83 protein-coding genes and 3 pseudogenes are annotated in these 111,055 nt (G+C 70.9%); 54 read left to right on the top strand and 32 right to left on the bottom strand.

Annotated features, from left to right (window positions below):
- The coding region (locus tag ACZ7EG_RS29170; protein WP_471085174.1) for a helix-turn-helix transcriptional regulator at positions 1 to 1,964 on the top strand (1,964 nt) is incomplete at its 5' end.
- Between the two features lie 416 nt (positions 1,965 to 2,380).
- Positions 2,381 to 4,021 (top strand): sigma-70 family RNA polymerase sigma factor, encoded by a 1,641-nt coding sequence (locus ACZ7EG_RS29165; protein ID WP_471085171.1) that lies wholly within the window; start codon positions 2,381 to 2,383, stop codon positions 4,019 to 4,021.
- Here the strand turns inward: ACZ7EG_RS29165 and ACZ7EG_RS29160 are convergent.
- Together ACZ7EG_RS29160 and ACZ7EG_RS29155 are read right to left on the bottom strand one after the other, a co-directional pair.
- Positions 3,966 to 4,691 (bottom strand): glycerophosphodiester phosphodiesterase, encoded by a 726-nt coding sequence (locus ACZ7EG_RS29160; protein ID WP_471085168.1) that lies wholly within the window; start codon positions 4,689 to 4,691, stop codon positions 3,966 to 3,968. The genes ACZ7EG_RS29165 and ACZ7EG_RS29160 overlap by 56 nt on opposite strands.
- Positions 4,688 to 5,749, bottom strand: coding sequence for an adenosine deaminase (locus ACZ7EG_RS29155; RefSeq protein WP_471085165.1), 1,062 nt, complete (start codon positions 5,747 to 5,749; stop codon positions 4,688 to 4,690). Before ACZ7EG_RS29155 ends, ACZ7EG_RS29160 begins: the two co-directional genes overlap by 4 nt.
- A 242-nt stretch (positions 5,750 to 5,991) precedes the next feature.
- On the opposite strand from ACZ7EG_RS29155, the gene ACZ7EG_RS29150 reads away from it, so the two are divergent.
- Entirely contained in the window at positions 5,992 to 6,681 is a 690-nt protein-coding gene (locus tag ACZ7EG_RS29150) for a DUF4190 domain-containing protein (protein ID WP_471085163.1), read from the top strand.
- Positions 6,682 to 6,750: 69 nt separating this feature from the next.
- Positions 6,751 to 7,227: a DUF4190 domain-containing protein gene (locus tag ACZ7EG_RS29145; RefSeq protein ID WP_471085160.1), complete on the top strand. Its 477-nt coding sequence runs from the start codon at positions 6,751 to 6,753 to the stop codon at positions 7,225 to 7,227.
- Positions 7,228 to 7,277: 50 nt separating this feature from the next.
- Here ACZ7EG_RS29145 and ACZ7EG_RS29140 read toward each other — a convergent pair whose 3' ends face one another.
- Positions 7,278 to 7,853 carry an NADAR family protein gene (locus ACZ7EG_RS29140; protein ID WP_471085157.1) on the bottom strand — a complete coding sequence of 192 codons (576 nt, stop codon included), beginning with the start codon at positions 7,851 to 7,853 and terminating at the stop codon, positions 7,278 to 7,280.
- A 199-nt stretch (positions 7,854 to 8,052) separates the two neighbouring features.
- Here ACZ7EG_RS29140 and ACZ7EG_RS29135 point away from each other — a divergent pair, with 199 nt between their 5' ends.
- The 7 genes from ACZ7EG_RS29135 to ACZ7EG_RS29105 all read left to right on the top strand — a co-directional run bounded on the left by ACZ7EG_RS29135 (position 8,053) and on the right by ACZ7EG_RS29105 (position 15,823).
- A complete protein-coding gene (locus tag ACZ7EG_RS29135) occupies positions 8,053 to 9,588 on the top strand; it encodes a gamma-aminobutyraldehyde dehydrogenase (RefSeq protein WP_471085154.1) in 1,536 nt (511 codons plus the stop codon).
- Positions 9,589 to 9,644: 56 nt separating this feature from the next.
- Positions 9,645 to 10,892 carry a polyamine ABC transporter substrate-binding protein gene (locus ACZ7EG_RS29130; RefSeq protein WP_471085151.1) on the top strand — a complete coding sequence of 416 codons (1,248 nt, stop codon included), beginning with the start codon at positions 9,645 to 9,647 and terminating at the stop codon, positions 10,890 to 10,892.
- Between the two features lie 5 nt (positions 10,893 to 10,897).
- Complete coding sequence (locus ACZ7EG_RS29125) at positions 10,898 to 12,043, top strand: ABC transporter ATP-binding protein (protein WP_471085148.1); 1,146 nt, start codon at positions 10,898 to 10,900, stop codon at positions 12,041 to 12,043.
- Positions 12,043 to 12,972 carry an ABC transporter permease gene (locus tag ACZ7EG_RS29120; RefSeq protein WP_471085145.1) on the top strand — a complete coding sequence of 310 codons (930 nt, stop codon included), beginning with the start codon at positions 12,043 to 12,045 and terminating at the stop codon, positions 12,970 to 12,972. The genes ACZ7EG_RS29125 and ACZ7EG_RS29120 overlap by 1 nt, the downstream gene beginning before the upstream one ends.
- On the top strand, positions 12,973 to 13,773 hold the full coding sequence (locus ACZ7EG_RS29115) for an ABC transporter permease (RefSeq protein ID WP_471085142.1): 801 nt from the start codon (positions 12,973 to 12,975) through the stop codon (positions 13,771 to 13,773). It begins immediately after the preceding gene.
- An 18-nt stretch (positions 13,774 to 13,791) separates the two neighbouring features.
- The gene (locus ACZ7EG_RS29110; RefSeq protein ID WP_471085139.1) at positions 13,792 to 15,210 is read left to right on the top strand and encodes an NAD(P)/FAD-dependent oxidoreductase; all 1,419 of its coding nucleotides are present in this window, start codon (positions 13,792 to 13,794) and stop codon (positions 15,208 to 15,210) included.
- Positions 15,211 to 15,352: 142 nt separating this feature from the next.
- A complete protein-coding gene (locus ACZ7EG_RS29105) occupies positions 15,353 to 15,823 on the top strand; it encodes a bifunctional DNA primase/polymerase (protein ID WP_471085136.1) in 471 nt (156 codons plus the stop codon).
- On the opposite strand, the gene ACZ7EG_RS29100 is transcribed toward ACZ7EG_RS29105, so the two are convergent.
- From ACZ7EG_RS29100 to gabT, 4 genes and pseudogenes are all read right to left on the bottom strand, one after another.
- Positions 15,805 to 16,476 carry a phosphatase PAP2 family protein gene (locus ACZ7EG_RS29100; RefSeq protein WP_471085133.1) on the bottom strand — a complete coding sequence of 224 codons (672 nt, stop codon included), beginning with the start codon at positions 16,474 to 16,476 and terminating at the stop codon, positions 15,805 to 15,807. The genes ACZ7EG_RS29105 and ACZ7EG_RS29100 overlap by 19 nt on opposite strands.
- Before the next feature lie 135 nt (positions 16,477 to 16,611).
- Positions 16,612 to 16,833 carry a hypothetical protein gene (locus tag ACZ7EG_RS29095; RefSeq protein WP_471085732.1) on the bottom strand — a complete coding sequence of 74 codons (222 nt, stop codon included), beginning with the start codon at positions 16,831 to 16,833 and terminating at the stop codon, positions 16,612 to 16,614.
- Between the two features lie 10 nt (positions 16,834 to 16,843).
- A pseudogene (locus tag ACZ7EG_RS29090) lies at positions 16,844 to 17,068 on the bottom strand (phosphatase PAP2 family protein); the annotation flags it as partial.
- 163 nt (positions 17,069 to 17,231) lie between these two features.
- Positions 17,232 to 18,566, bottom strand: coding sequence for a 4-aminobutyrate--2-oxoglutarate transaminase (gene gabT / locus ACZ7EG_RS29085; protein ID WP_471085130.1), 1,335 nt, complete (start codon positions 18,564 to 18,566; stop codon positions 17,232 to 17,234).
- 252 nt (positions 18,567 to 18,818) lie between these two features.
- Between gabT and ACZ7EG_RS29080 the strand changes: the two genes are divergently transcribed.
- The 3 genes from ACZ7EG_RS29080 (at position 18,819) to ACZ7EG_RS29070 (ending at position 24,311) form a co-directional block, all read left to right on the top strand.
- The gene (locus tag ACZ7EG_RS29080) at positions 18,819 to 20,951 is read left to right on the top strand and encodes an ATP-binding protein (protein ID WP_471085128.1); all 2,133 of its coding nucleotides are present in this window, start codon (positions 18,819 to 18,821) and stop codon (positions 20,949 to 20,951) included.
- A 118-nt stretch (positions 20,952 to 21,069) separates the two neighbouring features.
- A complete protein-coding gene (locus ACZ7EG_RS29075) occupies positions 21,070 to 22,743 on the top strand; it encodes a PucR family transcriptional regulator (protein WP_471085126.1) in 1,674 nt (557 codons plus the stop codon).
- Between the two features lie 122 nt (positions 22,744 to 22,865).
- Positions 22,866 to 24,311, top strand: a complete 1,446-nt coding sequence (locus ACZ7EG_RS29070; RefSeq protein WP_471085123.1) for an aldehyde dehydrogenase family protein — start codon at positions 22,866 to 22,868, stop codon at positions 24,309 to 24,311.
- Between the two features lie 108 nt (positions 24,312 to 24,419).
- Here ACZ7EG_RS29070 and ACZ7EG_RS29065 read toward each other — a convergent pair whose 3' ends face one another.
- Positions 24,420 to 27,257, bottom strand: coding sequence for a glycoside hydrolase family 3 C-terminal domain-containing protein (locus tag ACZ7EG_RS29065; protein ID WP_471085120.1), 2,838 nt, complete (start codon positions 27,255 to 27,257; stop codon positions 24,420 to 24,422).
- A gap of 327 nt (positions 27,258 to 27,584) precedes the next feature.
- On the opposite strand from ACZ7EG_RS29065, the gene ACZ7EG_RS29060 reads away from it, so the two are divergent.
- The 7 genes from ACZ7EG_RS29060 (at position 27,585) to ACZ7EG_RS29030 (ending at position 38,456) form a co-directional block, all read left to right on the top strand.
- Positions 27,585 to 29,264 carry an extracellular solute-binding protein gene (locus ACZ7EG_RS29060; RefSeq protein ID WP_471085117.1) on the top strand — a complete coding sequence of 560 codons (1,680 nt, stop codon included), beginning with the start codon at positions 27,585 to 27,587 and terminating at the stop codon, positions 29,262 to 29,264.
- Positions 29,264 to 30,316: an ABC transporter permease gene (locus ACZ7EG_RS29055; RefSeq protein ID WP_471085114.1), complete on the top strand. Its 1,053-nt coding sequence runs from the start codon at positions 29,264 to 29,266 to the stop codon at positions 30,314 to 30,316. The genes ACZ7EG_RS29060 and ACZ7EG_RS29055 overlap by 1 nt, the downstream gene beginning before the upstream one ends.
- A complete protein-coding gene (locus tag ACZ7EG_RS29050) occupies positions 30,313 to 31,239 on the top strand; it encodes a carbohydrate ABC transporter permease (protein ID WP_471085111.1) in 927 nt (308 codons plus the stop codon). Before ACZ7EG_RS29055 ends, ACZ7EG_RS29050 begins: the two co-directional genes overlap by 4 nt.
- 110 nt (positions 31,240 to 31,349) lie before the next feature.
- A complete protein-coding gene (locus tag ACZ7EG_RS29045; protein ID WP_471085108.1) occupies positions 31,350 to 33,551 on the top strand; it encodes a 1,4-beta-glucanase in 2,202 nt (733 codons plus the stop codon).
- Entirely contained in the window at positions 33,551 to 35,530 is a 1,980-nt protein-coding gene (locus ACZ7EG_RS29040) for a beta-galactosidase (protein WP_471085105.1), read from the top strand. Before ACZ7EG_RS29045 ends, ACZ7EG_RS29040 begins: the two co-directional genes overlap by 1 nt.
- Entirely contained in the window at positions 35,527 to 37,716 is a 2,190-nt protein-coding gene (locus ACZ7EG_RS29035) for a glycosyl hydrolase family 95 catalytic domain-containing protein (RefSeq protein ID WP_471085103.1), read from the top strand. The genes ACZ7EG_RS29040 and ACZ7EG_RS29035 overlap by 4 nt, the downstream gene beginning before the upstream one ends.
- Before the next feature lie 26 nt (positions 37,717 to 37,742).
- Positions 37,743 to 38,456, top strand: a complete 714-nt coding sequence (locus ACZ7EG_RS29030; protein WP_471085101.1) for a glycoside hydrolase family 12 protein — start codon at positions 37,743 to 37,745, stop codon at positions 38,454 to 38,456.
- 31 nt (positions 38,457 to 38,487) lie between these two features.
- Here ACZ7EG_RS29030 and ACZ7EG_RS29025 read toward each other — a convergent pair whose 3' ends face one another.
- The 3 genes and pseudogenes from ACZ7EG_RS29025 to ACZ7EG_RS29015 all read right to left on the bottom strand — a co-directional run bounded on the left by ACZ7EG_RS29025 (position 38,488) and on the right by ACZ7EG_RS29015 (position 42,913).
- Entirely contained in the window at positions 38,488 to 39,675 is a 1,188-nt protein-coding gene (locus ACZ7EG_RS29025) for a sulfotransferase family protein (RefSeq protein WP_471085099.1), read from the bottom strand.
- 109 nt (positions 39,676 to 39,784) lie between these two features.
- Positions 39,785 to 41,828: pseudogene (locus ACZ7EG_RS29020) on the bottom strand (glycoside hydrolase family 31 protein).
- A gap of 71 nt (positions 41,829 to 41,899) precedes the next feature.
- Positions 41,900 to 42,913: a LacI family DNA-binding transcriptional regulator gene (locus tag ACZ7EG_RS29015; protein ID WP_471085096.1), complete on the bottom strand. Its 1,014-nt coding sequence runs from the start codon at positions 42,911 to 42,913 to the stop codon at positions 41,900 to 41,902.
- 348 nt (positions 42,914 to 43,261) lie between these two features.
- On the opposite strand from ACZ7EG_RS29015, the gene ACZ7EG_RS29010 reads away from it, so the two are divergent.
- The 7 genes from ACZ7EG_RS29010 (at position 43,262) to ACZ7EG_RS28980 (ending at position 52,677) form a co-directional block, all read left to right on the top strand.
- Positions 43,262 to 45,202: an acyl-CoA dehydrogenase family protein gene (locus ACZ7EG_RS29010; RefSeq protein WP_471085093.1), complete on the top strand. Its 1,941-nt coding sequence runs from the start codon at positions 43,262 to 43,264 to the stop codon at positions 45,200 to 45,202.
- Between the two features lie 96 nt (positions 45,203 to 45,298).
- Positions 45,299 to 46,555, top strand: a complete 1,257-nt coding sequence (gene dxr / locus ACZ7EG_RS29005) for a 1-deoxy-D-xylulose-5-phosphate reductoisomerase (RefSeq protein ID WP_471085090.1) — start codon at positions 45,299 to 45,301, stop codon at positions 46,553 to 46,555.
- An 8-nt stretch (positions 46,556 to 46,563) separates the two neighbouring features.
- Positions 46,564 to 47,856, top strand: a complete 1,293-nt coding sequence (locus ACZ7EG_RS29000) for a M50 family metallopeptidase (protein WP_471085700.1) — start codon at positions 46,564 to 46,566, stop codon at positions 47,854 to 47,856.
- Positions 47,857 to 48,024: 168 nt separating this feature from the next.
- Entirely contained in the window at positions 48,025 to 49,182 is a 1,158-nt protein-coding gene (gene ispG / locus ACZ7EG_RS28995) for a flavodoxin-dependent (E)-4-hydroxy-3-methylbut-2-enyl-diphosphate synthase (protein ID WP_030853172.1), read from the top strand.
- A gap of 178 nt (positions 49,183 to 49,360) precedes the next feature.
- A complete protein-coding gene (locus ACZ7EG_RS28990; RefSeq protein WP_471085087.1) occupies positions 49,361 to 50,209 on the top strand; it encodes a GNAT family N-acetyltransferase in 849 nt (282 codons plus the stop codon).
- Between the two features lie 131 nt (positions 50,210 to 50,340).
- Positions 50,341 to 50,871, top strand: coding sequence for a GNAT family N-acetyltransferase (locus ACZ7EG_RS28985; protein ID WP_471085084.1), 531 nt, complete (start codon positions 50,341 to 50,343; stop codon positions 50,869 to 50,871).
- A 105-nt stretch (positions 50,872 to 50,976) separates the two neighbouring features.
- Positions 50,977 to 52,677: a proline--tRNA ligase gene (locus ACZ7EG_RS28980; protein WP_471085081.1), complete on the top strand. Its 1,701-nt coding sequence runs from the start codon at positions 50,977 to 50,979 to the stop codon at positions 52,675 to 52,677.
- A gap of 380 nt (positions 52,678 to 53,057) precedes the next feature.
- Here ACZ7EG_RS28980 and ACZ7EG_RS28975 read toward each other — a convergent pair whose 3' ends face one another.
- Genes ACZ7EG_RS28975 through ACZ7EG_RS28965 form a run of 3 tightly spaced genes read right to left on the bottom strand, consistent with a single transcriptional unit; the run spans position 53,058 to position 55,057 of the window.
- Positions 53,058 to 53,957: an aminoglycoside phosphotransferase family protein gene (locus tag ACZ7EG_RS28975; RefSeq protein WP_471085078.1), complete on the bottom strand. Its 900-nt coding sequence runs from the start codon at positions 53,955 to 53,957 to the stop codon at positions 53,058 to 53,060.
- A gap of 48 nt (positions 53,958 to 54,005) precedes the next feature.
- Positions 54,006 to 54,470 (bottom strand): ferritin-like domain-containing protein, encoded by a 465-nt coding sequence (locus tag ACZ7EG_RS28970; protein ID WP_471085075.1) that lies wholly within the window; start codon positions 54,468 to 54,470, stop codon positions 54,006 to 54,008.
- On the bottom strand, positions 54,467 to 55,057 hold the full coding sequence (locus ACZ7EG_RS28965) for a hypothetical protein (protein ID WP_471085072.1): 591 nt from the start codon (positions 55,055 to 55,057) through the stop codon (positions 54,467 to 54,469). Before ACZ7EG_RS28965 ends, ACZ7EG_RS28970 begins: the two co-directional genes overlap by 4 nt.
- Before the next feature lie 227 nt (positions 55,058 to 55,284).
- Here ACZ7EG_RS28965 and rimP point away from each other — a divergent pair, with 227 nt between their 5' ends.
- The 9 genes from rimP to ACZ7EG_RS28920 all read left to right on the top strand — a co-directional run bounded on the left by rimP (position 55,285) and on the right by ACZ7EG_RS28920 (position 67,297).
- Complete coding sequence (rimP, locus tag ACZ7EG_RS28960; protein WP_031138321.1) at positions 55,285 to 55,785, top strand: ribosome maturation factor RimP; 501 nt, start codon at positions 55,285 to 55,287, stop codon at positions 55,783 to 55,785.
- A gap of 2 nt (positions 55,786 to 55,787) precedes the next feature.
- Positions 55,788 to 56,786 carry a transcription termination factor NusA gene (gene nusA, locus ACZ7EG_RS28955; RefSeq protein ID WP_104781352.1) on the top strand — a complete coding sequence of 333 codons (999 nt, stop codon included), beginning with the start codon at positions 55,788 to 55,790 and terminating at the stop codon, positions 56,784 to 56,786.
- A 102-nt stretch (positions 56,787 to 56,888) separates the two neighbouring features.
- Positions 56,889 to 57,185, top strand: a complete 297-nt coding sequence (locus ACZ7EG_RS28950; RefSeq protein ID WP_078955822.1) for a YlxR family protein — start codon at positions 56,889 to 56,891, stop codon at positions 57,183 to 57,185.
- A 145-nt stretch (positions 57,186 to 57,330) separates the two neighbouring features.
- Entirely contained in the window at positions 57,331 to 60,459 is a 3,129-nt protein-coding gene (infB, locus tag ACZ7EG_RS28945) for a translation initiation factor IF-2 (protein ID WP_471085067.1), read from the top strand.
- 133 nt (positions 60,460 to 60,592) lie between these two features.
- Positions 60,593 to 60,886 (top strand): DUF503 domain-containing protein, encoded by a 294-nt coding sequence (locus ACZ7EG_RS28940; RefSeq protein ID WP_471085064.1) that lies wholly within the window; start codon positions 60,593 to 60,595, stop codon positions 60,884 to 60,886.
- Between the two features lie 32 nt (positions 60,887 to 60,918).
- On the top strand, positions 60,919 to 61,371 hold the full coding sequence (gene rbfA / locus ACZ7EG_RS28935) for a 30S ribosome-binding factor RbfA (protein ID WP_471085061.1): 453 nt from the start codon (positions 60,919 to 60,921) through the stop codon (positions 61,369 to 61,371).
- Positions 61,368 to 62,273 (top strand): tRNA pseudouridine(55) synthase TruB, encoded by a 906-nt coding sequence (gene truB / locus ACZ7EG_RS28930; RefSeq protein ID WP_471085058.1) that lies wholly within the window; start codon positions 61,368 to 61,370, stop codon positions 62,271 to 62,273. The genes rbfA and truB overlap by 4 nt, the downstream gene beginning before the upstream one ends.
- A gap of 255 nt (positions 62,274 to 62,528) precedes the next feature.
- Positions 62,529 to 66,173 carry a trypsin-like peptidase domain-containing protein gene (locus ACZ7EG_RS28925; RefSeq protein ID WP_471085055.1) on the top strand — a complete coding sequence of 1,215 codons (3,645 nt, stop codon included), beginning with the start codon at positions 62,529 to 62,531 and terminating at the stop codon, positions 66,171 to 66,173.
- A 170-nt stretch (positions 66,174 to 66,343) separates the two neighbouring features.
- Positions 66,344 to 67,297 carry a bifunctional riboflavin kinase/FAD synthetase gene (locus ACZ7EG_RS28920; RefSeq protein ID WP_471085052.1) on the top strand — a complete coding sequence of 318 codons (954 nt, stop codon included), beginning with the start codon at positions 66,344 to 66,346 and terminating at the stop codon, positions 67,295 to 67,297.
- A gap of 82 nt (positions 67,298 to 67,379) precedes the next feature.
- On the opposite strand, the gene ACZ7EG_RS28915 is transcribed toward ACZ7EG_RS28920, so the two are convergent.
- The 9 genes and pseudogenes from ACZ7EG_RS28915 to eccE form a co-directional block, all read right to left on the bottom strand.
- Positions 67,380 to 68,390 carry an ABC transporter ATP-binding protein gene (locus tag ACZ7EG_RS28915; RefSeq protein WP_471085050.1) on the bottom strand — a complete coding sequence of 337 codons (1,011 nt, stop codon included), beginning with the start codon at positions 68,388 to 68,390 and terminating at the stop codon, positions 67,380 to 67,382.
- Positions 68,387 to 69,478 carry an ABC transporter ATP-binding protein gene (locus ACZ7EG_RS28910; protein ID WP_471085047.1) on the bottom strand — a complete coding sequence of 364 codons (1,092 nt, stop codon included), beginning with the start codon at positions 69,476 to 69,478 and terminating at the stop codon, positions 68,387 to 68,389. The genes ACZ7EG_RS28915 and ACZ7EG_RS28910 overlap by 4 nt, the downstream gene beginning before the upstream one ends.
- Entirely contained in the window at positions 69,475 to 70,389 is a 915-nt protein-coding gene (locus ACZ7EG_RS28905; RefSeq protein ID WP_471085044.1) for an ABC transporter permease, read from the bottom strand. Before ACZ7EG_RS28905 ends, ACZ7EG_RS28910 begins: the two co-directional genes overlap by 4 nt.
- Positions 70,386 to 71,432, bottom strand: a complete 1,047-nt coding sequence (locus ACZ7EG_RS28900) for an ABC transporter permease (protein WP_471085041.1) — start codon at positions 71,430 to 71,432, stop codon at positions 70,386 to 70,388. The genes ACZ7EG_RS28905 and ACZ7EG_RS28900 overlap by 4 nt, the downstream gene beginning before the upstream one ends.
- Before the next feature lie 18 nt (positions 71,433 to 71,450).
- Positions 71,451 to 73,304: an ABC transporter substrate-binding protein gene (locus ACZ7EG_RS28895; RefSeq protein WP_471085038.1), complete on the bottom strand. Its 1,854-nt coding sequence runs from the start codon at positions 73,302 to 73,304 to the stop codon at positions 71,451 to 71,453.
- 295 nt (positions 73,305 to 73,599) lie between these two features.
- Positions 73,600 to 76,737 carry a nucleotide-binding protein gene (locus ACZ7EG_RS28890; protein ID WP_471085697.1) on the bottom strand — a complete coding sequence of 1,046 codons (3,138 nt, stop codon included), beginning with the start codon at positions 76,735 to 76,737 and terminating at the stop codon, positions 73,600 to 73,602.
- An 831-nt stretch (positions 76,738 to 77,568) separates the two neighbouring features.
- Positions 77,569 to 77,649, bottom strand: a pseudogene (locus tag ACZ7EG_RS28885) (SCO5717 family growth-regulating ATPase); the annotation flags it as partial.
- Between the two features lie 393 nt (positions 77,650 to 78,042).
- Complete coding sequence (locus ACZ7EG_RS28880; protein WP_471085035.1) at positions 78,043 to 78,816, bottom strand: hypothetical protein; 774 nt, start codon at positions 78,814 to 78,816, stop codon at positions 78,043 to 78,045.
- Positions 78,816 to 80,144 (bottom strand): type VII secretion protein EccE, encoded by a 1,329-nt coding sequence (gene eccE, locus ACZ7EG_RS28875; RefSeq protein ID WP_471085032.1) that lies wholly within the window; start codon positions 80,142 to 80,144, stop codon positions 78,816 to 78,818. The genes ACZ7EG_RS28880 and eccE overlap by 1 nt, the downstream gene beginning before the upstream one ends.
- 202 nt (positions 80,145 to 80,346) lie before the next feature.
- Here eccE and eccB point away from each other — a divergent pair, with 202 nt between their 5' ends.
- Both eccB and mycP read left to right on the top strand, forming a co-directional pair.
- Positions 80,347 to 81,882, top strand: a complete 1,536-nt coding sequence (gene eccB / locus ACZ7EG_RS28870; protein WP_471085029.1) for a type VII secretion protein EccB — start codon at positions 80,347 to 80,349, stop codon at positions 81,880 to 81,882.
- 26 nt (positions 81,883 to 81,908) lie between these two features.
- Positions 81,909 to 83,180, top strand: a complete 1,272-nt coding sequence (mycP, locus tag ACZ7EG_RS28865; RefSeq protein ID WP_471085026.1) for a type VII secretion-associated serine protease mycosin — start codon at positions 81,909 to 81,911, stop codon at positions 83,178 to 83,180.
- Between the two features lie 344 nt (positions 83,181 to 83,524).
- On the opposite strand, the gene ACZ7EG_RS28860 is transcribed toward mycP, so the two are convergent.
- The 5 genes from ACZ7EG_RS28860 to ACZ7EG_RS28840 all read right to left on the bottom strand — a co-directional run bounded on the left by ACZ7EG_RS28860 (position 83,525) and on the right by ACZ7EG_RS28840 (position 87,070).
- Positions 83,525 to 83,872: a DUF4333 domain-containing protein gene (locus ACZ7EG_RS28860; protein ID WP_356235567.1), complete on the bottom strand. Its 348-nt coding sequence runs from the start codon at positions 83,870 to 83,872 to the stop codon at positions 83,525 to 83,527.
- Between the two features lie 349 nt (positions 83,873 to 84,221).
- Complete coding sequence (locus ACZ7EG_RS28855) at positions 84,222 to 84,734, bottom strand: hypothetical protein (protein WP_356235569.1); 513 nt, start codon at positions 84,732 to 84,734, stop codon at positions 84,222 to 84,224.
- Between the two features lie 58 nt (positions 84,735 to 84,792).
- On the bottom strand, positions 84,793 to 85,290 hold the full coding sequence (locus tag ACZ7EG_RS28850) for a hypothetical protein (RefSeq protein ID WP_471085023.1): 498 nt from the start codon (positions 85,288 to 85,290) through the stop codon (positions 84,793 to 84,795).
- A gap of 28 nt (positions 85,291 to 85,318) precedes the next feature.
- Positions 85,319 to 86,653, bottom strand: a complete 1,335-nt coding sequence (locus tag ACZ7EG_RS28845; protein WP_471085021.1) for a hypothetical protein — start codon at positions 86,651 to 86,653, stop codon at positions 85,319 to 85,321.
- A 12-nt stretch (positions 86,654 to 86,665) separates the two neighbouring features.
- Positions 86,666 to 87,070, bottom strand: coding sequence for a hypothetical protein (locus tag ACZ7EG_RS28840; RefSeq protein ID WP_471085018.1), 405 nt, complete (start codon positions 87,068 to 87,070; stop codon positions 86,666 to 86,668).
- 681 nt (positions 87,071 to 87,751) lie between these two features.
- Here ACZ7EG_RS28840 and ACZ7EG_RS28835 point away from each other — a divergent pair.
- The 6 genes from ACZ7EG_RS28835 (at position 87,752) to ACZ7EG_RS28810 (ending at position 92,981) form a co-directional block, all read left to right on the top strand.
- Positions 87,752 to 88,171, top strand: coding sequence for a hypothetical protein (locus ACZ7EG_RS28835; protein ID WP_471085015.1), 420 nt, complete (start codon positions 87,752 to 87,754; stop codon positions 88,169 to 88,171).
- A 440-nt stretch (positions 88,172 to 88,611) separates the two neighbouring features.
- Positions 88,612 to 89,052, top strand: a complete 441-nt coding sequence (locus ACZ7EG_RS28830) for a hypothetical protein (RefSeq protein ID WP_471085012.1) — start codon at positions 88,612 to 88,614, stop codon at positions 89,050 to 89,052.
- A gap of 2 nt (positions 89,053 to 89,054) precedes the next feature.
- Positions 89,055 to 90,818 (top strand): hypothetical protein, encoded by a 1,764-nt coding sequence (locus ACZ7EG_RS28825; RefSeq protein ID WP_471085009.1) that lies wholly within the window; start codon positions 89,055 to 89,057, stop codon positions 90,816 to 90,818.
- An 89-nt stretch (positions 90,819 to 90,907) separates the two neighbouring features.
- Positions 90,908 to 92,137, top strand: coding sequence for a S8 family serine peptidase (locus ACZ7EG_RS28820; protein ID WP_471085006.1), 1,230 nt, complete (start codon positions 90,908 to 90,910; stop codon positions 92,135 to 92,137).
- 121 nt (positions 92,138 to 92,258) lie between these two features.
- Positions 92,259 to 92,606: a WXG100 family type VII secretion target gene (locus ACZ7EG_RS28815; RefSeq protein WP_356235581.1), complete on the top strand. Its 348-nt coding sequence runs from the start codon at positions 92,259 to 92,261 to the stop codon at positions 92,604 to 92,606.
- Positions 92,607 to 92,681: 75 nt separating this feature from the next.
- The gene (locus ACZ7EG_RS28810; protein ID WP_471085002.1) at positions 92,682 to 92,981 is read left to right on the top strand and encodes a WXG100 family type VII secretion target; all 300 of its coding nucleotides are present in this window, start codon (positions 92,682 to 92,684) and stop codon (positions 92,979 to 92,981) included.
- A 593-nt stretch (positions 92,982 to 93,574) separates the two neighbouring features.
- On the opposite strand, the gene eccCa is transcribed toward ACZ7EG_RS28810, so the two are convergent.
- Positions 93,575 to 97,543 (bottom strand): type VII secretion protein EccCa, encoded by a 3,969-nt coding sequence (gene eccCa, locus ACZ7EG_RS28805; RefSeq protein ID WP_471084999.1) that lies wholly within the window; start codon positions 97,541 to 97,543, stop codon positions 93,575 to 93,577.
- Positions 97,544 to 97,868: 325 nt separating this feature from the next.
- Between eccCa and eccD the strand changes: the two genes are divergently transcribed.
- A complete protein-coding gene (gene eccD, locus ACZ7EG_RS28800; protein WP_471085694.1) occupies positions 97,869 to 99,377 on the top strand; it encodes a type VII secretion integral membrane protein EccD in 1,509 nt (502 codons plus the stop codon).
- A 570-nt stretch (positions 99,378 to 99,947) separates the two neighbouring features.
- Here eccD and ACZ7EG_RS28795 read toward each other — a convergent pair.
- Positions 99,948 to 100,241 (bottom strand): DUF397 domain-containing protein, encoded by a 294-nt coding sequence (locus ACZ7EG_RS28795; protein WP_471084996.1) that lies wholly within the window; start codon positions 100,239 to 100,241, stop codon positions 99,948 to 99,950.
- 268 nt (positions 100,242 to 100,509) lie between these two features.
- Here ACZ7EG_RS28795 and rpsO point away from each other — a divergent pair, with 268 nt between their 5' ends.
- The 5 genes from rpsO (at position 100,510) to ACZ7EG_RS28770 (ending at position 105,931) form a co-directional block, all read left to right on the top strand.
- Complete coding sequence (rpsO, locus tag ACZ7EG_RS28790) at positions 100,510 to 100,797, top strand: 30S ribosomal protein S15 (protein WP_003993372.1); 288 nt, start codon at positions 100,510 to 100,512, stop codon at positions 100,795 to 100,797.
- Between the two features lie 291 nt (positions 100,798 to 101,088).
- Entirely contained in the window at positions 101,089 to 103,305 is a 2,217-nt protein-coding gene (locus ACZ7EG_RS28785; RefSeq protein ID WP_471084993.1) for a polyribonucleotide nucleotidyltransferase, read from the top strand.
- Positions 103,302 to 104,681, top strand: coding sequence for a M16 family metallopeptidase (locus tag ACZ7EG_RS28780; RefSeq protein WP_471084990.1), 1,380 nt, complete (start codon positions 103,302 to 103,304; stop codon positions 104,679 to 104,681). Before ACZ7EG_RS28785 ends, ACZ7EG_RS28780 begins: the two co-directional genes overlap by 4 nt.
- 28 nt (positions 104,682 to 104,709) lie before the next feature.
- Positions 104,710 to 105,462: a 4-hydroxy-tetrahydrodipicolinate reductase gene (gene dapB / locus ACZ7EG_RS28775; RefSeq protein WP_471085691.1), complete on the top strand. Its 753-nt coding sequence runs from the start codon at positions 104,710 to 104,712 to the stop codon at positions 105,460 to 105,462.
- Between the two features lie 13 nt (positions 105,463 to 105,475).
- Entirely contained in the window at positions 105,476 to 105,931 is a 456-nt protein-coding gene (locus tag ACZ7EG_RS28770; RefSeq protein ID WP_471084987.1) for a hypothetical protein, read from the top strand.
- A 75-nt stretch (positions 105,932 to 106,006) separates the two neighbouring features.
- On the opposite strand, the gene ACZ7EG_RS28765 is transcribed toward ACZ7EG_RS28770, so the two are convergent.
- Both ACZ7EG_RS28765 and ACZ7EG_RS28760 read right to left on the bottom strand, forming a co-directional pair.
- Positions 106,007 to 106,561, bottom strand: a complete 555-nt coding sequence (locus tag ACZ7EG_RS28765) for a hypothetical protein (RefSeq protein WP_471084984.1) — start codon at positions 106,559 to 106,561, stop codon at positions 106,007 to 106,009.
- Between the two features lie 112 nt (positions 106,562 to 106,673).
- Positions 106,674 to 106,913, bottom strand: coding sequence for a hypothetical protein (locus ACZ7EG_RS28760; protein WP_351641730.1), 240 nt, complete (start codon positions 106,911 to 106,913; stop codon positions 106,674 to 106,676).
- A 176-nt stretch (positions 106,914 to 107,089) separates the two neighbouring features.
- On the opposite strand from ACZ7EG_RS28760, the gene thyX reads away from it, so the two are divergent.
- The 3 genes from thyX (at position 107,090) to ACZ7EG_RS28745 (ending at position 110,782) form a co-directional block, all read left to right on the top strand.
- Positions 107,090 to 107,830 carry an FAD-dependent thymidylate synthase gene (gene thyX / locus ACZ7EG_RS28755; protein WP_033313015.1) on the top strand — a complete coding sequence of 247 codons (741 nt, stop codon included), beginning with the start codon at positions 107,090 to 107,092 and terminating at the stop codon, positions 107,828 to 107,830.
- Positions 107,831 to 108,041: 211 nt separating this feature from the next.
- The gene (gene dapA, locus ACZ7EG_RS28750; protein ID WP_471084980.1) at positions 108,042 to 108,941 is read left to right on the top strand and encodes a 4-hydroxy-tetrahydrodipicolinate synthase; all 900 of its coding nucleotides are present in this window, start codon (positions 108,042 to 108,044) and stop codon (positions 108,939 to 108,941) included.
- 155 nt (positions 108,942 to 109,096) lie between these two features.
- Complete coding sequence (locus ACZ7EG_RS28745) at positions 109,097 to 110,782, top strand: ribonuclease J (protein ID WP_471084977.1); 1,686 nt, start codon at positions 109,097 to 109,099, stop codon at positions 110,780 to 110,782.
- Positions 110,783 to 111,055: the final 273 nt, after the last annotated feature.

Below are 111,055 nucleotides of genomic sequence, written 5' to 3'. Positions count from 1 at the left end.
GGCTCGGCGGGTTCGGACCGTCCGGTGGCGGGCGGCTCGGACCGGTCGGCAGCGGCCCCGGAGAGCCCCTGGCAGGGCTGCTCGCCGAGCTCGCCGGCGCCGATCCGGCCCGGGTGGCGGGCTGGCTCACGGCGATGACCGGGCTCGGCGTCCTGCGCACCGGACCGGACGGCCACCCCCGCTACGCCCATCCGCTGTTGCGGGACGCCGTCCTCACGGGCGTCCCCGACGCCCGGCGGCGCGCGGTGCACCGGGCCGCCGCGCAGGCGATGCTGCACCGCGGCGCCCCCACCTCGGCGGTGGCCCGGCAGCTCCTGCGGTCCGGCCCCGTGGGAGCCTCCTGGGCCCCGGCCGTGCTGCGGGACGCCGCCGCCCTCGCCCTGCGCGAGGGCCGCTCCGACCAGGCCGTCGTGTTTCTGCGCAGGGCCCTTGAGGAGCCGATCCCGGAGGACCACCGGCAGCGGACCCTGACCGAGCTGGGTTCGCTGGAGTGCGTCGGCCAAGAGCCCTCGGCCGGGATGCACCGCCTCACCGAGGCGCTGCGGCTGCACGGCACGCCGCAGGACCGGGTACGTGCCGCCGTGGCCCTCGGCACCGCGCTGGCCGGGCGTGGCCGGACCCGGGCCGCCGTGGAGGTGCTGCGCTCGGTGGACGGCCAGCTGACCGGGCACCCCGACCTGGGAGCCGCCCTGCAGACCGCGTCCGCCCTGCTGTCCGACCAGGACCAGACGGTCCGCCAGGACGTGTACCGCCGCCTCAGCGACACCGCCGAGCACGCGCCGGAACTCGTCGGCCCCGCAGCCCGGGCGCTGCTCGTGCGGTACGCCGCCACGGCCGCACTGACCTCGGCGGACGACGCGATGCGGCGGATGCGGGCCCTGCTCACCGAGCCGGCCCACCCGCTGACCGAGCCCTTCCTGCTGGGGACCGCCGCCGCGGTCGCCCAGTGGGCCGACGAACTCGACGAGGCCGACCGTCTGGTGGATCGTGGACTGGCCGGTCAGCGCCCTGACCTGCTGCACCCGATGCACGCGGCCCTGCTCAACACCCGGGCCGACATCGCCGCCGCGCGCGGCCAGTACGCGCTGCTGCCCGCCGAACGGCCCGGGCCCGCCCACGGGCCCTCCAACGTGCACGCCACCACCCTGATCGCCCTCGTGGAGACCGGCCGCACGGAGGAGGCCCGGCGCCTCGCCGACGGCTTCGACCTGCGCGAGGCGCCCGACAGCTGGGAGCTGAACCGGTTCCTGTACGCGCGGGGCGTGCAGCGGGCCGCGGCGGGTGACGCGGCCGGGGCCCTGCACGACTTCCTGGAGTGCGGTCGCCGCCAGGCGGCCCGCGACGTGGTCAGCCCGGTCGTCACCCCGTGGCGCTCCGCCGCCGCCGAGTGCCGGCTGGCCCTCGGCAGCACCCGGGAGGCGCTCGCCCTGGCCGAGGAGGAGCTGCGCCTGGCGCGGGTGTGGAGCACACCCCGCACGGTCGGCCGTGCCCTGAGGGTGCTCGGCACGGTCACCGGTGGTCGCCGGGGCCTGCACTTGGCCGAGGAGGCCGTGAGCCTCCTCACGGACGCGCCGGCCGCCGCGCAGGGCGAGCTGGTGGCCGCGCTGCTCGCGCAGGGCCGGCAGCTGACCGCCGCCGGGGAACGCGCCCGGGCCCGGGAGTGCCTGCGGACAGCGGCCCGGCACGCCGAACGCCTGGGCGCGATCCGGCTGCGGACGCTCGCGGAGGAGGCCCTGCGGGAAGGCGGGTCCCGCCGCGCCGCCACCGCCCGCACCGGCTCCGCCTCCCTCACCGGCAGCGAGCTGCGCATCGCCCGCCTGGCCGCCGAGGGGCGCACGAACACGGAGATCGCAGGTCTCCTCCACCTCGCCCGGCGCACCGTGGAGACCCATCTGACCAGCACGTACAAGAAGCTGGGCATCCGACGGCGGGCCGAGCTCGGGCAGGTGCTGAGCGAGGAGTGACGGCCGGCGCGCGTGACCGTGCTCGGCAGGCGCAGAAGCCCGCCCGCGACCGTCCTCACCCAGTGCTGAACGGGGACAGATGGCCCGCCCGCGACTGTGCTCGGGCAGGTGCTGAGCGAGGAGTGACGGCCCGCGCGTGTGACCGTGCTCGGCAGGCGCAGAAGCCCGCCCGCGACCGTCCTCACCCAGTGCTGAACGGGGACAGATGGCCCGCCCGCGACTGTGCTCGGCAGGTGCTGAACGAGGAGTGACGGCCCGCGCGCCCGACCGTGCTCAGCAGGCGCCGGACGCAAAAAGTGTTATCGCCCGGTCCGCACTCCGTCTCCACCCTGTGATCCCGGACATGGCGGGGACCCCGGGGCCGATTGAGAGGGTGCGTGCGGAACATCGGTGAACCCGGGCGTCGAGAGGCCATCGTGGACAGTCAGCACTGGAGCGCCGTCATCACGGCGGCCCAGGCCGGTGACCGGCGGGCGCTGGACGAGCTGGTCACGGGCTGGCTGCCGCTGGTCTACAACATCGTGGGCCGGGCCCTGAACGGGCACGCCGACGTCGACGACGTCGTCCAGGAGACCATGCTGCGGGCGGTCGACCACCTCGGTTCGCTGCGCGACCCGGACAGCTTCCGGTCCTGGCTCGTGGCGATCGCCATGCGGCAGATCCGCGACCGGGCCCGGCGGAAGACCCCGGACCGGCTGGAGGAGGCAGCGGCCTCCGACTTCGCAGAACTGACCGTGCTGCGACTCCAGTTGGAGGGGCAGCGGCGTGAGGTCGCCGAGGCGGCCCGGTGGCTCGACGACGAGGACCGGCACCTGCTGTCGCTGTGGTGGCTGGAGGTCGCGGGCGAACTGACCCGGCGCGAACTGGCCGCCGCCGTCGGCATCACCCGGCAGCACGCCGCCGTGCGCGTCCAGAGGATGAAGGAGCGCCTGGAGACCTCGCGCGGCATCGTCCGCGCCCTGGACGGCGCCTGCCCCGACCTGCGCGAGGTGACCGGCCGCTGGAACGGCCGGCCCGACTCGGTGTGGCGCAAGCGGCTGGCCCGGCACATCCGCGGCTGCGGCTACTGCGGCGACACCCGCGAGTCCGTCGTCCCGGCCGAACGTCTCCTGGTGGGCATCGCCCTCGTCCCGCTGCCCGTCGGCTTCACCCTGTCGCTCGCCCTCGGCGGCAAGACCGCAGCGGCCGCCGGCTCCGCAGGATGGTCCGTCAAGCTGCTCGGCGCGCTCGCCAAGCCGGCCGTCGCGATGACGGCGGGTGCGACGATCGTCGCGGGCGGCGCCTACGTCGTCACCCAGCCGCCGGACGCCCCGCCGCCCCGGGCCGCGGTCGCCCCCACGGCCACGGCGACCTCCACACCTCCGCGGCCCTCGGCCCCGCCCGCCGCCGCCCCCAAGGCCTCGCCGTCGACGAAGGAGACGACCGACCCGTACGGCACGGTCGTCGACGCCGTCGACCGCGCCCCCGACCCGAACGCCCGGCCCGCCGCCCTGCCGCGCCGCCCCGAGTCCGGCATCACCAGCACCGGCGGCCCGAAGGCCGTCATGCAGCACCGCGGCGACAGCGTGACCCTCACCGGCCGGGGCTACGTCCTGGTCCGCTGGCAGATCTCGCCCGGGTCCCGGCCCGGCGCGCTGGTCATGCCGTCCTGGACCGGCCTGAAGGGCAGGCTGTTCCACGTGGCGTCCGGCGGCTCGCGGCGGATGGACGACCCGCTGCCCGGCGCCCCCGACGGCTACGCCACCGGCATGGGCGGCCCCGCCATCGGCTACGCCGTCCTCCCGCCCGGGACCCAGCAGATGTGGCAGAACGAGTACTTCTACCTCGACGGCACCGTCACCCTCACCCAGAACGAAGGCGGCTGCGACTACGGCCTCATCGTCTTCCCGACGAACCGAAACGCCGTGGTCGAGGACATCGGCCAGGGCCCCGCCCAGGGCGCCGTCCGCTACGGGCTCGTCCGCGACACCGGCACGGACAGCGCGCCGGTGCCGCAGTACCTCACGCGCGCGACCCCGGCGGATCCGGCGACGGTGCCGCAGCACTCGCGCGTGTAGCGCACAGCACGTCGACGCGGTTCGTCGTGATCGAGTCCACGCCCGCCTCCAGCAGCCGGCGCATCGAGCGGCGGGTGTCGGGGGTCCAGACGGACAGCAGATGGCCGTCGCGGTGCACGCGCTCGGCGAGGGGCCGGTCCACCAGCGAGAAGCGGTAGTTGAGCCAGCGCGGGCGGATCGCCTCCAGCAGCACGGGCCGGGGCGGGGCCAGTGTCGTCCACGTGAGGGCGATCTCCGCGGCCGGATCCGCCGCGCGCACGGCGAGCATGGCGTCGGCGCCCGCGCAGTAGTAGACGCGGTCCGCCGCACCCGCCTCCGCCACGACGCCCATGATCCGGCGCACCGCCCGCACCTCGGGCGACCCGGGCAGGTCGATCATCACCCGGTGCCCGTCGGTCGCCGTCAGCGCCTCGGCCAGGGTCGGCACCCCGCCGCCGGTCAGCCCGCGCACCTCCTCGGACGACAGCGCGACCAGGGGCCGCTCGTGCTCCCAGAGCCGTTTCAGCGTCGCGTCGTGCAGCAGCACCGGAACACCGTCCCGGGTGAGCCGCACGTCGATCTCCACCGCGTCCGCGCCCCGGCGCAGCGCGGAACGCAGCGACGCGACGGTGTTCTCGCGGACGCGGTAGGGGTCGCCCCGGTGGGCCACGGCGACCGGGGCGGGGGTCACCGGCTGAGCCACTGCGCCGTGTACGTGTCGATCTCACCGGCGATCCGGGCCTTGCCCGCCGCGTCCAGGAAGGACGCCTCGACGGCGTTCTTCGCCAGCTCGGCCAGACCCCGCTCGTCGAGCTCCAGCAGCCGGGCGGCGACCGCGTACTCGTTGTCGAGGTCGGTGCCGAACATCGGCGGGTCGTCGGAGTTGATGGTGACGACGACCCCGGCGCGCACGAACTCCTTGATCGGGTGCTCGTCGAGGGTGCGCACCGCGCGCGTGGCGATGTTCGAGGTCGGGCACACCTCCAGGGGGATCCTGTGCTCGGCGAGGTGCGCGAGCAGCTTCGGGTCCTGCGCGGAGCTGGTGCCGTGCCCGATGCGCTCGGCCCGCAGGTGGGTCAGCGCGTCCCACACCGTCTGCGGGCCGGTCGTCTCACCGGCGTGCGGTACGGAGTGCAGGCCCGCGGCGATCGCCCGGTCGAAGTACGGCTTGAACTGCGGCCGTTCGACGCCCACCTCGGGTCCGCCGAGACCGAAGGAGACCAGGCCCTCCGGGCGCAGCCGGTCGTCGGTGGCGAGCCGGGTCGTCTCCTCGGCGGCCTCCAGGCCCGCCTCGCCCGGGATGTCGAAGCACCAGCGCAGCACGGTCCCGAACTCGGACTCGGCGGCCTTGCGGGCGTCCTCGATCGCGTCCATGAAGGCCCGCTCGTCGATGCCGCGCCGGGTGGACGAGAAGGGGGTGATGGTCAGCTCGGCGTACCGCACCTGCTGCCGGGCCAGGTCCCGGGCCACCTCGTACGTCAGCAGCCGGACGTCCTCCGGGGTGCGGATCAGGTCGACGACCGACAGGTACACGTCGATGAAGTGCGCGAAGTCGGTGAACGTGAAGTAGTCGACCAGGGCCTCGGGATCGGTCGGCACCTTCGAGTCGGGGTGGCGCGCGGCCAGTTCGGAGACGATCCGGGGGGAGGCGGATCCCACGTGGTGCACGTGCAGTTCGGCCTTGGGCAGTTCCGCGATGAACGCCGTGAGGTCGCGCGGGGCGTGGGGGTCGACGAGATGCTGGGTCAAGGTTCCTCCCCGGAACGGCGCTCCGGCCGGCGCTGGGCGGGCGGGCGCGGGTGATCGGCTGATCGATGACTCGGCTTCATCGTATGCCGCGGGCCGGCGGCGCCTTCTTTTCGGGGGCGCGGGGCTCTGCCGAGGTGCGGCGGTGCCGGGTGGGCGGGAGCAACCCCCGCCCACCCGCCCTGTGGCACGCACCGAACCGCCCCGTAGCATGACCACACGATCGACCCAGGGGGGACCGCACGATGACGGACGCGACGCAGCCCGACGGAGGCAGCCACGACCCGTGGGCGCCGCCGGAGAGCACGCCCTCGCTCGACAAGAACCAGACGCCTCAGCCGCCGTCCGTCCACGACCAGGCCACGGTCACCTCCATGCCGGGTTTCACCCCGCCGACCGGCACGCCGCAGTACGACCCGTCCGGCACGCCGCACTACGACCCGCCCGGCACCGGCACCGGCACCGGCGCCGTCCCGCCCCCGCCCGTGGCCCCCACCGGCCCCGGAGCGCCCGGCGGCTACGGCTACCCCGGCTACCCGCAGTCCGGATACACCCAGTCCGGATACACCCAGTCCGGCTACGGCTGGCCCGGTATGCCCATGGCCCCCCAGAACGGCATGGGCATCGCCGCGATGGTGCTCGGCATCGTCTCCTGCGCCCTCTTCTGCCTCTACGGCGTGGTCTCCCTGGTCACCGGCATCCTCGCCGTCGTCTTCGGCATCAAGGGCCGCAAGCGCGCCGAGGCCGGGGTGGCCACCAACCACGGTCAGGCCCAGGCCGGTCTGATCATGGGCATCATCGGGATCATCCTCGGCATCACCGTGATCGTCCTGATCGCCGTCGGCATCACGGCCGCGATCAACAGCGACAGCTCTGACGACGACCCGTACTACGGCGCCCTCGGACCGGTGGCCACCGCCCCGTCCCCCCGCTGAAACACCGGCTCTACGCGGCCGACTTGGCCACTACGATGCCCTGGTCTGACAACGGAGGGGAGATCGTCCATGTCCAACACCAATCCACCCCCCGGTGGTTTCGGCCCGCCGGCCCAGCCCCCGCAGCAGCCCCCCGGCACCCCCGGCTACGGCTATCCGCAGCAGCCCCCCGCCGCCCCGGGCTACGGCTACCCCCAGGGCGGCCCCGGCTACCCGGCCGCGCCGCCCGTGGGCTACCCGCAGGCGCCCGGCTACGGGATGCCTCCGCAGCCGAGCAACGGCATGGGGACCACGGGACTGGTGCTGGGCATCATCGGCGTGGTGTGCAGCGTGACCTTCATCATGTGGTTCTTCGGCGTGATCCTGGGCATTCTCGCGATCATCTTCGGTGCCATCGGCCGTGGCAGGGCCACCCGCGGTGAGGCCACCAACAAGGGCGCGGCGACCGCGGGTCTGGTCTGCGGCATCATCGCCACCGTGATCCTGCCGCTGCTGGGCTTCCTGCTGTTCGCCAGCATCATGGGCGGGCTCGGCGCGGCTTCCTGAACGGAGCTCCCGGAGTGCACGAGGGGTCGGTCCCGAGGACCGGCCCCTTCTCACGCGCTCGTCGTCCGCAGCCGCTCCCGCGCCTCCATCAGCGCGAACCCCAGCAGATTGGGCCCCCGCCACCGCTGCGGATCGGCCGCCGCCTCGTCGTCCGCGGCCAGCCCGATGCCCCACACCCGGTCCACGGGGCTCGCCTCCACCAGCACCCGGTCACCCGTGCCCAGCAGATACCCCAGCAACTCGGGGTGCGCGCCGAACTTGTGGACGCTGCCCTCCACGACGATCCGGAACCGCTCCCGCGCCCACACCGCCTCGTCGAACCCGCGCACCAGCCGCCCGGCCTTCTTCGCCTCGGCGGGATGCTCGGCGGCCAGCACGGCACGCTCCGCCGCCGCGTCCCCGAAGAGCCGGGCCTTGCCGGCCATCATCCAGTGCTCGGCCGTCGCGTAGGCCACGCCGTCCACGGTGAACGGCGCCGGCCACCACTGGCTCAGGCAGCTCGCCCCGATCCGGCCGTCCGGCCGCGGCCGGTGGCCCCAGAAGTGCAGATACTTGACCCTCGCCCCCGCGCGGACCGCCCTGATCAGGGCCTCCTGCGAGCCGACCGCCCCCGTGATCTTCTCCATGCACGCGAGTGTGGCACGCACCACTGACACAGCGTCCCGCCTTTTCGCGGTGAACTCGACACCTGGTCGACAGATTCCGTCGCGTAACCAAAAATCAACAACGGAATCACTTGTTGGAGTGGCACACCTCTGTCAGGATCGGCACTCAAATCGAGCCTGAGCCACGCCGGCCCCACCAGGGGACACGGAGGAGAGCGACATGCACAACCCGGGCATTGCCACCCCGGAACGATTTCCGGCCGAGGAACGCTTCGCAGAGGGCGCGCAGTACATCGCGGGCCGTCTGACCAGGGGCACCTCCGGCCGCACGCACGCGGTCGTCGACCCGGCGTCGGGCGAGGAGGTCCTCACCTACGAGCTGGCGGGCCCGGCCGACGTCGACCGGGCCGTCGCCGCCGCCCGCGCGGCCTTCCCCGGCTGGGCGGCAGCCACCCCCGGCGAGCGGTCCGACGCCCTGCACCGGTTCGCCGCGGTCCTCGCCGACCGGGCCGAGGACTTCGCCCGCGCCGAGTCGCTCCAGTGCGGCAAGCCGCTGAAGCTGACGCGCGAGTTCGACGTCCCCGGAACCATCGACAACGCCGCCTTCTTCGCCGGTGCCGCACGGCTTCTGCAGGGGCAGTCCGCCGGTGAGTACTCCGGCGACCACACCTCGTACGTCCGGCGCGAGCCCATCGGGGTCGTCGGGTCGATCGCGCCCTGGAACTACCCCCTCCAGATGGCCGCCTGGAAGATCCTCCCGGCGATCGCCGCGGGCAACACCATCGTCCTGAAGCCCGCCGAGCTCACCCCACTGACCTCGCTGCTCTTCGCCCAGGCGGCCACCGACGCCGGGATCCCGGACGGCGTGATCAACATCGTCACCGGCACCGGCAGGGAGGCCGGCGAGCACCTCGTCGGCCACCCCGACGTGGCCATGACGTCCTTCACCGGCTCCACCGCCGTCGGCAAGCGCGTCGCCGAGGTCGCCACCGCCACCGTCAAGCGCCTCCACCTGGAGCTCGGCGGCAAGGCGCCCTTCGTGGTCTTCGACGACGCCGACCTGGAGGCCGCCGCCCACGGCGCGGTCGCGGGCTCCCTCATCAACACCGGGCAGGACTGCACGGCCGCCACGCGCGCGTACGTGCAGCGGCCGCTGTACGACGCCTTCGTGGAGCGGACCGCGGCCCTCATGGAGAGCGTCCGGCTCGGCGACCCCTTCGCCGCCGGCACCGACCTCGGCCCGCTGATCTCGCACGTGCAGCGGGACCGGGTGGCCGGCTTCGTGGACCGGGCGCGCTCCTACGCGCGCGTGGTGACCGGCGGCGAGGCCCCCGAGGGAGAGCTCGCCAAGGGCGCCTACTACCGCCCCACCCTGATCGCCGACGCCGCCCAGGACAGCGAGGTCGTCCAGGCGGAGATCTTCGGTCCCGTCCTGGTCGTGCTGCCGTTCGACACCGACGACGAGGGCCTCGCTCTCGCCAACGACACCCCGTACGGTCTGGCCGCCTCCGCCTGGAGCCGGGACGTGTACCGGGCCAACCGGGCGACGCGCGAGATCAAGGCCGGCTGCGTCTGGATCAACGACCACATCCCGATCATCAGCGAGATGCCGCACGGCGGATACAAGTCCTCCGGCTACGGCAAGGACATGTCCGCGTACTCGTTCGAGGAGTACACCCAGATCAAACACGTCATGTTCGACAACACCGCGGTGGCCGAGAAGGACTGGCACCGCACCGTGTTCGGGGATCGATAGCCGTATGCAGGCCGCCTGACCAACGGCCGTCCACCCTCCGAAAGGGCACCACGCGCATGGAGCAGTACGAGCCCGACCGCCTGTCCGCGGCCCAAGTGGCCGCCATGAGGCGCAGTTTCAAGAACGGCAGGGCCGCCCTCACCCGGCGGTCACTGCTGCGCGCCTCCGCGGGCGGGGCGCTCGCGGCCGGCGGACTGGGGACGCTGAGCGCCTGCGGCATCCCGGCGGCCGGTCAGTCGAAGGGCGGCGTCTCGGCCGAGGACCACTCGGCCGAGGAGAAGACGGTGAACTTCTCCAACTGGACCGAGTACATGGACGTCGACGACAGCGGCAAGCACCACCCGACGCTGGACCGGTTCGCGAAACGCACCGGCATCAAGGTCAAGTACACCGAGGACATCAACGACAACAACGAGTTCTTCGGCAAGATCAAGCCGCAGCTCGCCGCGGGGCAGGACACCGGCCGCGACATCATCGTCCTCACCGACTGGCTGGCCGCCCGCCTCATCCGCCTCGGCTGGGTGCAAAAGCTCGACCCGAGCAACCTGCCGCACGCCTACGCCAACCTGTCGGCCCAGTTCCGCAGCCCCGACTGGGACCCGGGCCGCGCCTACTCGTACGTCTGGCAGGGCATCTCGACCGTCATCGCGTACAACAAGAAGGCCCTCGACGGCGTCGAGGTGAAGTCGATATCCGACCTGCTCGACAACCCCAAGCTCAAGGGGCGGGTCGGCTTCCTGTCGGAGATGCGCGACAGCATCGGCATGACCCTGCTCGACATGGGCAAGGACCCGGCCGACTTCACCGCCGACGACTACGACGCCGCCATCGCGCGGCTCCAGAAGGCCGTCGACAAGGGCCAGATCCGCCGCTTCACCGGCAACGACTACACCTCGGACCTGACCAGCGGCGACTTCGCGGCCTGTGTCGCCTGGGCCGGTGACGTCGTCCAGCTCAAGGCGGACAGCCCCGACATCGACTTCCTCATCCCCGACAGCGGCTACGTGACGTCGACCGACAACCTGCTGATCCCCAACAAGGCCCGGCACAAGACCAACGCCGAGCGGCTCATCGACTTCTACTACGAGCCGAAGGCCGCCGCCGAACTCGCCGCGTACATCAACTACGTGTGCCCGGTCGACGGTGTGAAGGCCGAGCTGGAGAAGATCGACGAGGACGCGGCGAACAACCCGCTGATCATTCCCGACAAGGCCATGGCCGCGAAGTCGCACGCCTTCCGCTCGCTGAGCTCGAAGGAAGAGACCGAGTTCGAGGCGAAGTTCGCGAAGCTGACGGGGGCGTGACCACCATGACGAACAAGACAGACCCCAGCGGCGACGTCCGCCTCACCGGCATCGCCAAGACCTACGGCGCCTTCACCGCCGTCCACCCGCTCGACCTGACCGTGCCGCAGGGCTCCTTCTTCGCCCTGCTCGGCGCCTCCGGCTGCGGCAAGACCACCACCCTGCGCATGATCGCCGGGCTGGAGGAACCTTCCGCCGGCACCGTCTTCCTGGGTGACCAGGACGTGACCGCACTCCCGCCGTACAAGCGGCCGGTGAACACGGTCTTCCAGTCCTACGCCCTCTTCCCGCACCTCGACATCTTCGAGAACGTCGCCTTCGGCCTGCGCCGGCGCGGATGGAAGTCGGTGAAGAAGCAGGTCGAGGAGATGCTCGACCTGGTCCAGCTCGGCGAGCAGGCCCGCAAGAAGCCGCACCAGCTCTCCGGCGGCCAGCAGCAGCGCGTCGCCGTGGCCCGCGCGCTGATCAACCACCCCAAGGTGCTCCTGCTCGACGAGCCGCTCGGCGCCCTCGACCTGAAGCTGCGCCGCCAGATGCAGCTGGAGCTCAAACGCATCCAGACCGAGGTCGGCATCACCTTCATCCACGTCACCCACGACCAGGAGGAGGCCATGACCATGGCCGACACGGTCGCCGTGATGAACGCGGGCCGCGTCGAGCAACTGGGCGCCCCGACCGACCTCTACGAGAACCCGCGCACCACGTTCGTCGCCAACTTCCTCGGCACCTCCAACTTCATCGAGGCCGAGGTCGACTCCAAGAGCGGTGACGAGATCGTGCTGAAGGCGGGCGGCGGCAAGCTCGTCCTGCCCGAGGCGCGCTGTTCCGCCTCCACGACGACCGGCGGCAGGGTGCTGGTCGGTGTGCGCCCGGAGAAGATCTCCCTCACCCACGCCGACGACGCGGGCGAGATACCCGAGGGCCGCAACCGGATCACGGGCCGGATCGCCGACTCCAGTTTCATCGGCGTCTGCACGCAGTACGTCGTCGACAGCCCGGTCTGCTCCGACTTCGAGGTCTACGCCCAGAACATCGACCGCGACCCCCGCCTGGTACCCGGCGCCGAGGTCGTCCTGCACTGGAACCCGGCCCACACCTTCGGCCTGGACGCGGCCCAGGACGCCGATGCCGGAGTGGAAGAGGCGGCCTGATGAGCACACTCACCGAGGCGCCACCGCCGCTCGCGCCGCAAGCGCCCGAGCCGAAGCCCCCGAAGCGCCGGGGCCGCTGGACGCCGTACTGGCTGCTGCTGCCCGGCATCCTCTGGCTGGTCGTCTTCTTCGCGCTGCCGATGGTCTACCAGGCCTCCACGTCCGTGCAGACGGGCTCCCTGGAGCAGGGCTACGAGGTCACCTGGCACTTCGCCACGTACTGGGACGCGCTGTCCGCGTACTGGCCGCAGTTCGTCCGCTCCGTGCTCTACGCGGGCACGGCGACGATCCTGTGCCTGCTGCTCGGTTACCCGCTGGCGTATCTGATCGCCTTCCGCGCGGGCCGCTGGAAGAACCTGATCATGATCCTGGTGATCGCGCCCTTCTTCACCAGCTTCCTGATCCGCACGCTCGCCTGGAAGACGATCCTCGCGGACGGCGGCCCGGTCGTCGGCGCGCTCAACACGCTGCACGTCCTGGACGTCACCAACTGGCTCGGCATGACCGCGGGCGACCGCGTCCTGGCCACTCCGCTCGCGGTGGTCTGCGGTCTGACGTACAACTTCCTGCCGTTCATGATCCTGCCGCTCTACACCTCGCTGGAGCGCATCGACGGCCGGCTCCACGAGGCCGCCGGGGACCTGTACGCCCGCCCCTCGACCACCTTCCGCAAGGTCACCTTCCCGCTGTCGATGCCGGGTGTCGTCTCCGGCACGCTGCTGACCTTCATCCCGGCGGCCGGTGACTACGTGAACGCCGATCTCCTCGGCTCCACCGACACCCGCATGGTCGGCAACGTCATCCAGACGCAGTTCCTGAGAGTCCTCGACTATCCGACGGCCGCGGCGCTCTCCTTCATCCTCATGGCGGCCATCCTGTTCATGGTCACCCTCTACATCCGCAGGTCCGGGACGGAGGATCTGGTCTAAATGCCCTTCGTCAACTGGCTCAAGAGAAATCTCGTCGTCCTGGCGGGACTGCTGACCCTCGGCTATCTGCTCCTGCCGAACGTCGTCGTGACGGTGTTCTCCTTCAACAAACCGAAGGGGCGCTTCAACTACGAATGGCAGCAGTTCTCGCTGGACGCCTGGAAAGACCCGTGCGGGGTCTCCGGACTGTGCGACTCGCTGTCCCTCAGCCTCCAGATCGCCGTCTGGGCGACGCTCGGCGCCACGCTCCTCGGCACCCTGATCGCCTTCGCACTGGTCCGCTACCGGTTCCGCGCCCGGGGCGCCGTGAACTCGCTGATCTTCCTGCCGATGGCGATGCCCGAGGTCGTCATGGCCGCCTCGCTGCTCACCCTGTTCCTCAACATGGGCGCCGAGCTCGGCTTCTGGACGATCCTCATCGCCCACATCATGTTCTGCCTGAGTTTCGTCGTCACGGCCGTCAAGGCACGCGTGATGTCGATGGATCCAAAACTGGAGGAGGCGGCACGCGACCTGTACGCGGGCCCGTTCCAGACCTTCGTGCGGGTCACGCTGCCCATCGCGGCACCCGGCATCGCGGCGGGCGCCCTGCTCGCCTTCGCGCTCTCCTTCGACGACTTCATCATCACCAATTTCAACGCCGGCTCGACCGTCACGTTCCCCATGTTCGTCTGGGGCTCGGCGCAGCGCGGAACGCCCGTCCAGATCAATGTCATCGGCACGACCATGTTCGTGGTCGCCGTGCTGTTCGTGCTGGTTTCCATGATCGCCGGAAACCGCCGCAACAGGCACAAGGCATAACCGTAGGGAGTTGACATCATGGCCCCGAGCGCCATGAATCAGTGGACCCGTTCGCTTTCCGACGCCCAGCCGGTCCCGTACTGGCTGGACGACCCCGGCCGGCCCCGCTCCGAACCCGCCCTCACCACCTCCGAGACCTGCGACCTGCTGGTCGTCGGGGGCGGCTACAGCGGCCTGTGGACGGCGCTGCTCGCCAAGGAGCGCGACCCCGGCCGGGACGTGGTGCTGGTGGAGGGCCGCGAGGTGGGCTGGGCCGCCTCCGGCCGCAACGGCGGATTCTGCGCCGCCTCCCTGACCCACGGCCTGCCCAACGGCCTCGCCCGCTGGCCCGACGAGATCCACACGCTCCAGCAGCTGGGCGAGCGCAACCTTGACGCCATCGAGGCCGCCGTCGCCCGGCACTCCCTCGACTGCGACTTCGAGCGCACCGGCGAGATCGACGTGGCCACCGAGCCCTACCAGGCGCGCGAACTGCGTGAGTGGCACGAGGAGACGTCCCGCCGGGGACTGGCCGAAGGCGTCGAGTTCCTGGACGCCGACGCCGTACGGGAGCAGGTGAACTCACCCACCTTCCAGGCCGGCCTGTGGGACCGCAGGGGCGTCGCCATGCTGCACCCGGCCAAGCTCGCCTGGGGCCTGAAGCGGGCCTGCCGGGAGCTGGGCGTGCGCGTCTACGAGAACACCCCCGCCCTGACCCTGAAGCCGTACGGCGCGGGCATGGCCGTGCGCACCCCCTACGGCCGGATCCGCGCCCGTCAGGTCGCCCTCGGGACCAACATCTTCCCGAACCTGGTCAGACGCGTGCGCTCGTACACCGTCCCGGTCTACGACTACGCCCTGATGACCGAGCCGCTCACCGCCGAGCAGCTCGGCTCGATCGGCTGGAAGAACCGCCAGGGCCTCGGCGACAGCGCCAACCAGTTCCACTACTTCCGCCTGTCCGCCGACAACCGGATCCTCTGGGGCGGCTATGACGCGATCTACCCCTACGGCGGCCGCGTCCGCGCCGAGTACGACGACCGTCCCGAGACCTACGCCAAGCTCGCCGGTCACTTCTTCACCTGCTTCCCGCAACTGGAGGGCGTCCGCTTCAGCCACGCCTGGGGCGGCGCGATCGACACCTGCTCCCGCTTCTCGGCGTTCTTCGGCACCGCCCACCAGGGCAAGGTGGCCTACGCGGCCGGGTACACCGGCCTCGGAGTCGGCGCCACGCGCTTCGGCGCCGACGTGATGCTGGACCTGCTGAGCGGGGAGCGCACCGAGCGCACGGAACTGGAGATGGTGCGCAAGAAGCCGCTGCCGTTCCCGCCCGAGCCGTTCGCCTGGACCGGCATCGCCCTCACCAAGTGGTCACTGGCCCGCGCCGACGCCCAGGGCGGCCGCCGCAACCTGTGGCTGCGCACGATGGACCGGTTGGGGCTGGGATTCGACAGCTGACCGACCGGGTGTGATCCGGTTCACTCCAACGAGGTGCCGGAACCCGCGTAATGGCCGGGGGGACACCCCCTTCTCCTTCGTGATGCCCTCGCGGGCGCCCCGCGCGTCCGTGAGGTCCGCGAAAGAGAAGGGGGTCTTTCCGATGACCGGTGCGAAGACGGCGGTCGAGTGGCTCACATCCGTCGCGCCCGATCCCGAGGCCTGCCGCTGGGAATGGGAGCGCAACCCGCTCGGGGTCGCGCTGCTGCCGGCCGGCCGTGCCTGGGACGTGCTCATCCTGCCCGGCGCACTCGGGTACGCCACGCTCGACGTGCTCACCCGGGTCCTCGACCGGCCGGGCCCCGTTCTCGTCGACTTCGGTGACGCCCGCATGGGGTTCTTCGTGCCGCCGGGCACCGCGGCCCGCTGGCTCGGCACGGGCATCCGCACGGCGGGCGCCGGCACCTGGATCGTCGTGCCGTACCCGGGCCGGTCCTCGCCCGGCGGCGTCCGCTGGCTGGTCCCGCCGGACGGCTCGGGCATGCTGACGGACCCGGCGCTGCTCGAACTGGCGATGCACGAGGCCGCGGCGGCCCTGGCGACGGAGAACGACGGTCAGGGCCCTGGTGATTGAGAAAGACCGGGCGTCGTCATGGTCCGGACGAACAGCCACAGCGCCGACAGCAGCACCGTGCACAGGCACCAGCTGGCCACCACGTCGAGTGGCCAGTGGTAGCCGCGGCGGACCAGGCCGTAGCTCGCGCCGAGGACCAGGGCGACGCACAGGGCGACCAGGGCGCGGCGGGCCGGGGTGGTGCGGAGCCAGGGCAGGAGGAGCAGGGTCGCGGAACCGTAGGCGACGGCGGCGGTGGCGGTGTGGCCCGAGGGGTAGTAGCCGGTTCCGGGCGGGACGGCCGGGGTGCCCGGGCGGGCCGTGAGTTCCTTCAGCGGCACGACCAGCGCCGGGACCAGGGCCATGAGCAGGGCCGCGGCGGCGACGGGCAGCCACCAGCGGTCCGCGCCGGCGCGACGGTGACGTACGGCGGTGTACCCGAGCGCGACGGCGAGGACCGGGACCGCGACCGGGACGTTGCCCAGGTCGGCGAGGAGTTCGGAGCAGCGGTCCGGGTTCACGAGAACGCGGCTGAGGCGTTCGTCGAGCCGGACGAGCGGGCCGTCCGCGACGACCTGCCAGGTGATCAGCGCGAACAGCACGGCCGGAAGGGCGAGCAGGAGGGCGAGGGAGCCAGGGGGAGCGGCACGGTCCTGGTTCGCGGCGATCGGCATGGGGCACAGCTTGGCACGAGCGCAGACGCCCACTCGCGGCCCCTTCGGAGGGTCACGTGAACCGGCCGTCCCACGACGACAGCCTCTTCGACCACTGCTCCCGGCTCTTCGCCGAGCGGGCCTCCGACTCTTCGATCACTGCTCCCGGCTCTTCGCCGAGCGGGCCTCCGACTTTTCGATCACTGCTCCCGGCTCTTCGCCGAGCGGGCCTCCGACGGGCGGCGTGCGGCACAGCAGGAGCGACGGCAGCGGCTGCTCGCGGGGCCCGGGGAGGTGCTCCTGCGCGGGGGCTGTTTCACGGCCGGGACGGCGGCCGGGCACCCGGACGTCCTGCACCCGGGAGACCGCTCGTCGCACGAGGGGCGGAAAGAGAGGTCGGCCGCCCCGGAACAGGGGGGGAGTTCCGGGGCGGCCGTTCCGGACCGGAACGTCGCGCGCCCCGGGGGGTTTGGGGCGGGCGACTGTCCGATCGGTGAGGAGATCCAGAGCCTCAGGCTCCGGTTGTGTGCGCGAGGGCACGACCAGGTCGAAGCTGGGGAGGCCCCGGCCTGATGTCACCCACAGTCCCCTGTGGGCGGGGTGTATCTCTCATCTGGGTAGAACCTACGACAGGGGCGGGGCGCAGGACAGGCCGTAGGGCCCCCTGTCATCCACCTCGCACACCTTCTTCACACCCTCTGCCGCTCACCGCCCCGGTAGCGGAACCGGGGCGGCTCACCTGCCCGGACGGCGGCTCAGATGCGCGCGCCGAGGGCTCAGATGCGGGAGAACGCCTGCTCAATGATGTCGAGGCCCTCGGTCAGCAGGTCCTCGCCGATCACCAGCGGCGGCAGGAAGCGGAGCACGTTGCCGTAGGTGCCACAGGTCAGGACCAGCAGGCCCTCGGCGTGGCACGCCTTGGCGAGGGCGGCGGTCGCCTCCGGGTTCGGCTCCTTGGTGGCGCGGTCCTTGACCAGCTCGATGGCGATCATGGCGCCCCGGCCCCGGACGTCGCCGATGATGTCGAACTTCTCGGCCATGGCGCCGAGGCGGCCCTTCATGATCGCCTCGATGTTCTTCGCCCTGGCGTTGAGGTCGAGCTCCTTCATCGTCTCGATCGAACCGAGCGCACCCGCGCAGGCGACCGGGTTGCCGCCGTAGGTGCCGCCCAGGCCGCCGGCGTGAGCGGCGTCCATGATCTCGGCGCGGCCGGTGACGGCCGCGAGCGGCAGACCGCCGGCGATGCCCTTCGCCGTGGTGATGAGGTCCGGGACGATGCCCTCGTCCTCGCACGCGAACCACTGGCCCGTGCGGCAGAAGCCGGACTGGATCTCGTCGGCGACGAAGACGATGCCGTTGTCCTCGGTGAACTTGCGGATCGCCGGCAGGAAGCCCTTGGCCGGCTCGATGAAGCCGCCCTCGCCGAGCACCGGCTCGATGATGACCGCGGCGACGTTCTCCGCTCCGACCTGCTTGCTGATCTGGTCGATGGCCTGCGCGGCGGCCTCGGGGCCGGCGTTCTCGGGCCCGGTCGGCCAGCGGTAGCCGTACGCCACCGGTACGCGGTACACCTCGGGCGCGAACGGGCCGAAGCCGTGCTTGTAGGGCATGTTCTTGGCGGTCAGCGCCATCGTCAGGTTGGTGCGGCCGTGATAGCCGTGGTCGAACACCACGACGGCCTGCCGCTTGGTGTAGGACCGCGCGATCTTCACCGCGTTCTCGACGGCCTCGGCGCCCGAGTTGAACAGGGCGCTCTTCTTGGCGTGGTCACCGGGGGTCAGCTCGGCGAGCGCCTCGGCGACCTCGACGTAGCCCTCGTAGGGCGTGACCATGAAACAGGTGTGGGTGAAGTCGGCCAGCTGCGCCGACGCCCGCCGTACGACGGCCTCGGCGGAGGCGCCCACGGAGGTCACGGCGATGCCCGACCCGAAGTCGATGAGCCGGTTGCCGTCGACGTCCTCGATGATCCCGCCGCCCGCGCGTGCCGTGAACACGGGCAGCACGGACCCCACGCCCTGCGCGACCGCGGCGGTACGGCGGGCCTGCAGCTCCTGCGACTTCGGACCGGGAATGGCGGTGACGACGCGGCGCTCCTGCGGAAGTGCGGTCATGCGGGGCTCCTGGGGTGGTGCGGATGGTCTCTGCGGACGCTTGGCTTCTTTTCTCGCAGGCTAGGGCGGGGGACGGGGGGTGGGCATGCTCCATGTGGGCGTTGTCGGTGGGGCGCCTTGTCCGGGGTGGACATGGCGCTCTCGGTGGGCTGGTGCCCACGACCCGGCCGTGTAAGCGGTGAACTCCCCAGGGGAGGGCGTTAGATTGGCTCGCTGATGGTGGACGGAGCGGCTGGTCAGGGGGCAAGGGCGATGGACAGCGACGGGACGCAGGAGGCGCGGGGTACGCATGCGAGTCCCGTGCCGCGCCCGGCGGGACCTCCGGAGGTACCGGCGATGCCTCCTGTGCCGCCCCGGGCGCCGGGGATGCCGCCGGTGCCGGACGGGTCGGCGTTCCTCACCTGGCTGCGGGCGCCGCGCCCCGACGCCGCCCCGGGCGTATGGCGGTTCGGGCACCGGCCGCGGCCCGCGGAGGAACCCGAGGAGATCCCCACCCGGCAGCTGCTGAGCGGGGCGCTGATCGCCTTTCTCGTGGGATGGCTGGTCTGGTCGCTGCTGCAGAACGGCTATCTCGGCACCTGGTGGTGGGTGCCGTTCGACCTGATCGTCCCCGACGCCTGGCGCGGCGGCGACAGCGACCTGGGGGAGACCGGGACGTTCATCGTCTACCAGGGGTACGAGCTCCTCGTCGCTCTGGCGATCATGGTCGGGGCGGCCCGGCTCGGCCGTTGGGGCGAGGTGTGGCGCCGCTTCGTCACCCCCCGCTTGAGCCGGCCGGAGGCCCAGGAGGTGCGGACGACCCCCGAGGACGACCCGGCCCAGTGGAACGAGCTGCGTGCCGCCGGAGCCCCCGACGCCGCCGAGCGGCTCGCCGCCGAGGCGCGTTCCGGGCTGATGCGGGACGTCGACCACGCCCGGATCCTGCGTGCCTGGCAGGGCGTGCGCACCGGCCGGCACAGCCTGGCGACCTTCAGCGGCGCCGTGCTCAAGGACGGTGCCGCCGCGTGCCTGCACCCCTCCGGGGAGCGCGACCTGCCCGCCCGGCTCGCGCGGCACGACCTCGTCACCGGGCAGGTGCGGCTCGGGACCACCGTGGACGACGCCCGCAACCCGTACGCCTACCGCGGCACGGGGCTCGCCCTCGGGCCCGACCTGCTCGGCACCTCGCTCGTCGCCGTCGGCCCCGCCGGCTCCGGCAAGACCGGCACCGTCGTCCGGCCCCTCGCCGAGTCGCTCTGCCTGCACGCCCTCGCCGGGCGGGCCGCCGTGGTCGTCGTCGGGGCGGCGGGCGCGGGGCTCGGGCCGGCCGACGCGTACGACGTGGTCGTGCGCATCGGGAACCAGGAGTCCGAGTACGACCTCGATCTGTACGGCGGCACCAGCGACCCGGACGAGGCCGCGGCCGTGCTCGCCGAGGCGCTGGTCGGGGATCTGGCCGACCCGCATCCCGGCAGCGACACCCGCCGGTCCACCACGGTCCTCGCCCAGCTGCTCGGGCCGTTCCGGGCCGTGCACGGGCGTTTCCCCTCCGTACCGGAGCTGCGGCAGCTGCTGGACGGGGCGCCCGGGCCGTTCGCCGCGCTGCGGCAGGGGCTCCAGGAGGCCGGGCAGGAGTCGCTGTTGCGGGAACTCGACGCCCGGGAGCGGCAGATGGGGCAGCCCGGGGACGTCGGCGGGGTGCTGGGCGATCGCGTCGCGCTGCTCGACCGGCCCGCCTTCGCCGGGTTCTTCGACACCTCCGGGCAGTCCCGGCCCTTCACGCTCAAGGCCCTCGACCACCCCGTCCGGGTCCGCATCGACCTGCCCCAGCGCGGGCATGCCGACGCCTCCAAGATGCTGGCCCGGCTCGTGCTCGCGCAGTTCACGGCGAGTGTCGCCGTACGCGAGGACCGGTCGCTGTTCGCCTGCCTGCTGCTGGACGACGCGACCGGGGTGGTGACGCCCGAGGCCGTGCGGGGCATCCAGCGACTGCGCTCCGGGAACGCCGGGGTCGTGCTCACCCTGCGGACGCTCGACGACGTGGCCCGGCCGCTGCGCGGGCCGCTGCTCGGCGCGACCGGCTGCCGGATGGCCCTGTCGGGGCTCACGCCCTGGGACGGGCAGGACTTCGCCGAGGTGTGGGGCAAGGAGTGGACCGAGGCCCGCGACGTCACCGACCGGCAGATCATCGCGGAGACCCCGGCGGGCAAGGCCGTGCACATGCTGCGCCGGGTGATCACGGGCAAGGCCCCGACCGCGCGGGCGGTGACCGTGCGGCAGGTCGAGCGGGAGCGCTGGTCCGCCTCCGAGCTGGCGCACGGCGTGCCGGCGGGGCACGCCGTGCTGTCGCTGACCGACGTCAAGGGCGAGCACGCCCCGCCCCTGCTGGTGGACCTTCGGAGCTGACCCCCACCCACCGGTGGGGTACGCCGGGACCGTACGGTGAGGCAGAATCGTCACAGGTCGTTCATACGTGGCGGCCAAAAGACCACAGAGATCACACAGCCCTGACGCAGAAGGCCTCATGCCCCCGACGCTCGCCTCGCTCGTCCACCACTCCGCGCTGAAACTGACCGTGCGGGCGGGCGCGGACCGCCTCGACGTGCCGGTCCGCTGGGCGCACGTCAGCGAGCTCGCCGACCCCGTCCCCTACATGGAGGGCGGCGAACTGCTGCTGATCACCGCGCTCAAGCTGGACGCCGAGGACCCGGAGGCCATGCGCCGCTACGTCCACAGGCTGGCCGGGGCCGGAGTGGTCGGTCTGGGCTTCGCCGTCGGCGTCAACTACGAGGAGATCCCCAAGGCGCTGGTCGACGCGGCCGGGAAGGAGGGCCTGCCGCTGCTGGAGGTGCCGCGCCGCACGCCGTTCCTCGCCATCAGCAAGGCCGTCTCCGCCGAGATCGCCGCCGATCAGTACCGGGCCGTCACCGCCGGGTTCGCCGCCCAGCGCGAACTGACCCGGCAGGCCCAGACCGGCGGCCCGGAGGGGCTGCTGGCCGCGCTGGCCGCGCAGGTCGACGGATGGGCGGCGCTGTACGACGCCTCCGGCGCGGTCGTCGCCACGGCACCGGAGTGGGCGGGGCGCCGCGCCGCGCGGCTCACCGGTGACGTGCAGAAGCTGCGGGACCGCCCCGCGCCCGCCTCCTCCGTGGCCGGGGGGCCGGAGAACGAGGACCGGGTCGAGCTGCACACCATAGGCACCGGCCGGCGCCCTCGCGCGGCTCTCGCCGTGGGCACGGCCGCCGCCCCGGGCACCGCCGAGCGCTACGCCGTCCACTCCGCCATCGCGCTGCTGACCCTGACCACGGAACGCTCCCGGTCCCTCCAGGAGGCCGAGCAGCGCGTCGGAGCGGCGGTGTTGCGCATGCTGCTGGCCGGGGAGCCGGACCACGCGCGCGCCGTCGCCGGGGACCTGTACGGCGAACTGCTGGACGCGCCGTTCCGGATGCTGGTCGCCGAGCGGGTGCCGGTTTCTGCGTCGGCCGCGCTGGTCCGTGCGGAGGCACGCAAGGGTGCCCCGCCCGCCGAGCGGTTCTCGGCCGCCGCGCTCGCCGCGGCCGACACCGGCGGCGATCCCCTCGCGGTTCTCGCCGACGTGATGGAGTCCGCGGCGGCCCGGGCCGGCGAGGCCGTGCTGGTCGTGCCGGAGGGGGAGCGGCTGGTGGTGCTGGCCGCGGACGGCGGCGCCGCCGCCGCGGCCTGCGGGGAGTACGCGGCCGCCCTGGAGACGGCCCGGGCCGGGATACGCGAGAAGGTGCCGGGCGGCGAGGAGGGCGAACTGGTCGTGGGCCTGTCGGCACCGGCCGGGCCCATCGCCGCGTCCGCCGCGTACAAGCAGGCCGAACAGGCGCTGTCGGTGGCGAGGCGGCGCGGGCGGGTCCTCGTGGAGCACGAGCGGATGGCGGCCGGATCGGTGCTGCCGCTGCTGGCGGACGACGCGGTACGGGCCTTCGCCGACGGCATGCTGCGGCCGCTGTACGAGCACGACGCCACGGGCCGCGGCGACCTCGTCTCCTCCCTGCGCGCCTGGCTGTCCAAGCACGGCCAGTGGGACGCGGCGGCGGCAGAGCTCGGTGTCCACCGGCACACCCTGCGCTACCGCATGCGCCGCGTCGAGGAGATCCTCGGCCGGTCCCTGGACGACCCGGACGTCCGGATGGAGCTGTGGCTGGCCCTGAAGACGGCCTCCACCGAGTAGCCAAACCGGAGTGTCCGCGTCCCCCACTGCTACGACTCGGACAAACGTGCTTCGGCCACCTCGCGCCTACCGTTGGTCCCGTAGCACAGGATCACCCCCAACGCCGAAGGGCCGGAACCCACATGACTTCCACCCACGCCTTCTGGCTCGCCGGCCGCCAGGCCACCGGCGAGGAAACCTTCGACGTCACCTCCCCCTGGGACGGGCGGCTCGTGGGCAAGGTGAGCGTTCCGACGGACGCGCAGGTCGAGGAGGCCGTGGCCGCCGCTCACGCAGCGCTGGACGAGTTCGCCGGCACCCCCGCCCACGTCCGGGCCGCCGCCCTCGACCACGTCAGCAAGCGTCTGGCCGAGCGCACCGAGGAGATCGCGCAGCTGATCTCCGCCGAGAACGGCAAGCCGCTGAAGTGGGCGCGCGGCGAGGTCGGCCGGGCCGTGTCGGTGTTCCGGTTCGCGGCCGAGGAGGCCCGGCGGTTCAACGGCGGCGAGGCCCAGCGGCTCGACACCGACCTCGGCGGCCAGGGCCGGCTCGCCCTCACCCGCCGCTTCCCGAAGGGTGTCGTGCTCGGCATCGCGCCCTTCAACTTCCCGCTGAACCTCTGCGCCCACAAGATCGCCCCGGCCGTCGCCGCCGGCGCCCCGATCATCCTGAAGCCGGCCCCGGCGACCCCGTTGTCCGGCCTGATCATCGGTGACCTGCTCGCCGAGACCGAGCTGCCCGCGGGCTCCTGGAGCATCCTGCCGGTCGCCAACGACAAGATGCCCGCCCTCGTGCAGGACGAGCGTCTGCCCGTCATCTCCTTCACCGGTTCCGAGAAGGTCGGCTACGCGATCATGGACTCGGTGCCGCGCAAGCACTGCACCCTGGAGCTGGGCGGCAACGGCGCGGCCGTCGTCCTCGCCGACTGGGCGAGCGACGAGGACCTGGACCGGGCGGCGAACCGCATCGCCACCTTCTCCAACTACCAGGGCGGCCAGTCCTGCATCTCCGTGCAGCGGGTCATCGCCGACGCCGCGGTGTACGACCGGCTGCTGCCGCGTATCGTCGCCGCCGTCGAGGCCCAGGTCACCGGCGACCCGAGCGACGACAAGACGGACGTCGGCCCGCTGGTCGACGAGAACGCCGCGAAGCGCGTCGAGACGTGGGTGCAGGAGGCCGTCGACGCCGGAGCGCGGCTGCTCACCGGCGGCAAGCGCGACGGCGCCTCCTACGCGCCGACCGTCCTGGCCGAGGTCCCGGCCGACGTCACGATCTCCTGCGAGGAGGTCTTCGGCCCGGTCCTCACCGTGCAGAAGGCGGACGGCGAGGCCGAGGCGTTCGCCGCCGTCAACGACTCCAAGTACGGCCTCCAGGCGGGCGTGTTCACCCACGACCTCCAGACCGCCTTCCGGGCTCACCGTGCCCTCGAGGTCGGTGGCGTGGTCATCGGCGACGTGCCGTCCTACCGCGCCGACCAGATGCCGTACGGCGGTGTCAAGCAGTCCGGCGTGGGCCGCGAGGGCGTGCGGTTCGCCATGGAGGACTACACGTACGAGCGGGTGCTGGTCCTCACCGGCATCGATCTCTGACGCACCTCTGGCTCATGGAAACCATTTTCATATAGTCTCTGGGGAGAGGCCCGGCACCGATGCCTTCCGGTGCCGGGCCCCTTCTCTGTGCCGGCCTGCTCCGGACCCTCAACCGGAGAAGCCGACGTGCGCGAGCCGCAGCGGGCCGCGCAGTCTGAGGTGCACGTCGTGGACGCCCGCGGCGGCCAGGGACGCGCCGAGCGTGACGTAGTCGTACGGCCCCGAGGTCGGTGCGGCGGGCGACAGCGTCGCCAGGACCGGGCCGCCGTCGAGGGAGAGCTCCACCGTGCCCTCGCCGGCCACCTCCACCGTCACCCCGGAGATGCCCCGCCCGAAGTCGCAGGACCGGTAGACCAGTTCGGCCGCCTCCGCGCCCCCCGGTGTCACGGCGTCGCCCGACACTTTCGTCCGGTCGACGATCTCGATGCCGCTCTGCTCGTCGAACCCGGCCGCCGCGAGGCCCTTCGCGAGGGCGGCGCGCGGCAGGGTCGGTTCGCCGTCGAGCGTGATGGTCGTCCGCAGCCTGACGTCCTCGCTGGACGCCCCGGCCAGCAGCTCGTACGCGCCCGGCTCCACGCGCCACCGGTCCTGGGAGACGTCCCAGAACGCGTAGGCGCTCAGCGGGACGTCGAAGCCGAGTTCGGCCGTCACCCCGGGGGTGAGGGTGACGCGGCGGTGGTCCAGCAGCGCGCGACGCGGACGCGGCACGGACGCGTCTACGGCCCGGGTGTAGAGCTGGGCCACCTCGTCGGCCGTGACGTCGCCGGTGTTGGTGACGGAGAAGGAGACGCGCACCGCCTCGCCCTCGACCCGGGCCGTCAGGTCGCCGTACGCGAACGACGTGTACGACAGTCCGTGCCCGAAGGGGAACAGGGGCGTCCCCTCGAAGTACAGGTACGTCTGGCGGGCGCCGATCACGTCGTAGTCGAGCAGGCCCGGCAGGTCGGCGTCGTCGGCGTACCAGGTCTGCGGCAGACGGCCGGCGGGGGAGACGTCACCGGCCAGGACGCGGGCCAGGGCGGTGCCGGCCGCCTGGCCGCCGTGCGCGGTCCACAGCACCGCGGGCAGCTCGTCCGGGTGGACGGCGTACGGGTAGGCGGAGACCAGCGCCAGCACGGTGGCCGGGTTCGCCGCCCGGGCCGCCCGCAGCAGCCGCTCCTGGTGTTCCGGCAGACACAGGGTCGTGCGGTCCTCGGTCTCGCGGCCGTTGATGTGCGGGTCGTTGCCCACGACCACCACGACCACGTCGGCCGCCGCGGCGGCACGCGCCACCGCCTCCTCGCCGCGCTCGGCGACGACCAGCTCGAAGACCTCGGGATCCGCGTCGGCAACCTTCACGCCGTCGGCGGAGACACACACGTGGCGACCCGTCCCCAGGTGCTTCAGGAGGTGCCCGTTCCCGTGCGGTTCCAGGCGGAACGTCTCCTGCACGACCCAGCCCCCCGGCTGGTCGGCGGAGGCACGCAGGCAGCCGTCGTCGGCGACCGAGAGATAGCGGCCGTCGGGGGCGCGCAAGGTCAGGACGCCGTCGCCCCAGTCCAGGAGGGCCAGTTCGGTGCCGGCGGCGTCGGTGGTGAGCGGGGGCAGGTCGGTGCGGCCCGCGAGCAGCGCCGGGTCGAGCGCGCCCTCGGCGCCGCGCACCTCGTCGGCGGCCTCCTCCGCCACCGGCACGTGCAGGAACGCGCCCGTGGAGGTCTTCAGCCGGACCCGGTCCACGCCCTCCGCGAACTCCACCCGCTGCGCGCCGAACCGCTCGTACAGGCCGTCCAGCGGGGTCGAGCGGTGGATGAGCGTGCCGCTGTACCAGTCGAGCTTGCACTCGTCGGCGAGCGGCCCGACCACCGCGATCCGGGTGTCCGGGGCGAGCGGCAGCACCCCGTCGTTCTTGAGCAGCACGATCGCCTGCTCGGCCGCCTCCTGGGCGAGGGCGCGGTGCGCCGGGGTGTCGAACTCGCCGGTGGCGCCGTGCGGGTCGTGCTCCGGGTCGAACTCGCCGAGCCGGAAACGCACCGAGAGCTGACGGCGGACGGCCGTGTCGACATCGGCCTCGGTCAGCAGACCGCGCTCCAGGGCGCCGCGCAGCCGGCCGATGATCTGCGAGGAGTCCGTGCCGTGGTCGGTGAAGCTGTCGACGCCCGCCACGAGGGCGGCGGCGGTGGCCTCCTCGTGGGTGTCGAAGTAGTGCTCGGAGTCGACGAGGTTGCTCGGCGCTCCCGCGTCCGAGCAGACCAGCAGGTCCTCGTCGGTCCAGGTCCGCAGGTGCTCGGACAGGTACGGGGAGACGTGGTTGGGGCGGCCGTTGACCAGGTTGTAGGCCGGCATCACCCCGGCCACCGCCCCCGCCTCGACGGTCTCGCGGAAGGCCCGCAGGTCGTACTCGTGCAGCACGCGCGGGCGCACCGAGCTCGACGTCGTGGAGCGGTCCGTCTCGTTGTTGTGGGCCAGCCAGTGCTTCAGCACGGGCGCGGTGCGCCAGTAGGCGGGGTGGTCGCCGCGCAGGCCGTGCGTGTAGGCCGTGGCGATCGCCGAGGTGAGCTTCGGGTCCTCCGAGTAGCCCTCCTCGTTGCGGCCCCACAGGGGGTGGCGCAGCAGGTTGACCGTCGGGGCCCAGACGTTGAGGCCGACCCGGTCGTCCTTGGCGCGCATCGCGCGGACCTCCTTGGACACCGCGTCGCCGACGCGTCGCACCAGCTCCGGGTTCCAGGTGGCGCCGAGGCCGACCGCCTGCGGGAACACCGTCGCCGGGCCCATCCACGCCACGCCGTGCAGGGCCTCCTGACCGGTGCGGAAGGCGGCGACGCCGAGCCGCTCGACGGCGGGTGCGAACTGGTGCAGGAGAGAGATCTTCTCGTCGAGGGTGAGCCGACCCAGCAGGTCGTCGACGCGCTTCGCGAACGGCAGCTGCGGATCGCGGAAGGGTGCGGTGGGTGGCGTGTGTGCGGTCACGTGGGGATCCCCTTGCGATGGATCGGCGAGGCGCTTTCGAAGCGCTTCGATGCTGGTCGGCGACGGGTCGGGTGTCAAGAGACGAGCGTCGTCACTTCAAGCCGGGCACGAGGATTGACCCCTTCTGCTCCACGTGAGGAAGTTTGGGAACGACCCTTGTGCGCCCAGAGGTGTTCACTTAACCTCACAGCAACATCGAAGCGCTTCGACTGCGAAATGCCCGGTACATGGGTCGAAGGCTCGCTTCCGCTCAGCCAGTTCCACTCGAGACACCGCAGCCGACGGCTCTCCGCCGGGTGTCCTGGTGCGCCATGAAGGGTTGACGCAATGACGCCGAACGCCGCCTCCGCCTCCTCCGGACCGAGCCGGAGAAGTTTCCTCGCCTCCACGGCGGTCGCCACCGCGGCCGTGGCGGGAGGAATGCCGCTGCTCGCCGCTTGCGGCGGGTCGGAGGGTGGGTCGAAGGAGGGCACGACGGCCGGCAAGGACGCGGCCAAGCTGCTCCCGGCGTTCGTCGCCAGCTCGGTCGCCAAGCCGGACCTTCCGTCCAAGAACGGTTCGGCGGCCGGCTTCACCGGCAAGGTCGACATCCCCGCGCTTGCCACGTCGGTCCCGGACAAGCTCGGTACCGGCGCTCCCTTCAAGATCATGTCGCCGTTCTGGGGCTCCCCGCCGAAGCCCGGGTGCGCGTACTACAAGGCGCTCGACGCCGCGGCGGGCACCAAGGTCACCTGGCAGAACCAGGACGGCAACACCTACGGCGAGAAGCTCGGCGCCGTCCTCGCCTCGAGCTCCATACCCGACATGGTGGTCGTGCCGGGCTGGGAACTGGTCGGCAAGATCGCGAACGCGGTCACCGCGAAGTTCATGGACCTGGGCCCCTACCTGGCCGGCGACAAGGTCAAGAAGTACCCCAACCTGGCCGCCATTCCCTCCGACGCCTGGCGCATGGGCATCTTCGGCGGTGCGCTGCGCGGGATTCCGATGCCGAGCGCCACCGCGAACTGGATCGCTCCCCTGTACCGCGAGGACGTCTTCGACAAGAAGGGCTACTCGGTCCCGAAGTCGCCCGACGACTTCATGAGCTGGGCCAAGGAGGCCACCAGCTCAAAGGCCAAGGTCTGGGCCTGCGGTGACATGACCTGGTCCGCGTGGAACATCTTCGGCGTCCGCGGCTCCGGGACGGTCGGCTGGAACATCGGGTCCGACGGCAAGCTGACGTACCGCATCGAGCAGCCCGAGTACCTCGAGGCCCTGGAGTGGGTGCGCAAGCTGTTCGCCGCGGGCGTGGTCCATCCCGACGACAAGGCGCGCTCGGGCGACGCGGGTCAGCGCTTCACCGCCGGGCAGATCCTGGTCTGGAGCACCAACCTCGCCGACTGGTACGGGAAGGCCGCCGAACAAGCCCAGTCCAACCCGGACCTGAAGATCGCGGCCATGGACATCTTCGGTGCGGACGGCGGTGACCCGCAGCTGTACGCGTCCCAGCCCGCCACCATATGGTCGCTGATCCGCAAGGGCGCCTCGAAGGAGACCGTCGAGAACGCGCTGGCCGCCGCCAACTTCGCGGCCGCGCCCTACGGCACCAAGGAGCGGATGCTCGTCGACTACGGCGTCGAAGGCACGCACTACACGGTCAAGGACGGCGTTCCGGTCAAGAACGACCTGGGCAACTCCGAGGTGCTCAACGCCTGGGTGATGCTGGCCGCTCCCGCTGCCTACTTCGCCCACCCCGACTTCCCGGACGTCGCCCGCAAGCAGGTCGAGTGGCAGCAGCGGATGGGCGCCTTCATGAAGAAGACGTCCACGTTCGGCATGAACATCGTGGAGCCGTCCCGCTACGCGAACCTCTCCAGCCAGTTCGAGCAGCTGGAGATCGACTTCGTCCGCGGCAACAAGAAGCTGTCCGACGTGCAGCAGGCCATCTCCACCTGGAAGTCCTCCGGCGGCGAGAAGCTGCGCGACTGGTACCAGGAGCTCATCGACAAGAACGGCAGCGGCAACTGATGTCTCTCACGGCCGGGAGCAGGCCCGACGGGACTCGTCCCCCCGCGGCCGTCGAGGAACCGACGGCCGCGGTCGCCGCGGCCGTGGCGAAGGAGCGGCTGCCGCGCAGGGCGAGCAGGTCCGGCAAGATTCCCTGGCGGATCCGGCTGCGCCGCGACCGCACGCTCATCCTGATGACCCTGCCCGTCATCCTGCTGCTCCTGATCTTCAATTACATCCCGCTGCTCGGCAACGTCGTCGCCTTCCAGGACTACGACCCGTACGTCTCCAGCAACGGGGTCACGGCGGTCTTCCACAGCCCCTGGGTCGGGGTGGAGCAGTTCTCCCGGATGGTCGACGACCCGCTGTTCTGGAGCGCCGCAAAGAACACGGTCGTGCTGTTCGTGCTCCAACTGGTGCTGTTCTTCCCGGTCCCCATCGCCCTCGCGCTGGTCATCAACAGCGTGATCCGGCCGCGGGTGCGGGCCGTGGCCCAGGCGATCATGTATCTGCCGCACTTCTTCTCATGGGTCCTCGTGGTCACCGTCTTCCAGCAGGTCCTCGGCGGCGCGGGCATCATCGCGCAGACCCTGGAGAAGCACGGGTGGAGCGGTTTCGACCTGATGACCAACGCGAACCTCTTCAAGTACCTGGTCACCGCGCAGGCGGTGTGGAAGGACGCCGGCTGGGGGATCATCGTCTTCCTCGCCGCGCTGGCCGCCGTCAGCACCGATCTGTACGAAGCCGCCGCCATGGACGGCGCGGGGCGCTGGCGCCGCATGTGGCACGTGACGCTGCCCGCGCTGCGCCCCGTGATCGCGCTGCTGCTCGTCCTGCGGGTGGGCGACGCGCTGAGCGTGGGCTTCGAGCAGTTCCTGCTCCAGCGGTACGCGGTCGGTGCGGGGGCCAGCGAGGTCCTGGACACCTACGTGTGGAACATGGGCATCCAGAACGGCGACTTCAGCTATGCGGCCGCGGTCGGCCTCGTCAAGGGAGTCATCGGAGTGTGTCTCGTCCTGGGCGCGAACAAGGTCGCGCACCTGCTCGGCGAGCAGGGGGTGTACAAGAAGTGAGCCTCAACACGCAGCTCGTCCGCAGCCTCAAGGCCCCCTCCCGCCCTGTGTGGGAGGAGCCGCCGAGCAAGGCCGGACTCACCGCCAAGGCCGGTTTCCTCGTGCTGTGCTGCCTGGGGGTCCTCGGTCCGCTGTGGATCGTCATCGTCACCAGCCTCTCCCCGAAGCCGGTGATCGACCGGGTCGGCGGCCTCGTCGTGGTCCCTCAGGGCATCACGTTCGTCAACTACACCGAGCTGCTCAGCGGCGGCCAGGTCAGCCGGGCGATCATGGTCTCGGTCGGCGTCACGCTCTTCGGCACCCTGTTCTCGATGACGGTGTCGGTGCTCGCGGCCTACGGGCTGTCCCGGCCGGGCAGTCTGGGCCACCGGTTCTTCCTGATGACCATGATGGCCACCATGTTCTTCGGGGCCGGGCTCATCCCGACCTACCTTCTGGTGCAGTCGCTGGGTCTCACCGACACCTATCTGTCGCTGGTCCTGCCGAGCGCGGTCAGCGTCTTCAACATCCTCGTCCTGCGCGCCTTCTTCATGGGCATCTCACCCGAACTCACCGAGTCCGCCCGCATCGACGGGGCCGGTGACCTGCGCATCCTGCTGACCATCATCATGCCGCTGTCCCGAGCGGTGCTGGCCGTGATCTCGCTGTTCTACGCGGTCGGGTACTGGAGTGCCTGGTTCAACGCCTCCATCTATCTCACCGACCAGCAGATGATGCCGCTGCAGAACGTCCTCATCCAGCTCGTCCAGAAGAACACCGAGGCCCCGACCGGGCTTCAGCAGGCGGTCCGCACCGGGCAGCTCTCCTCCCTGGGACTGCAGATGGCCGTCATGGTCCTCGCGCTGATCCCCGTCGCGGTGGCTTCCCCCTTCGTCCAGCGGCACTTCAGGAAGGGCATGCTCACCGGCGCGGTCAAGGGCTGATCCATCGGGCTGTTCGTCGTCCGCGGCCGCGTTGTGGCTTGTCGCGCAGTTCCCCGCGCCCCCAAGAAGGGGCATCCACTTCTCCCCTTTCGCAGGAACCGAGGTCTGTCATGCGCATGTTTCACCTCAGCAGACGTTCCGTGCTGGCCGGGACGGCTGCCGCCGCCGCAGTCGTCACCGTTCCGGTGGGGCACGGGAGTGCGCGGGCCGCCGCCCCCGCGGCGGCCGGGTACCGCTGGCGCAACGTCGTCCAGGGCGGCACCGGATTCATCACCGGCGTCCTCTTCCACCCCTGTGTCCGCGGCCTCGCCTACGCCCGCACCGACATCGGCGGCGCCTACCGCTGGGACGACCGGTCCGACCGGTGGATTCCGCTCACCGACCACCTCGGCTGGGACGACTGGAACCTGCTCGGCGTGGAGGCCATGGCCGTCGACCCGGCGCATCCCGACCGCGTGTACCTCTCCCTCGGTACGTACACGCAGTCCTGGGCCGGCAACGGGGCCGTGCTGCGGTCGGAGGACCGGGGCGCGACCTGGCGGCGCACCGATCTCACCGTGAAGCTCGGGGCCAACGAGGACGGCCGCGGCTGCGGTGAGCGGCTGCTCGTCGACCCGCGGGACAGCGACACGCTGTGGCTCGGCACCCGGCACGACGGGCTGCTCAAGTCCACCGACCGGGGCGCCACCTGGAAGGCCGTGAGTTTCCCGGCGACGCCGAGCGCCACCGGCCAGGGCGTCACGCTCCTGGTCGCCGCGGGCCGCAGCGTCTACGCCGGCTGGGGCGACTCCGACGGCACCGCCGGGCAGCCCAACCTGTACCGCACGTCCGACGGCACGACCTGGGAGGCCGTCCCGGGGCAGCCTTCCGGCACCGCCGCCAAGGTCCCGGTCCGGGCCGCGTACGACCGGCACACCCGTGAGCTGTACGTGACCTACGCCAACGCCCCCGGCCCCAACGGCCAGTCCGACGGCAGCGTGCACAAGCTGCGGACGACGACCGGGAAGTGGACCGAGGTCACGCCGGTCGAGCCGGGCGGCACGACGGCCGACGGCTCCGCCGACTCCTTCGGTTACGGCGGTGTCGCCGTCGACGCCCGCCGGCCCGGCACGCTCGTCGTCTCGACGAACAACCGCTGGGCCGACATCGACACCGTCTTCCGCTCCACCGACGGCGGCCGCACCTGGACGTCCCTGAAGGACAAGGCCGTCCTCGACGTCTCCGAGACGCCGTACCTCAAGTGGGGCGGCGACGCCCCCAAGTTCGGCTGGTGGATCCAGGCCGTCGGCCTCGACCCGTTCGACTCCCGCCACGTCGTCTTCGGCACCGGTGCCACCCTCTACGGCACCCGCGACCTCAGGCGCTGGGCCCCGCAGATCCGCGGCGTGGAGGAGGCGTCCGTACGCCAGCTGATCTCGCCCCCGACCGGGCAGGCGCACCTCCTCAGCGGGTCTGGGGACATCGGTGTGATGTACCACGAGCGGCTCACGGCATCGCCCTCGCGCGGCATGGCGTCGAACCCCGTGTTCGGCACGGCGACGGGCCTGTCGCTGGCCGCGGCCAAGCCGTCGTACGTGGTCCGGGCCGGCTGGGGCGACCACGGCAACGGCGCCTTCTCGAACGACGGCGGCAGGACCTGGGCCCCCTTCGAGGCCCAGCCGGACGTGGCCAGGGCCGCGCCGGGGCCGATCGCCACCAACGCCGACGGCAGTGTGCTGCTGTGGTCCTTCGGCACGGCCAACCCGGGCTACCGCTCGACGGACAACGGCGTCACCTGGTCCGAGGTCGGCTCCTTCCCGAAGGGCGCCGTGCCCGTCGCGGACCCCGTCGACCCGGCCCGCTTCTACGCCTTCGACACCACGACCGGCACACTGCACGCCAGCACCGACAGCGGCCGGACCTTCACCGCGCGGGCCACCGGCCTGAGCTCGGGCGACACCGAGTTCCAGCTGGTGGCGGCGCCCGGCCGCTCCGGCGACCTGTGGCTCAGCCTGAAGGGGAACGGGCTGTACCGCTCGACCGACGGAGGAGCGACCTTCGCCGAGGTCGCCGGTTGCCGGGCCTCGTACACCCTGGGATTCGGCAAGGCCGCCGAGGGATCCTCCTACCCGGCGCTCTACATGGTCGGCTCCACGCGTACCATCACCGCCGTGTACCGCTCCGACGACGAGGCCAAGACCTGGATTCGGATCAACGACGACCGTCACCAGTGGGGCTGGATCGGCGCCGCCGTCACCGGTGACCCGCGCGTGTACGGCCGCGTCTACATCGCCACCAACGGGCGCGGCGTGCAGTACGGGGAGCCCGTCTGATGCCCGGGGGAACCCGCCCCGGCCTGAGCGACGCCACCCGGGGCCGGCTCCTCTTCGGCGGCGACTACAACCCCGAGCAGTGGCCCGAGGAGACCTGGCACGAGGACGTCCGGCTGATGAAGGCCGCCGGCGTCAACTCGGTCACCCTCGGCGTCTTCTCCTGGTCGATGCTGGAACCGGAACCCGGGGCGCGGGAATTCGGCCGGCTGGACACGCTGATGGACCTGATGCACGCAGGCGGCATCGGAGTCGTCCTCGCCACCCCGACCTCCTCGCCGCCGCCCTGGATGGGCCGGCTGCACCCCGACACCCTGCCCGTCACCGAGGACGGCCGCACCGAGTGGTGGGGCGGCCGGCAGCACTTCTCGCACTCCAGCGCCACCTACCGGCGCTACGCCGCCGCCATCACGGAGGACCTGGCCGCCCGCTACGGCGGCCACCCGGCCCTGACGATGTGGCACATCAACAACGAGTACTGCACCTACGACTACGGCGATCAGGCGGCAGCGGCCTTCCGGCGGTGGCTGCGCGAGAAGTACCGCACGCTCGACGCCCTCAACGAGGCCTGGGGCACGGCCTTCTGGAGCCAGGGCTACGACACCTGGGACGGCATCCTGCCGCCCCGCCTGCCCCACTACCTGCGCAACCCCGGCCAAGTGCTGGACTTCCGCCGCTTCACCTCCGACATGCTCCTGGAGTGTTACACCGCCGAGCGGGACATCGTCCGGCGGCACACCCCGCACACGCCGGTCACCAGCAACTTCATGCCGCTGTGGTTCGGGCAGGACGCCTGGCGCTGGGCCGGGGAGGAGGACGTCGTCTCCGTCGACCTCTACCCCGACCCGCGTGATCCGCTCGGCGCACAGCACGGGGCCCTCGTCCAGGACATGACCCGCTCCCAGGCGCGCGGGCCCTGGATGCTGATGGAACAGGCGGCCGGGCCGGTCAACTGGCGGGGTGTGAACCACCCCAAGCCCCGCGGCCTCAACCGGCTGTGGTCCCTCCAGGCCGTGGCCCGGGGCGCCGACGCCGTCTGCTACTTCCAGTGGCGGCAGTCCCGCCAGGGCGCGGAGAAGTTCCACTCCGGCATGGTCAGCCACGCCGGGGAAGAGGGCCGCACGTACCAGGAGATCAAGCGGCTCGGCGCCGACCTGGAACGGATCGCCCCCGAGGTGACCGGCCGGCGCCTCACCGCGAGCGTCGCCGTCCTGCACGACTGGCACTCCTGGTGGGCCGGTGCCCACGACGGCCGCCTGTCCAGCCGGGTGGAGTACCCGGAGGTCCTGCGCGCCTGGCACCGGGCGCTGTGGCAGGCGCACCTCACCACGGACTTCGCCCACCCCGAGCACGACCTGACGCCGTACGCGATGGTCGTCGTGCCCCAGCTGTACGCGCTGACCGACGCGGCCGTCGACAACCTCCTGACGTACGCCCGCGGCGGCGGCACCGTCGTCTGCGGCTTCCTGACCGGTGTCGCGGACGAGGACGACCGGGTCCGACCCGGCGGTATGGACGCCCGGCTGCGCGCGCTGTTCGGCATCCGCACGCTGCACGAGTGGTGGCCGCTGGACGCGGGGGAGACCGTCGCGTGCGAGGGCTTCGACGGCACCCTGTGGTCCGAGGAGATCGAGCCCGCCGACCCCGACCACACGACCAGCTACAAGGGCGGCGAACTGGACGGCATGCCCGCGGTGCTGCGCAAGGACCGCGCCTGGTACGTCTCCACGCTCCCGGAGCCCGGGGCGCTGCGCGACCTGCTGGCGTCGGTCGCCGCCGGCGCGGGCGTCCGGCCGGTGCTCGACGGCCTCCCGGACCAGGTGGAGGCGGTACGCCGGGGGGAGCTGCTGTTCGTGCTCAACCACGGCCGCGAGCCGGTGACCGTCGAGGTGCCCGGCAGCCACCACGACCTGCTGACCGGAACGGACGTCACCGACCGGGTCACCCTCGGCCGCTACGAGGTGGCGGTGCTCCGGCCATGACCGCCTCCGCCCCCGTCCACGGCACCTGGGAACCGCGGCCGGCCGACCGCTGGGAGGACGGCTTCCTCAGCGGCAACGGCCGGCACGGCGCCCTGGTGTTCGGCGCTCCGCACGCCGAGCGGGTCGTCGTCACGCACCACACCCTGGTGCGGCCCAACGGCAGAGACCCACGCCCCCCGCAGCTCGCCGACGACCTGCCCGGGCTCCAGGACCGCCTCCTGGCGGGCGACACGACCGCCGCCGAGGACTTCACGGACGGCCGTCCGCTCCAGTGGGTGCAGCCCTTTCACCCCGCCTTCCAGATCCGGCTGGCCCGGCCCCGGGACGGTGACCACGACTACCGCCGGGACGTCGACTTCACCACCGGAGTGGTGAGCACGACCTGCGCCGGCCGGGCCGGCCGCGTCTTCGTCTCCCGCGCCGACGACGTCATCGTCCAGCACGTCGCCGGACCCGGCCTCACCCTCGACATCGACCTCGACCCCCGGCTGCCCGGTGCCCCCACCGGACTGGGCATCGGCCACGGAGCCGTCCTCACCCCCGAGGGCGCCCTGCTCAGCCTGCGCGCCCGCTACCCGGACAGCGACACGGTCTGCACCGGCGTCACCCGGATCACCGTCACCGGCGGCACGACCACCCTGGTGCCCCCGGGCGTGCACATCGAGGGCGCCCGGTCCGTGCTGCTCCTCACCCGGGTGCACCGGCACACCGGCGAACTCGACGTGATCGCCGAAGGCCGTGCCCTGCGCGACCTGCCCGCCGACCACGACGAGCTCCTCGACCGCCACGCCGCCCTGCACCGCACCGCCTACGAGCGCGTCACCCTCGACCTCGCCGCCGACCCCGCGGAACGGGCCCTGCCGGGCTCGGAGCTGCTGAAGCGACCCCGCAGCGCGGCCCTGCCGGAACGCCTCTTCGCCGCCGGGCGCTACCACCTGCTCTCGGCGAGCGGCCTCTTCCCGCCCCGCCTGACCGGACTGTGGACCGGCGACTGGAACACCGCCTGGTCGGGTGCGTTCACCAACGACGCCAACCTCAACCTCCAGACCGCCTCCGCGGCCGCCGGCGCCCTCCCCGAGGTCACCGAGGCCCACGCGCAGCTGGTCCACCGGCAGCTTCCCGACTGGCGCGACAACGCCCGCGCGGTCTTCGGCACCCGGGGGGCCGTCGCCCCCGCGCACACCGACGGCGAGTCCGGACACTCCTACCACTACAACCGCGAGTACCCGCTGCACCTGTGGACCGCCGGTGCCGACTGGCTGCTCAAGCCGCTCGTCGACCACGACGAGACCCACGGCACCCGCGACCCGCGCACCGCCGCGGCGCTCGCCGAGGTCGCCCTCTTCTACGAGGACTTCCTCACCAGGACGGACGAGAACGGCCACCTCGTCGTCGTCCCCTCCTACTCACCCGAGAACCGGCCGGCCAACGCGAGCTGGGGCACCCTCAACGCCGCCATGGACCTCTCCGCGGCCCGCCACGCCCTGCGCACGGCCGCCGCCTACCACCCGGGCCCCGACGCCGACCGCTGGAACGCCCTGGCCGACCGGCTCCCGCCGCACCGGATCAACGAGGACGGAGCCCTGGCCGAATGGGCGTGGCCCGGCCTCCTGGACTCCTACGACCACCGCCACCTCAGCCACCTCTACGGCGTCTGGCCGCTCGGCGAGATCACCCCCTACGACACCCCGGAACTCGCCGCCGCCGCCCACCGCGCCCTCGAACTGCGCGGCGCCGAGAACGACTCCGCGCACGGCCATCTGCACCACGCCCTGATCGCGGCCCGGCTCCGGGACGCGGGCCGTGTCGCCCACGCACTCGGCCAGGTCCTGGAGGGCGACTTCTTCCACGACTCCCTGATGAGCGCGCACTACCCGGACCGCGACGTCTACAACGCCGACGCCGCGCACACCCTGCCCGCCGTGCTGATCGAGATGCTCGTCCAGTCGACCCCCGACCGTCTGGTCCTGCTGCCCGCACTGCCGACGGCGTACCCCGAGGGCGCCCTGCGCGGGGTGCGCACCCGGTTCGGGGCCGAACTCGACCTCACCTGGACACGGGACGGCGCCACCGCCGTCATCCGGCCCGGCCGCACCCACCGCGTCGAACTGCGGACTTCCTCCGGCGCAGAATCCCTCCACCTGATCGCCGGAGAAGACCACGTCATCACCCTGAGGACGTGGTAGTTCCCCCCACCCATGGAAGGGACACCATGGCATCACGCACGATGGGCAGGGTCACCAAGGCCCTGCTGGCTCCCGCACTGGCGCTCGGCGCCACGATCGGTCTCGCCTCCGCCCCCGCCTCCGCCGCCGTCTGGAACACCTGCGACCAGTGGGGACAGACCAACCTGAACGGCTACACGCTCTACAACAACATCTGGGGCGGCGGCGCCGGCAGCCAGTGCATCTGGGCCAACTCCGGCACCAACTGGGGAATCTGGGCCAACCACCCCAACACCGGCGGCATCAAGTCCTACCCGAACCAGACGAAGGCGATCAACAAGTCGATCACCTCGCTGACCTCGCTGACCAGCAGCTACAACGTCAGCGTCCCGTCGTCCGGCGCGTACAACACCTCGTACGACATCTGGGACACCGACCACGACTACGAGATCATGCTCTGGGTCAACAGGACCGGACCCGTCGGCCCGCTCGGCACCTCGCAGGGCACCGTCAGCCTCGGCGGCCACTCCTGGAACGTCTTCAAGGGCACCAACGGCGCCAACGAGGTGTTCTCGTTCATCCGCACCTCCAACTCCAGCTCCGGCACCGTGAACATCCTGCCGATCCTGAAGTGGATCAAGGACACCAAGAAGTGGATGGGCAACGAGACGATCGGTGACGTGCAGTTCGGCTACGAGGTCACCTCGTCGTCCGGCGGGCTGAACTTCACCACCAACAACCTGACGGTCAGCAGCAGCTGATCCGTCGCGGGGGCCGGGGCCGGCCGTGCCGTCAGGCGCGGTCGACCTCGGCCCGCAGCGCGTCGTACCCGGCGAAGGCGGAATCGACCTCGTCGCGGGTGAGGCCGTAGCGGGACAGCTCGTAGGTGTGCTTGCGGGTGCCCTTGGGGCGGGCGACGGCCGCGGGGAGCCGGGCCGCGTCGGCCTCGGTCCAGGGGGCGCCGACGGCGGCGTAGAGCTTCGGGGCGCCGCTCGCGGGGTCGGAGCCGAGCCATGAGTACGGGGCGTCCACCAGTTGCTGTGCGGGGACGGCGGCCCGGGCCGCGAGACCGCGCGTCATGGCCCGGCTCAGCAGGCCCAGCCAGGTGGCGCCGATGCCGGCCAGGTCCACGGGCCGGGTGCTGACGGCCATGCCGTGCTCGATCAGGGAGCAGAAGGACGCCACGACGGTGACCGGGTCGCGGTGGCACCACACGATCGTGGCGTCCGGGAAGACCGTGCGCAGCGCGTCCAGGTTCTCCAGGTGCATGGGGGACTTCAGCATCCAGCGCCGCCGCGGACGGCCGTACTGGAGCACCTGGTAGACCTGCTTGAGGTACCGGTAGTCGGCGGTGAAGTCCCGCGCGCAGTGCCACGCCAGATACGCCGGGATACGGGCCTGGGAGAACGGCATCAGGGCGTGCGGCAGCGCGAACGTGCACTCCTCGGGGCCCTCGGCGGCCATCGCGTGGATGTCACGGAAGCGCGGCGCGAACAGGTCCGTGCCCCGCACCATCCGGCGCCCGGCCGCGATCGCCCGGCGCCGCTGCCGGGGCGGCAACTCCAGGTCCGGCGCGAGCAGTTCCCACAGCAGGGGGCACCGGTGACCGTCCGAGAGCGACAGCACGGAGTGCGTGACGGTGGTCGCGGTACGGGGGAGCCCCACGACGAACACCGGCCGCTCGATGGGCTCCTTCTCGATCTCCGGGTGTTCGGCGATCAGCCGCCGCACCCGCGCCCGGTTGGCGAGGTGCCGCCGGACGTGCGCCTGCGCGGCCTGCCAGCCGACCGGAGTGAGGTGCTCGGCCTGCGCCCACCAGCCGAGCAACGCCCGGAAGCCGTCGACGAACTCCCGGTCTCCCGGCGCCTCCCCGGCCTCCACCACGATCCGGTCGAAGATCCGGCCGGGGTTCCGGCGGGAGCCGAACGCGGGCCGCAGCGCCAGGTCGGCGAGGGTGAGGGCGAGCGGAGACGAGGACACGCAGTGAACCTATGCCTTTCGACTGCGTTTCACAGGACGGAAGTTGGCCGACCGCCACGAAGGGGTGGCCGGAAGACCCCGATCGATCCGGCCACCCCTCGCGACACGGCTACTCCGCTACAGGCAGCCGTGCCCCGTCCCGCAGGAACAGCGGGATCCGGTCCAGCGGGGCGTCGACCGTCACGGCCTGCCCGCCCCCGTACGTCTCACCCGTCCACGCGTCCGTCCACGACGCCCCCGCCGGCAGGTAAGCCGTACGGGAGGTGGCGCCGGCCGTCAGCACCGGCGCGACCAGCAGGTCGGGTCCGAACAGGTAGGAGTCGTCGACCGACCAGGTCAACCGGTCGTCCGGGAATTCCAGGAACAGCGGCCGCATCACCGGCAGCCCCTCCTCGTGGGCGGCGCGCATGACGTCCAGCACATACGGCTTCAGCCGCTCGCGCAGCCGCAGGTACCGCTCCAGGATCGCTCCGGCCTCCTCGCCGTACGACCACACCTCGTTCGGGCCGCCGGTCATTCTCCGGGCCCAGCGGCATGCCCGGGTCGCGGAAGCCGTGCAGCCGCATCAGGGGGGACAGCGCGCCGAACTGGAACCAACGGACCATCACCTCCCGGTACGCCGGGTCGTCCGGGGCGCCGCCGTGGAAGCCGCCGATGTCGGTGTTCCACCACGGGATGCCCGACAGGGCCGTGTTGAGTCCGGCCGCGATCTGCCGGCGCAGGGTGGGGAAGTCGGTGCCGATGTCACCGGACCACAGGGCGGCGCCGTAGCGCTGACTGCCCGCCCAGGCCGAGCGGTTGAGGGTGACGATCTCCTCCTCACCGGTGGCGAGCAGGCCCTCGTAGAACGTGCGGGCGTTCTCCGCCGGGTAGGCGTTGCCGACCTCCAGGCCCGGTCCCGCCCAGTAGCGCAGGTTCTCCTGGAATCCGGGCTTCAGCTCCGGCTCGCAGGCGTCCAGCCAGAACGCCGTGATGCCGTACGGGTCGAGGTAGTTCTCCTTCACCTTCGACCACACGAACTCCCGGGCGTCGGGGTTGGTGGCGTCGTAGAAGGCCACCTGGACCGTGGAGGCGACCTCCTTGTCGGGCCAGTCGGCGTGCGCCATCGGCCCGTACTGGGTGCCGATGAACCAGCCGCGCTGCTCCAGGACCGGGTGGTTCTCGCTCAGCGGCGACACCGACGGCCACACGCTCACCACCAGCTTGATGCCGAGCTCCTCCAGCTCGCGCACCATCGCCGCCGGGTCCGGCCACTCCTTCGGGTCGAACTTCCAGTCGCCCAGGTGCGTCCAGTGGAAGAAGTCGCAGACGATCGCCGAGACGGGCAGGCCGCGCCGCTTGTACTCCCGGGCCACCGCCATGAGTTCGTCCTGCGTGCGGTAGCGCAGCTTGCACTGCCAGAAGCCCGCCGCCCACTGAGGCAGCATCGGGCTGCGGCCGGTCACCGCGCTGTAGCGGCGCTGGCCGCCGGCCGGATCACCCGCCGTGATCCAGTAGTCGATCTGCCGGGCCGAGTCGGCGACCCACCGGGTGCCGTTGTGCGCCAGCTCCACCCGGCCGATCGCCGGGTTGTTCCACAGCAGGGTGTAGCCGCGGCTGGAGGTCAGCACCGGGATGCCGACCTCGGCGTTGCGCTGGACCAGGTCCAGCACCAGGCCCTTCTGGTCCAGACGCCCGTGCTGGTGCTGGCCGAGGCCGTACAGCTTCTCGTCGTCGTAGGCGGCGAAGCGCTGCTCCAGGCGGTGGTGGCCGTTGCCGACGGCCGTGTAGAGCCGGGAGCCGGGCCACCAGAAGTGGGCGCGGTCCTCGGCGAGGATCTCGGCGGAGTCCTCCGTGCGCAGGAAGCGGATCAGGCCCTCGGCGTTCACCTCGACGGTGAGCGCGCCGACGGTCAGCAGCCCGGTCCCGTCCTCGATCTTCACCGTGGCGGGCGTCGCGGGAGCCTCGTCGAGCAGGGCGCCCGGGAGTCCTTCCAGGATCGGGCCGCCGAGCCGGGCACGTACCCGGACCGCGTCCGGACCCCACGGCTCGATCCGGAGGGTCTCCTGGCGGCCGCTCCACTCCAGCGCACCGCCCCGCTCGCGGAACGTGCCGACGGTGGGGGAGGACTGCGCCAGACTCACCTGGGGCTGGGTTTCAGCAGGCTGATTCACGTGGCGGGCTCCTGTGCGGAAGCAGACATGGGGGTGCCCCGGAAGGGGCGCTGTTCAATGGCTGGGAGCGCCTACGACCGGCTCGGCGCCGGACCCGTGCTCCCGCGGACCGTCAGCTCGGGCGCGATCAGCACGACCTCGTCGCTGCCACGCCCCTCCAGCTTGGCGACCAGGTGGTCCACGGCGTGCCGGCCCATCTCCTGCGCGGGGATGGCCACCGACGTGAGCCGCACCGAGGCCTGCATCGCGACCTGGTCGGGGCAGATCGCGACCACCGACACGTCCTCCGGAACGGCCCGGCCCTGCTGCCGCAACAGCGCGAGCAGCGGTTCGACCGCCGACTCGTTCTGCACGATCAGTCCCGAGGTGCCGGGGCGTTCGTCGAGGATCCGGGCGAGGGTGACCGCCATCGCGTCGTACCCGCCCTCGCACGGCCGGTGCAGCAGCCTGACGCCCAGCTCGCGGGAACGGGACCTGAGCCCGTCGAGGGTGCGCTCGGCGAAGCCCGTGTGCCGCTCGTAGACGGCCGGGGCCTCCCCGATGACGGCGATGTCCTGGTGTCCCTGCTTGGCCAGGTGCTCCACGCACAGCGCGCCCGTCGCCCGGAAGTCCAGATCGACACAGGTCAGGCCCGAGGTCTCGGCGGGCAGCCCGATGAGCACGGACGGCTGGTCCGTCGCGCGCAGCAGTGGCAGCCGCTCGTCGTCGAGTTCGACGTCCATGAGGATCATCCCGTCGGCGAGCCCGCTGCCCGCCACACGGCGCACCGCGTCCGGGCCCTCCTCACCGGTGAGCAGCAGCACGTCGTACCCGTGGGCGCGGGCGGAGGTGGCCACGGCGATGGCGATCTCCATCATCACGGGCACGTACATGTCCGTGCGCAGCGGGACCATGAGCGCGATGATGTTCGACTTGCTGCTGGCCAGGGCGCGGGCCCCGGCGTTCGGGTGGTACCCGAGCTCGCGGATGCTCCGCTCGACCCGCTGCCGGGTGTTCGCGGAGATGGACCGCTTGCCGCTGAGGACATAGCTCACCGTGCTCGCCGAGACTCCGGCGTGCTGGGCGACCTCGGCGAGGGTGACCATCCAGCTCTCCAAGCTCTTGTGAAGCGCTTCGACAGTGCGCGTAGCTGACAAAGGTGCGTGAGGGTGGTTCGACAGTAGCCCCAGCAGGAGTGGGTGTCCATAGCTTGTCGAAGCGCTTCGATACGGATTTCCGGGAGCGCTCTCGAAGCGGGAACCGGCCAGGGGGACGCCACTTCGATGCAACACCGTCGTCAGGCGCGCGACAAGTGCCGGGCGCGCTCCACCCCCTTCGGCTGAACGGACGCGCGAGGACTGGTGGGAGCGTCCGGATTCGGGTACCAACGATCCAGTAGCGCTGGTCGGTAACGAAACGGTCCTCCATCTTCTAGTTGCGGCGAGGTGCCCCTCATGTCCGCTTCCACCACCCCCTCTTCCCGTCCCGCCGTCACCGAGCGGGAGGCCCGTGAGGTGGCGGAGGCCGCCCGGGAACAGCACTGGCGCAAGCCCAGCTTCGCCAAGGAGCTGTTCCTCGGCCGCTTCCGGCTCGACCTCATCCACCCCCACCCCCTCCCTGCCGACGAGGCGGCCCAGCGCGGCGAGGAGTTCCTCGCCAAACTCCGCGACTTCGTCGAGACCAAGGTCGACGGGGCCCTCATCGAGCGCGAGGCCCGCATCCCCGACGAGGTGATCGACGGTCTGAAGGAGCTCGGCGCCTTCGGCATGAAGATCGACACCAAGTACGGCGGGCTGGGTCTCGGACAGGTGTACTACAACAAGGCACTCACCCTGGCCGGCTCCGCGAGCCCCGCGATCGGCGTACTGCTCTCCGCGCACCAGTCGATCGGCGTGCCGCAGCCCCTGAAGCTGTTCGGCACGCAGGAGCAGCGGGAGCGCTTCCTGCCGCGCTGCGCCCGCACGGACATCAGCGCCTTCCTGCTCACCGAGCCCGACGTCGGCTCCGACCCGGCCCGCCTGGCCACCACGGCCGTGCCCGACGGGGACGACTACGTCCTCGACGGGGTGAAGCTGTGGACCACCAACGGCGTCGTGGCCGACCTCTTGGTCGTCATGGCCCGGGTCCCGAAGAGCGAGGGCCACCGCGGCGGCATCACCGCCTTCGTCGTGGAGACGAACTCGCCTGGTGTCACCGTCGAGAACCGCAACGCCTTCATGGGCCTGCGCGGCATCGAGAACGGCGTCACCCGCTTCCACCAGGTCCGTGTCCCCGCAGCCAACCGCGTCGGCGAGGAGGGCCAGGGCCTGAAGATCGCCCTGACCACCCTCAACACCGGGCGGCTCTCGCTGCCGGCCTCCTGTGTCGCGGCCGGCAAGTGGTGCCTGAAGATCGCCCGGGAGTGGTCGGCGGCCCGCGAGCAGTGGGGCAAGCCCGTCGCGCACCACGAGGCGGTCGGCTCCAAGATCTCCTTCATCGCGGCCACCACCTTCGCCCTGGAGGCCGTGACCCACCTGGCCTCACAGATGGCCGACGAGGACCGCAACGACATCCGCATCGAAGGCGCCCTCGCCAAGCTGTACGCCTCCGAGATGGCCTGGACGATGGCCGACGAGCTGGTTCAGATCCGCGGCGGACGCGGCTTCGAGACGGCCGACTCCCTGCGGGCCCGCGGCGAGCGCGGCGTCCCGGCCGAGCAGTTGCTGCGCGACCTGCGCATCAACCGCATCTTCGAGGGCTCCACCGAGATCATGCACCTGCTCATCGCGCGCGAGGCCGTCGACGCCCACCTCTCGGTCGCCGGCGACCTCATCGACCCCGAGAAGTCCCTGGGCGACAAGGCCAGGGCGGGTGCGAACGCGGGCGTCTTCTACGCCAAGTGGCTGCCGAAACTGGTCGCCGGACCGGGCCAGCTCCCGGCCTCCTACGGCGAGTTCAAACGCGACGTGGACCTCTCCGGCCACCTGCGCTACGTCGAGCGCACCGCCCGCAAGCTCGCCCGCTCCACCTTCTACGCCATGTCCCGCTGGCAGGGCCGTATGGAGTCCAAGCAGGGCTTCCTCGGCCGGATCGTCGACATCGGCGCCGAACTGTTCGCCATGAGCGCGTCCTGCGTGCGGGCGGAGCTCCTGCGCAGCCAGGGCGACCACGGCCGCGAGGCCTACCAGCTGGCCGACGTCTTCTGCCGCCAGGCCAGGATCCGCATCGAGGAGCTCTTCACCCGCCTGTGGACCAACACCGACGACCTCGACCGCAAGGTCGTCAAGGGCGTCCTGTCCGGCACGTACGAGTGGCTGGAGCAGGGCATCGTCGACCCGTCGGGCGAGGGCCCCTGGATCGCGGACGCGACACCGGGACCGAGCCGGAACGAGAACGTCCACCGGCCGATCCGTTAGACCCGGCCGTCCAGGGGGCGTGCTCAGATATGGCGCGCGCCCCCGGGAAGGGGATGCGCTGTCCTCACCCACCGGCCTTACGGCAACAATGGAGCAATGAGCGACAGTCCAGCCCCCCTCGCCGATCCCCACCTCGTCTACGACCCCGTAGCGGGAGACGGACCGAAGGACGTGGTGATCCTCGGCTCCACCGGGTCCATCGGCACCCAGGCCATCGACCTCGTGCTGCGCAACCCCGACCGGTTCCGGGTCACCGGCCTGTCGGCCAACGGCGGCCGCATCGCCCTCCTCGCCGAGCAGGCCTACCGGCTGCGGGTACGGACGGTCGCCGTAGCCCGCGAGGACGTCGTACCGGCCCTGCGCGAGGCGCTCACCGCGCAGTACGGCCCCGGCGAGCCGCTCCCCGAGCTCCTGGCCGGCCCGGACGCGGCCACCCACCTGGCGGCGTCCGACTGCCACACCGTCCTGAACGGCATCACCGGCTCCATCGGACTCGCCCCGACCCTGGCCGCCCTGGAGGCGGGCCGCACCCTCGCACTGGCCAACAAGGAGTCGCTCATCGTCGGCGGCCCGCTGGTCAAGGCCCTCGCCAAGCCCGGGCAGATCATCCCGGTCGACTCCGAGCACGCCGCCCTCTTCCAGGCCCTGGCCGCGGGCACCCGCGCCGACGTCCGCAAGCTGGTCGTCACCGCCTCCGGCGGCCCCTTCCGCGGTCGCACGAGGGCCGAGCTCGCGAGCGTCACCGTCGAGGACGCCCTCGCGCACCCCACCTGGGCCATGGGCCCGGTCATCACGATCAACTCCGCGACCCTCGTCAACAAGGGCCTGGAGGTCATCGAGGCGCACCTCCTCTACGACATTCCCTTCGACCGCATTGAGGTGGTCGTGCATCCCCAGTCGTATGTCCACTCGATGGTTGAGTTCACGGATGGATCGACACTGGCCCAGGCGACCCCGCCCGACATGCGCGGGCCCATCGCCATCGGCCTCGGCTGGCCCGAGCGGGTGCCCGACGCGGCACCCACCTTCGACTGGAGCAAGGCCTCGACCTGGGAGTTCTTCCCGCTCGACAACGAGGCCTTCCCCTCGGTGAACCTCGCCCGGCACGTGGGCGAGCTCGCGGGCACCGCCCCGGCGGTGTTCAACGCGGCCAACGAGGAGTGCGTGGAGGCGTTCCGCCGGGGCGCACTGCCCTTCGACGGGATCATGGACACCGTCACCCGGGTGGTCGAGGAGCACGGCACCCCGCGTACGGGAACCTCGCTCACCGTGTCGGACGTCCTCGAAGCGGAGACCTGGGCGCGGACCCGGGCCCGGGAACTGGCGGCACAGACGGCGGAGGCCCGTGCATGACGACCCTGATGTTCATCCTCGGCATAGTCCTCTTCGCGGTCGGCCTGCTGTTCTCGATCGCGTGGCACGAGCTGGGGCACCTGTCCACCGCCAAGCTCTTCGGCATCCGCGTGCCGCAGTACATGGTCGGCTTCGGCCCCACGCTCTTCTCGCGCAACAAGGGCGAGACGGAGTACGGCATCAAGGCCATCCCGTTCGGCGGCTACATCCGCATGATCGGCATGTTCCCGCCCGGCCCCGACGGCCGGATGGAGGCCCGCTCCACCTCCCCGTGGCGCGGCATGATCGAGGACGCCCGCACCGCCGCCTACGAGGAGCTCAGGCCGGGCGACGAGAAGCGCATGTTCTACACGCGCGCCCCCTGGAAGCGCGTGATCGTGATGTTCGCGGGCCCCTTCATGAACCTGGTCCTGGCGGTGGCGCTGTTCCTCACCGTCCTGATGGGCTTCGGCATCACCCAGCAGACCACCACGGTCAGCTCGGTCTCCCAGTGCGTCATCGCGCAGAACGAGAACCGCGACAAGTGCGAGAAGGGCGACCCGGCCGCCCCCGCCGCCGCGGCGGGCCTCAAGGCCGGCGACAAGATCGTCTCCTTCGACGGGGTGAAGACCGACGACTGGAACAAGCTGTCCGACCTGATCCGCGCCACCCCCGGCAAGGAGGTGCCGATCGTCGTCGACCGCAAGGGCCAGGACGTCACCCTGCACGCGAAGATCGCCACCAACCAGGTCGCCAAGAAGGACGCGAGCGGCCAGATCGTCGAGGGCCAGTACGTCCAGGCCGGCTTCCTCGGCTTCAGCGCCGCCACCGGCGTGGTCAAACAGGACTTCGGCGACTCCGTGAGCTGGATGGGCGACCGGATCGGCGAGGCCGTCGACTCCCTGGCCGCACTCCCCGGCAAGGTGCCGGCGCTCTGGAACGCGGCCTTCGACGGCGCCGAGCGCGAGGCCGACTCCCCGATGGGCGTGGTCGGCGCGGCCCGCGTCGGCGGTGAGATCTTCACTCTCGACATCCCGCCCACCCAGCAGCTGGCCATGGCCCTGATGCTGGTCGCCGGCTTCAACCTCTCCCTGTTCCTGTTCAACATGCTGCCGCTGCTGCCGCTCGACGGCGGCCACATCGCGGGCGCCCTGTGGGAGTCGCTGCGCCGCAACCTCGCCAGGCTGCTGCGCCGCCCCGACCCGGGCCCCTTCGACGTGGCGAAGCTCATGCCGGTCGCCTACGTCGTCGCGGGGATCTTCATCTGCTTCACGATCCTCGTGCTGATCGCAGACGTGGTCAACCCGGTGAAAATCTCCTAGTCATACGGCGTTCACGGCGGCCCGGCAGGCTTTTCGCCGGGCCGCCTCCCATCGAGTGGCACGGCGGGTGGGATGTGCTCGCCCCGAGGCATGTGCCGTAATCTCGAAGCTCGGAGCCCGCTGCTCACGGGACCGGACCTTGATCCACGACTTGGGGTTGCACAGCAGATGACTGCGATTTCTCTCGGCATGCCGTCCGTTCCGACCAAGCTCGCCGAGCGCCGGAAGAGCCGCCAGATCCAGGTCGGGTCCGTGGCGGTCGGCGGAGACGCCCCCGTCTCGGTCCAGTCGATGACCACCACGCGGACGTCCGACATCGGCGCGACCCTCCAGCAGATCGCCGAACTCACCGCGTCCGGCTGCCAGATCGTCCGCGTCGCCTGCCCGACCCAGGACGACGCGGACGCCCTCGCCACCATCGCCCGCAAGTCGCAGATCCCGGTCATCGCCGACATCCACTTCCAGCCGAAGTACGTGTTCGCGGCCATCGAGGCCGGCTGTGCGGCGGTCCGCGTCAACCCGGGCAACATCAAGCAGTTCGACGACAAGGTCAAGGAGATCGCCAAGGCGGCCCGGGACCATGGCACCCCGATCCGCATCGGCGTCAACGCCGGCTCGCTCGACCGGCGCCTGCTGCAGAAGTACGGCAAGGCGACCCCCGAGGCCCTGGTCGAGTCGGCCCTGTGGGAGGCGTCCCTCTTCGAGGAGCACGACTTCCGCGACATCAAGATCTCCGTCAAGCACAACGACCCGGTCGTCATGATCGAGGCCTACAAGCAGCTCGCCGCCCAGTGCGACTACCCGCTGCACCTGGGCGTCACGGAGGCGGGCCCCGCCTTCCAGGGCACGATCAAGTCGGCGGTGGCCTTCGGCGCGCTCCTCTCCCAGGGCATCGGCGACACGATCCGCGTCTCGCTCTCCGCGCCGCCCGCCGAGGAGGTCAAGGTCGGCATCCAGATCCTGGAGTCCCTGAACCTCAAGGAGCGCGGCCTGGAGATCGTCTCCTGCCCGTCCTGCGGTCGCGCCCAGGTCGACGTCTACAAGCTCGCCGAGGAGGTCACGGCCGGCCTCACCGGCATGGAGGTCCCGCTGCGCGTCGCCGTCATGGGCTGCGTCGTGAACGGCCCCGGCGAGGCCCGCGAGGCCGACCTCGGCGTCGCCTCCGGCAACGGCAAGGGCCAGATCTTCGTCAAGGGCGAGGTCATCAAGACCGTCCCCGAGTCCAAGATCGTGGAGACCCTCATCGAGGAGGCCATGAAGCTCGCCGAGCAGATGGAGAAGGACGGCGTGACCTCGGGCGAACCGTCGGTGGCGGTCGCGGGCTGAACCTCGCGGACCGGCGGCTTCCCCGTGCCCCGCTGTGCGGGGGCGCGGGGAACCGCGCGACAAGCCACACCGCACCCGCTGACGCCGGAAAACCGTCGCTCCCGAGCTCCGAGGCGTCCCGCCCAAGCAGCGCGGCTATAGTGCGGAGACCAGCAACCCCAGTTCGTGAGGCCCGCACGTGTTGACGCAGACCACCTCACGGGTCCTCGAACCGAGCGACCTGGACGCCGCGCTCGCCGTCCTCGACCGCGAGCCGGTCGTGAACGCCTTCGTGACGTCCCGCGTTCAGATCGCCGGACTCGACCCGTGGCGGCTCGGCGGTGAGATGTGGGGCTGGTACGAGGACGGCATACTCACCTCCCTCTGCTACGCCGGCGCCAACCTGGTCCCGATCTGCGCGGGGCCGCGCGCCGTCCGCGCCTTCGCCGACCGCGCCCGCCGCGCCGGTCGCCGCTGCTCCTCCATCGTCGGCCCCTCCGGCGCCACCTCCGACCTGTGGCGCCTCCTGGAACCCCAGTGGGGCCCGGCCCGCGACGTCCGCCGCCATCAGCCGCTCATGGTCACCGACCGTCTCCCGGCCGACATCACCCCGGACCCCTACGTCCGTCGCGTCCGCAAGGACGAGATGGAGACGGTCATGCCGGCGTGCGTGGCCATGTTCACCGAAGAGGTCGGCGTCTCCCCGCTGGCCGGCGACGGCGGCCTGCTCTACCAGGCCCGTGTCGCCGAACTCGTCGGCTCCGGCCGCGCCTTCGCCCGTTTCGACGCGGACGGCAGGGTCGTCTTCAAGGCCGAGATCGGCGCCGCGACGGACCGCGCCTGCCAGATCCAGGGCGTCTGGGTGGCCCCCGAACACCGGGGCACCGGCCTGGCCGCCCCGGGCATGGCGGCCGTACTGCGCTACGCCCTCGCCGACGTCGCCCCCGTGGTCAGCCTCTACGTCAACGACTTCAACACGGCGGCCAGGAGGGCCTACCAGAGGGTGGGCTTCAGGGAAGTGGGCGCCTTCATGAGCGTGCTCTTCTGATCGCGCCGGAGGGGAACCGACCCGGGGGCCCGGGCCGCCTGCCGATATGCGGCTGCGCCGCGTGAGCGCGAGCAACCCGATGCGGTCCGCACCCGTACGCCAACCGAATCCGCCCCTGTAGGCTCCCCGCCATGGACCTCGTGATCGGCCCACTCGACCTCTCCGCCCACGTCGACGAGGCCCTGGCCGTCCAAGCCGTGGCCTTCGGCCTCGGCCCCGACGAAGTCGCCGTCCGCCGCCAGATCGTCCTGCGCCACATGACCTACCCCGGTGCCCGCGCCCTCGGCGTCACAGCCGGCGCAGACCTCGTGGGTTTCGTCTACGGCATGCCCAACGACCGCACCCACTGGTGGTCCACGGTCGTCGAGCCCTACCTCCGCGCCCAGCACAACGACCACTGGCTCGACGACTCCTTCGTGATCACAGAACTGCACGTTCACCCGGCCCACCAGAACCGCGGCCTCGGACGCTCCCTGATCACCACGATCACCGACGGCGCCGACGAACCCCGCTCGATCCTCTCCGCGATCGACACCGACAGCCCGGCCCGCGCCCTCTACCGCTCCCTCGGCTACCAGGACCTGGCCCGCCAGGTCCTCTTCCCCAGCGCGCCGAAGCCGTACGCCGTGATGGGCGCCCCGCTGCCCCTGTCCCGCGGATAACCGATTTCCGCCGCCGCGCACCCCCGGATAACCTCCTGCCATCACCTTCCCCCGCTCTCGGCTCCGCTCGAGCGGGGGACCCCCAGCAGCAGGAGCAGAGGAACCATGGCAAACGCACCGGTCCAGCGCATGTCCCAGTTGTTGGCGAAGACGTTGCGCGACGACCCGGCGGACGCCGAGGTCCTCAGCCACAAGCTCCTCGTCCGCGCCGGCTACGTACGCCGCACCGCCGCCGGCGTCTGGAGCTGGCTGCCCCTCGGCAAGAAGGTGCTGGCCAACGTCGAGCGGATCGTCCGTGAGGAGATGGACGCCGTCGGCGCCCAGGAGGTCCTGCTCCCCGCCATCCTCCCGCGTGAGCCCTACGAGGCCACCGGCCGCTGGGACGAGTACGGCCCCGAGCTGTTCCGCCTGCAGGACCGCAAGGGCGGCGACTACCTCCTCGGCCCCACCCACGAGGAGATCTTCACCCTCCTGGTGAAGGACCAGGCGTCCTCCTACAAGGACCTGCCGGTCATCCTCTACCAGATCCAGAACAAGTACCGCGACGAGGCCCGGCCCCGCGCCGGCATCCTGCGCGGCCGCGAGTTCCTCATGAAGGACTCCTACTCCTTCGACACCGAGGACGAGGGGCTCGCCAAGTCCTACGCCCTGCACCGCGAGGCCTACCAGAAGATCTTCGCGCGCCTCGGCCTCGACTACCGCATCTGCGCCGCGACGGCCGGCGCGATGGGCGGCTCCAAGTCCGAGGAGTTCCTCGCCCCGGCCGAGGCCGGCGAGGACACCTTCGCCGACTGCCCGAACTGCGACTTCGCCGCCAACACCGAGGCGATCACGTACGAGCTGACGTCCGTCGACGCCTCGGACGTGCCGGCCGCCGAGGACATCCCGACCCCCGACACCCCGACCATCGAGACCCTCGCCGCCTCCCTCGGCGTCCCCGCCTCCGCCACGCTGAAGAACCTCCTCGTGAAGGTCGACGGCGAGATCGTCGCCGTCGGCGTCCCCGGGGACCGCGAGGTCGACATGGACAAGGTCGAGGCGCACTTCGCCCCGGCCACCGTCGAACTGGTCACCGAGACGGACTTCGCCGCCCGCCCCGACCTGGTCCGCGGCTACGTCGGACCGCAGGGCCTGGACAAGGTCACGTACATCGCCGACCCGCGCGTCGCCCCGGGCACGGCCTGGATCACCGGCGCCAACAAGGCCGGCACCCACACCAAGAACGTCGTCGCGGGCCGCGACTTCGAGGTCGACACGTACGTCGACGTCGTGGTCGTCCAGGAGGGCGACCCCTGCCCGAAGTGCGGCACGGGGCTGGTCCTGGACCGCGCCATCGAGATCGGCCACATCTTCCAGCTGGGCCGCAAGTACGCCGACGCCCTCAAGCTCGACGTCCTCGGTCAGAACGGCAAGCCGGTCCGCGTCACCATGGGCTCCTACGGCATCGGCGTCTCCCGTGCGGTGGCCGCCCTCGCCGAGCAGAGCGCCGACGACAAGGGGCTGTGCTGGCCCGCCGAGGTCGCCCCGGCCGACGTGCACGTGGTCGCCGCCGGCAAGGCCCTCCAGACCGAACTCGCCCTGGACATCTCCCAGAAGCTGGCCGCGGCCGGTGTCCGCGTCCTGGTCGACGACCGCCCCGGCGTCTCCCCGGGCGTCAAGTTCACGGACTCCGAGCTGATCGGCGTACCGCAGATCCTCGTGGCCGGCCGGCGCGCCGCCGACGGCGTGGTGGAACTGAAGGACCGCCGTACCGGCGAGCGCGAGGAACTGACGGTCGAGGAGGCCGTCGCCCGCCTCACGGCGTAGCACCGAGAGGGCCGGGCGGGCTGACCGAATCGGTCCGCCCGGGGCTCTGGGGCTGCGAGCCGGACCGGGTCCGCCGGTGCTGGTTCGTAGCTCTGTCTCTGTCAGTCCGCTTTGGGTTCCGGGGCTCTGGGGCTGCGAGCCGGACCGGGCCGCCGATGCTGGTTCGCAGCTCTGTCCCTTTCAGTCCGCCTGCGGCTCCGGGGCTCCGGGGCTGCGAGCCGGACCGGGCCGCCGGTGCTGGTTCGCAGCCCCGCCCCTTTCAGCCCGCCCGACGCTCCGGTGTTCCGGGGCCCCGAGCCGGGCCGGATCGCCGGTGCGGGGTTCGACAGCCCCGCCCCTCGAACCCCGCCCCTCGAACCCCACCCCTCGGTCCCGACGCCCTACAGCCAGCCCGCGAACTCCAGCAGCAGTTCCGCATCCCGCGGCCGCCCGACGCGCCCCGCACGCACGCCCGACTCCACGGCCCGGAACAGCGTCCAGCCCCGCAGCCGGTCCTGGTCCACGTCCAGGGACTCGGCGAGCCGCTTCACCCGGCGCCGGGTCGTGGCCGCTCCGGACGGCTGGGCGATCAGGTCCTCCACCCGGTCCCGGACCAGCCGGGCCAGATCGAAGGCGCACTCGCCGACCACCGGGTCGGGCCCCACGGCCAGCCACGGCATCCGCTCCCCGCCGAGCACCTTGCTCTGCCGGAACGTGCCGTGCAGCAGCCGGTGCTCGGGCGGCGCGGTCAGCAACTCCTCGCGCGCCGCCAGCGCCAGATCGACCAGCGCGGCCACCTCGGGCTCGGCCCGGGCCTGCGCCCGCATCGCCTCGGCCTGCCGCCCGGTCCGCTCGGCCACCGTCTCGAAGGGGAAGTCGGCGGGCGGCTCCACCCACAGCCGCCGCAGCGTTCCCGCCGCCTCCAGCAGCGCCTTCGCCTCCGGCAGCGACCGCACCGACACGTCCGGATGCAGCCGTTCCAGCAGCAGCACGCCCTCGGTCGACGCGGGTTCGAGCAGCTGCACGGCACCCCGCCCGGCCCAGTGCGCGAGCGCGGCCCGCTCCGCCTCCGGACGGGCCCGGCCCGGCGCCAGCTTGAGCACGGCGGGTGTCCCGTCGGCCGTCCGCACCAGCACGACCAGGCTGCTGCGCCCACCGGGCACCTGCACCCGCTCCACGGTCAACTCGCGTAGTGCGACGGCCTGCTGCGCCGCCGCGGGCAGCTTCTCCAGCCAGTCGTCACCGTCCGGCGCCGTCTCACCGAGCGCCCTCACCAGACGCTTCGGCGGTTCGAAAACCATGCGCGAGTCGTTCCCTTCGTACTGTCCGCGGTGCGTGCCCTGCGCGGATCACGCCGTCGGCGCCGCCGAGGGCGGGGCCGTGCCGGCCCGCTCGGCGAGCCCAGGGAAGGCTACGCTCTCGCCGCGCCAGCGCACCGCCCGCACCGCCGCCTCCCGCAGCGCCTCGGCGGCCAGGGCCCGCCGCCCGCCGCCCGCCGCGCGCACCAGGTCGGCGTACACCCCGGCCACTCGGTCCTCCAGCTCGGCGGCGAGCCGCACGGCCGCCGCCGCGTCCGGCACCTGGAAGGGCAGCGCGTAACCGGCCGACGCGGCCACCGGCCGGCCCCCCAGGTCCTTCACCTCGCGCACCAGCGCGTCCCTGCGCGCCCGGTGGGCGTCGTACGCCCTGACGGCCTCGGTGCGCCGCCCCTCGCCGATCCTCCCGCCGACGACGCCGTACCCGTAGACCGCCGCGTGCTCGGCCGCCAGCGCCGCCTGCAGAGCCCGCAGCTCCCGGTCCTTCTCCTCGCTCACGCGCCACCCTCCGTCAGCAGATACACATGCGCCGCCCCGGCCGCCGCGACCGACGCCAGCAGCCGCGCCAGCTCGCCCGGAACCGCGCCCAGCGCCTTGACCCGCCGGTCCGCGAGCTCCCGCTCCGCCGCGGCGAGTCCGGCGAGGGCGTCCTTGTCGTTCCCCGGCACGGCTGCGGACGGAGAGGGTGAGGCCCCAGAGGCCCCGGAGGCCCCAGAGGCCGAAGAGGCCGAAGAGGCCGAAGAGGCCGAAGAGGCCGCCGAGGGTGACACGGAAGGGGATGCCGAAGGCGATGCTTTTCGGCCACCGCCGAACGCCTGCGCGTGCCGGACGACCTCCTCGCGCAGCGGCCGCAGCCGGCCCGCGAGCCCCGGTCGGGCGGCGATCACCGCGTCGTAGCGCTCCGCCAGCCCCTCGCTGTCGCGGGCCGCACGCGCGCGTGCCCGGTCGGCGGCCGACGTACCGTCTCCGGCCGGGCCACCGGAGTCGCCGGTGCAGCCCGTCAGGGCGAGGGCCGCCGGGGCGACGGCGAGCAGACTCCTTCTGCGCGGCCCCGAGCGGGCACGCGGCGATGGGGGGAACGGCACGTCAGACGTCCTCGGGGCTCGTGTCGAGAAACATTCGAGAAACATTCGAGAAAGAAGGGACCGCAAGGGCTGCGCGCCCGTGATCACGGTACCCGGGCCTCCGCCCGGCATCACTCAGCGGCACTGTTCGTGACCGGGTGGACGGCAACACTCCCCGCGACCGGATACCCTTTGACCAGACACGCGACCCATCCCACAACAGCACACGCGGCCGAGGAGTCACCCGGATGAGCACCACCCAGAGCGAGAGGCTGCGAGAGCTACTGGAACCGCTCGTCAGCTCCCAGGGCCTGGATCTCGAGGAGATCGAGGTGGACTCCGTCGGACGCAAGCGTGTGCTGCGCGTCGTCGTCGACTCGGACACGGGCGCCGACCTGGACCAGATCGCCGATGTGAGCCGCGCGCTCTCGGCGAAGCTCGACGAGACGGACGCGATGGGCGAGGGCGAGTACACCCTCGAGGTCGGCACCCCGGGCGCGGAGCGCCCCCTCACGGAACACCGCCACTACGTGCGCGCCACCGACCGGCTGGTGAAGTTCCAGCTGGCCGAGGGCGGCGAGCTGGTCGCCAGGATCCTGAAGGTCGACGACGAGGGTGTCGACACCGAGGTGCCCGGGGTGAAGGGCCGCAAGGCCACCGCGCGCAGACTCGCCTTCGACGACATCGTCCGGGCGCGTGTCCAGGTCGAGTTCAGCCGCAAGGACAACAAGAAGGAAGAGGAGGCGTAGCCGTGGACATCGACATGAGCGCCCTGCGGGGCTTGGTTCGGGAGAAGGAGATCTCCTTCCCCCTGCTGGTCGAGGCGATCGAGTCGGCCCTCCTCATCGCCTACCACCGCACCGAGGGAAGCCGCCGCCACGCGCGCGTGGAGCTCAACCGGGAGACCGGCCATGTGACCGTGTGGGCGAAGGAGGACCCCGACGACCTCGAGGAGGGCCAGGAGGCCCGCGAGTTCGACGACACCCCGTCCGGTTTCGGCCGTATCGCCGCCACCACGGCCAAGCAGGTCATCCTGCAGCGCCTGCGCGACGCCGAGGACGACGCGACGCTCGGCGAGTACGCCGGCCGTGAGGGCGACATCGTCACCGGCGTGGTCCAGCAGGGCCGCGACCCGAAGAACGTGCTCGTCGACATCGGCAAGCTCGAGGCCATCCTGCCCGTGCAGGAGCAGGTGCCGGGCGAGACCTACCCGCACGGCATGCGGCTGCGCTCGTACGTCGTCCGGGTGGCCAAGGGCGTCCGCGGCCCGTCCGTGACGCTGTCGCGCACGCACCCCAACCTGGTGAAGAAGCTCTTCGCCCTGGAGGTGCCGGAGATCGCCGACGGTTCGGTGGAGATCTCCGCGATCGCCCGTGAGGCCGGTCACCGCACGAAGATCGCCGTACGGTCCACCCGCTCCGGCCTGAACGCCAAGGGCGCCTGCATCGGTCCCATGGGCGGCCGCGTGCGCAACGTCATGGCCGAGCTGAACGGTGAGAAGATCGACATCGTGGACTGGTCGGACGACCCGGCCGACATGGTGGCGAACGCGCTGTCCCCGGCCCGGGTCTCCAAGGTGGAGATCGTGGACATGGCGACCCGGTCGGCCCGGGTGACCGTGCCCGATTACCAGCTGTCCCTGGCCATCGGCAAGGAGGGGCAGAACGCCCGCCTCGCGGCCCGGCTGACCGGCTGGCGGATCGACATCCGTCCGGACACCGAACCGGCCGCGGCCGGCTCCGAGGAATAGATCCGAGCCGCGCGCCGTTCAGATCACGACAGGTTCACGCGCGGCAACTGTTCGAATCCTGCCCCAAAGGGGTGAGGAGCGTACGGGGAGGTAGACTTAGCAGTGTCTGGCCGGACGCGCGCCCGCGCATGCCCTGAACGCACCTGTGTGGGGTGTCGGGAGCGAGCGGCAAAGGCCGAACTGCTGCGGATCGTAGCGATCAAGGACGCATGCGTCCCTGATCCACGCGGTACGCTGCCCGGCCGGGGTGCGTACGTTCACCCCGCACCGGTCTGTCTCGACCAGGCGGTACGCCGCCGGGCGTTCCCGAGGGCACTGCGCGTCCCGGGACCGCTCGACACAAAGGCGTTGCGCCAGTACGTCGAGCAGACGACAGTTGCCGAGCAGGCAACACGGTAAGACGTGCCGCACGGAACCCCGTGCGGCTAGGTACCTCGCGAGTCGAAAGCAGGTCGAGATTGCGATGAGCACTCGATGAGTACGCGATGAGTACGCCCATGAACTAGCGACGGTCCGGACGCAACCCGGACCTCAAAGGAGCGAAGTGGCTAAGGTCCGGGTCTACGAACTCGCCAAGGAGTTCGGCGTCGAGAGCAAGGTCGTCATGGCCAAGCTCCAGGAACTCGGTGAATTCGTCCGTTCGGCGTCTTCGACCATCGAAGCGCCCGTTGTACGCAAGCTGACGGACGCCCTCCAGCAGGGCAGCGGAGGCGGCAAGCCCGCCCCTGCCCGCAAGGCTGCCCCGGCAAAGCCGGGTGCCCCCTCTCCCGCGCAGGCTGCCCGTCCGGCAGCCCCGCGCCCGCCGGCCCCCAAGCCGGCCGCCGCCGAGAAGCCCGCGGCCCCCGCCGCGTCGGCCACTCCCGGCCCCCGTCCCACCCCGGGCCCGAAGCCCGCGCCGCGGCCCGCCCCGGCGTCCCCGGCTCCGACCACGCCCGAGTTCACGGCACCCCCGTCGGCTCCTGCCGCGCCGTCCTCGCCGTCGTCGCCGTCGTCGTCCTCCTCGTCCCAGGGTTCCGGCCCGCGTCCGGGCGCCCCGCGTCCGGCCGGCCAGGCGCCGCGTCCGGGTGCTCCGCGTCCGGGCGGTCCCGGCCAGGGCGGCCAGGGCCGTGGTGACCGCGGCGACCGTCCCGGCGCTCCGCGCCAGGGTGGCGGCGCCCCGCGTCCCGGTGCCCGTCCGGCGGGCCCCCGTCCGGGCAACAACCCCTTCACCTCCGGCGGCTCCACCGGCATGGCGCGCCCGCAGGCGCCCCGTCCGGGCGGCGCCCCGCGTCCGGGCGGCCCCGGTGCGCCCGGTGGCGCCCCGCGTCCGCAGGGCCAGGGCGGCCAGGGCGGTCCCCGTCCGCAGGGTGCCGGCGGCGGTCCTCGTCCGCAGGCTCCGGGCGGCGCGCGTCCGACCCCGGGCGGCATGCCCCGTCCGCAGGGCGGCGGCCCGCGTCCCGGCGGCGGTCCCGGCGGTCCGCGTCCGAACCCCGGCATGATGCCGCAGCGTCCGGCTGCCGGCCCGCGTCCCGGTGGCGGTGGCCCCGGCGGCCGCGGTCCCGGTGGCGGCGGTCGTCCCGGTGGCGGCGGCGGTCGCCCGGGTGGCGGCGGCTTCGCCGGTCGTCCCGGTGGCGGCGGCGGTTTCGCCGGTCGTCCCGGTGGTCCCGGTGGCGGTGGCGGCGGTTTCGCCGGCCGTCCGGGTGGTCCCGGTGGCGGTGGCCGTCCCGGCTTCGGTGGTCGTCCCGGTGGTCCCGGTGGCCGCGGTGGCACGCAGGGTGCGTTCGGCCGTCCCGGCGGTCCGGCGCGTCGTGGTCGCAAGTCGAAGCGGCAGAGGCGCCAGGAGTACGAGGCCATGCAGGCCCCGTCGGTCGGCGGTGTGATGCTGCCTCGCGGCAACGGCGAGACCGTTCGCCTGTCGCGCGGTGCCTCGCTCACCGACTTCGCGGAGAAGATCAACGCCAACCCGGCGTCGCTCGTCGCGGTCATGATGAACCTCGGCGAGATGGTCACGGCCACGCAGTCCGTCTCCGACGAGACGCTGCAGCTCCTCGCCGACGAGATGAACTACACGGTTCAGATCGTCAGCCCCGAGGAGGAGGACCGCGAGCTCCTCGAGTCCTTCGACATCGAGTTCGGCGAGGACGAGGGCGACGAGGAGGACCTGATGGTCCGTCCGCCCGTCGTCACCGTCATGGGTCACGTCGACCACGGTAAGACCCGGCTCCTCGACGCCATCCGCAAGACGAACGTCATCGCGGGCGAGGCCGGCGGCATCACCCAGCACATCGGTGCCTACCAGGTCGCGACCGAGGTCAACGAAGAAGAGCGCAAGATCACCTTCATCGACACCCCGGGTCACGAGGCGTTCACCGCCATGCGTGCCCGTGGTGCGAGGTCGACCGACATCGCGATCCTGGTCGTCGCGGCCAACGACGGCGTCATGCCGCAGACGGTCGAGGCGCTCAACCACGCCAAGGCGGCCGAGGTCCCGATCGTCGTCGCGGTCAACAAGATCGACGTCGAGGGCGCCGACCCGACCAAGGTGCGCGGTCAGCTGACCGAGTACGGCCTGGTGGCCGAGGAGTACGGCGGCGACACCATGTTCGTCGACATCTCCGCCAAGCAGGGTCTGCACATCGACTCCCTGCTGGAGGCCGTGATCCTCACGGCCGACGCCTCGCTCGACCTGCGGGCCAACCCGAACCAGGACGCGCAGGGCATCTCGATCGAGTCCCGTCTCGACCGCGGCCGCGGTGCCGTGTCGACGGTCCTCGTCCAGCGAGGCACGCTGCGGGTCGGCGACACCATGGTGGTCGGCGACGCGTACGGCCGAGTCCGGGCGATGCACGACGACAACGGCAACAGCGTTGCCGAGGCCGGTCCCTCGACGCCGGTTCAGGTCCTGGGCCTGACCAACGTCCCGGGTGCGGGCGACAACTTCCTGGTGGTCGACGAGGACCGTACGGCCCGTCAGATCGCCGAGAAGCGCGCCGCCCGTGAGCGCAACGCCGCGTTCGCCAAGCGCACGCGCCGCGTGTCGCTGGAGGACCTGGACAAGGTGCTCAAGGCCGGCGAGGTCCAGCAGCTGAACCTGATCATCAAGGGTGACGCTTCCGGATCCGTCGAGGCGCTCGAGTCCTCGCTGCTCCAGCTGGACGTCGGCGAAGAGGTCGACATCCGCGTCCTGCACCGCGGTGTCGGTGCGGTCACGGAGTCCGACATCGACCTGGCCATGGGCTCCGACGCCATCGTCATCGGCTTCAACGTGCGCGCCGCCGGGCGTGCGCAGCAGATGGCCGAGCGCGAGGGTGTCGACGTCCGGTACTACTCGGTCATCTACCAGGCGATCGAGGAGATCGAGGCGGCCCTCAAGGGCATGCTCAAGCCGGAGTACGAAGAGGTCGAGCTCGGTACGGCGGAGATCCGCGAGGTCTTCAAGTCGTCCAAGCTGGGCAACATCGCGGGTGTTCTCATCCGCTCCGGCGAGGTCAAGCGCAACACCAAGGCGCGCCTCATCCGCGACGGCAAGGTGGTCGCGGAGAACCTCAACATCGAGGGTCTGCGTCGCTTCAAGGACGACGTCACCGAGATCCGCGAAGGCTTCGAGGGCGGTATCAACCTCGGCAACTTCAACGACATCAAGGTCGACGACGTCATCGCGACGTACGAGATGCGCGAGAAGCCGCGCGTCTGACCTGAGCCACGATCGGGGCCGATCGGCGGGACTTATTCCGTCGATCGGCCCCGGCCGTTGCGTGTACGGTTCCCGTATCGGCGTCGAAGCGTGGCGCCCGTACCCCGAACCGGCGGGACATCCGGATACACACATGTATGTGGGGACTCTGTCCTTCGATCTGCTCCTCGGCGACGTCCACTCGCTCAAGGAAAAACGCTCTGTCGTCCGTCCGATCGTGGCCGAACTCCAGCGCAAGTACGGGGTGAGCGCGGCGGAGACGGGTCACCAGGACCTCCACCGCAGGGCCGAGATCGGGCTCGCGATGGTCTCGGGGGAGACCGGGCACCTCACCGACGTACTGGACCGCTGTGAGCGGCTCGTCGCCGGGCGGCCCGAAGTCGAACTGCTCTCGGTTCGACGCAGGCTCCACAGCGACGAAGACTGAAGCAACAAGAAAGCACTTAAGGAGACGGACCAGTGGCCGACAACGCGCGCGCCAAAAGGCTGGCGGACCTCATCCGAGAGGTGGTGGCCCAGAAGCTGCAGCGCGGGATCAAGGACCCGCGGCTCGGCTCGCACGTCACCATCACGGACACCCGGGTCACGGGTGACCTCAGGGAGGCGACCGTCTTCTACACGGTGTACGGGGACGACGAGGAGCGCGTGGCGGCCGCAGCCGGCCTGGAGAGCGCCAAGGGCGTCCTGCGCTCCGAGGTGGGCCGGGCCGCCGGTGTGAAGTTCACGCCGACCCTGACCTTCGTCATGGACGCCCTGCCGGACAACGCCCGCACGATCGAGGACCTCCTCGACAAGGCGCGCCAGTCCGACGAGAAGGTGCGCGAGGCGTCCGCCGGCGCCAAGTACGCCGGCGACGCCGACCCGTACCGCAAGCCCGACGAGGACGACGAGACGGACGACAGCGCCGAATGACCCAGAAGCACACCACGCCCGACGGCCTTGTCATCGTCGACAAGCCGTCGGGCTTCACTTCGCACGACGTCGTCGCCAAGATGCGCGGCATCGCCAGGACGCGACGCGTCGGGCACGCCGGCACCCTCGACCCGATGGCGACGGGCGTCCTCGTCCTCGGCGTCGAGAAGGCCACCAAGCTCCTCGGCCACCTCGCGCTGACCGAGAAGGAGTACCTGGGCACCATCCGGCTCGGGCAGAACACCCTCACGGACGACGCCGAGGGGGAGATCACCTCCTCCGTGGACGCTTCCAAGGTCACCCGCGACGCCATCGACGCCGGCATCGCCGCGCTGACCGGCGCCATCATGCAGGTGCCCTCCAAGGTCAGCGCCATCAAGATCAACGGCGTGCGGTCGTACAAGCGGGCCCGCGAGGGCGAGGAGTTCGAGATCCCGGCCCGGCCGGTCACGGTCTCGTCCTTCGGCGTGTACGACGTCCGGGACGCCGTCGCCGACGACGGCACGGCCGTCCTCGACCTGGTCGTCTCGGTCGTCTGCTCCTCCGGTACCTACATCCGGGCCCTGGCCCGCGACTTGGGCGCCGGTCTGGGGGTCGGCGGTCACCTCACCGCCCTGCGCCGCACCCGCGTCGGCCCCTACAAGCTGGACGCGGCCCGCACGCTCGACCAGCTCCAGCAGGAGCTGACCGTGATGCCGATGGCCGAGGCCGCCGCTGCCGCCTTCCCCCGGTGGGACGTCGACGCCCGGCGGGCCAAGCTGCTCACCAACGGCGTCCGGCTGGAGATGCCCGAGACGTACGCGGGCTCCGGTCCCGTCGCCGTCTTCGACCCGGAGGGCCGCTTCCTCGCGCTCGTCGAGGAGCAGCGGGGCAAGGCCAGGAGTCTGGCCGTCTTCGCCTGACCGCTCGGGGATCGGGTGTCCGCCCGTGGAGCGGCGGCCACGGGTACCGCCACTGCCGCCGCTCCACGGTCCCCCCTCGGTTCCCCCACCCCTAGGGTTATCCAGCCGCCCCTGTTCCTTCACCCGTTTGTGCGGGCGCTCGGAGTGAACCAGGGGAGCGGAAGGGGGCGCTTTCACAGAGCGATCTGTCCCGCTGATCATCCCGCCCCTACTGTCGAACACGAGGGCACGGGTGTACGGCGGGGAGGCTCGACGATGGCGTCGCGGAACCGGTCCCGGGAGACGGACGACAGCTCACAAGGCTCTCCCGACCGCCCCGGAACAGCAGGGCACGCGGGCGGGGTGATCCCCGGCCCCGGGACGGCAGGGCACGAGGAGGGGGCGGTCCCCGGTCTCGGGACAGCAGGGCACGCGGGCGGGGTGATCCCCGGCCCCGGGACGGCAGGGCACGAGGAGGGGGCGGTCCCCGGTCTCGGGACAGCAGGGCACGCGGGAGGGGCGATCCCCGGCCCCGGGACGGCAGGGCACGAGGAGGGGGCGGTCCCCGACGACCGTCTCGTCCGTATCCACGACCTGGCCGGCCGCCCCCGCGGCACCGGCTTCCTGGCCGACCACCACGGCACGCTGATCACCAGCCACGAGGCCGTCGACGGCCTGCCCCGGATCGTGCTGCACGGGGCCGGTGGCCGCCGCCGGATCGTGTCCGCCGACGCGGTCACCCCGCTGCCCGCGCTGGACCTGGCCCTCGTACGGACCGAGGGGCTCGGTGTGCCGCCGCTGCCCGTGACCGTGCGGGACGGAGCAGGGACCGGCACCTATGTGCGGATCGCCGCCGGAGGCTGGCGCGAGGCGCGGGTGCTGGGCCCGGCCTCCGTGACATACGCGGCCACGGACCGTTTCCACCGCCTCGACGACGCGCTCGAGCTGGCGGTGGGCACGGCGGGGCGGGACGCGTTGCGGCAGGGTGGCGGAGCGGCCGGCGGCCCCGTGCTCGACGCCGGGACCGGCGCCGTCGTCGGAGTCCTCGGCACCGCGCTCAGCTCCGGTCATCGCGACGTCGGGTTCGCCGTACCGCTGCGTGCGGGGGGCGCCGCAGCGGCGGGCCCGCTCGCCGGGCTGCTCGCCGAGAACGCCGCGACGGTCCCCGCCTTCGGGGCCGATCTGAACCTCGCCGGGGTGCTGGAACTGACCGGCGCATCGGTGGGCCTGGACGGTCCGCCCGGCGGGACGGGAGGCCCGGAGCCGGTCGAACGGGCAGGTGTGGCCGCCGAGTTCGACGCCTTCGCGGCAGGCGATGCGGCCGTCATCGGTCTCGTCGGGGCACCCGGCAGCGGTCGTACGACGGAACTCGCCGCGCTCGCCGCGCGCCGTGGCCGCAGCGGGCATCCCACGCTCTGGCTGCGCGGCTGCGACCTGCGGGACGACGACACATCGGTGGCGGACGCGGTCCGCAGGGCGCTGACCCGGGCCGTCCCCGTCGTGGCCGGCAAGCAGGCCCCGTCTCCGCCCTCCCTGCCCTCCCCGGCCGGCCCGGGGGACATGACACCCGAGCGCCTCGCCCGCCTCGCCGGCTCGCTCGGCAGGCCCCTGCTGCTCCTCCTGGACGCCCCCGAGGAGATGTCCCCGGCGGCGGCCCGCCGCTTGCCCGACTGGGCGGGCGGGACCCTGCGGTGGCTTCGGGAGACGGGAGCGCGGCTGGTGATGGCCTGCCGGCCGGAGTACTGGGAGGAGATGTCCCACCTGCTGGACCGTCCGGCGGGCGTACGACTGGGCGACCTCACCGAGGACGAGGCCCGGGAGGCCCGGCTGCGGTACGGCATCGCCGAGGGCGCCCTCGGCGGCACCGACGCCCGGCACCCCCTCACCCTGCGCATGCTCGCCGAGATCCGGGACGAGCTCACCGACGCGTCCGGAACGCCGGTCATGCTCGCCGGCCCCGTCGGCCGGGACGAGGTCTTCTCCGCCTACCTGGACCTGATGTCGCTGCGCATCGCCACCCGGCTGGCCACCGCCAACGGCCTGCACGGCACGGCCGTACGCCGGCTGGCGGCCAAGGTCGCCGGGCAGGTGCACGAGGCCGCCCGCCGCGGCCTCGGCCCTGGGCAGGGGGACCTGGACCGGGAGACGTTCGAGGCGGTGTTCCCGTGGGGCGTCGGGCCGGAACGGCTGGGCGGCTGCTCGGGCTGGGCGTCGGCCGTGCTCGCCGAGGGCCTGCTCGTACCGGCCGGGCCCGGCTACCGCTTCGCGCACGAGGGGCTCGCCGACTGGCTCCAGGGCATGCACCTCGACCTCGACGAGGCGCTGCACGCCCTCGTCCACCGCGGCGAGGACGCGCAGACCGACCCCGTGCCGCGTCACCGCATCGGGCCGGTGATCCAGGCCCTGCTGTGCCTCGCCCGCCAGCACGGCGCCGGTCACCTGGCCTCCCGTCTGGCGGACCTGGTGCAGGCGCTGGACGCCGACCCGCGGTCCTGGTGGGCCGTACGGCTGCTCGCCGGGACGCTGTCGGCCCTGCCCGACGCGGCACCGTACACGGACGTGCTGCGGCTGCTCGCCGACCGGATCGTGGCCTGGCGGCGGCAGGAGCGGCCCGTGCCGGAGGAGCTCGGGCCCCCCTTCTGGACCGGCGTACGGCTTCCGCTGGAGGTGCGCTGCGCACTGCTGCGGCGGCTGGTCCATGCCGACCGGCCGCCGTGCGAGGCCGGGCCCCGGTTCCTGGACGCCGTCGCCCAACTCCTCACCGCCGACCCCACCGCCGTGCAACCCCAGCTCGTCCGCTGGTTCGACGACGAGCAGCCGCTGCCCGCCACCCCGCACGCGACCGTGGCCACAGCCGCGCAGGTGCTGCTGCACACCCACCGCCACACCGCCCTGGACGATCTGGCGGACGTGCTCGTCGACCGCGCGCATCCACGGGCCGACGAACTGCTCGCGGTGCTCGCCGAGGAGGAGCCGTCGGCGGTGTGCCGCGCCGCCGACCGGTGGGCGCGCGACGAGCGGCCCGCGCGGCGGCGCGCCGCGGTGGCGCACGGACTGCGCGCCGCGCCGCACGTGAGCACGGGAGGCGACCGGGCTCTCCTGCGCTACGCGGCCCTCACCCTGCTCGCCCGCCCCGCCGACCGCGCCCTGCACGGCGGCGCGCTCGCCCTCCTCGTCCAGGATCCGCACACCCGGGCCCGCTACCTCCCGCGGGCGCTGGAGCACTTCGCGGCGGGCGACCCGCGGTTCTCGCCGGACGCGTTGGCCGGAGCCCTGCTGACCGACCCCGAGCCGGTCCTCGGGGCCTTCGCCGCCCGGCTGGAGCGGCCGGACGCGGAGGATGCGCTGCGGGCACTCGCCGACGCGACCCCGCCGGGCCTGGCCCGGCGGCTCGCCGCGCTGCTGTGCCGGGCGGCGAGCGGGCGGCCGGAACTCGCCGGGCAGGTGGCCGCGTACGCGGACCAGCGGCTCGACCGGGGCCCCGCCGCCCGGCCCGTGCTCCTACCGCTGGTCACCGGGCTGCTGGAGGACGGCGACGTGCGGCTGCGCTGCGCCCTCGCCGCCGTCCTCACCCCGCCCGGCATCCCCGCCTCGCGTCCGCTGCGCCGCGAACTGCGCGACATGCTCCTCGCCCGCGAGGACGACACCGACGTCCTGGACGCACTGCTGCATGCCGCCGCCCGCAACGGCGGCGACGACCTGCGCGACCTCGTCCACCGCGTCGGACTGCTGCTCGTGCGCACCCCTCAGGGCGCCACCCGCTTCGATCGCGCCCTGGTCGACCTGGGCCGGCACGTGCCCGGCTTCGCCGCCCGCGCGGCCGTCTGGCTGGCCGACGCGCCCGGGGAATGGGCGGCGCTGGTCGGGCCCAGTTCCCACCGGATGATCGAGAACCTGGCGGGCGTCGGCGTCCCCGTGTGACCGGCCTTCCGGGGCCGAGGCCGCAGTACGGTGTCGTGCGCCCTGTCACAGCCCCTATGCCGATGCGGGCAGGAGGAACCCGGCATGGCACCCTTAGACCTGCGCACGAGGCAACCACGGACAACCGACCGGACACGGGTTCGACGAGTTTTCGACAAGGAGCAGGCACAGTGCAGCGCTGGCGTGGCTTGGAGGACATCCCCCAGGACTGGGGGCGCAGCGTCGTCACCATCGGCTCCTACGACGGAGTGCACCGCGGTCACCAGCTGATCATCCGGCATGCCGTGGACCGCGCCCGGGAACTGGGCGTGCCCGCCGTCGTCGTGACCTTCGACCCGCACCCCAGCGAGGTCGTCCGCCCCGGCAGCCACCCGCCGCTGCTCGCCCCGCACCACCGCCGCGCCGAACTCATGGCGGACCTGGGCGTGGACGCGGTGCTCATCCTCCCCTTCACGACCGAGTTCTCGAAGCTGTCCCCGGCCGACTTCGTCGTCAAGGTCCTGGTGGACAAGCTGCACGCCAAGGCCGTCGTCGAGGGCCCCAACTTCCGCTTCGGCCACAAGGCCGCCGGAAACGTGGAGTTCCTGTCCACGCAGGGCAAGACCTACGACTTCGAGGTCGAGGTCGTCGACCTGTACGTGACAGGTGAGGCGGGCGGCGGGGAGCCGTTCTCCTCCACGCTGACGCGGCGGCTGGTCGCCGAGGGCGACGTCCAGGGCGCGGCGGAGATCCTGGGACGTCCGCACCGGGTGGAAGGCATCGTCGTCCGGGGCGCCCAGCGCGGACGCGAACTGGGTTTCCCGACCGCGAACGTCGAGACGCTGCCGCACACGGCCATTCCGGCCGACGGTGTGTACGCCGGCTGGCTGCACGCCCAGGGCGAGGCGATGCCGGCGGCGATCTCCGTCGGGACGAATCCGCAGTTCGAGGGGACCGAACGGACGGTGGAGGCGTACGCCATCGACCGGGTGGGGCTCGATCTGTACGGGTTGCATGTCGCGGTCGACTTCCTGGCGTTCGTGCGGGGGCAGGCGAAGTTCGAGACGCTCGATGCGCTGTTGGTCCAGATGGGGCAGGACGTCGAGAAGTGCAGGGAGTTGGTGGCGACCGAGGGGGCTGCCTAGTCTCCTTGTTGGCCGTCTGCGTGTGCTTTGTGGCTTGTCGCGCCCACGCGGCGGAGCCGCACATCATTACAGCCCCACGCCCCTAAGGGCGATGCAGAGCTGCCCAGTGACACGCCACCTGCGATTCTCCGCCCCCGCCCAACACCGGCAGGTCCTGGCCCCTGCACGCGCCCGCCACGCCCGCCCGTTCCGCCTCGCCGCCCGCCAGGACCTGGCAGCGCACGTGGAAGCGGCAGCCTGACGGGACGCTGGACGGGTCCGGAGGTTCACCCGTGAGGACAACCGGGTCACCCGGAGCCTCCGGGAGGACGGACAGAAGCGCCTGGGTGTAGGGATGCCGAGGTGCCGTCAAGACCTGCTCCACCGCGCCCGTCTCCACGATCCGGCCCAGGTACATCACGGCGACCCGGTCGGCGATGTTCCATGCCAGGCCCAGGTCGTGCGTGACGACCACGGCGGACAGGCCCAGTTCGGTGCGCAGTCGTAGCAACAGGGCGAGGATCTCGCCGCGTACCGAGGCGTCGAGGGATGCCACCGGTTCGTCGGCGACGAGGAGTTCGGGCTCCAGGACGAGCGCGCCGGCGATGACCACCCGCTGGCGCTGCCCGCCGGACAGTTCGTGCGGGTAGCGCAGGAAGAAGCGCTCCGGGGGGCGCAGTCCGGCCCGGGACAGGGCCTCGGCGACCGCGGTGCGTTCGTCGCCGCCGTGGCCGTGGATGCGCAGGCCCTCGGCGACCGCGCCGTACACCGTGTGGCGGGGGTTGAGGGAGCCGCTCGGGTCCTGCAGGACCAGCTGGACGCGTTTGCGGTAGGCCTTGAGGGACCGGCCGGAGTACTCCAGCGGGCGGCCGTCGAAGGTGACCCGGCCCGCCGTCGGTGCGACCAGGCCGAGCAGACTGCGCGCCAGGGTCGTCTTGCCGCAGCCGGACTCGCCGACCAGCGCGACGATCTCGCCGGGGTGGATGTCGAGGTCGACGCCGTCCACCGCCCGGGCCCGGGGGCCGCCGTGCCGTCCGGGGAAGGTGACGTGCAGGCCCCGGGCGCTCAGCAGCGGGGCCGTGGTGACCTCGGGGGCCGTGGGAGATGTGGTCATGGCGTGCTGCGCCTCGCTTCCTCCAGGGCCTCCGGGCCGCCGGCCGACCGCTCCTCAAGGGCTCCCGGTCCGTCGGCCGGGCCCTTCTCCCGGCCCCCGGATCCCGCCGTCGCGCGCTCTGGCCGGGCCTCTGCTCCCGGCGGCCCGGCCAGCACACACGCCGCCCGCCGCTCCGGCCCCGCCGCCCGCAGCACCGGGTCCTCTTCGGAACACGACTCCAGCGCCACCGGACACCGGGGATGGAACGTGCACCCCGACGGCAGCGCTGCCGGGTCCGGAGGGTCGCCCGCGAGCCCCTGCGGCGCGAACCGGGACGCCGGGTCGCCGATGCGCGGGAACGCCGCCGACAGGGCCCGGGCGTACGGGTGCCGGGCGTCCTCGTACACCTGCCGGGCGGGGCCCTCCTCGACCACCCGGCCCGCGTACATCACCGCGAGCCGGTCGCAGGTGTCGGCGAGGACGGCGAGGTCGTGGCTGATCATGATCAGGCCGAGATCCTGGTCCGCGACCAGCTGCTCGATGAGCCGGAGGATCTGGGCCTGGATCATCACGTCGAGCGCGGTGGTCGGCTCGTCGGCGATGATCAGCCGCGGGTCGCAGGCCAGGGCCATGGCGATCATGACGCGCTGGCGCTGCCCGCCGGACAGCTCGTGCGGGTAGGCGTCCGCGCGGGCGGCCGGCAGCCCGACCTGCTCCAGCAGCTCGCCGGTCTTCCTCTTCGCCCCGGCGGCGGTGGCCTTCCGGTGCAGCAGGATCGGCTCGGCGATCTGGTCGCCGACGCGGTGCACCGCGTTGAGGGAGTGCATCGCGCCCTGGAAGACGATGGAGGCCCCGGCCCACCGGACCGCCCGGACCCGGCCCCACTTCATGGTCAGCACGTCCTCGCCGTCGAGGAGCACCTCCCCGGTGATCCGGGCGCCCGCCGGCAGCAGCCGCAGCAGGGCCAGCGCCAGCGTCGACTTGCCGCAGCCGGACTCGCCGGCCAGGCCGAGCTTCCGGCCCGCGTCCAGCCGCAGATCCACCCCACGCACGGCGGCCGCCCCGCCCGCGTACGTCACCGTCAGGTTCCTGACGTCGAGCAGACTCAACGCGACACCCCCAGCCTGGGGTTGAGGACCGACTCCACGGCCCGCCCGCACAGCGTGAACGCCAGCGCCACCACGGCGATGGCGATGCCCGGCGGCACCAGGTACCACCAGTCCCCGGCACTGACCGCGCCCGCCTCCCGGGCGTCCTGGAGCAGCCCGCCCCACGACACGACCGTGGGGTCGCCCAGGCCGAGGAAGGCGAGCGTCGCCTCGGCGAGGATGGCCGAGGAGATGATCAAGGTCGTCTGGGCCAGCACCAGCGGCATGACATTGGGCAGGACGTGCCGGGACATGATGTGCCAGTGGCCCCCGCCGAGCGCCTTCGCCCGCTCGATGTACGGCCGGGTCTCCACCGCCAGGGTCTGGGCGCGCACCAGCCGGGCCGTGGTCGGCCAGGTGGTGACGCCGATCGCCACGACGGTCGTGGTCAGCGAGCGGGACATCACGGTCGCCAGGGCGATCGCGAGCACCAGTGTCGGCATGACCAGGAACCAGTCGGTGATCCGCATCATCACCGTCGCGTACCAGCCCTTGAAGTGCCCCGCCGTCCCCCCGATCAGGGTGCCGATCGCCACCGACAGCACGGCGGCGAGGAGCCCGACCAGCAGCGACACCCGCGAACCCCAGATCACCAGGCCCAGCAGGTCCCGGCCGAACTGGTCGGTGCCGAGCGGGAACTCGGCGCTCGGGCTCTGCATCGGACGCCCCGGCGCATCGGTCACGCTGCTCACGTCGGACCCGACGAACAGCGGTGCGAACAGCGCCAGCAGCGCGCACAGCGACAGCGCCGTCAGCCCGTACAGCCCCGCGCGCTGGGAGCGGTACTGCCGCCAGAAGCGGGCGACGGACGCCCGGCGTCGCTGCCGGGCGAGGGCGCGCGGGCTCGGGACCGTCCCGGTCGTCGTCGTCATCGGGCCACCCGGGGGTCCAGTAGCGGATAGACCAGGTCGGCGAGGGTGTTCATCAGGATCACCGCGGCGGCGAACACGAAGAACAGGCCCTGTACCAGCGGCAGATCGGGCACGCTCAGCGCCTGGTAGAACAGCCCGCCGAGGCCCGGCCAGGAGAACACCGTCTCCACGAGGATCACGCCCGCCACCGTCCGGCCGAGGTTGATGAAGATCAGCGTCACGGTCGGCAGCAGCGCGTTCGGCACGGCATGGCGACGGCGTACGAGGTCGTCGCGCAGCCCCTTGGCCCGCGCGGTCGTCAGATAGTCGCTGCCCATCTCGTCCAGCAGCGCCGAGCGCGTGACCAGCAGCGTCTGCCCGTACTCCACGGCCACCAGCGTCACCACCGGCAGCACCAGATGGTGCGCCACGTCCAGGACGTACGCCAAGCCCTCCTCCCCGCCCGACTCCATGCCGCCGGTCGGGAACATGCCGGGCAGCGGGCCGATGCCCACCGACAGCACGATGATCAACAGCAGTCCCAGCCAGAAGGACGGGATGGAGTACAACGTCAGCGCGAGGCCCGTGTTGAGGCGGTCGCCCAGCTTGCCGTGCCGCCACGCCGAGCGCGTGCCGAGGAAGATCCCAAGAGCCGTGTAGAGGACGAACGCCGTCCCGGTGAGCAGCAGGGTGTTCGGCAGCGCCTCGGTGATCTTGTCGATGACGGGGGCGCGGAACTGGTACGACGTCCCGAAGTCACCCGTGAGCGCCTTGCCGCAGTAGTCGGTGAACTGCCGCCACAACGGCAGGTCGAGCCCGAACTCCTCACGATAGGCCGCCAGCTGCTCCGCCGACACCTGACGGCCGCCCGTCATGGTCTTCACCGGGTCGCCCGGGATCAGCCGGAAGAGGAAGAAGCTGGTCACGAGCACGGCCAGCAGCGAGACGGCGGCACCGGCCACCTTGCCCGCCAGGTACCGCGGGTACGCCGAGCTCTGGCGTACCCGCGGCCCGGCCGCTTTCTGCTCGTCCTCGACCAGCGCGGGGGTCGCGTCAGCGGTCATCAGTACCCGCTCGCCGCCCTACTCGCGTTCCTCGGCGGTGGCCCGCCGCCGCATCGCCGCGAAGGCGCCCAGCCCGGCCAGGACCAGGACACCCGCGACGACCCCGACCACGACCCCCGTCGACGACGCGTTGTCGGAGGAGCCGCCGGAGTCCGCGGGCACCGCCGACCACCAGCTCCAGTAGCCGTCCTGGCCGTAGATGTTGCCCGCCTTCGCCGGCATGGTCGTGATCGACTTGATCTGGTCCGTCCGGAAGGCCTCGACCGCGTTCGGATACGCCATGACGTTCATGTACCCGAGGTCGTACAGCCGCGACTCCATCTGCTTGACGATGTCCGCCCGTTTGGCGGGGTCGTACTCGGTGAGCTGCCGGGCGTAGAGCTCGTCGTACTTCCTGTCGCAGATGAAGTTGTCCGTCGCACCCGTGTCCTTCGGGGTCGCCGGAAGCGCCCCGCAGGTGTGGATGGACAGCACGAAGTCCGGGTCGGGGTTGACCGACCAGCCGTCGAACGCCAGGTCGTACTTGCCGGCGAGCCACGGGTCGGTCACGTTGTCCAGGCAGTTGAGCTCGACGCCGATGCCGAGTTCGCCCCACCACTCCTGGAGGTACTTGCCGACCGCCTTGTCGTTCGGGTCGGTGGCGTGGCACAGCACGCGGTAGGTGATCGGCTTGCCGTCCTTGCCGACGCGTTTGCCGTCGCCGTTCTTCTTGTACCCTGCCTGGTCGAGCAGCCGGGCGGCCACGGCCGGGTCGTACGCCAGTTTCCGGCTCGCGGAGGGCTTCCAGAAGTAGTCCTGGAAGCGGGGCGGGATGTAACCCTCGCCCTCGACGGCGTGGCCCCGGAACACCTTGTCGATGATGGCCTCACGGTCGACGGCCCGGAACAGCGCGTGGCGCACCCGCTGATCCAGCAGGGAGGGGTGACCGTCGCCGAACTTCTCGCCGTTCTTCGCCTTCGCGCCCGGGTTGGTGGCGAGGGCGTAGAAGCGGCGGCCCGGGGCGTCGTTGACCTGGATGTCGTCCGCGCCCTTCAGCGACTCCGCCTGAGCGGGTGTCAGGGACGGGGACCCGGCGACGAAGGACACCTCGCCCTTGCGCAGCGCCGACACGGCCGCGTCCTGGTCCTTGTAGTAGCGGAAGACCAGCTCGTCGAACTTCGGCGAGCCCCGCCAGAAGCTCTTGTTGGCCTTGAGCCGGACATGGCTGTCGGCCTTGTAGCCGCTGAGCACGAACGGCCCGTTCCCCACCACGGGGAAACTCTTGTCGTTGTTGAACTCGGAGAAGTCCGAGACCTTCTCCCACACGTGCTTCGGCACGATCGGCACGTCGAGCGCGGCCATCGTGGCCTGCGGCTTCTTCAGCTCGATGACCAGCTTGGCGGGGCTCGGGGCCGTCACCTTCTTGAAGTTCCCGACGTAGCTGCCGTTCGCCGTGGCCGCGCCGGTGTCGGTCATCATCTTGTTGAACGTCCACGCCGCGTCCTCGGCGGTGGCCTGCTGCCCGTCCGACCACTTGGAGTTGTCGCGGATCGTGTAGGTCCAGGTCAGCTTGTCCGCCGACGGCTCCCACTTGGTGGCCAGGCCCGGGATCGCGTGGTTGTCCTTGGGGTCGTAGTTGGTCAGGTACTCGTACATGAGCCGGTGGATGCTCGTGCTGAGCAGCCGGACCGCCAGGAACGGGCTGAGCGAGTCCACGCTCTGCGCCACCGCGACGGTCAGCACCTTCTTGCCGTCGTCGGCCGCCCGGGCCTGCCGGGGCGCCGGGTCGAGCGGGGTCGCGAGACCGGCGGTGAGGGTGAGCGCGGCCGCCCCGGCCAGGGCGACGAGCCGGAGGCCGTGCGGGAGGCTGCGTTTCTGATCGTTCGTGCCCATGGTCGGACCTCACGTCATCGCTCGGACGGGAAGGACGGGTTGATCAGCTGTCAGATGCGTGATGTGTGTGTACCAGCGGCCCTCTCCACCGTCAACGGCACATTCACCCCTTGTGGCCTGCGGAAATAACGAATTGGCGAGCTTTCCGCACTCATTGGTCGAGACCACTGACGCGCCCCTGGCCAGGGCCTGGCAACGGAATTGGCCCCTGAACGCGCCGAGGCCCGCGCCGAGTCGAAGCGGCGCGGGCCCGAAGGGGATCGGCCCCTGAGAAGAGGCCGATCGGGTGAGGCGATTACTGCGTCGGAGGCGGGGGCGGCGGGGTCTGCCCGTCCGGCTGGGCCGGGTGACCCGGCTGCCCGGGCTGGGGGTAGCCGTAGCCCGGCTCCCCGGACTGGGGGTAGCCGTAGCCCGGCTGCGGGGGAGCGGCCGGGGGCTGACCGGGCTGGGGGTACGGCTGCCCGGGGTGGGCCACCGGTTGCTCCGGCTGCTGCCACGACTGCCCCTGTTGTCCCGGCTGGGGGTAGGCGGCCTGCGGGTACGGCTGCCCGGGCTGGGCCGGGGTGGGGCCCGGCTGGGCATGAGGCTGCCCGGGCTGCGGGTACGGCTGGCCGGGCTGGGCGTACGGCTGCCCGGGCTGAGGCTGCTGGGGGTACGCGCCCGGCTGGCCGGGGACCTGCTGGCCGGGGACCGGCTGCTGCTGACCGGGGTGGGCAGGCCCGCCCGGCTGGGGGGAGGGCTGACCCGGCTGGGCATAGGGCTGACCGGGCACGGGCTGACCCGGCTGGGCGTACGGCTGACCGGGCATGGCGTGGCCGGGCATCGGCGGGGCCGCGACCGGCGGCGGGTTGCCGTCGGACGTCCACAGGCCGTGCGCCTGCTGGTGGCGGATGAAGTCCTCGGCGACCATCGCCGTGAGGTTGAAGTACGCCTCCCGCACCTTCGGCCGCATCATGTCGAGGTCGACCTCGGCACCGGCGGCCAGATGCTCGTCGAAGGGCACGACGACAACGCCCCGGCAACGGGTCTCGAAGTGCGTCACGATGTCCTCGACCTTGATCATCTTGCCGGTCTCGCGGACCCCGGAGATGACGGTGATGGACCGCGAGACGAGGTCGGCGTATCCGTGCGCGGACAGCCAGTCCAGCGTCGTGCTCGCACTGCTCGCACCGTCCACGGACGGCGTCGAGATGATGATGAGCTGGTCGGCGAGGTCCAGCACACCGCGCATGGCGCTGTACAGCAGACCGGTACCGGAGTCGGTGAGGATCACCGGGTACTGCTTGCCCAGCACGTCGATCGCGCGCCGGTAGTCCTCGTCGTTGAAGGTCGTGGACACGGCCGGGTCGACGTCGTTGGCGATGATCTCCAGGCCGGAGGGCGCCTGCGACGTGAACCGCCGGATGTCCATGTACGAGTTGAGGTACGGGATCGCCTGGACGAGGTCACGGATGGTGGCCCCGGTCTCGCGCCGCACCCGGCGCCCGAGGGTGCCGGCGTCCGGGTTGGCGTCGATCGCGAGGATCTTGTCCTGCCGCTCGGTGGCGAGCGTGGAGCCGAGCGCGGTGGTCGTGGTCGTCTTGCCGACACCGCCCTTGAGGCTGATCACCGCGATCCGGTAGCAGGACAGCACGGGCGTGCGGATCAGGTCGAGCTTGCGCTGCCGCTCGGCCTCCTCCTTCTTGCCGCCGATCTTGAACCGACCGCCACCGGCCGCCGGACGGCTGCTCTTCGCCTTCTGCTTCTTGCTGTTGAGCAGCCGGTCGGACGACAACTCCACGGCAGCGGTGTAACCGAGCGGGGCGACGCCGGGGTTGGTCGGCTGCCGCTGGTCGTGCTGCATGGGCTGCGGCCAAGCGGCCCCGGTACGGGGGTCCACGGGCTGCTGCGGCGGTGGGCCCGGCTGCGGCTGCGGCTGCCCGGACGGGTCGGGCTGCGAGGACGGGCCTTCGAGGTGGGGCTGGGCCTGCGGGGGGATGTGCGGCTGCGGCTGGGCCTGCGGGTGCGGCGGCTGCGCGCCGGGGTGCGGGAAGCCGTAGCCGCCTTGCGGGGTGGGCGGGGTGACCTGCTGGGGGAAGCCGTAGCCGCCCTGGGCCTCGGGCATGGGGGCCGGCGCGCTCTGGGGCTGCTGAACCGGAGGCTGCTGGGCGTCCGGGGTCGGAGCGCCCGGCTGGGGGAAGCCATAGCCGCCTTGCGGGGCAGGCGGGGCAGTGGGCGGGGTGCCCTGTTGCGGGAAGCCGTAGCCGCCCTGGGGGTTGGGCGCGGCAGGGGTGGGTGCGCCGGGGTGCGGAAAGCCGTAGGAGCCCTGCGGAGCGGGCGGGGCAGCAGGCGGGGCAGTGGGCGGAGTGCCCTGCTGCGGGAAGCCGTAGCCGCCGGGCTGCGGTGTGGGCTGGGCGGGCGGCTGGCTGGGCGGCGTGGGCGCGGCAGGCTGGTTCCACGCGGCGGGCGCGGGCTGCGGCGCCTGCGGCTGGAACGGCGGCTGCTGTGCCGGCACGGAGGGCTGCGGCGGCACCGGGGGCTGTCCCTGTGCGGCCGTCGGCTGCGGCTGAGCGGGCGTGTTCGGGTCCGAGGGCTGCGCCGACGGCTGCTGCTGTGGTTGGGCGGGCCACTCGTTCGCCGGGGCCGGAGCGGCCGGCTGGTACGACGGCGGCAGCGGCGGTACGCCCAGCGGGGGAGGGGGAGTGACGTCGGACGGCGTGCCGTGTGAGGCGTCGGGGGAGGCCGGGACGGGCGGTGCGGCCGGTGCGGCGTCCTCAGGCCCGCTCTGCGCGGGAGCGCTGTCGGCGGGGGGCGCGTCGGCCGGCTCGGCAGCGGGCGCCACCGAGTCCTCGTCCCCGCGTTCGGCCCCGGCCGGTACCGTTTCCACGGGCTCGTCCGAGCCGGGCAGCACGTGCTTGGACGGTGCGTCTTCGGACGTCAGGCCCTCGGGCTGTGCGTCGTCGGGCTTAACCTCGTCGGTCCGCGTGTCCTCGATCCGCACCTGCTCGGCGTCAGCCCCGTCGGCCTTGGCGTCCGAGGACTGCGCGTCTTCCGGCTCGGCGTCCTGGGGCTCGGTGTCCTCGGTGTCTGCACCCTGCGGCTCGAGGGCCCCGGCGGCCACGTCCTCCGCTTCGGGCCGCGTGGTCTCTGACTCGGTTTCAGCGAGCGGTGGCGGCACGTCGGTGAAGGAGTTCACGTCGAGCGCGTAATCCGAAACCGCGGCCGAGTCGTCCACCTCCACAGGGGGAGCGGCGTCCTCCGCGTCGTCGGCAGGGACTCCGCCACCGGTGTCGTCGGCGTCCTTCGCCTCCTTCGCCTCGGTCGCCTCGGTCGCCTCGGTCACCGAGGTGACCTCGGGTGCGTCGGTGGTTTCGGGGGCATCGGGCGCGGAAGCCGCCTCCGCCGCGGCACGCTCCTCGATCTCACGCTTCAGGGCGACGGCGGAGAAGCGCATGGTGGCACCGCTCTCCAGATCGCCGTTCTCCGGCTCCGCGGCGTCATCGGAAGCCGCCGCGGCCGAAGCCTCCGGAGCGCTCGAAGCCTCGGCAGTGGCCGGAGCCGTCGGAGCGGCAGGCGGAGTCATCGGAGCGGCAGGCGGAGTCGCCGGAGTCTCGGGAACGGCCGGGGCCTGGGGCGGAGCCGGCGGCGTCCACTGCGACTGATACCCACCGACGGGGATGTGCGGCACGGCCGTAGGAGAGGCCGCATCTCCCGCGGGTGCCTCGGCCTGCCCCGGAGACTGGTCCCCGTGCGGCGACCCCTGCGGCTCGAACCCGCTCCCCATCGGAAGCCTGGGCACGGCCGAAGGGCCCCCCGAAGAGGGCGCGGGCGGCACCGGCGGCGCGAAGGGTGCACTTGGCGCGGGCGCGGGAGGCGTGAACGGGGCGCCCGGAGCGGGAGCCGGCGCGGGAGGAGTGAAGGGCGCCCCGGGTGCCGGAGCCGGTGCGGAGGGCTGCCCCGGCAGAGAGGTCGGCAGGGACGAGGGCCCACCGGAAGGATTGGCATGCGCCGGCCGAGTCAGCCCGGGCAGCGGCGGCACGGGCCCGTTCGGCGCGGTGGGGCCTCCGGGCACCCCGGCGGCCCCAGCGGCTCCGGAGCCGCCGGGCACACCGGCAGCATCGTCCGCCCCGGAGCCGCCGGGCACACCGGAAGCCCCCGGCCCGGAACCGGGCGTCCCCGAAGCACTGGTGTCCTCAGACGTCCCCTGCCTCGAGGACGAACGCCCCGAGGCGTTCTGCGTGTACCAGGCGGGCGGCGCATAGTCGATGGTGAACTCACCCGTCGTCTCGACCGCGGACTCCGCGTCGGTCTGGTCATCGCCGGGTGTCGCCCAGCCCCCGCGGATCCCGTCCCGATCGCTGCTCACAGTTCCTCCTGGTGTGGTCGAGCACCCTCATGCCGTGCTGGGGCGACCATTGCTTGTCGTCCTTGGTCGTTCGAGGCAGTTCCGGGTAGTACGACCCACCGGCTCTCCCCCCTGGGATGCCGACGCCCGGTCCACGGTTCAGGCGTCGCGCCCGGTCCCAGCCTAATCACCACAAGCCCCACCCCGGCAGGCCCGTCCGCCCCTTCGCGTTCGTCCGACGCGTCACATGTCACGGGTATCCGCTGCACCTGCTTGCCAAATTCAGCAATAAAACGGTCAATAGTGGGCGTTGTGCTGCGATCAAGACCGAAGGGAGGACGGTGTCACCGGCAACGCCAGGTAACTTCGTCCGGATACACCCACCGATACAGCCCCGAGATGCGCCCCCGCCCTTCAGTCCACGCGGCGCGCGGCCCCCAGCAATCCCGTCTCGGCGTCCGTCGGTTGGGTCATCACGTACTGCCGGTCACGGTCCGCGCACCACAGGGTCACCCCGTCAGGCAGCGCGGGCAGCGCCTCCACGTCTCTCCGGGGCAGTGTCATCGCGCGGCCCAGTTCCATCGCCTCGTCCGGCGAGATCCGCTGCACGCCGACCAGCCCCGCCTGCCGGATGAGCCGTGGTGCGACCGGACTCAGATACGGCAGTAGCGTCAGCACCGACTGCCACGGCCCGGACACCACCCGCCCCCGCGGGGGCCGCATACCGCAGTCTCGGACCACCAGCACGGGCGTCCCGGCTGAAGCACCTTGCGGCGGTACCCGTCCTACCTCGAACACCGCCAGCCCGTTCTGCCCACCGCCCATGGCGTGCACCATCTGCCCCCAGGCGTGTGGCCGTCCGGTCTCGACGGCCACACGGGCACCCGTGGCCGCCGCGCGCAGCGCGAGGATTTGGGCCATCCACAGGCCGCCGATGAGCACGATGTCGTACGGCGTCGGGCGGTTCACACCAAGGACGGCAGGCTGGCCCTCGGTGCCCACGCCGACGAGAACGCCGTCGTCGCCTATGGGCAGGGACAGCGTGTCGAGCTGCTCCGCGGGCAAGACGTGTCTCGGATGGCGGGGGCCCAGCAGTCCGAATCCGGTACGCAGCCGCTCCTTGAGTCCGGCGGTACCGGGCTCCTCGGAGGTGATCTGCGACGGTGCGGTCGATGCCCTCGTGGCCATCAGCGGGCACCTCCGAGCGGCAAAGTGGCCAGAACACCGGGGAGTTGTTCACGGTCCAGGCGGGTGAGTCCCGTTTTGGCCTGCCGCGCCGCATGCTCCAGAGAGCGGCGCGCACTGGCCAGTTCGTCGCCGCTGCGGCCGGTGATCCGTACGTGTCCGGCCACTGTCACGTCCTGCTGCTCACCCCGGGCCAGCGTCAGGCTGAAGGTGATGGCGAGCGCGGGAACCGCGGTCAGCAGTGCCACCAGCTGAGCCAACGCCGTTCCCTGACCGCCCAGTTGAGGCCACCGTCGCACCCAGTACGTGGTGTGCCGGCGGTTGTCGCAGCGCCAACTGCGGCTGGACTCCTCGGTCCGCCGCTGCGGCCCCTCACCCCGCTCGGCCTGGGCGGTCACCATCGGGTTGGCGCAGGCGGAGGTGGCGATCGCCGAGGTCAGCTCCTCCTCGGTGAGCACGTTGACCTGGAACCCGGCGCCGGTGAGCCGACTCGACAGGTGCTCCGCCGCCCGGGTCAGGCACTTCTGCACCCCCCGCAACCCGCCGCCCCGCGCGGCGACGGCCTCCGGGCACAGCTCGGGATCGAGCTTCAGCGCGATCCAGATCAGGCGCACGGCGGGCGAGTCGGTCTGGGACTGCAGGAGCGCGTAGTTGGTCACCACGACCGACTCCTGCGGAAGATGCAGAGCGGGCGCGGGTTGCGTGTGCACCACGATCTGCGCCGACTCGAGCCGTATCCCGTCGACTTCGAGGGTGTCCCGTACCAAGGCGAGGGGCAGCGGCTTGAGGCCGCCGTCGGCGCGCAGCGCACTGGCGTCGGCCTCCACCTGGAGCACCGCGGTGAGGAAGCCCCCGTCGCCCACCATGCCGATCGGCCGCTGATCGCGGTCGTCGCCGCGGCTGTAGCTGTACGTTCGCAAATTCGGATCGCATTCCACTGCGGGCACGAGGCCGGCCTCGGTCCCCGCCGGTACCCGCGCACCCGCAGCCTTCCGTCTCCGGGCCCGCAGTGCCAGCAGGGTGCCCAGCCACTCCGGCAGGGAGTGACCACGGCGTCGAACGACGGCGAGCATCACGAGCGCGGTGGCGAGCACCGCGGCCGGCACCAGAGCCACCGGGCCGATGACCCAGCCGCACACCACGAGCGCGGCCGCCAGCTCCAGCAGGACCAGCCGTTGCACCGCGAAGGATCCCCCGCGGCCCGATCGCGACTTGAGATGAGGTGTCACGGACCCAGCGGGAGACGCCTGGCGGCGGGCATCCGCCCGGCGCTCGCCACCCGATCGCGACCTCGATTGCGATCGCGACCGGGCCCGCGTTGCGGAAGCCATCACTTCAAAACCCCCGAACTCTCCCGAAAGACCTTTGCCCCTGGGCTTGCAAGGCTTGAGCACCCTACCCGCGGCACGAGCACGACCTCGAAACAGGCATAGTAGGTGGCGGGTCTGACAGTTGAGGCACCAGAGGCAACAGGGGCGGGGACGGATCTCCATAGGTCCCTCACAACTCCGCACGGGGAGAGAGCGGACACGGATGGCATCACGGCGCGATGAACTCAACGCCTACACCTTCGCGAAGCGCCGTACGCTCGCATCCTATCTACGGCCGTCCCCCTCGGGCTCGGAGGAAGGGGCGCCCAAGCCGCTGAGCGCGGTGTGGCCCGGACTGGTCGTCGGTGTGGTGGTCCTGGCGGTGTTCGGCGGGATCGGCGTGTTCAAGCCGAAGGCTCCCCCGGAGTGGGACACCCCCGGGGAGCACGTCATCGTCGCGAGCGACTCGACCACCCGATACGTCGTGCTGAAGACGGGCAAGCAGAAGCAGCTGCATCCGGTCCTGAACATGGCCTCCGCCAAACTTCTCCTGGACCCCGACAAGAGCAGCGTCATCACCGTTGACGAGAAGATCCTCGACAGCGGCAAACCCCCGCACGGCGCGACGATCGGCATCCCTTACGCCCCCGACCGCCTGCCTACCCCCGACGTGGCCGAGAAGGCCAAGCGCTGGGCGGTCTGCGAGCGTCCCGGCGAAGGGGGACGGGCCATCCAGAAGGCGGCGTTCGTCTTCGCCGAGAAGGAGTTCGGCAGGACGGACGGCAAGAACAAGCTCACCGGCAACGAGTTGATGTACGTCGTCGGGCCGGACGAGAAGACGCAGTACATGGTGGACGCCCGGGGGACGGCCTACAAGATTCAGGACACCACCGACACCGAGCTGCTCAGGTCCCTCGACACCCAGGGGCGCAAACCGCAGCGGGTGTCCCAGGAGTGGCTGGACACCCTGCACAAGGGTGACCCGCTCTCCATGCCGACGGTCGCGGGCACCCCCGGCGCCCGGGCGAACGCGGGCCTCCCCGAGCAGTTCGACAAGGTCGGTGAGGTCGTCAAGTCTCCCGACGGATCGCGGATGCAGTACTACGTGGTGCAGCAGGGTGGCGTGGCCGAGATTTCCGAGTTCGTCGCCACACTGCTGCTCAACAGCGCCGACCTCGTCGCCGTCGGACAGGCGGGCGAGGCGCAGCAGGTGGCCCCCGCCGCGGTCGCCCAGAGCACGCCCTTCAAGACCGAGCGGAACACCTGGCCGCTGCTCAAGCCCAAGACGGTCAACGACGGCTCCAGCGCCACCTCCGGCCGCAACACCGTCTGCAACGTCCTGCTCTCGGTGGGCACGACGGGCGACGTCAAGGGGAGGACGACCCTGTCCACCTGGGTGGGCACCGACTTCCCCACCACGCTGCCCACCGGCTCCTCCAGCGGTTACGTGACCGCCGGCTCCGGCCAGCTCTACCGCCAGTTCCAGGGCACGGAGATCACGGCCGGCGGTGTCTTCCTGGTCACCGACACCGGTCTGCGCTACGCCCTCCAGTCCAACAGCGACAGCGCCACCGAGGACCAGGGCATCGGCACCTCCGCCAAGCAGAAGGAGCAGGAGCTCCAGGAGGCCAAGATCGCCCAGACCCGGCTCGGCTACGAGAAGGTGAACCCCAGGCCCGTCCCCGTGGAGTGGTCGACGTTCCTGCCGACCGGCCCCCGCCTGTCGGAGTCGGCGGCGCGACAGCCGCAGGGTTCCTGATGGCGGGATTGGAGGAGAACGAAGCCATGCTGAAGGCGAGAACGTCGGTGGTCCCGGGACAGGGCAGGAGGACCGTGGCCCTGGCCGCCGCCACGGCGGTCGTGGCCAGCGTCTCGGTCGTGGGCCTCTCCGCCCCGGTGGCCCGGGCGGACGACGGGCAGTGCACGTTCCCGTCGAAGAAGTACGCGGGCCGCCCCTGGGCCCTCCAACGCGTCAATCTCGATGCGCTGTGGGCGATCTCCACAGGCAAGGATGTCGATGTGGCCGTCATCGACACCGGGGTCGACATCAAGAACCCCCAGCTCACCAAGGCCGTGGATGTCTCCAAGGGGATGAACAACCTCCCCCCGAAGAACCTCAAGGGCGAGAAGGTCGAGCGCGGCAGCGGCAAGGGCATCGACGACAGCGTCGGCCACGGCACGCGCGTGGCCGGCATCATCGCGGCCCGCCCGGCCAAGGGCACCGCCTTCGTGGGCCTGGCCCCGGACGCGAAGATCATCCCGATCAAGCAGAACAACGCGGAGGGGGACGGCACGGCGGGCACCCTGGCCGCGGCAATCCGTTACGCGGTCAGGGCAGGTGCGGAAGTCATCAACATCTCCCAGGACACGGCCAAGGCCCTCAAGCCCGACTCGGACCTGGAGCAAGCGGTCAAGGAAGCCCTCGCACAGAGGGTCGTGGTCGTCGCCTCCGCCGGCAACGACGGCCTCGGCGGCAAGGTGCAGATCACCTACCCGGCGTCGTACAAGGGCGTCCTGGCGGTCGCGGCCTCCGACCGCAACAACGAGCGGGCCTCCTTCTCGCAATCGGGCGATTTCGTAGGAGTCGCCGCGCCCGGTGTCGACATGATCTCCACGGTCCCGCTGGGCGGCCACTGCTCCGACAACGGCACCAGCTTCTCGGCCCCGTACGTCGCGGGCGTGGCGGCCCTCCTGAAGTCCAAGTACCCCGACTGGACGGCCCAGCAGGTCGTCGCCCAGATCGAACAGACCGCGGAACGCTCCATCCCCGGCCACGACCGCCTCGTCGGCTGGGGCGTCGTCGACCCGGTCAAGGCGCTCACGAACGTGGACCCGCAACACCCCGTCGAGTCCCCCCGCGCGGCAAACGGCGTGACAAGGGCGGAGGCCCCGTCCGTCACCCCGATCCACTTCGGCGAGACGGCCGAGGAACGCAACACCCGCTTGGCGTCCTACGTCGTCGTCGGCGCCCTGGTCGCGGTGGCCGGCCTGAGCGGCGCGGCGGTGGCGGTACGGGATGCGCGGAGGAAGCAGGCGGGGGTGGGCGCGCAGGGGTGACGCACTGGCCCAGACCAGCTCGCCATTGGCAGGCACCGTAATGCAGCCGACGTCGCAGTCGACGTCGACTGAGGGCGTGAGTTCGGAATGGGCGGGACCAGGTCGTTTTCGTGCCCGATCTGTCGCCGAGCTCCCGAAATGCGGCAGCGGTCCTCCATGCAAACGACCAGGACGATTGCAAAGTCCCGTACCACCGGTCGCGGCCGCAAGAAGGCCCAGGGAGTGCAGGCCCTGCTGACCGTCACGAACCTTGGCGTCGACTCCCGATACTGCCTGACCTGATCGTGATCCGAAGACGGCGGTCCGCAACCGGATGGCGCTTGTCTGCCGGAGCGCGGCAGCCCCTACTTCGGCGCAGGAGAAGGCGTCTCGTCGACCTGGAAGTCGAAGTTGATCTGGTCTCCGTCGACGGAGGTCACCTTGACTGTCACGCCCAACGTGCTGTCATCGCCCGCTGTGAGAGTGCATCGGGTAGTGGTACCCACCTTGGCGGCGAGGTCCTCCGGGCACGCGACCTCCGGCTTCGGCCGGCCGGTCGTGGCTGCGAGCTTCTCAGCGAGGAGGGTTGCCAGCTTGCCCGAAGACATGCTGGGCGTGGATGTCCCGACGTCGACCGACGCCGAGCAGCCCACGAGCAGCGCGCCGACAGCCACGGCCGAGCAACTCCAAGTCGCTGTGGACAGACGGGGCATGACGGGCTCCATTCCTGGTGATCAAAATGACGTCAGAAGCATACTTGCTGGACGGGAGCGGTAAGCGCCGCAGTTGCTTCACGCGCACAAGCTCTTCGTCACTCCGCACATCAAACAGAGGGGACTTATCGTACGTTGGGCAGGAATGGGCAACTGGTAGAGCTCTTACGGGTATCTTCCGGGGCTTTCGAGGAGTCGTTCTCCGAAGTTCTTGAATGATTCATCGACTGATGACGAGGAGAACGGTTGTGGGCTGTCGAGTAATTAACGGCAGGCGCACCAAGCTCGGTAATTGCGGAGGAATGGCCAGCGCGAGGGCGAACCTGGACGGTGGGCGGGACCGCCAACCTCACAGCTTGCCGATGAGCACACCGCGCCACGTCCAGCCCGACTTGAGGACGACATCCTCCAGAGGATTGCGCAAGTCCGCGGCGTTAAACCTGAAGGTCTCCGTAGCTTCAAGGCGTCCGTCGTTCCGGCGTTCCACCCTGTAGTTGCGAGACACCGTTTTGTCGGGGCCACGCGAGTACGAACCAGAGATCTGGAGCCGCGGTGGATTCCCGACCCGGGTGACCTCCCACCCTTCCTCAATAACGCGCACCTCCCGATCCTTCTGGACCAGGCGCATCCTGATGCGGACGGCACGCGTCAATTGGGACTCGACAAAAAAGGTCTGCCAAGCAGGTTCCGCCATCCGCCACTCCGCCACGAGATCGGCGCCCTCTGCGGAACCTCCGCGGATGACGTACGGAACGTCGGGCCGGTTGAGGCCAAGCAAAGCTGTCCGCACCTCGTCGACCGAGCACGGCGCTACACCGACCTCGGGATGTTTGGTTCCGGTCAGCTTGTCGAAGAGTCCCATGCGGTCAACCTATGAGGGCAGGGTCGGGGGTGCAAGATTGGCAGTTGGATGCAGTGCGCTACGAAGCCGCGCGTGTATCCGGCCGTACTGTGCGCACGAAGTCCTGAAAATCACTTAGGACGAAGGGGTATTGCGACGCGGTGGTCGTCAGTACCAAGCGGACAACCGCGCGTTTGCGAGGGTCGGCGATGTCCAGCATGGACAGGTACACCTGAGCCTGGACGAGGTCACGGGACACCCCACCGACAACAGCCGAGATAGCCAGCGTCTGCGTGAATCCGGGGGCGTCCTCCGAGCCGATCTCGCGGCGGCTGGTGACCTCAACCGCCGTGGCGGCTTGAGTCAAGCGTTCCACGGACCCGTCGGCGATCTTGGACAGCGGCGTCGCATCCGGGCGGTACTCACCGTCGATCGCGATGTTCGTGGTGAATCCGGCATCAGGCTGTGGGTACCGCGCAATGAACGCGGCATCCGGGGCGCCGGCTTCGTCCGGCGGGGCGGCGCGCCAACCCTCCGGTAGCTCGAACTGGATAGGTACAGGCAGGGTCGTAGCCATCTCAAGCCCTCCTTGCTGCGGTCACGTATCAGAACAGGCTGGTGACTCCGCCGGCCACCCACCCGGCAGCATCCCCCACAGCGTTGGCCGCATCGCTGGCGGTGTCGGCGACCTTGCCCGGGTCAACGGTGACTTCGAAGCCCACGGCGCCACCGAGGGCAGGGGAAACGCCCACCTTGGGGGCAAAGCGCCATACACCCTCAGCATCCTTGCCGAAGATCATGTTCGCCTCGGCGCCCGGTCCGGCCCAGCCCTCCGCAGTGGCGCCCGCTCCAATGCCGCCGAGATCCACACCCCCGGTGAGACTACCCTTGGCACCCGCGAAGGCCTCGCCACCCGCATGGAGACCGTCGACGCCGGCCCCGGCGTTGGCACCGGCCTCAGCACCCGCCATAACCTCCGCCCGCCCGTACACTCCGACGGGGCCTAGGTCGGCGCGCCCCTTGGCCGAAGCCTCGCCGCCTGCCAAGGCCCCTGTGTCGCCCTGGATTCCTTCGTTGGTGATGCCGCCGGTCACAGAGCCCTTGATACCCGCATAGGCTTCGGTCTCCCCCTCCAGCTTCATCGGGTTGTTAGTGAGTGAGCCCTTCGCGCTCGCTCGGCCGAGGTCAGCATGTGCTTCGGCTTCACCCAGCTTGCCGGACCCGGTGTCAGGACCCGTGACGGATGTCCCGACTTCCGGGCCTGAAGCATCGGTCTCGCCTTCAGAGACCCATCCGTCGGTCTTGGTACGAGTTTTGGGATCTGGTTTCCCCGCCTGCGCCAAGTCCCCCACGGCTTGCGAATTGAAGCCGCCGAGTCCGATTCCGTTCATCGAGACATCACGCGTCGCGCGGGACAGTGCTCGCTTGACGCTCTGGTCGGCTTCGTCAACGGCCTTGACCGCCTTGGCGATCTCGTCGGTCCAGCCCTGTGCCTTCTCACGGGCGTCGGACATCAAGCTGGAGTAGTCCGGGTCGTGACGGAGCGCGTACTTCTCCTGCTCTGAGAGCTTGTCATACCCGACATAGGTCGCCTTGCCGTTGCCGTCGACCTTGTAGTCCTTCTCCTCAGCATCCCGGACCAGGTCCTTGACCGCCTTCTGCAGACGGGTGAGCTCGGTGTGGGCATCCGTGAGGAGACTGGCAATCGCCATAGCTTCTTTTTTGGCTGCCCCGAACTCGAACGCGGTGGCCGAGGCGTACTGCTGTTGGGTGCCGTGGGCGAGCCCTTGCCAATTTCCATTGCCCAGCACGGTCTGGACGTGCTTCTCGTAGTCGGTCTTCAGCTCACCGAAGCGTTCACCCATCTTCCTCCACGCCTCAGACACGTCCGCGAGCGGGGACAGATCGGCCGTCAACACATCGTCGTAGTTCAGCGTCATGCCGCTTCCCCGTCACATCTGGTCAAGGCTGCTGGGAGGCCGTACTCCGGCCGCCTGGGTGCCGACGATGATGTCGTTGTTCTGGAGGAGGGTCTTTGTTCCGTGCAGCCCGTCAACTTCCCGCTGCAACCGAACCATCAACCGGTTCACCTGCCCCTGCCAGACGGTCAGTGCGTCGGAGAGGCCCTGGTCCGAGGCCCAAGTGGAGAGGCCTTTCAAGCCCGTGTTCTGCTTGATGAGAGGGCTGGCAGGAGCTGTCGGGGTAACGAAGAGCGGCCGTGCGGCTCCGCCGCCGTCCGCCATCCCTGCGGCCGCCTGGGTGTCCGGTATCAGGTGCTCTTCCATGAACTTTGCCGCGCGTGCCTTGTCGCGCGGCGAACTCGCGAGTGTCGGCTCGCCACTGTTTCCGGACCCCATGGGCCACCCCCGTTGTCTCCACGCCTCATCCGTGACACACCCAACAGGCGCCTCACGGAGACTCGCCGTGCAGACTACCGGCCATCATTGAGCTCGCGGTCCCCGCTCTGGCTGGCTGTTCACTAGCCACTCGCGAACTCGGTGCGCTTCGAACAGAGTGCCGAGTCACATAAGTTGAGCGGTGTCGACGCGTGAAGGAAGGGCCTCGTGGTATCTCCCGGAAACGCGGCCGGGGCCCGGGCGCCGGCCACGGTACGACTCCGCTTTGAGCGATGCCGAGTGGGCGATCGTGCGGGATCTGCTGCCGGTGCCGGGATACATGGCGGGCCGGGGCGGGCAGCCGGAGGGCTACTGCCATCGTCAGATGATCGACGCGGTGCGTCATCTCGTCGACAATGCATCAAGTGGCGTTCGACACGCGAGGACTTGCCGCCCTGGCAGCGTGCATGCCTTCCTCGCCAGCCGACGGGATACGGGTCCGGTGGACGAGTTGTCCGGCTCTCGGATGCTGTCTCCGGATGCTGGGAGAAACTCAACCGCTCCACCAGGTCCGTCATGCACGGCTCAAGGAGCGGTACGCCATCAGAAACGACGTCCAATGCAGCGTTGCCACGGAACTGTGCAGGTCAGGAGCGCAAGAGGTGAGACCAGCCACGAGACGTGCTGCTAGATTCGTCAGCCGTGCGATCACGTGAGTACGACCTTGACTTCCGCGCCCGGGCTGGCCGAACACGGGCCTGGGGTGTGGGTCTGTTGGCCTTGGCGGCACTGCTGTGGACGTGGTGTGGCCTGCTGCTCCTTACTCCGTACGAGGTCGAGGAGAAGCCTGACGACCCGTATCCCGAGCAGTGCGAATCGCGGTTGTTGACGGACCGTGGCACGGCCAATGAGGGTCTCTGGAAGGGGGAACTGTGCCAGAACGAACGCGACTGGCCCGAGGCCCTGGCCGTGCTCGGCCTGTCGGTGCCGGTGTCGGTGGTCGGCGTGGCTCTCTTCACCATCGGGGGTCTGAGTATCCGGATGAGCGCACACGCCGAAGCGATGCGGGATCTGGACAAGATCGCCGAAGAACGGGAGGCGCGGTCCGCTCGTTCTGACTGAGGGGGCCCGAGTGTCGGACAGGGCTCTGTCTCAATGAGATGGTGCCCTGCCTCAAGGGGCCCGCCCCGACTGGCTGAAGATCGACGAATGTGGCGCAGGGTCGCTGAGATCAGGTGCGGAGGTTTGATGAAGGTCGCAGCTCCCGCCATGCCGTCGGCGTCGGCCCCGCTCATCATGGGCCGGGGCCCCGATCAGTTGGGGCGGCTGGGTGTGCGCATCGTTCACGCGAACCGGCGAACCGGCCGACGGGCAAAGCGCAGCGCCTGATGCGCTCTCGTAACTGAGTTGACGGATACCACTGTTGGGGCGGATGTGCAGGCCGACTAGAGTGGTAAAGGCGTTGTGAGACGTGGCTCGCTTTGCGATCGTACGGCGAACGGTTGATCGGTCACGATCCGGTCGGGGTCGATGGACGTAACGGGGAAACGGGGAGGAGCGTCGTGCTTCCGGCAGACATGACAGGGGGCGTGTCGGCGACCAGGGCGGCGGACCTTGAGGTCAGAAGGGACGTGCTCGAGGACTTCGTGACACAGGTGGACGCTGTGCTCCGAGACCTTGAGAAGTCTGGGGGCAACCCGACGAAGGTGAGCGCCCAGACGATCAAGGAGGCGTCTCTGAGTAGCGGGACGCATGCGTTCCCCGAAGCCCAGGGCCTGTTCACGCAGTACAACCGGGTCCATACGGAGCTCACGTCGCTCTCCAAGATGCTCCATCTGCAGATTGAGGCGATGGGCATCGCTGTGCAGGGGGCGAAGGGGACCTTCGACAGCCTTGAGGAGGACCAGCGCCGGCGGTTCTGGGAGATCCAGACGCAGATCAAGGAGCTCCAGCCCTCGGAGGGCGCCAAGAGCACCTACGACCACGAGGCCGGAGCGTACTGACGATGGGCGACGAGCAGCACAAGGCAGACCTGGACCGCGTCCATTACTTGAACTCCGCCACGGATCTGGTCCGAGGGCTCGAGGAAAGCCCGGTAAGTGGGCTGCTGTTCAACGGAGCCATCGGTCAGGCGCTGCGGTCAACAAAGTTCGGGCGGTCTGTTTCTGACCGCACAGATTTCGGTGCCAAGGATCTCGATCTCAATGAGATGCTCGATATGGTCGAGCTGACGGATCCGGAGGATCTCGAGTCCTCGGGCAAGGCCTTGTGGGACGCGCGCGACGCCATCAAGAAGGCAGCTGACGAGCTCAAAAGTCGTATCGGCACGGTCCCTTGGACTGGAAAGGCAGGCGACAACTTCCACACGTGGGGGAAATCGCTCGTCGAGAACACGTATCACCTGAGTGATTACGCCGGGGCCGCGGGGGACCAGATCACCGCCGCTGCCACGGGTCTTGCCTCCGTACGCGGAGGCATGCCGTCTCGGGACACACGAGCGGTCCAGAAGCGTCCCGAGGCGTTCTCGGAAGCAGAGAAGGTGGAGAACAAAGAGGGCTACGCCGCTGCGCTGAAGGTGGAGAAGGACCGCCAAGAGGCCATCAACCAGATGAACCGGTTGGCGTCGTACTACGCGGTGTCCGAAGACACTATGAGTTCTTTGCCTCGCAAGCAGCCGGTGTTCGAGCCGATGAAGGACGTGGGTGTACCCCGACCGGAGCCCCGGAGCGTCGAGGCGGCTTCTGGGAGAACCTCGGGCTCGGGTGATGCACAGAGACCTGGACCGACAGCCGCCAGTGAATTCACGAGGGGTGGTGCTTCCTCAGATCAGGTCGGCGGGCCCGGCCGAAGTGAGGTCACGGCCCCCAGGATCGACGTCGCAGATTCCCCTGTTCGGACGAACATCGACAGCATCGACGCACCGCCGGCGCCCTCGCCCGCGCCTACGACCAACAACCCGTCGGTCACGGGTACCCCGGGGCCGCAGAGCGGTCAGACGGCTCCGTTCGGGGGCGGCGGTTACCAGCCGCACATGTCCAACGGCACGTTGAGAACCACGGGACCAGCCGGCACTCGGAGCCCTCTGACTGCTCAAGGCAAGGTCGGCACGCCTGCCATGGACAACTCGACTCCGGGGCGCGCTGTGGGCCGCGGAGCCATGGGCCAGATGGGCCCTGGCGGAGCGTCGGGCCAGCCTGCGGGCAAGGGCAATCCTGCCGCTAGCCGGTCGATGCCGATGGGGCGAGGTATCAGTGGTGGTACCGCCCGGGCCAGCGGAGCGAACACGCCACGAGCCAATGGTGGCTCGACCACAGGCGCTGGACGCGCGAACGGTGTGGTCGGGGGACAGCCAACGACCGCTGGCGGTACACCGGCGAAGGGTGCGTCGAGGATTCCCCGCGGCACTGTTGTCGGCAACGAGGGTGCGGCCAGCTCCAGGCCTACCGCTGGTCGGCCTGGACAGCGGGGCGTCTTCGGGGCTCCTGTGACCGCCGCTCAGCCGGGTGCGAATGCGGCCACGTCTCGTGTCTCTGCCGGGAAGACCGAGGCCGTCACCGGCAGGTCGGCCGCACGCAACTCTGTGGCGCGGGCGGAGCGGGACGGTATGACGCGTGGCGGCACCGGACTCGTGCGAGGCCCGGGCGGTCGCGGGAAGGCCGTTGAGGCGCGCGACGAGGACGGATCGCAGCGTCCCGACTACCTGGTCGAAGACGAAGAGACACACCGGCCCACTCAGCCGCGGCGTGATGTGCCGCCGGTCATCAACTGAGTACGAGCGAGGACATACGACGTATGAAGTCAGGGACCAGCCCTCGAGTCGCGCAGGCTCTGCTCTTCAGAACGCGCTGCGGCAGACGAGTGCGCACGCTGGGCACGGTTGCCTGTGCCCTGGCTGCTCTGAGCTTGGGAACCGCCCCGAATGCCGTTGCACTCGACGCCCAGTCGAAGCAGTGGTACCTCGAGCCGATGAAGGCCGAGCAGATGTGGAAGACCAGCACGGGCAAGGGCATCAAGGTTGCGGTCATCGGCACAGGCGTGAATCCCAAGACACCCTCGTTGCGTGGCCAGGTGCTTCAAGGGGTCGACGCCCTGGTCAAGGACGGGCTTGCCGAAGGCAGTGTCACGGACACGAATGACACCACAGGCGTGGGGACCACGGCCGCTGAGCTGATCGCCGGCACAGGCACGGGTGGAGGGTTGAAGGGCCTCGCTCCCGCCGCGGAGATCGTCCCGATCCGTGTACCGGCCATCAAACACGACACGCTTCCCGACCCCAACTACCCTCTGGCCACCGCCATCAAAGCCGCTGTCGACAGCGGTGCGCGGATCATCGACATCACCGTCGGCAACCAGTACACGATCGGTACGCAGCTTGTTGGTGATGAAGCGCTCGACTACGCGGTCAAAAAGGGCGTATTGATGTTCGCGGCCGCCGGTGACAACGCAAAGAAGGGCAACAAACGGCAGTACCCTGCCGCTTATCACCAGGTGGTGGGCGTAGGTGCCACTGACGAGACCGCAAAGGTCACCCCGACCTCCAATTCAGCCGGTTACGCTGACCTTGCTGCCCCGGGAATGGGTTTCCCGCGGTGGTGTGACGCGTCGTTCCAGCAGTACTGCAACGACGGAGTCGGCACGGCTGAGGCCTCCGCGCTGACGTCCGCCGCTGCCGCTTTGATCTGGTCAGCTCACCCCGACTGGACAGCGAACCAGGTCGTCCGCTCGCTGATCGATACTGCCGGCCGCACCTATCCGAAGGACGAACCGAGCCGATACATCGGCTATGGCGTCATTCGCCCCCGGAACGTCCTCGAGAACGCCAACTACAACGCCGGTCCCGCCGACGTCGATCCGCTCTTGGTGGAGAGCAGGAAGAAGGCGGCATCCACAGCGTCACCTTCCGCCTCTGCACCAGCCGCGTCACAAGCCCCGGAAAAGACTCCAAGCGGCGGCACCTCAGCGGCAGGATCGAGCGCGGAGTCGTCCAACGACAGCACCACCCTGTGGATCGCATTGGCCACAGTTGCCGCAGTAGTCGTGGTGGGCGGCGCTGGTGTGGCCGTAATCCGGGCACGACGCGCCAGCTGACGTCGTCAGTCGTCCGAGCCCTGGGGCGTTCGGACAGGGCATGGAAAGTGTGCTCACCGCCATCGGGGGATGAGCCGAAACAGTCGGATCAGGAAACTGACACAAGAAGGGCAGGCTGATCATGGCCGGCGGGCAGAAGCTCGAAGATGCCGCAGTAGTCGACATCCAGAAGAAGATGTACGAGAAGTTCGAGAACATCCGCAAGCGGGTGCACAACCTGCAGGGTGTGATCGACGGTCTCGAGGGCCAGTGGCACGGCATCGGGCGTGCCGAGTTCGACAAGAAGCAGTACGAGATCAACGAGTCGCTGCAGCGGATGGGCGGCATCCTCGGTGAAGTCATCGAGGCGATGACCAAGACGCGCAACATCAAGGACAGCAAGGAAGACGAGGTCCGCGCGTCCGTAAGCAAGATCAACGTCTACGACGGTGCCGGCTCGCTGCCGCAGTCCTCGCTGAGCTCTTACTGAGCAGGCGCTGCTCAGGACATCAGCAGGGCGCAGGCATCACCCAAGGCACACACGAGCGAGACGAGGTAGACAGGCATGAGCCGTAACAGCGATGGGCTGCACGTCACTTATGACGGCCTTGACATGGCAGCCACCACGATCGGCAACCAGGCGAGGGATCTTGAGCGGGATCTGCAGGAGCTTCGCCAGATGGTGGTGAACAGCCTGCAGTACTGGGAGGGCGAGGCCCAGAGCACCTTCAATGAGAAGTTGGCCAAGTGGGACAAGGAGGCCAACGACATTCACCAGGCGCTGACGGGCATCGGCCAGGTGGTCGGTACGTCCGGTGGTACCTACATGGAGGGTGACAAGAAGGCGGCCAGCTACTTCATGTAGGGCTGGGCTCTTTCGAAGACATCGCAGGGTGGGCGCGCGCGGGAGGCGCCCACCCTGCTGTTGTTCCGGCACTAGCCGAGGAGCGACACGCCCCGGCCGTGATTCGAATGCGGATGAAGGCGAACGAGGCTGCGACGTCCGCAACCAGCCGACGGGGCCCGCGGGCAGCAGGGGAGCCCAGCGCTATCGCCACCCACCAAGTCGTCGACGGAAGGCGGGCGGCTGCAGCCGCCTCGTGCAGCCAACGGCCTTGACACGGTGCGGGACTGGCTTAGGTGGCCGGTACCTTCGTGGAGTTCTGTGTCATGGTTGGCGTCGCCCAGGGACCACCACGCGAAGCTTCTGAGCTCGCCCACGCCGCTGGTCGCGCTGCCGCGCCTGTCAGCGTTCCTCGCCTGGGGCGTCGGCTGGCTCACCGCCGCGCTCACGGTTCGTGGTTACCCCAGCGAGTCGGCGCCCCACGGGCGGGACAGGTGTGATCCCGTGACGGTTCCCCCGAGCCCTCACGACCCTGCGACCGCATGAAGCAAAGCGGGGCGGGGCGCGCCGTGCCTTCGGACACCGCATCCCACCCCACCCCGCCCCGGGACGTACTACTGCTCCTCCGGCACCAATCCCACATGAACCAACGGCTTCCCCCGCTTCCGAGACACGAAGACACCGCGCCCCGCCGGCATCGCGCGAGGCCGTACCCCGCCCAGCAGGTCGCCTTCGCCCGGGTCACCTGACAGGACGACGCCCTGGGCGCCGAGCTCCTTCATACGCTGCATGAAGGCCTCGTAACCGGCCCGACTCGCACCAGCCGTGGATCGCGCGATGATGAACCGCACCCCCACGTCCCGAGCGAACGGAAGCAGCTCGGTGAGCCCTGCCAGCGGATTGCCGCTCGACGTCGACACCAGGTCGTAGTCGTCGATGATCACGTACACCGTGGGCCCACGCCACCAGCTCCGGTCCCGCAGCTGCTCCGCCGTGACGTCCGCCGTCGGCGTGCGCCGCTGCATCAGATCGGCCAGCGCGTCCATGTGGTGCTGCATTTGGTTCGACATGGGGATGTACTCGGCCAGATGGGACGGCGGGGTCACCCCGAGCAGGGAACGGCGGTTGTCGACCACGAACAGCTTGCAGGTGCTGCCGTCGTAGCGCTCGGTGAGACGCCGGATGAGCAGCTTCAGCAGGTTCGACTTGCCGGACTCGCTCTCACCGAAGACGAGGAAGAACGGGTCCTGCTCGAAGTCCACGAACACCGGCTCGAGGTTCTCCTCGTCCAGTGCGAAGGCGACGCCGCGGTTCGGGAAGCGGTCGCCGGGAGGCAGCTGGTTCGCCCAGAACCGCTTCGGCAGCAGACGTACCTCGGGCGCCCCGGGCTGCTGCCAGTGGCGGCTGACCTCGGCCGCGAGAGCCGTCGTCGCCTCCGCCAGGTCCGTGTCGGAGGACAGTCCGTCGATCCGCGGGACCGCCGCCATGAAGTGCTGTTTCTGCGGGGTCTGGCCCCGGCCCGGTACGCCGGTGGGGACGTTGGCCGCCACCCTGCGGTCGAACTCGGAGTCCATGGGGTCACCGAGCCGCAGCTCCAGCCGGTTCATCAGCTGGTCCTTGAGGTTCGAGCGCACCTCCATGGCACGCGACGCGGTGAGGATGAGGTGGATGCCGTAACCGAGGCCGCGGGACGCGATGTCCAGGACCAGCGGCTCCAACGTCTCATAGTCCGCACGGAAGTTGCCCCAGCCATCGATGACCAGGAAGACGTCGCCCCACGGCTGGTCGGTCACCGAGATGTCGCCGCGCGCGCGGCGGGTGCGGAACTCGGCGATCGAGGAGATGCCGGAGCTGCGGAAGTACTCCTCGCGACGCGTCAGGACGCCGTACACCTCGGCCGTCGTGCGCCGCACCTTCTCGGGATCGAGGCGCGAGGCCACTCCGCCCACATGCGGCACGCCGGCCACGGCCGACAGGCCGCCGCCACCGAAGTCCAGGCCGTAGAACTGCGCTTCGTGCGGGGTGTGGGTCAGCGCGAAAGACGCGATGATCGAGCGCAGCAGCGTCGACTTGCCGGACTGCGGGCCGCCGAGGATCTGCATGTGGCCCGCCGCGCCGCCGAAGTCCACCCACAGCGGGTCTCGCCGCTGCTCGTACGGCTTGTCGACGAGGCCCACCGGGACGACGAGCCGGCCCGCGCCGTCGTAGCCGGGCTGGGTCATGCCGCGGCCCTGCACGGGGGCGAGCCCGGGCAGCAGCGTGTCGAGTGACGGCGGGCTGTCCAGCGGGGGCAGCCACACCTGGTGAGCCGCCGGACCCTGCGCCTCCAGCCGCCGAACGATCACGTCGAGCACGGTGTCCGCCAGCGCGTCGTCCCCCGTGCGGGGCTCCTCCTGGCGCTGCTGCGGCACCTGCATGTACTGCACCGGGATCTGGGACGCGGTGAACAGCACGGGCCGTCGGTCCACGGGAAGCGGTCCGCCGTACGCCGCCGCCTGCTGCGAACTCGAGCGGTAGACCCCGGAGACGTACGCCGCCTTGAAGCGGACCATCTCGTCGGTGCCGAACTTCAGATAACCGGAACCCGGGACGTTCGGCAGTTCGTAGGCGTCCGGGACGCCGATGGCGGCGCGCGACTCGGCCGCCGAGAACGTCCGCAGACCGATCCGGTACGACAGGTAGGTCTCGAGGCCGCGCAGCCGGCCTTCCTCCAGGCGCTGGGAGGCGAGCAGTAGGTGCACGCCCAGTGAACGGCCGATACGGCCGATCTGCACGAACATCTCGATGAAGTCCGGCTTGGCGGTGAGGAGCTCGCTGAACTCGTCGATCACCAGGACCAGCGAGGGGATCGGCTGAAGGGGAGCGCCCGCCGCGCGGGCCTTCTCGTAATCGTGGATGTTCGCGTAGTTGCCCGCGTCGCGGAGCATCTCCTGACGGCGGTTGAGCTCACCGCGGATCGAGTCGCCCATGCGGTCGACCAGGGTCAAGTCGTCGGCGAGGTTGGTGATCACCGCTGCGACGTGCGGCATCTGGGCCATGCCCGCGAAGGTCGCACCGCCCTTGAAGTCCGCGAGGACGAAGTTCAGCGTCTCGGACGAGTGGGTCACGGCGAGGCCGAGGACCAGGGTGCGCAGTAGCTCCGACTTCCCGGAGCCGGTCGCACCGACGCACAGGCCGTGCGGGCCCATGCCCTCCTGCGCCGCCTCCTTGAGGTCGAGCATCACTGGCCGGCCCTCCTCACCGACACCGATCGGCACGCGCAGCCGTTCGGACTGCGAGCGCGGCCGCCAGGTCCGCCTGGGGTCGACCGAGGCCGCGTCACCCAGGTTCAGCAGGTCCGTGAACTCCAGTGCGGCGAGCAGCGGTTCGTCGTCGTCGCCGCCCGATGCCATGCGCAGCGGGGCCAGTTGCCGAGCCAGTGCCTCGGCCGCCTCGTACGACAGGACGTCCGGAGTGCCCTCGTAGACCATGCCGTGGGCCGACTCCAGGTTCAGCTCCCCCGGACGCACGACGACGGAAAGATCCCCGCGACCGGTGGTCAGGTCGCCGGGGACGATCTCCAGGACCGTCACGCCCTGCAGGCCCTCGGGGCCGGCCAGCAGCGACGCGGGCGGCAGGTAGACGCCGTCCAGCACGATCACCAGGTGCGGCTGATCGGGGACGGGTGGGGCGGCCGGGTGGAAGCGCGGGCGGCCCTCGAGACGGCCGGCGAGCATGTCCTCCAGCTCCAGAGGGTTGCCCGTGATCAGGCGCACGCTGCCCGCACCGTCCGCCCGGCCCGGGGTCTGAACGTGCGGCAGCCACTTCGCCCACTCCCACTCGTGCGCCGACTCGCGTCCTGCCGCGACGGCGATGATCAGGTCCTCGGGGGAGTGCAGCGAGGCGAGGGACGCGGCCACCGCGCGGGCGGCGCCCCGCACCGTGCTTGGCTCGCCGCTGATCGTCAGGTGGTAGAAGGCGCGTAGCGAGACCGCCATCGGCAGGTCGTCGAGGGTGGAGTGTGTGGCCAGGAAGCGCTGCATGGCGCCCGCGGTCAGCGGCTCCAGCTCGTCGACCGGCGCGGTCTGCGGCGGAACGAGCGGAGTGGCCAGCGCCTGCGGGCCGAGACCCACGCGCACCTGTCCGAAGTCCTCGTCAGAGGTGCGCCGCTCCCACACCCGGCTGCCCTCGGCGACCAGAGCCCACAGTTGCTCCGGCGACGGGTGCAGGTAGTACTGGGCGTCGCGTTGGGTCCGCGCGGTGTCCAGTGCGGTGCGCCGGGTCTGCGACAGATAGCGCAGGTAGTCGCGGCGCATGTCCGCCAACTGCCCCTGATTGCCCCGGCGGTAGCGGATCAGCATCGCGACGCCCATGGCGACCGTCGAGGCGATCATCACCATGCCCATGATCTTCATGAAGGGAGGGGCCTGGGGGTTGAAGAAGAACACCACGGATCCGCCCATGCCGAGCATGGGCAGGAGCTGCATCACAGCGCCCTCCTGCTGCCCGCGCGGAAGCTCCGGCGGAGGCTGCAGCACGACCTCGTCAGTGGGCACGTCCTTCGGCAGTGCCCGCGGTGGGCGCTTGACGACGATGTGGCTCACAACGCACCAATTTCCTTGACGGACCGAGTCGTTTCGTCCGCCGCCCCGTGTCAGGCGAACGTCGATCGCGAACGGTGATCCTACTGACAATCACTGACAGCGACGGGCGGTAGGGTGCCCAAGAGACGTGTGAGCAGTTGCGAATCGTCCTGGGAAATGCGGTGCAATCCCTGACGTACGGACCAAGCGGGTGCCGCGAGTTCCGGGCACCGCAGCGGCGATCGCCGATGCAGCGGTGCGATTCACACAATATCTATACGGGCGGACTCGGGCGGCGACTCCGTTGTCCGCCCCCATCACCGACGAGGGGGAACAGCAGGTGAGCATGACGGCCTCCGCGCCGGCCGGCGCGAGCGGCGCACCGGGTACCGGAGCTCCTTCGGGAGTGGGCATGGGGTTCGGGTTCTGCAGGGTCACCATCGTGGCGCCCGACAGCCGGATCGATGTGGCGTTGCCCGACGACGTACCGATCGCCGACCTCTACCCGGAGATCCTGCGGCTCTCCCAGCAGAGCCCAGATGAGGGCGCGCCCGTCGGCTATCACCTCGTACGCCGTGACGGCACCGTGCTCGACGGCGCCCGTTCCTTCGCGGCGCAGCGCATCCTCGACGGCGAACTGCTCGCCCTGCGCCCGTTCTCCGAGTCTCTGCCGCCTGCTGTCCTCGACGACGTCTCCGAGGCGGTTGCCGCCGCGGTGACCCGCGACCGCACGCTGTGGAACGGTGAACTCACGCGCGCCGCGGGCCTCGTCGCCGGCGGCATCCTGCCCATGCTCCTCGCGTTCGTGGCCTGGAGCTCCCAGATCCACCACGACATGAACAGCCTCCAGGGCATCGTCGCGGGCGTCACCGGCATCCTGCTGACGACCATCGCGTGCGTACGCGCGCGGGTGTACGACGACAGGGCTTCCGCGATCGCCCTCGGTCTGGGCGCTCTGCCGAACGTCGGCGTGGCGGGCTCCGGGCTGCTGGCGCTCTCCGAAGGGCAGGGCATCGGAAAGCTCCAGTTCCTGCTGGCCTGCGCGGCCGTTCTGGTGGCCTCGCTCGTACTCACCGTGGTCGCGCCCGGCGGCGACGGTCCCTTCGTGGCCTTCGTCTTCGCCTCGGCGATCGGCATGCTGGCCACGTTCATCGCGATGCTCGAAGACCTGACGCCGATCGAGACGGCCGCCATCTGCGCACCGCTCGCTGTCAGCGCGCTCGCTTTCCTGCCGGGACTGTCCATGCGTTTCGCACGGCTGCCCATCGGCTTCGACGCGCCCAACCACTCCCACGGCAGCTACGCGTCGAGCGAGCCCGCACCGCAGGAGCCCGTCGACATCGAGCGCATCGCGGCCCAGGTCCGCCGTGGCCACGAGCTCCTTGTCGGGCTTGTCGGGGGTTGCGCGCTCGTCGCTGTGGGCGCGTCGATCGTCCTCGGTTTCTCCAGCAACGTGTGGGCCCAGCTCCTCGCCCTTGCGACCGGCATCGCCATGCTCATGCGCGCGAACCTCTTCCGCTACACGGCTCAAGTCGGTGCCACTCTCGCTGCGGGGCTGGCCTCCTTGGTCTTCCTCGGCCTCGGGCTCGCTCTCAACCCTCCGCAGGAGTACTGGCAAGACGCTTTCCTGGGAGACACGAACGCTCTCGACATCCGCAGCGTGTGGCTCGCTGCGGCGGTCGCCGCGACCACTGCCCTGGCCACCACGATCGGCCTGATCGCGCCCCGCCGTGGTGTCACCCCCTTCTGGGGCCGCTTCCTGGAGATCGCCGAGAGCTTGGTCCTGCTCACCCTGATCCCTCTGGCTCTGGCCGTCTTCGACGTGTACGCGCGGGTGCGCTCCATGACCGGCTGAAAACGCGTGCTTCCGGGTGCCTGGACGGGACGGCCCGGCGAAGCTCGAGGCCTGCGCCTTGCATCCTGAGGGGGGTCGTTCCCCTCCTCCGGCTGCCGGAAGCAACATCCGCGCCGCCCGGCCCTGGGAGGCTGAGCAACGGACTGAAGGCTCCGCCTCCTACAGGGCGCACACGGTTGAACCAGGCCTGCAACGAAGCCGTCGATCTGCTTGCTCCGGCCTCACTAGAACGAGATTCGCCAGGACCAGGTCTTCGCGTGCAGGACGAAGAGCTACCGGCTCGGCGCCACCCTGGTCGTGCCCAAACCGCCGACAGCCCCTCCGACCGCCACTCTCGACCACGAGCTACGAGCCTCCCCCGCGGAAGCCTGCGGGGTGGTGTGGGTTCGTCGCGTGGGCGGGACCCTGCCGGGCGCCGGTGTCCGAGTCCAGCGGTGGAGGGACGGCGGCAGGTACTCGCCTACTGCGGGACCCCATACCCCGCAGTAGGACACGCCACCTGCGGTGGCTCGATCACCGAGTTGTCGGAAACATCCGACAGCTCGCTGTACGGGTCACCGCACCCGCGAGTCACTCCGGGGCTGGGCCTGTGGTGTGCGCCCCCGGCTCAAGATCGAACTCCCCGTCCCGAGCCCCCAGCACGAACGCCCGCCACTCCGCCTCCGTGTAGCGCAGCACCGTGCCCGGGTCGAGCGACGACCGCATCGCCACGGCCCCCTCGGGCAGATAGGCGATCTCGACCCGCTCCTCGTGCGCCTCGGTGCCCGGCGCGCTGTGCCACTCGACACCGGAGATGTCGAGGGCGTAGAGCTCGTCCCGCTCCCGCTCCTTGCGCGCCTTGATCTCCTCAGCCGTCTCCGCCATGCCGCAGCGACCCCTTCCCGACGTACGAACGATCCGAATCTGCTCACCCTAGTGGCCCGCTCCGCTCCGGCCGGGAGGTTCGAAAGACCAGGGCAAAGGGGACCCCGGTCGCCTGGTACGATGGCCGACGGCCGTTTGTGTACGCACCCCCGGAGCCCACCGCTCTGGAGGCCGCGCCCAGCGGATCCCCGCCTTCCGAGTCATGGAAGCTCCCCCGAGACACAGACCGGGGGCACTCGGTGGCCATCACAGACTACGAGGAGTACGCGTGCCGCTCGACGCCGCTACGAAGAAGCAGATCATCACCGAGTTCGGCCAGAAGGAGGGCGACACCGGCTCCCCCGAGGTCCAGGTCGCCATGCTCTCGCGCCGCATCTCGGACCTGACCGAGCACCTCAAGACCCACAAGCACGACCACCACTCCCGCCGTGGTCTGCTGATCCTGGTGGGTCAGCGTCGCCGCCTTCTCCAGTACCTGGCGAAGAAGGACATCCAGCGCTTCCGTGCGCTGGTCGACCGCCTCGGCATCCGCCGCGGTGCGGCGGGCGCCAAGTAAGACGCCGTGAGGGGAGCGGTTCCCGAAGGAAAGGGGACCGCTCCCTTTGCTGTACGTGCGGAGTGTCACCACTGCTTTGTAGTGTGGTAGCACAACGCAATAAGGACGACACAGCACAACAAGAAGAGGAGAGGCGCACCTAGCCGCCGCCGGTCCTCGGTAGTGGCCCCCGGGGGAAGCGAGCCCCGGGTGCTTCGATCGAAGACCGGCCCGCACAGCCCGGAGCGCTTCTCCGCAACCGTCCCCCTGCCACACGGGCAGCGACGGGACGAAGACGAGGAGATAACACTAGTGGAGAACGAGACCCACTACGCCGAGGCCGTCATCGACAACGGCGCCTTCGGTACCCGCACCATCCGTTTCGAGACGGGCCGCCTGGCCAAGCAGGCCGCCGGCTCCGCCGTGGCGTACCTGGACGACGACACCATGGTGCTGTCGGCCACCACCGCCTCCAAGAACCCCAAGGACCAGCTCGACTTCTTCCCCCTCACGGTGGACGTCGAGGAGCGGATGTACGCCGCCGGAAAGATCCCCGGCAGCTTCTTCCGCCGTGAGGGCCGTCCCTCCGAGGACGCCATCCTCACCTGCCGCCTGATCGACCGCCCGCTGCGCCCCTCCTTCAAGAAGGGCCTGCGCAACGAGATCCAGGTCGTCGCCACGATCATGGCGCTCAACCCCGACCACCTGTACGACGTCGTGGCGATCAACGCCGCCTCCGCGTCCACGCAGCTGGCCGGCCTGCCCTTCTCCGGCCCGATCGGCGGCGTCCGCGTCGCGCTGATCCGCGGCCAGTGGGTGGCCTTCCCGACGCACACCGAGCTCGAGGACGCCGCGTTCGACATGGTCGTCGCGGGCCGCGTCCTGGAGGACGGCGACGTCGCGATCATGATGGTCGAGGCCGAGGCCACCGAGAAGACCATCAAGCTGGTCGAGGGCGGCGCCGAGGCGCCGACCGAAGAGGTCGTCGCCGCCGGTCTGGAAGCCTCGAAGCCCTTCATCAAGGTGCTCTGCAAGGCCCAGTCGGACCTCGCCGCCAAGGCCGCCAAGCCGACCGGCGAGTTCCCGATCTTCCTGGACTACCAGGACGACGTTCTCGAGGCCCTCACCGCCGCCGTCAAGCCGGAGCTCGCCTCCGCGCTGACCATCGCCGGCAAGCAGGAGCGCGAGGCCGAGCTGGACCGCGTCAAGGCGCTCGCCGCCGAGAAGCTCCTCCCGGAGTTCGAGGGCCGCGAGAAGGAGATCTCCGCCGCGTACCGCTCGCTGACCAAGACCCTGGTCCGTGAGCGCGTCATCAAGGAGAAGAAGCGCATCGACGGCCGCGGTGTCACCGACATCCGCACCCTGGCCGCCGAGGTCGAGGCCATCCCGCGGGTCCACGGCTCCGCCGTGTTCGAGCGTGGCGAGACCCAGATCCTGGGCGTCACCACCCTGAACATGCTCCGCATGGAGCAGCAGCTGGACACCCTCTCCCCGGTGACCCGCAAGCGCTACATGCACAACTACAACTTCCCGCCGTACTCCACCGGCGAGACCGGCCGCGTCGGCTCCCCGAAGCGCCGCGAGATCGGCCACGGCGCCCTCGCCGAGCGCGCCCTGGTGCCGGTCCTGCCGACGCGCGAGGAGTTCCCCTACGCGATCCGCCAGGTCTCCGAGGCGCTGAGCTCCAACGGCTCGACGTCCATGGGCTCGGTCTGCGCCTCCACCATGTCGCTGCTGAACGCCGGTGTGCCGCTGAAGGCCCCCGTCGCCGGTATCGCCATGGGCCTGATCTCCCAGGAGATCGAGGGTGAGACCCACTACGTCACCCTCACCGACATCCTGGGTGCGGAGGACGCCTTCGGCGACATGGACTTCAAGGTCGCCGGCACGAAGGACTTCGTGACCGCCCTCCAGCTCGACACCAAGCTGGACGGCATCCCGGCCTCCGTCCTGGCCGCGGCCCTCAAGCAGGCCCGTGACGCCCGCCTCCACATCCTCGACGTGATGATGGAAGCGATCGACACGCCGGACGAGATGTCCCCGAACGCCCCGCGGATCATCACCGTCAAGATCCCCGTGGACAAGATCGGCGAGGTCATCGGCCCCAAGGGCAAGATGATCAACCAGATCCAGGAGGACACCGGCGCCGACATCACGATCGAGGACGACGGCACGATCTACATCGGCGCGGTCGACGGACCGTCCGCCGAGGCCGCCCGCACCACGATCAACGGCATCGCCAACCCGACCATGCCGGAGGTCGGCGAGCGCTACCTGGGCACGGTCGTGAAGACGACCACCTTCGGCGCGTTCGTGTCGCTGCTCCCGGGCAAGGACGGTCTGCTGCACATCTCGCAGATCCGCAAGCTCGCCGGCGGCAAGCGCGTGGAGAACGTCGAGGACGTCCTCGGCGTGGGCGCGAAGGTCCAGGTCGAGATCGCCGAGATCGACTCCCGCGGCAAGCTCTCCCTGATCCCGGTCATCGAGGGCGAAGACGACGACGAGAAGAAGGACGACGGCGACAAGTGACGCCCCGTGGCTTCCAGGCGACGGCCCGCACCTCCTCGGAGGCGCGGGCCGTCGCCCGTACCCAAACCCTGATCAAGGGTGAGAACGGCATCGGTACGGTCCGCAAGACCACCCTCCCCGGCGGCCTGCGCATTGTCACCGAGACCCAGCCCTCGGTCCGCTCCGCGACCTTCGGCATCTGGGCGCACGTCGGCTCCCGCGACGAGACCCCGGCCCTGAACGGCGCCACCCACTACCTGGAGCACCTGCTCTTCAAGGGCACCAGCCGCAGGTCGGCCCTGGACATCTCCGCCGCGCTGGACGCGGTCGGCGGCGAGATGAACGCGTTCACGGCGAAGGAGTACACGTGCTACTACGCACGCGTGCTCGACAACGACCTGCCGCTGGCCATCGACGTCGTCTGCGACATGCTGACCGGCTCGCTCATCCGCGAGGACGACGTCGACGTCGAGCGGGGCGCCATCCTCGAAGAGATCGCCATGACCGAGGACGACCCGGGCGACTGCGTGCACGACCTGTTCGCGCACACGATGTTCGGCGACAACGCCCTCGGCCGCCCGGTCCTCGGCACGGTCGACACCGTCAACGCCCTCACCGCCGACCGCATCCGCCGCTTCTACAAGAAGCACTACGACCCGACCCACCTGGTCGTCGCCTGCGCCGGCAACATCGACCACGCCAAGGTCGTCCGGCAGGTCCGCGCCGCCTTCGAGAAGGCCGGTGCCTTCAAGGACCCGGCCGCTGACCCGGTCGCCCCGCGCACCGGCAAGCGTGCCCTGCGCACCGCGGGCCGCGTCGAGCTCATCGACCGCAAGACCGAGCAGGCGCACGTCGTGCTCGGCATGCCGGGCCTGCCCCGCACGGACGAGCGCCGCTGGGCCCTGGGCGTGCTGAACACCGCCCTCGGGGGTGGCATGTCCTCCCGACTCTTCCAGGAGGTCCGCGAGAAGCGCGGCCTGGCCTACAGCGTGTACTCGTACACCTCCGGCTTCGCCGACTGCGGCCTGTTCGGCGTCTACGCCGGCTGCAGGCCCTCGCAGGTGCACGACGTGCTGAAGATCTGCCGCGACGAGCTCGACCAGGTCGCCGAGCACGGCCTCTCGGACGACGAGATAGGGCGTGCGATCGGCCAGCTCCAGGGCTCCACGGTCCTGGGCCTGGAGGACACCGGCGCGCTGATGAACCGCATCGGCAAGAGCGAGCTGTGCTGGGGCGAGCAGATGTCCGTCGACGACATGCTGTCGCGGATGGCGTCGGTCACCCCGGACGACGTCCGCGAGGTCGCCCGCGAGATCCTGGGACGGCGGCCCTCCCTGTCGGTCATCGGCCCGCTGAAGGACAAACAGGCGGCCCGCCTCAACGACGCCGTCGCCTGACAATCCCCTGGTGAAGGAAGCACAAGAGATGAGCAAGCTGCGCGTGGCGGTCCTCGGCGCCAAGGGCCGGATCGGCTCGGAAGCCGTACGAGCCGTCGAAGCCGCCGAGGACATGGAACTGGTCGCCGCCCTCGGCCGGGGCGACAAGCTGGAGACGCTGACCGAAGCCGGCGCCCAGGTCGCGGTCGAACTGACCACGCCCGACTCGGTCATGGCCAACCTCGAGTTCTGCGTCGGTCACGGCATCCACGCGGTCGTCGGCACCACCGGCTGGACCGACGAGCGCCTCGCGCAGCTGAACGGCTGGCTGTCCGCCTCCCCTGAGACGGGCGTGCTCATCGCGCCGAACTTCTCCATCGGCGCCGTCCTCACCATGAAGTTCGCGCAGCTCGCAGCCCCCTACTTCGAGTCGGTCGAGGTCGTCGAGCTGCACCACCCGAACAAGGTGGACGCCCCCTCCGGCACCGCCACGCGCACCGCCCAGCTGATCGCCGAAGCCCGCCGCGCCGCGGGCACCGCCCCGGCCCCCGACGCCACGGCCACCGCCCTCGACGGGGCCCGCGGCGCCGACGTCGACGGCGTCCCGGTGCACGCCGTGCGGCTGCGCGGACTGCTCGCCCACCAGGAGGTCCTGCTCGGCGCCGAGGGCGAGACCCTCACGGTCCGGCACGACTCGCTCCACCACAGCAGCTTCATGCCGGGCATCCTGCTCGGCGCCCGCCGCGTGGTGAGCACCCCGGGCCTGACGTTCGGCCTTGAACACTTCCTGGATCTGAACTGAGCCCCTGACCGTCATGCGCGCGAAGCTCACCTACGCCCTCACCGCCGCCGTCCTGGTCGTCTACTTCGTCCTGGTCGGCAGCCGCGGCGTCCTGCTCATCGAGATCGGCACGCCCCTCACCGTCACCTTCGGCGTCGCCGTGCTGATCCTGCCGGTCATCGGCCTGTGGTTCCTGTGGAAGAACACGCAGTTCGCCCGCAGGGCCAATCAACTGGCCACCGAACTCGACGCCGAGGGCGGTCTGCCCGTCGACGAACTGCGACGCACCCCCAGCGGGCGCATCGACCGTGACTCGGCCGACGAGGTCTTCGCCCGGCGCAAGGCCGAGACGGAGGACGCCCCCGACGACTGGCGCGCCTGGTTCCGCCTCGCCGTCGCCTATCACGACGCCCGTGACACCCCGCGCGCCCGCAAGGCGATGCAGCGCGCGATCGCCCTGCATGACGGCAAGCAGCCCGAAGCGGCCTGAACCGCTGCCCACTCATGACGCAGGGGCCGGACCGTTTTCTCACGGTCCGGCCCCTGTGTCATGAGGGTTTGGATGTCAGCGCGGGCCGTAGTCCTCGGCCCACGCTTCGACCGAGTCGGCCGCCCGGTCGAAGGCCTCCGCGCGACCCAGGAAGTCCGCGTTGTGCGTGGTCATCAGGGGCGGCACATCGCCCGCGTCCCGGCCCTGGCGCCCGAGCAGCAGCGCTTGCCCCTGCACGGTCCGGGGCAGCCCCAGCCAGCGCACCGGCTGCTGCACCGTCCGCACGGAGGCGACCTGCTCCCAGGACGCCGTACGCGTCGTGAGGAAACCCACGTGCCGCAGCCCGCGCGCGCTGACCCACACGCCCACGCGCAGCAGCCGCAGCGCCGCGGCGATGACGAGCAGCGCCAGGCCGAACACCAGCGCCGCCGAGGCGAGTTGAGCCGTCGCGGCGATGATGACCGCCGCGAACAGCACGAACGAGGCGAGCAGCAGCGCGAGCGCGGCCACCACGACGCGCCACGGCCCGGGCCGGTACGGACGCCGCCAGCGGTCACGGTCTTCGTGCGGCAACGGAACGTCGTCCGCCGCCTCGAAAACGCGGTCGGCCGTCAGGAAGGGCAGGGGCACGGCTGGTCCTCACTCGATCCATGCGTGGGCTGTGCCCGGTGAGGCTACCGATCTGTGTCCCCGGTCACCACTGGCGGGGGGCCGGATGGAGTCACCGCCGGCCCGGTGCGATTCAGCGCTTGTCGGACGCCTGCGACTGCTGAGGCTGATCAGCCGTCTTGTCGGGCGTCAGCGCGGGCGTCCCGATGACGAGGGACCCCACGAGCCCCGCCACGATGGTGAGCCCCAGCAGCCAACGCCCGGCCATCTGACCGACGGACGACCGCTCGCGCGGTGGGGGAGTGACATTGCTGCGGAACCTGTCGGCCTCGGCGACGAAGGCAAACGGTACGGGTTCACGCCGACCGAACATCAGGGGTATGTCTCCTTCAAGGGTGGAACGGATCACTTTCGTCTGTAGAGACGAACGAACTCCCTCAGAGGTGCCCTGTTTCACCGACTTCATTGCGGCACGGCACCGATCGCACCGAATCGGCCGGGCCGTAGAGTGGCGTCGCCACACGACGAGATGGGAAGGCCCTGCCAACCGTGACCGACACCCCCGCCGACGACCTCAAGCCCAGCTACCGCAGTGACGTGACCGTCGAGCTGGTCAAGCACACCGCGTCCGACGCGGACGTCCTCTTCGCCGCCCGCGTCTCGACCCTGGGCGAGCAGTCCCTGGACGAGCTGAAGAAGGACCCCGAGCGTTCCAAGGGCCTGATCAACTACCTGATGCGGGACCGGCACGGCAGCCCCTTCGAGCACAACTCGATGACCTTCCTCATCAGCGCCCCGATCTTCGTCTTCCGCGAGTTCATGCGGCACCGCGTCGGTTGGTCGTACAACGAGGAGAGCGGCCGCTACCGCGAGCTCCAGCCCGTCTTCTACGTCCCCGACGAGTCCCGCAAGCTGGTCCAGGAGGGCCGCCCGGGCAAGTACGTCTTCGTCGAGGGCACCCAGGCCCAGCAGGAGCTGGTCGGTCGCGTCATGGAGGACTCGTACCGGCAGGCGTACGAGGCCTACCAGGAGATGCTCGCCGCCGGCGTCGCCCGCGAGGTGGCCCGTGCGGTCCTGCCGGTCGGCCTGTACTCCTCGATGTACGCCACCTGCAACGCCCGCTCGCTGATGCACTTCCTCGGCCTGCGCACCCAGCACGAGCTGGCGAAGGTGCCGTCCTTCCCGCAGCGCGAGATCGAGATGGTCGGCGAGAAGATGGAGGCCGAGTGGTCGCGGCTCATGCCGCTCACCTACGCCGCCTTCAACGCGAACGGACGCGTGGCGCCGTAGCGCGCCCCGGTTCCCCGATCAGGTACAGATGTACGGTTCAGCCGTGCGAAGTGTCCGTATTGCGGCATTTGGAGAAGTTCATCTAGCCTGATCAAACGGGTCCGGCACTGCTTGAACCCCCGAGCAGGCAGTGCCGGGCTCCACCTTTGTCACGACTTGTCGCCTGCCCCGCGGGCAGACCCGGTCCTGAGCAACGAGTAGCGTGTAACCCATGGCTCCGACCTCGACTCCGCAGACCCCCTTCGGGCGGGTCCTCACCGCCATGGTCACGCCCTTCACGGCGGACGGCGCACTCGATCTCGACGGCGCGCAGCGGCTCGCCGCCCACCTGGTGGACGCAGGCAACGACGGCCTGGTCATCAACGGCACCACGGGCGAGTCCCCGACCACCAGCGACGCGGAGAAAGCGGATCTCGTACGGGCGGTCCTGGAGGCGGTCGGCGATCGCGCCCACGTCGTGGCCGGAGTCGGCACCAACGACACCCACCACAGCATGGAACTCGCCCGGGCGGCGGAGCGTACCGGCGCACACGGCCTGCTCGTCGTGACCCCGTACTACAACAAGCCGCCGCAGGAAGGCCTCTACCGGCACTTCACGGCCGTCGCCGACACCACCGGCCTTCCGGTGATGCTCTACGACATCCCCGGCCGCAGCGGCGTCCCGATCAGCACCGAGACGCTCGTCCGCCTCGCCGAGCACCCACGCATCGTCGCCAACAAGGACGCCAAGGGCGACCTCGGCCGAGCCAGCTGGGCCATCGCCCGCTCCGGCCTCGCCTGGTACTCCGGCGACGACATGCTGAACCTGCCCCTGCTCTCGGTCGGTGCGGTCGGTTTCGTCTCGGTCGTCGGACACGTCGTCACCCCCGAGCTGCGCGCCCTGGTCGAGGCGTACACCTCGGGCGACGTCCAGAAGGCCACCGAGATCCACCAGAAGCTGCTCGCCGTCTACACCGGCATGTTCCGCACCCAGGGCGTGATGACGACCAAGGCGGCACTCGCCCTGCAGGGGCTGCCCGGCGGGCCACTGCGCGCTCCCATGGTCGAATGCGCGCCCGAGGAGATCGAGCAACTCAAGATCGATCTTGCCGCCGGCGGGGTACAGCTCTGACATCAGACTTCGCGCGGGCCCTCGCGCAACTGCTTCACAACTGAATAAGCGGGCCACCGGTGCCCGCGCACCCCACACAGACAACTGCTTCTGCACGAACGTCACGCGCGCCACGTGCCCCACCGGTACGTGGCGTGCGTGGTGAGGAGAGTCTTTTGAGTCATCCGCATCCCGAACTCCGCACGCCCCCGCCGCTCCCCGAAGGCGGCCTGCGTGTCACCCCGCTCGGCGGCCTCGGCGAAATCGGCCGGAACATGACGGTCTTCGAATTCGGCGGCCGCCTTCTCATCGTCGACTGCGGCGTGCTCTTCCCCGAGGAGGAGCAGCCCGGCATCGACCTGATCCTGCCGGACTTCTCGTCCATCAGGGACCGCCTCGACGACATCGAGGGCATCGTGCTCACGCACGGGCACGAGGACCACATCGGCGGCGTCCCCTTCCTCCTGCGCGAGAAGCCGGACATCCCGCTGATCGGCTCCAAGCTGACCCTCGCCCTCATCGAGGCCAAGCTCCAGGAGCACCGCATCCGCCCCTACACCCTCGAGGTGGTGGAGGGGCACCGCGAGCGCATCGGCCCCTTCGACTGCGAGTTCATCGCGGTCAACCACTCCATCCCCGACGCGCTGGCCGTGGCCATCCGGACCCCGGCGGGCATGGCGGTCCACACCGGCGACTTCAAGATGGACCAGCTCCCGCTGGACAGCCGCCTCACGGACCTCCACGCGTTCGCACGCCTGAGCGAAGAGGGCATCGACCTCCTCCTCTCGGACTCGACGAACGCCGAGGTGCCGGGGTTCGTCCCGCCCGAGCGGGAGATCTCCAACGTCCTGCGCCAGGTCTTCGCCGGCGCCCGCAAGCGCATCATCGTCGCGAGCTTCGCCAGCCACGTGCACCGCATCCAGCAGATCCTGGACGCGGCACACGAGTACGGCCGCCGTGTCGCCTTCGTCGGCCGCTCCATGGTCCGCAACATGGGCATCGCGCGGGACCTGGGCTATCTGAAGGTTCCCCCCGGCCTGGTCGTGGACGTCAAGACGCTCGACGACCTCCCGGACAGCGAGGTGGTCCTGGTCTGCACGGGCTCCCAGGGCGAGCCGATGGCGGCCCTGTCCCGCATGGCCAACCGCGACCACCAGATCCGCATCGTCCAGGGCGACACGGTGATCCTGGCGTCGTCCCTGATCCCCGGCAACGAGAACGCGGTCTACCGCGTGATCAACGGTCTCACCCGCTGGGGCGCCAACGTGGTCCACAAGGGCAACGCCAAGGTCCACGTCTCCGGCCACGCCTCCGCGGGCGAACTGCTGTACTTCTACAACATCTGCCGCCCGAAGAACCTGATGCCGGTGCACGGCGAATGGCGCCACCTGCGGGCCAACGCCGAGCTGGGCGCTCTGACCGGCGTCCCGCACGACCGCATCGTCATCGCCGAGGACGGCGTCGCCGTCGACCTCGTCGAGGGCAAGGCGAAGATCTCCGGCAAGGTCCAGGCGGGATACGTCTACGTCGACGGCCTCTCGGTCGGTGACGTGGGCGAGCCGGCCCTCAAGGACCGCAAGATCCTCGGTGACGAGGGCATCATCTCGGTCTTCGTGGTCATCGACTCGTCCACGGGGAAGATCACCGGCGGCCCGCACATCCAGGCCCGCGGCTCCGGCATCGAGGACTCCGCCTTCGCCGACGTGGCCCCCAGGATCACGGAAGTGCTCGAACGCTCCGCCCAGGACGGCGTGGTGGAACCCCACCAGCTCCAGCAGCTCGTGCGCCGCACGCTGGGCAAGTGGGTCTCGGACACCTACCGGCGCCGGCCGATGATCCTGCCTGTGGTGGTGGAGGTCTGACGGCCCGTCGGGCCTGAGCCCGGGCCAACGGGGAGCGGGGCGCCTCGATTTGCATCGAGGCGCCCCGCTCCAGTAGGTTTACAACTCCTCCCGACGGGGCACCCGCGCCAATTCAGGCACGGTGGCCATGCCCGGCCGGGGAGGGAATCCGACTCAGAAACTTCTGATAAAGTCGGAGCCGCCGGAAAGGGAAACGCGGAAGCGGGAACCTGGAAAGCACCGAGGAAATCGGATCGGAAAGATCTGATAGAGTCGGAAACGCAAGACCGAAGG

This window comes from Streptomyces sp. NPDC037100 (assembly GCF_055606225.1).
This window is presented reverse-complemented; position numbering and strand designations above follow the sequence as displayed.

Excerpts from the sequence above, each read along its gene's own strand:
- eccE (WP_471085032.1), bottom strand. The coding sequence starts at position 80,144 with ATGGCTTCCGCAACGCGGGCCCGGTCGCGATCGCAATCGAGGTCGCGA.
- ACZ7EG_RS28845 (WP_471085021.1), bottom strand. The coding sequence starts at position 86,653 with ATGACGCTGAACTACGACGATGTGTTGACGGCCGATCTGTCCCCGCTC.
- ACZ7EG_RS28985 (WP_471085084.1), top strand. The coding sequence starts at position 50,341 with ATGGACCTCGTGATCGGCCCACTCGACCTCTCCGCCCACGTCGACGAG.
- rimP (WP_031138321.1), top strand. The coding sequence starts at position 55,285 with ATGAGCACCACCCAGAGCGAGAGGCTGCGAGAGCTACTGGAACCGCTC.
- ACZ7EG_RS28915 (WP_471085050.1), bottom strand. The coding sequence starts at position 68,390 with ATGACCACATCTCCCACGGCCCCCGAGGTCACCACGGCCCCGCTGCTG.
- eccD (WP_471085694.1), top strand. The coding sequence starts at position 97,869 with ATGACGGCCTCCGCGCCGGCCGGCGCGAGCGGCGCACCGGGTACCGGA.
- mycP (WP_471085026.1), top strand. The coding sequence starts at position 81,909 with ATGCTGAAGGCGAGAACGTCGGTGGTCCCGGGACAGGGCAGGAGGACC.
- gabT (WP_471085130.1), bottom strand. The coding sequence starts at position 18,566 with ATGACCGCACTTCCGCAGGAGCGCCGCGTCGTCACCGCCATTCCCGGT.
- ACZ7EG_RS28840 (WP_471085018.1), bottom strand. The coding sequence starts at position 87,070 with ATGGGGTCCGGAAACAGTGGCGAGCCGACACTCGCGAGTTCGCCGCGC.
- ACZ7EG_RS29120 (WP_471085145.1), top strand. The coding sequence starts at position 12,043 with ATGAGCACACTCACCGAGGCGCCACCGCCGCTCGCGCCGCAAGCGCCC.
- ACZ7EG_RS28850 (WP_471085023.1), bottom strand. The coding sequence starts at position 85,290 with ATGGCTACGACCCTGCCTGTACCTATCCAGTTCGAGCTACCGGAGGGT.
- ACZ7EG_RS29035 (WP_471085103.1), top strand. The coding sequence starts at position 35,527 with ATGACCGCCTCCGCCCCCGTCCACGGCACCTGGGAACCGCGGCCGGCC.
- ACZ7EG_RS29125 (WP_471085148.1), top strand. The coding sequence starts at position 10,898 with ATGACGAACAAGACAGACCCCAGCGGCGACGTCCGCCTCACCGGCATC.
- eccB (WP_471085029.1), top strand. The coding sequence starts at position 80,347 with ATGGCATCACGGCGCGATGAACTCAACGCCTACACCTTCGCGAAGCGC.
- ACZ7EG_RS29135 (WP_471085154.1), top strand. The coding sequence starts at position 8,053 with ATGCACAACCCGGGCATTGCCACCCCGGAACGATTTCCGGCCGAGGAA.
- ACZ7EG_RS29000 (WP_471085700.1), top strand. The coding sequence starts at position 46,564 with ATGTTCATCCTCGGCATAGTCCTCTTCGCGGTCGGCCTGCTGTTCTCG.
- ACZ7EG_RS29045 (WP_471085108.1), top strand. The coding sequence starts at position 31,350 with ATGCGCATGTTTCACCTCAGCAGACGTTCCGTGCTGGCCGGGACGGCT.
- ACZ7EG_RS29030 (WP_471085101.1), top strand. The coding sequence starts at position 37,743 with ATGGCATCACGCACGATGGGCAGGGTCACCAAGGCCCTGCTGGCTCCC.
- ACZ7EG_RS28905 (WP_471085044.1), bottom strand. The coding sequence starts at position 70,389 with ATGACGACGACGACCGGGACGGTCCCGAGCCCGCGCGCCCTCGCCCGG.
- ACZ7EG_RS29145 (WP_471085160.1), top strand. The coding sequence starts at position 6,751 with ATGTCCAACACCAATCCACCCCCCGGTGGTTTCGGCCCGCCGGCCCAG.
- truB (WP_471085058.1), top strand. The coding sequence starts at position 61,368 with ATGACCCAGAAGCACACCACGCCCGACGGCCTTGTCATCGTCGACAAG.
- ACZ7EG_RS28925 (WP_471085055.1), top strand. The coding sequence starts at position 62,529 with ATGGCGTCGCGGAACCGGTCCCGGGAGACGGACGACAGCTCACAAGGC.
- ACZ7EG_RS28975 (WP_471085078.1), bottom strand. The coding sequence starts at position 53,957 with ATGGTTTTCGAACCGCCGAAGCGTCTGGTGAGGGCGCTCGGTGAGACG.
- ACZ7EG_RS28770 (WP_471084987.1), top strand. The coding sequence starts at position 105,476 with ATGCGCGCGAAGCTCACCTACGCCCTCACCGCCGCCGTCCTGGTCGTC.
- ACZ7EG_RS29115 (WP_471085142.1), top strand. The coding sequence starts at position 12,973 with ATGCCCTTCGTCAACTGGCTCAAGAGAAATCTCGTCGTCCTGGCGGGA.
- ACZ7EG_RS28900 (WP_471085041.1), bottom strand. The coding sequence starts at position 71,432 with ATGACCGCTGACGCGACCCCCGCGCTGGTCGAGGACGAGCAGAAAGCG.
- ACZ7EG_RS29100 (WP_471085133.1), bottom strand. The coding sequence starts at position 16,476 with ATGCCGATCGCCGCGAACCAGGACCGTGCCGCTCCCCCTGGCTCCCTC.
- ACZ7EG_RS29070 (WP_471085123.1), top strand. The coding sequence starts at position 22,866 with ATGACTTCCACCCACGCCTTCTGGCTCGCCGGCCGCCAGGCCACCGGC.
- ACZ7EG_RS28855 (WP_356235569.1), bottom strand. The coding sequence starts at position 84,734 with ATGGGACTCTTCGACAAGCTGACCGGAACCAAACATCCCGAGGTCGGT.
- ACZ7EG_RS29140 (WP_471085157.1), bottom strand. The coding sequence starts at position 7,853 with ATGGAGAAGATCACGGGGGCGGTCGGCTCGCAGGAGGCCCTGATCAGG.
- ACZ7EG_RS28890 (WP_471085697.1), bottom strand. The coding sequence starts at position 76,737 with ATGCGCTTCTCCGCCGTCGCCCTGAAGCGTGAGATCGAGGAGCGTGCC.
- ACZ7EG_RS29060 (WP_471085117.1), top strand. The coding sequence starts at position 27,585 with ATGACGCCGAACGCCGCCTCCGCCTCCTCCGGACCGAGCCGGAGAAGT.
- ACZ7EG_RS29010 (WP_471085093.1), top strand. The coding sequence starts at position 43,262 with ATGTCCGCTTCCACCACCCCCTCTTCCCGTCCCGCCGTCACCGAGCGG.
- ACZ7EG_RS29075 (WP_471085126.1), top strand. The coding sequence starts at position 21,070 with ATGCCCCCGACGCTCGCCTCGCTCGTCCACCACTCCGCGCTGAAACTG.
- ACZ7EG_RS28940 (WP_471085064.1), top strand. The coding sequence starts at position 60,593 with ATGTATGTGGGGACTCTGTCCTTCGATCTGCTCCTCGGCGACGTCCAC.
- ACZ7EG_RS28895 (WP_471085038.1), bottom strand. The coding sequence starts at position 73,304 with ATGGGCACGAACGATCAGAAACGCAGCCTCCCGCACGGCCTCCGGCTC.
- ACZ7EG_RS29110 (WP_471085139.1), top strand. The coding sequence starts at position 13,792 with ATGGCCCCGAGCGCCATGAATCAGTGGACCCGTTCGCTTTCCGACGCC.
- dapA (WP_471084980.1), top strand. The coding sequence starts at position 108,042 with ATGGCTCCGACCTCGACTCCGCAGACCCCCTTCGGGCGGGTCCTCACC.
- ispG (WP_030853172.1), top strand. The coding sequence starts at position 48,025 with ATGACTGCGATTTCTCTCGGCATGCCGTCCGTTCCGACCAAGCTCGCC.
- ACZ7EG_RS28980 (WP_471085081.1), top strand. The coding sequence starts at position 50,977 with ATGGCAAACGCACCGGTCCAGCGCATGTCCCAGTTGTTGGCGAAGACG.
- ACZ7EG_RS29130 (WP_471085151.1), top strand. The coding sequence starts at position 9,645 with ATGGAGCAGTACGAGCCCGACCGCCTGTCCGCGGCCCAAGTGGCCGCC.
- dxr (WP_471085090.1), top strand. The coding sequence starts at position 45,299 with ATGAGCGACAGTCCAGCCCCCCTCGCCGATCCCCACCTCGTCTACGAC.
- ACZ7EG_RS29105 (WP_471085136.1), top strand. The coding sequence starts at position 15,353 with ATGACCGGTGCGAAGACGGCGGTCGAGTGGCTCACATCCGTCGCGCCC.
- ACZ7EG_RS28860 (WP_356235567.1), bottom strand. The coding sequence starts at position 83,872 with ATGCCCCGTCTGTCCACAGCGACTTGGAGTTGCTCGGCCGTGGCTGTC.
- ACZ7EG_RS28815 (WP_356235581.1), top strand. The coding sequence starts at position 92,259 with ATGGCCGGCGGGCAGAAGCTCGAAGATGCCGCAGTAGTCGACATCCAG.
- ACZ7EG_RS29055 (WP_471085114.1), top strand. The coding sequence starts at position 29,264 with ATGTCTCTCACGGCCGGGAGCAGGCCCGACGGGACTCGTCCCCCCGCG.
- ACZ7EG_RS28825 (WP_471085009.1), top strand. The coding sequence starts at position 89,055 with ATGGGCGACGAGCAGCACAAGGCAGACCTGGACCGCGTCCATTACTTG.
- ACZ7EG_RS28795 (WP_471084996.1), bottom strand. The coding sequence starts at position 100,241 with ATGGCGGAGACGGCTGAGGAGATCAAGGCGCGCAAGGAGCGGGAGCGG.
- ACZ7EG_RS28760 (WP_351641730.1), bottom strand. The coding sequence starts at position 106,913 with ATGTTCGGTCGGCGTGAACCCGTACCGTTTGCCTTCGTCGCCGAGGCC.
- dapB (WP_471085691.1), top strand. The coding sequence starts at position 104,710 with ATGAGCAAGCTGCGCGTGGCGGTCCTCGGCGCCAAGGGCCGGATCGGC.
- ACZ7EG_RS29080 (WP_471085128.1), top strand. The coding sequence starts at position 18,819 with ATGGACAGCGACGGGACGCAGGAGGCGCGGGGTACGCATGCGAGTCCC.
- ACZ7EG_RS29150 (WP_471085163.1), top strand. The coding sequence starts at position 5,992 with ATGACGGACGCGACGCAGCCCGACGGAGGCAGCCACGACCCGTGGGCG.
- ACZ7EG_RS28810 (WP_471085002.1), top strand. The coding sequence starts at position 92,682 with ATGAGCCGTAACAGCGATGGGCTGCACGTCACTTATGACGGCCTTGAC.
- ACZ7EG_RS29015 (WP_471085096.1), bottom strand. The coding sequence starts at position 42,913 with ATGGTCACCCTCGCCGAGGTCGCCCAGCACGCCGGAGTCTCGGCGAGC.
- ACZ7EG_RS29040 (WP_471085105.1), top strand. The coding sequence starts at position 33,551 with ATGCCCGGGGGAACCCGCCCCGGCCTGAGCGACGCCACCCGGGGCCGG.
- ACZ7EG_RS28880 (WP_471085035.1), bottom strand. The coding sequence starts at position 78,816 with ATGGCCACGAGGGCATCGACCGCACCGTCGCAGATCACCTCCGAGGAG.